115 protein-coding genes, 2 tRNA genes, 1 pseudogene and 1 riboswitch (1 of these 119 running past the window's edge) are annotated in these 109,927 nt (G+C 68.9%); of the genes and pseudogenes, 47 read left to right on the forward strand and 71 right to left on the reverse strand.

The window, feature by feature from the left end; genetic code table 11:
• Positions 1 to 8 precede the first annotated feature (8 nt).
• Positions 9 to 317: a hypothetical protein gene (locus tag ACFYTS_RS20110; protein WP_387306236.1), complete on the reverse strand. Its 309-nt coding sequence runs from the start codon at positions 315 to 317 to the stop codon at positions 9 to 11.
• A 112-nt stretch (positions 318 to 429) separates the two neighbouring features.
• Entirely contained in the window at positions 430 to 1,410 is a 981-nt protein-coding gene (locus ACFYTS_RS20115) for an acyl-ACP desaturase (protein ID WP_357282972.1), read from the reverse strand.
• 218 nt (positions 1,411 to 1,628) lie between these two features.
• On the opposite strand from ACFYTS_RS20115, the gene ACFYTS_RS20120 reads away from it, so the two are divergent.
• The gene (locus ACFYTS_RS20120; RefSeq protein WP_387306239.1) at positions 1,629 to 2,666 is read left to right on the forward strand and encodes a YbhN family protein; all 1,038 of its coding nucleotides are present in this window, start codon (positions 1,629 to 1,631) and stop codon (positions 2,664 to 2,666) included.
• A 16-nt stretch (positions 2,667 to 2,682) separates the two neighbouring features.
• Here the strand turns inward: ACFYTS_RS20120 and ACFYTS_RS20125 are convergent, their stop codons facing one another.
• Positions 2,683 to 2,931: a hypothetical protein gene (locus ACFYTS_RS20125; protein WP_387306241.1), complete on the reverse strand. Its 249-nt coding sequence runs from the start codon at positions 2,929 to 2,931 to the stop codon at positions 2,683 to 2,685.
• A 177-nt stretch (positions 2,932 to 3,108) separates the two neighbouring features.
• Here ACFYTS_RS20125 and ACFYTS_RS20130 point away from each other — a divergent pair, with 177 nt between their 5' ends.
• Positions 3,109 to 3,384, forward strand: a complete 276-nt coding sequence (locus ACFYTS_RS20130; protein ID WP_387306243.1) for a YggT family protein — start codon at positions 3,109 to 3,111, stop codon at positions 3,382 to 3,384.
• Between the two features lie 43 nt (positions 3,385 to 3,427).
• Entirely contained in the window at positions 3,428 to 3,940 is a 513-nt protein-coding gene (locus ACFYTS_RS20135) for a DinB family protein (protein WP_357282968.1), read from the forward strand.
• A 224-nt stretch (positions 3,941 to 4,164) separates the two neighbouring features.
• Here ACFYTS_RS20135 and ACFYTS_RS20140 read toward each other — a convergent pair whose 3' ends face one another.
• Complete coding sequence (locus ACFYTS_RS20140) at positions 4,165 to 5,139, reverse strand: oxidoreductase (protein ID WP_387306245.1); 975 nt, start codon at positions 5,137 to 5,139, stop codon at positions 4,165 to 4,167.
• Between the two features lie 248 nt (positions 5,140 to 5,387).
• Here ACFYTS_RS20140 and ACFYTS_RS20145 point away from each other — a divergent pair, with 248 nt between their 5' ends.
• Positions 5,388 to 6,647, forward strand: a complete 1,260-nt coding sequence (locus tag ACFYTS_RS20145; protein WP_387306246.1) for a KasA/KasB family beta-ketoacyl-ACP synthase — start codon at positions 5,388 to 5,390, stop codon at positions 6,645 to 6,647.
• A 387-nt stretch (positions 6,648 to 7,034) separates the two neighbouring features.
• On the opposite strand, the gene ACFYTS_RS20150 is transcribed toward ACFYTS_RS20145, so the two are convergent.
• Positions 7,035 to 7,811: a GntR family transcriptional regulator gene (locus ACFYTS_RS20150; RefSeq protein WP_387306248.1), complete on the reverse strand. Its 777-nt coding sequence runs from the start codon at positions 7,809 to 7,811 to the stop codon at positions 7,035 to 7,037.
• 142 nt (positions 7,812 to 7,953) lie between these two features.
• On the opposite strand from ACFYTS_RS20150, the gene ACFYTS_RS20155 reads away from it, so the two are divergent.
• The 8 genes from ACFYTS_RS20155 (at position 7,954) to ACFYTS_RS20190 (ending at position 15,599) form a co-directional block, all read left to right on the forward strand.
• The gene (locus ACFYTS_RS20155) at positions 7,954 to 9,402 is read left to right on the forward strand and encodes an ABC1 kinase family protein (protein ID WP_387306250.1); all 1,449 of its coding nucleotides are present in this window, start codon (positions 7,954 to 7,956) and stop codon (positions 9,400 to 9,402) included.
• 75 nt (positions 9,403 to 9,477) lie between these two features.
• The gene (locus tag ACFYTS_RS20160) at positions 9,478 to 10,044 is read left to right on the forward strand and encodes a DJ-1/PfpI family protein (RefSeq protein ID WP_357282961.1); all 567 of its coding nucleotides are present in this window, start codon (positions 9,478 to 9,480) and stop codon (positions 10,042 to 10,044) included.
• Between the two features lie 80 nt (positions 10,045 to 10,124).
• Complete coding sequence (locus tag ACFYTS_RS20165) at positions 10,125 to 11,270, forward strand: TDT family transporter (protein WP_387306252.1); 1,146 nt, start codon at positions 10,125 to 10,127, stop codon at positions 11,268 to 11,270.
• Between the two features lie 124 nt (positions 11,271 to 11,394).
• Positions 11,395 to 11,967, forward strand: a complete 573-nt coding sequence (locus tag ACFYTS_RS20170) for an RNA polymerase sigma factor (protein ID WP_387306254.1) — start codon at positions 11,395 to 11,397, stop codon at positions 11,965 to 11,967.
• Positions 11,964 to 12,659 (forward strand): Rieske 2Fe-2S domain-containing protein, encoded by a 696-nt coding sequence (locus tag ACFYTS_RS20175; protein WP_357282957.1) that lies wholly within the window; start codon positions 11,964 to 11,966, stop codon positions 12,657 to 12,659. Before ACFYTS_RS20170 ends, ACFYTS_RS20175 begins: the two co-directional genes overlap by 4 nt.
• Before the next feature lie 108 nt (positions 12,660 to 12,767).
• A complete protein-coding gene (locus ACFYTS_RS20180) occupies positions 12,768 to 13,265 on the forward strand; it encodes a cupredoxin family copper-binding protein (protein ID WP_387306256.1) in 498 nt (165 codons plus the stop codon).
• A gap of 53 nt (positions 13,266 to 13,318) precedes the next feature.
• Entirely contained in the window at positions 13,319 to 14,221 is a 903-nt protein-coding gene (locus tag ACFYTS_RS20185) for a metallophosphoesterase family protein (protein WP_387306435.1), read from the forward strand.
• Between the two features lie 160 nt (positions 14,222 to 14,381).
• Entirely contained in the window at positions 14,382 to 15,599 is a 1,218-nt protein-coding gene (locus ACFYTS_RS20190; RefSeq protein ID WP_357282953.1) for an Ig-like domain-containing protein, read from the forward strand.
• On the opposite strand, the gene ACFYTS_RS20195 is transcribed toward ACFYTS_RS20190, so the two are convergent.
• The gene (locus ACFYTS_RS20195; protein ID WP_387306258.1) at positions 15,572 to 16,867 is read right to left on the reverse strand and encodes a lipopolysaccharide biosynthesis protein; all 1,296 of its coding nucleotides are present in this window, start codon (positions 16,865 to 16,867) and stop codon (positions 15,572 to 15,574) included. The two genes, ACFYTS_RS20190 and ACFYTS_RS20195, sit on opposite strands and share 28 nt — an antisense overlap.
• 187 nt (positions 16,868 to 17,054) lie before the next feature.
• Between ACFYTS_RS20195 and ACFYTS_RS20200 the strand changes: the two genes are divergently transcribed.
• A complete protein-coding gene (locus tag ACFYTS_RS20200; protein ID WP_357282950.1) occupies positions 17,055 to 17,666 on the forward strand; it encodes a DUF4126 domain-containing protein in 612 nt (203 codons plus the stop codon).
• Positions 17,667 to 17,676: 10 nt separating this feature from the next.
• Here the strand turns inward: ACFYTS_RS20200 and ACFYTS_RS20205 are convergent, their stop codons facing one another.
• From ACFYTS_RS20205 to ACFYTS_RS20220, 4 genes are all read right to left on the reverse strand, one after another.
• Positions 17,677 to 18,642, reverse strand: a complete 966-nt coding sequence (locus ACFYTS_RS20205; protein ID WP_387306260.1) for a DUF1152 domain-containing protein — start codon at positions 18,640 to 18,642, stop codon at positions 17,677 to 17,679.
• Positions 18,643 to 18,680: 38 nt separating this feature from the next.
• Positions 18,681 to 19,391 (reverse strand): alpha/beta hydrolase, encoded by a 711-nt coding sequence (locus tag ACFYTS_RS20210; protein ID WP_357282948.1) that lies wholly within the window; start codon positions 19,389 to 19,391, stop codon positions 18,681 to 18,683.
• A gap of 29 nt (positions 19,392 to 19,420) precedes the next feature.
• Positions 19,421 to 20,386 (reverse strand): alpha/beta hydrolase, encoded by a 966-nt coding sequence (locus tag ACFYTS_RS20215; RefSeq protein ID WP_387306262.1) that lies wholly within the window; start codon positions 20,384 to 20,386, stop codon positions 19,421 to 19,423.
• A gap of 106 nt (positions 20,387 to 20,492) precedes the next feature.
• Complete coding sequence (locus ACFYTS_RS20220) at positions 20,493 to 21,515, reverse strand: GlxA family transcriptional regulator (RefSeq protein WP_387306264.1); 1,023 nt, start codon at positions 21,513 to 21,515, stop codon at positions 20,493 to 20,495.
• A 74-nt stretch (positions 21,516 to 21,589) separates the two neighbouring features.
• On the opposite strand from ACFYTS_RS20220, the gene ACFYTS_RS20225 reads away from it, so the two are divergent.
• A complete protein-coding gene (locus ACFYTS_RS20225; protein ID WP_387306266.1) occupies positions 21,590 to 22,192 on the forward strand; it encodes a TetR/AcrR family transcriptional regulator in 603 nt (200 codons plus the stop codon).
• Positions 22,193 to 22,216: 24 nt separating this feature from the next.
• Here the strand turns inward: ACFYTS_RS20225 and ACFYTS_RS20230 are convergent, their stop codons facing one another.
• Entirely contained in the window at positions 22,217 to 22,912 is a 696-nt protein-coding gene (locus ACFYTS_RS20230) for a DUF2993 domain-containing protein (protein ID WP_387306268.1), read from the reverse strand.
• Between the two features lie 107 nt (positions 22,913 to 23,019).
• Here ACFYTS_RS20230 and ACFYTS_RS20235 point away from each other — a divergent pair, with 107 nt between their 5' ends.
• Positions 23,020 to 24,033 carry an NADP-dependent oxidoreductase gene (locus ACFYTS_RS20235; RefSeq protein WP_387306270.1) on the forward strand — a complete coding sequence of 338 codons (1,014 nt, stop codon included), beginning with the start codon at positions 23,020 to 23,022 and terminating at the stop codon, positions 24,031 to 24,033.
• Between the two features lie 3 nt (positions 24,034 to 24,036).
• Here the strand turns inward: ACFYTS_RS20235 and ACFYTS_RS20240 are convergent, their stop codons facing one another.
• On the reverse strand, positions 24,037 to 24,693 hold the full coding sequence (locus ACFYTS_RS20240; protein WP_357282939.1) for a hypothetical protein: 657 nt from the start codon (positions 24,691 to 24,693) through the stop codon (positions 24,037 to 24,039).
• A gap of 76 nt (positions 24,694 to 24,769) precedes the next feature.
• Positions 24,770 to 25,432, reverse strand: a complete 663-nt coding sequence (locus tag ACFYTS_RS20245) for a hypothetical protein (protein ID WP_357282937.1) — start codon at positions 25,430 to 25,432, stop codon at positions 24,770 to 24,772.
• 243 nt (positions 25,433 to 25,675) lie between these two features.
• Between ACFYTS_RS20245 and ACFYTS_RS20250 the strand changes: the two genes are divergently transcribed.
• Positions 25,676 to 26,002, forward strand: coding sequence for a hypothetical protein (locus tag ACFYTS_RS20250; protein WP_357096746.1), 327 nt, complete (start codon positions 25,676 to 25,678; stop codon positions 26,000 to 26,002).
• A gap of 6 nt (positions 26,003 to 26,008) precedes the next feature.
• Here the strand turns inward: ACFYTS_RS20250 and ACFYTS_RS20255 are convergent, their stop codons facing one another.
• From ACFYTS_RS20255 to ACFYTS_RS20275, 5 genes are all read right to left on the reverse strand, one after another.
• Positions 26,009 to 26,854, reverse strand: a complete 846-nt coding sequence (locus tag ACFYTS_RS20255; RefSeq protein WP_387306272.1) for a hypothetical protein — start codon at positions 26,852 to 26,854, stop codon at positions 26,009 to 26,011.
• Complete coding sequence (locus ACFYTS_RS20260; RefSeq protein ID WP_387306274.1) at positions 26,848 to 27,567, reverse strand: HAD family hydrolase; 720 nt, start codon at positions 27,565 to 27,567, stop codon at positions 26,848 to 26,850. The genes ACFYTS_RS20255 and ACFYTS_RS20260 overlap by 7 nt, the downstream gene beginning before the upstream one ends.
• On the reverse strand, positions 27,564 to 28,352 hold the full coding sequence (locus tag ACFYTS_RS20265) for an AfsA-related hotdog domain-containing protein (RefSeq protein WP_387306275.1): 789 nt from the start codon (positions 28,350 to 28,352) through the stop codon (positions 27,564 to 27,566). The genes ACFYTS_RS20260 and ACFYTS_RS20265 overlap by 4 nt, the downstream gene beginning before the upstream one ends.
• Positions 28,353 to 28,365: 13 nt before the next feature.
• Positions 28,366 to 28,475: riboswitch (SAM riboswitch) on the reverse strand.
• A 38-nt stretch (positions 28,476 to 28,513) separates the two neighbouring features.
• Positions 28,514 to 29,737: an MFS transporter gene (locus ACFYTS_RS20270; protein WP_387306277.1), complete on the reverse strand. Its 1,224-nt coding sequence runs from the start codon at positions 29,735 to 29,737 to the stop codon at positions 28,514 to 28,516.
• Positions 29,738 to 29,880: 143 nt separating this feature from the next.
• Complete coding sequence (locus ACFYTS_RS20275; protein ID WP_357282930.1) at positions 29,881 to 30,255, reverse strand: hypothetical protein; 375 nt, start codon at positions 30,253 to 30,255, stop codon at positions 29,881 to 29,883.
• Positions 30,256 to 30,612: 357 nt separating this feature from the next.
• Between ACFYTS_RS20275 and ACFYTS_RS20280 the strand changes: the two genes are divergently transcribed.
• The 3 genes from ACFYTS_RS20280 to ACFYTS_RS20290 all read left to right on the forward strand — a co-directional run bounded on the left by ACFYTS_RS20280 (position 30,613) and on the right by ACFYTS_RS20290 (position 32,521).
• The gene (locus ACFYTS_RS20280) at positions 30,613 to 31,533 is read left to right on the forward strand and encodes a hypothetical protein (protein WP_387306279.1); all 921 of its coding nucleotides are present in this window, start codon (positions 30,613 to 30,615) and stop codon (positions 31,531 to 31,533) included.
• Positions 31,534 to 31,618: 85 nt separating this feature from the next.
• Positions 31,619 to 31,951: a DUF732 domain-containing protein gene (locus tag ACFYTS_RS20285; RefSeq protein WP_387306281.1), complete on the forward strand. Its 333-nt coding sequence runs from the start codon at positions 31,619 to 31,621 to the stop codon at positions 31,949 to 31,951.
• 198 nt (positions 31,952 to 32,149) lie between these two features.
• Positions 32,150 to 32,521: a hypothetical protein gene (locus ACFYTS_RS20290; RefSeq protein WP_387306283.1), complete on the forward strand. Its 372-nt coding sequence runs from the start codon at positions 32,150 to 32,152 to the stop codon at positions 32,519 to 32,521.
• Between the two features lie 27 nt (positions 32,522 to 32,548).
• Here ACFYTS_RS20290 and ACFYTS_RS20295 read toward each other — a convergent pair whose 3' ends face one another.
• From ACFYTS_RS20295 to ACFYTS_RS20320, 6 genes are all read right to left on the reverse strand, one after another.
• Entirely contained in the window at positions 32,549 to 33,277 is a 729-nt protein-coding gene (locus ACFYTS_RS20295) for an enoyl-CoA hydratase/isomerase family protein (RefSeq protein ID WP_387306285.1), read from the reverse strand.
• A 284-nt stretch (positions 33,278 to 33,561) separates the two neighbouring features.
• Positions 33,562 to 34,707, reverse strand: coding sequence for an acyl-CoA dehydrogenase family protein (locus tag ACFYTS_RS20300; RefSeq protein ID WP_357096590.1), 1,146 nt, complete (start codon positions 34,705 to 34,707; stop codon positions 33,562 to 33,564).
• A 181-nt stretch (positions 34,708 to 34,888) separates the two neighbouring features.
• A complete protein-coding gene (locus ACFYTS_RS20305; protein ID WP_357282920.1) occupies positions 34,889 to 35,764 on the reverse strand; it encodes a lysophospholipid acyltransferase family protein in 876 nt (291 codons plus the stop codon).
• Between the two features lie 70 nt (positions 35,765 to 35,834).
• The gene (locus ACFYTS_RS20310) at positions 35,835 to 37,526 is read right to left on the reverse strand and encodes an AMP-binding protein (protein ID WP_387306287.1); all 1,692 of its coding nucleotides are present in this window, start codon (positions 37,524 to 37,526) and stop codon (positions 35,835 to 35,837) included.
• A 37-nt stretch (positions 37,527 to 37,563) separates the two neighbouring features.
• Entirely contained in the window at positions 37,564 to 38,115 is a 552-nt protein-coding gene (locus ACFYTS_RS20315; protein ID WP_379096568.1) for a nuclear transport factor 2 family protein, read from the reverse strand.
• A 96-nt stretch (positions 38,116 to 38,211) separates the two neighbouring features.
• Positions 38,212 to 39,708, reverse strand: a complete 1,497-nt coding sequence (locus ACFYTS_RS20320) for a PucR family transcriptional regulator (RefSeq protein WP_387306289.1) — start codon at positions 39,706 to 39,708, stop codon at positions 38,212 to 38,214.
• Positions 39,709 to 39,849: 141 nt separating this feature from the next.
• Here ACFYTS_RS20320 and ACFYTS_RS20325 point away from each other — a divergent pair, with 141 nt between their 5' ends.
• Positions 39,850 to 40,107 carry a hypothetical protein gene (locus ACFYTS_RS20325; protein WP_387306291.1) on the forward strand — a complete coding sequence of 86 codons (258 nt, stop codon included), beginning with the start codon at positions 39,850 to 39,852 and terminating at the stop codon, positions 40,105 to 40,107.
• Here the strand turns inward: ACFYTS_RS20325 and ACFYTS_RS20330 are convergent.
• Positions 40,094 to 40,720, reverse strand: a complete 627-nt coding sequence (locus ACFYTS_RS20330; RefSeq protein WP_387306293.1) for a TetR/AcrR family transcriptional regulator — start codon at positions 40,718 to 40,720, stop codon at positions 40,094 to 40,096. The two genes, ACFYTS_RS20325 and ACFYTS_RS20330, sit on opposite strands and share 14 nt — an antisense overlap.
• Positions 40,721 to 40,818: 98 nt before the next feature.
• Between ACFYTS_RS20330 and ACFYTS_RS20335 the strand changes: the two genes are divergently transcribed.
• On the forward strand, positions 40,819 to 41,616 hold the full coding sequence (locus ACFYTS_RS20335; RefSeq protein WP_387306294.1) for a thioesterase family protein: 798 nt from the start codon (positions 40,819 to 40,821) through the stop codon (positions 41,614 to 41,616).
• Positions 41,617 to 41,622: 6 nt separating this feature from the next.
• Here the strand turns inward: ACFYTS_RS20335 and ACFYTS_RS20340 are convergent, their stop codons facing one another.
• Positions 41,623 to 42,408 carry an alpha/beta fold hydrolase gene (locus ACFYTS_RS20340; protein WP_387306296.1) on the reverse strand — a complete coding sequence of 262 codons (786 nt, stop codon included), beginning with the start codon at positions 42,406 to 42,408 and terminating at the stop codon, positions 41,623 to 41,625.
• A 149-nt stretch (positions 42,409 to 42,557) separates the two neighbouring features.
• Positions 42,558 to 42,743: a hypothetical protein gene (locus ACFYTS_RS20345; protein WP_387306298.1), complete on the reverse strand. Its 186-nt coding sequence runs from the start codon at positions 42,741 to 42,743 to the stop codon at positions 42,558 to 42,560.
• Positions 42,744 to 42,747: 4 nt separating this feature from the next.
• Between ACFYTS_RS20345 and ACFYTS_RS20350 the strand changes: the two genes are divergently transcribed.
• The gene (locus tag ACFYTS_RS20350) at positions 42,748 to 43,662 is read left to right on the forward strand and encodes a helix-turn-helix domain-containing protein (RefSeq protein WP_387306437.1); all 915 of its coding nucleotides are present in this window, start codon (positions 42,748 to 42,750) and stop codon (positions 43,660 to 43,662) included.
• A 69-nt stretch (positions 43,663 to 43,731) separates the two neighbouring features.
• On the opposite strand, the gene ACFYTS_RS20355 is transcribed toward ACFYTS_RS20350, so the two are convergent.
• Positions 43,732 to 43,866, reverse strand: coding sequence for a hypothetical protein (locus ACFYTS_RS20355; RefSeq protein WP_387306300.1), 135 nt, complete (start codon positions 43,864 to 43,866; stop codon positions 43,732 to 43,734).
• Positions 43,867 to 43,952: 86 nt separating this feature from the next.
• Positions 43,953 to 44,843, reverse strand: a complete 891-nt coding sequence (locus ACFYTS_RS20360) for a DUF1254 domain-containing protein (RefSeq protein ID WP_387306439.1) — start codon at positions 44,841 to 44,843, stop codon at positions 43,953 to 43,955.
• 363 nt (positions 44,844 to 45,206) lie between these two features.
• Between ACFYTS_RS20360 and ACFYTS_RS20365 the strand changes: the two genes are divergently transcribed.
• Both ACFYTS_RS20365 and ACFYTS_RS20370 read left to right on the forward strand, forming a co-directional pair.
• Positions 45,207 to 46,667 (forward strand): DUF1214 domain-containing protein, encoded by a 1,461-nt coding sequence (locus ACFYTS_RS20365; RefSeq protein WP_387306302.1) that lies wholly within the window; start codon positions 45,207 to 45,209, stop codon positions 46,665 to 46,667.
• A gap of 112 nt (positions 46,668 to 46,779) precedes the next feature.
• On the forward strand, positions 46,780 to 48,252 hold the full coding sequence (locus tag ACFYTS_RS20370; protein ID WP_387306304.1) for a DUF222 domain-containing protein: 1,473 nt from the start codon (positions 46,780 to 46,782) through the stop codon (positions 48,250 to 48,252).
• Between the two features lie 349 nt (positions 48,253 to 48,601).
• On the opposite strand, the gene hflX is transcribed toward ACFYTS_RS20370, so the two are convergent.
• Complete coding sequence (hflX, locus tag ACFYTS_RS20375; protein ID WP_357282905.1) at positions 48,602 to 50,095, reverse strand: GTPase HflX; 1,494 nt, start codon at positions 50,093 to 50,095, stop codon at positions 48,602 to 48,604.
• 81 nt (positions 50,096 to 50,176) lie between these two features.
• A complete protein-coding gene (locus tag ACFYTS_RS20380) occupies positions 50,177 to 50,551 on the reverse strand; it encodes a MerR family transcriptional regulator (protein WP_357282904.1) in 375 nt (124 codons plus the stop codon).
• Between the two features lie 60 nt (positions 50,552 to 50,611).
• Between ACFYTS_RS20380 and ACFYTS_RS20385 the strand changes: the two genes are divergently transcribed.
• Positions 50,612 to 51,769 (forward strand): alkene reductase, encoded by a 1,158-nt coding sequence (locus tag ACFYTS_RS20385; RefSeq protein WP_387306307.1) that lies wholly within the window; start codon positions 50,612 to 50,614, stop codon positions 51,767 to 51,769.
• Between the two features lie 8 nt (positions 51,770 to 51,777).
• On the opposite strand, the gene dapF is transcribed toward ACFYTS_RS20385, so the two are convergent.
• From dapF to ACFYTS_RS20405, 4 genes are read right to left on the reverse strand one after another with little or no spacing between them, the layout of a single operon-like run.
• Positions 51,778 to 52,698: a diaminopimelate epimerase gene (gene dapF, locus ACFYTS_RS20390; protein WP_357282901.1), complete on the reverse strand. Its 921-nt coding sequence runs from the start codon at positions 52,696 to 52,698 to the stop codon at positions 51,778 to 51,780.
• Between the two features lie 5 nt (positions 52,699 to 52,703).
• On the reverse strand, positions 52,704 to 53,525 hold the full coding sequence (locus ACFYTS_RS20395; RefSeq protein ID WP_387306310.1) for a TrmH family RNA methyltransferase: 822 nt from the start codon (positions 53,523 to 53,525) through the stop codon (positions 52,704 to 52,706).
• Positions 53,526 to 53,547: 22 nt separating this feature from the next.
• Positions 53,548 to 54,456, reverse strand: a complete 909-nt coding sequence (gene miaA / locus ACFYTS_RS20400; RefSeq protein ID WP_387306312.1) for a tRNA (adenosine(37)-N6)-dimethylallyltransferase MiaA — start codon at positions 54,454 to 54,456, stop codon at positions 53,548 to 53,550.
• Positions 54,453 to 55,247 (reverse strand): hypothetical protein, encoded by a 795-nt coding sequence (locus ACFYTS_RS20405; RefSeq protein ID WP_387306314.1) that lies wholly within the window; start codon positions 55,245 to 55,247, stop codon positions 54,453 to 54,455. Before ACFYTS_RS20405 ends, miaA begins: the two co-directional genes overlap by 4 nt.
• A gap of 174 nt (positions 55,248 to 55,421) precedes the next feature.
• Between ACFYTS_RS20405 and ACFYTS_RS20410 the strand changes: the two genes are divergently transcribed.
• Complete coding sequence (locus ACFYTS_RS20410; protein ID WP_387306316.1) at positions 55,422 to 56,858, forward strand: DUF349 domain-containing protein; 1,437 nt, start codon at positions 55,422 to 55,424, stop codon at positions 56,856 to 56,858.
• A gap of 322 nt (positions 56,859 to 57,180) precedes the next feature.
• Here ACFYTS_RS20410 and ACFYTS_RS20415 read toward each other — a convergent pair whose 3' ends face one another.
• Together ACFYTS_RS20415 and miaB are read right to left on the reverse strand one after the other, a co-directional pair.
• Positions 57,181 to 57,762 (reverse strand): hypothetical protein, encoded by a 582-nt coding sequence (locus ACFYTS_RS20415; protein WP_357283190.1) that lies wholly within the window; start codon positions 57,760 to 57,762, stop codon positions 57,181 to 57,183.
• A gap of 309 nt (positions 57,763 to 58,071) precedes the next feature.
• Positions 58,072 to 59,598, reverse strand: a complete 1,527-nt coding sequence (gene miaB, locus ACFYTS_RS20420; RefSeq protein WP_387306318.1) for a tRNA (N6-isopentenyl adenosine(37)-C2)-methylthiotransferase MiaB — start codon at positions 59,596 to 59,598, stop codon at positions 58,072 to 58,074.
• Positions 59,599 to 59,897: 299 nt separating this feature from the next.
• On the opposite strand from miaB, the gene ACFYTS_RS20425 reads away from it, so the two are divergent.
• The 5 genes from ACFYTS_RS20425 to ACFYTS_RS20445 all read left to right on the forward strand — a co-directional run bounded on the left by ACFYTS_RS20425 (position 59,898) and on the right by ACFYTS_RS20445 (position 63,505).
• Positions 59,898 to 60,626: an amino acid ABC transporter ATP-binding protein gene (locus ACFYTS_RS20425; RefSeq protein WP_357096756.1), complete on the forward strand. Its 729-nt coding sequence runs from the start codon at positions 59,898 to 59,900 to the stop codon at positions 60,624 to 60,626.
• A 24-nt stretch (positions 60,627 to 60,650) separates the two neighbouring features.
• A complete protein-coding gene (locus tag ACFYTS_RS20430) occupies positions 60,651 to 61,490 on the forward strand; it encodes a glutamate ABC transporter substrate-binding protein (protein WP_357282891.1) in 840 nt (279 codons plus the stop codon).
• Positions 61,491 to 61,581: 91 nt separating this feature from the next.
• Positions 61,582 to 62,262, forward strand: coding sequence for an amino acid ABC transporter permease (locus ACFYTS_RS20435; protein WP_387306320.1), 681 nt, complete (start codon positions 61,582 to 61,584; stop codon positions 62,260 to 62,262).
• Complete coding sequence (locus ACFYTS_RS20440; RefSeq protein ID WP_357282888.1) at positions 62,259 to 63,170, forward strand: amino acid ABC transporter permease; 912 nt, start codon at positions 62,259 to 62,261, stop codon at positions 63,168 to 63,170. Before ACFYTS_RS20435 ends, ACFYTS_RS20440 begins: the two co-directional genes overlap by 4 nt.
• A 59-nt stretch (positions 63,171 to 63,229) precedes the next feature.
• Positions 63,230 to 63,505, forward strand: coding sequence for a hypothetical protein (locus ACFYTS_RS20445; RefSeq protein ID WP_387306322.1), 276 nt, complete (start codon positions 63,230 to 63,232; stop codon positions 63,503 to 63,505).
• An 87-nt stretch (positions 63,506 to 63,592) separates the two neighbouring features.
• Here the strand turns inward: ACFYTS_RS20445 and ACFYTS_RS20450 are convergent, their stop codons facing one another.
• From ACFYTS_RS20450 to ACFYTS_RS20470, 5 genes and pseudogenes are all read right to left on the reverse strand, one after another.
• Positions 63,593 to 64,165, reverse strand: a complete 573-nt coding sequence (locus tag ACFYTS_RS20450) for a hypothetical protein (protein ID WP_387306442.1) — start codon at positions 64,163 to 64,165, stop codon at positions 63,593 to 63,595.
• Positions 64,148 to 64,612: pseudogene (gene recX, locus ACFYTS_RS20455) on the reverse strand (recombination regulator RecX); the annotation flags it as partial. The pseudogene recX and the gene ACFYTS_RS20450, both read right to left, overlap by 18 nt.
• The gene (locus ACFYTS_RS20460) at positions 64,558 to 64,923 is read right to left on the reverse strand and encodes a hypothetical protein (RefSeq protein WP_387306448.1); all 366 of its coding nucleotides are present in this window, start codon (positions 64,921 to 64,923) and stop codon (positions 64,558 to 64,560) included. The pseudogene recX and the gene ACFYTS_RS20460, both read right to left, overlap by 55 nt.
• A 743-nt stretch (positions 64,924 to 65,666) precedes the next feature.
• On the reverse strand, positions 65,667 to 66,701 hold the full coding sequence (gene recA / locus ACFYTS_RS20465) for a recombinase RecA (protein ID WP_387306324.1): 1,035 nt from the start codon (positions 66,699 to 66,701) through the stop codon (positions 65,667 to 65,669).
• 171 nt (positions 66,702 to 66,872) lie between these two features.
• On the reverse strand, positions 66,873 to 67,895 hold the full coding sequence (locus ACFYTS_RS20470) for an Lrp/AsnC family transcriptional regulator (protein WP_387306326.1): 1,023 nt from the start codon (positions 67,893 to 67,895) through the stop codon (positions 66,873 to 66,875).
• A 95-nt stretch (positions 67,896 to 67,990) separates the two neighbouring features.
• Between ACFYTS_RS20470 and ACFYTS_RS20475 the strand changes: the two genes are divergently transcribed.
• The gene (locus ACFYTS_RS20475) at positions 67,991 to 69,400 is read left to right on the forward strand and encodes an MFS transporter (RefSeq protein ID WP_387306328.1); all 1,410 of its coding nucleotides are present in this window, start codon (positions 67,991 to 67,993) and stop codon (positions 69,398 to 69,400) included.
• A 135-nt stretch (positions 69,401 to 69,535) separates the two neighbouring features.
• Here ACFYTS_RS20475 and ACFYTS_RS20480 read toward each other — a convergent pair whose 3' ends face one another.
• From ACFYTS_RS20480 to ACFYTS_RS20490, 3 genes are all read right to left on the reverse strand, one after another.
• A complete protein-coding gene (locus ACFYTS_RS20480; protein ID WP_357282878.1) occupies positions 69,536 to 69,988 on the reverse strand; it encodes a nuclear transport factor 2 family protein in 453 nt (150 codons plus the stop codon).
• A 35-nt stretch (positions 69,989 to 70,023) separates the two neighbouring features.
• Complete coding sequence (locus tag ACFYTS_RS20485; RefSeq protein WP_387306331.1) at positions 70,024 to 70,941, reverse strand: pyridoxamine 5'-phosphate oxidase family protein; 918 nt, start codon at positions 70,939 to 70,941, stop codon at positions 70,024 to 70,026.
• A gap of 82 nt (positions 70,942 to 71,023) precedes the next feature.
• The gene (locus ACFYTS_RS20490) at positions 71,024 to 71,476 is read right to left on the reverse strand and encodes a VOC family protein (protein WP_387306332.1); all 453 of its coding nucleotides are present in this window, start codon (positions 71,474 to 71,476) and stop codon (positions 71,024 to 71,026) included.
• Between the two features lie 125 nt (positions 71,477 to 71,601).
• On the opposite strand from ACFYTS_RS20490, the gene ACFYTS_RS20495 reads away from it, so the two are divergent.
• Entirely contained in the window at positions 71,602 to 72,183 is a 582-nt protein-coding gene (locus tag ACFYTS_RS20495) for a CGNR zinc finger domain-containing protein (protein ID WP_387306334.1), read from the forward strand.
• A 7-nt stretch (positions 72,184 to 72,190) separates the two neighbouring features.
• Here the strand turns inward: ACFYTS_RS20495 and ACFYTS_RS20500 are convergent, their stop codons facing one another.
• The 14 genes from ACFYTS_RS20500 to pgsA all read right to left on the reverse strand — a co-directional run bounded on the left by ACFYTS_RS20500 (position 72,191) and on the right by pgsA (position 85,178).
• A complete protein-coding gene (locus ACFYTS_RS20500) occupies positions 72,191 to 72,382 on the reverse strand; it encodes a DUF3046 domain-containing protein (protein ID WP_357282872.1) in 192 nt (63 codons plus the stop codon).
• Between the two features lie 129 nt (positions 72,383 to 72,511).
• Complete coding sequence (locus ACFYTS_RS20505) at positions 72,512 to 73,660, reverse strand: glycosyltransferase (protein ID WP_387306336.1); 1,149 nt, start codon at positions 73,658 to 73,660, stop codon at positions 72,512 to 72,514.
• An 88-nt stretch (positions 73,661 to 73,748) separates the two neighbouring features.
• Entirely contained in the window at positions 73,749 to 74,462 is a 714-nt protein-coding gene (locus ACFYTS_RS20510) for a PIG-L deacetylase family protein (protein WP_387306338.1), read from the reverse strand.
• Positions 74,463 to 74,584: 122 nt separating this feature from the next.
• Positions 74,585 to 75,736, reverse strand: a complete 1,152-nt coding sequence (locus tag ACFYTS_RS20515) for an ROK family protein (RefSeq protein ID WP_387306340.1) — start codon at positions 75,734 to 75,736, stop codon at positions 74,585 to 74,587.
• 25 nt (positions 75,737 to 75,761) lie between these two features.
• Positions 75,762 to 77,186, reverse strand: coding sequence for an ABC transporter permease (locus ACFYTS_RS20520; protein WP_357282865.1), 1,425 nt, complete (start codon positions 77,184 to 77,186; stop codon positions 75,762 to 75,764).
• A 17-nt stretch (positions 77,187 to 77,203) separates the two neighbouring features.
• Positions 77,204 to 77,977, reverse strand: a complete 774-nt coding sequence (locus ACFYTS_RS20525; protein WP_357282864.1) for an ATP-binding cassette domain-containing protein — start codon at positions 77,975 to 77,977, stop codon at positions 77,204 to 77,206.
• Between the two features lie 86 nt (positions 77,978 to 78,063).
• Positions 78,064 to 79,218: a substrate-binding domain-containing protein gene (locus ACFYTS_RS20530; protein WP_357282862.1), complete on the reverse strand. Its 1,155-nt coding sequence runs from the start codon at positions 79,216 to 79,218 to the stop codon at positions 78,064 to 78,066.
• 138 nt (positions 79,219 to 79,356) lie between these two features.
• Positions 79,357 to 80,301 carry an NADP-dependent oxidoreductase gene (locus ACFYTS_RS20535; protein ID WP_357282860.1) on the reverse strand — a complete coding sequence of 315 codons (945 nt, stop codon included), beginning with the start codon at positions 80,299 to 80,301 and terminating at the stop codon, positions 79,357 to 79,359.
• Between the two features lie 73 nt (positions 80,302 to 80,374).
• Complete coding sequence (locus tag ACFYTS_RS20540) at positions 80,375 to 80,551, reverse strand: hypothetical protein (protein WP_357096697.1); 177 nt, start codon at positions 80,549 to 80,551, stop codon at positions 80,375 to 80,377.
• A 434-nt stretch (positions 80,552 to 80,985) separates the two neighbouring features.
• A complete protein-coding gene (locus tag ACFYTS_RS20545) occupies positions 80,986 to 81,909 on the reverse strand; it encodes a hypothetical protein (RefSeq protein WP_387306344.1) in 924 nt (307 codons plus the stop codon).
• 654 nt (positions 81,910 to 82,563) lie between these two features.
• A complete protein-coding gene (gene pspA / locus ACFYTS_RS20550) occupies positions 82,564 to 83,388 on the reverse strand; it encodes a phage shock protein PspA (RefSeq protein WP_357096702.1) in 825 nt (274 codons plus the stop codon).
• A 187-nt stretch (positions 83,389 to 83,575) separates the two neighbouring features.
• Positions 83,576 to 83,941, reverse strand: a complete 366-nt coding sequence (locus ACFYTS_RS20555) for a helix-turn-helix domain-containing protein (RefSeq protein ID WP_213556733.1) — start codon at positions 83,939 to 83,941, stop codon at positions 83,576 to 83,578.
• 81 nt (positions 83,942 to 84,022) lie between these two features.
• Positions 84,023 to 84,517, reverse strand: coding sequence for a CinA family protein (locus ACFYTS_RS20560; protein ID WP_387306444.1), 495 nt, complete (start codon positions 84,515 to 84,517; stop codon positions 84,023 to 84,025).
• A gap of 52 nt (positions 84,518 to 84,569) precedes the next feature.
• The gene (gene pgsA / locus ACFYTS_RS20565; RefSeq protein ID WP_387306446.1) at positions 84,570 to 85,178 is read right to left on the reverse strand and encodes a CDP-diacylglycerol--glycerol-3-phosphate 3-phosphatidyltransferase; all 609 of its coding nucleotides are present in this window, start codon (positions 85,176 to 85,178) and stop codon (positions 84,570 to 84,572) included.
• A 228-nt stretch (positions 85,179 to 85,406) separates the two neighbouring features.
• Between pgsA and ACFYTS_RS20570 the strand changes: the two genes are divergently transcribed.
• Both ACFYTS_RS20570 and ACFYTS_RS20575 read left to right on the forward strand, forming a co-directional pair.
• Positions 85,407 to 85,949: an amino-acid N-acetyltransferase gene (locus tag ACFYTS_RS20570; RefSeq protein ID WP_357096706.1), complete on the forward strand. Its 543-nt coding sequence runs from the start codon at positions 85,407 to 85,409 to the stop codon at positions 85,947 to 85,949.
• A gap of 41 nt (positions 85,950 to 85,990) precedes the next feature.
• Positions 85,991 to 86,275, forward strand: coding sequence for a YciI family protein (locus tag ACFYTS_RS20575; RefSeq protein WP_387306347.1), 285 nt, complete (start codon positions 85,991 to 85,993; stop codon positions 86,273 to 86,275).
• Here ACFYTS_RS20575 and ACFYTS_RS20580 read toward each other — a convergent pair.
• From ACFYTS_RS20580 to ACFYTS_RS20590, 3 genes are all read right to left on the reverse strand, one after another.
• Positions 86,253 to 87,599, reverse strand: a complete 1,347-nt coding sequence (locus ACFYTS_RS20580) for a glycosyltransferase 87 family protein (RefSeq protein WP_387306349.1) — start codon at positions 87,597 to 87,599, stop codon at positions 86,253 to 86,255. The genes ACFYTS_RS20575 and ACFYTS_RS20580 overlap by 23 nt on opposite strands.
• Positions 87,600 to 88,019: 420 nt before the next feature.
• Positions 88,020 to 88,787 (reverse strand): pyrimidine reductase family protein, encoded by a 768-nt coding sequence (locus ACFYTS_RS20585; RefSeq protein ID WP_387306351.1) that lies wholly within the window; start codon positions 88,785 to 88,787, stop codon positions 88,020 to 88,022.
• A complete protein-coding gene (locus tag ACFYTS_RS20590) occupies positions 88,784 to 89,842 on the reverse strand; it encodes an asparagine synthase-related protein (RefSeq protein WP_387306353.1) in 1,059 nt (352 codons plus the stop codon). Before ACFYTS_RS20590 ends, ACFYTS_RS20585 begins: the two co-directional genes overlap by 4 nt.
• A 212-nt stretch (positions 89,843 to 90,054) precedes the next feature.
• Here ACFYTS_RS20590 and ACFYTS_RS20595 point away from each other — a divergent pair, with 212 nt between their 5' ends.
• Positions 90,055 to 90,573 carry a hypothetical protein gene (locus tag ACFYTS_RS20595; protein WP_387306355.1) on the forward strand — a complete coding sequence of 173 codons (519 nt, stop codon included), beginning with the start codon at positions 90,055 to 90,057 and terminating at the stop codon, positions 90,571 to 90,573.
• Here ACFYTS_RS20595 and ACFYTS_RS20600 read toward each other — a convergent pair.
• From ACFYTS_RS20600 to ACFYTS_RS20615, 4 genes are all read right to left on the reverse strand, one after another.
• On the reverse strand, positions 90,570 to 91,061 hold the full coding sequence (locus tag ACFYTS_RS20600) for a hypothetical protein (protein ID WP_357282850.1): 492 nt from the start codon (positions 91,059 to 91,061) through the stop codon (positions 90,570 to 90,572). The genes ACFYTS_RS20595 and ACFYTS_RS20600 overlap by 4 nt on opposite strands.
• A gap of 195 nt (positions 91,062 to 91,256) precedes the next feature.
• Positions 91,257 to 92,765 (reverse strand): long-chain fatty acid--CoA ligase, encoded by a 1,509-nt coding sequence (locus tag ACFYTS_RS20605; RefSeq protein ID WP_387306357.1) that lies wholly within the window; start codon positions 92,763 to 92,765, stop codon positions 91,257 to 91,259.
• 33 nt (positions 92,766 to 92,798) lie between these two features.
• On the reverse strand, positions 92,799 to 94,427 hold the full coding sequence (locus ACFYTS_RS20610; RefSeq protein ID WP_387306359.1) for an acyl-CoA dehydrogenase family protein: 1,629 nt from the start codon (positions 94,425 to 94,427) through the stop codon (positions 92,799 to 92,801).
• 73 nt (positions 94,428 to 94,500) lie between these two features.
• Positions 94,501 to 95,259: a PaaX domain-containing protein, C- domain protein gene (locus ACFYTS_RS20615; protein WP_387306361.1), complete on the reverse strand. Its 759-nt coding sequence runs from the start codon at positions 95,257 to 95,259 to the stop codon at positions 94,501 to 94,503.
• Between the two features lie 802 nt (positions 95,260 to 96,061).
• On the opposite strand from ACFYTS_RS20615, the gene ACFYTS_RS20620 reads away from it, so the two are divergent.
• Positions 96,062 to 96,134 (forward strand) — tRNA-Leu (locus ACFYTS_RS20620).
• 69 nt (positions 96,135 to 96,203) lie between these two features.
• Positions 96,204 to 96,276, forward strand: a tRNA-Arg gene (locus ACFYTS_RS20625).
• Between the two features lie 6 nt (positions 96,277 to 96,282).
• On the opposite strand, the gene ACFYTS_RS20630 is transcribed toward ACFYTS_RS20625, so the two are convergent.
• Both ACFYTS_RS20630 and ACFYTS_RS20635 read right to left on the reverse strand, forming a co-directional pair.
• Positions 96,283 to 96,492, reverse strand: a complete 210-nt coding sequence (locus ACFYTS_RS20630) for a DUF397 domain-containing protein (protein ID WP_387306363.1) — start codon at positions 96,490 to 96,492, stop codon at positions 96,283 to 96,285.
• Positions 96,479 to 97,393: a helix-turn-helix domain-containing protein gene (locus tag ACFYTS_RS20635; RefSeq protein ID WP_387306365.1), complete on the reverse strand. Its 915-nt coding sequence runs from the start codon at positions 97,391 to 97,393 to the stop codon at positions 96,479 to 96,481. The genes ACFYTS_RS20630 and ACFYTS_RS20635 overlap by 14 nt, the downstream gene beginning before the upstream one ends.
• Positions 97,394 to 97,573: 180 nt before the next feature.
• Between ACFYTS_RS20635 and ACFYTS_RS20640 the strand changes: the two genes are divergently transcribed.
• The 3 genes from ACFYTS_RS20640 to ACFYTS_RS20650 all read left to right on the forward strand — a co-directional run bounded on the left by ACFYTS_RS20640 (position 97,574) and on the right by ACFYTS_RS20650 (position 99,096).
• Entirely contained in the window at positions 97,574 to 97,786 is a 213-nt protein-coding gene (locus tag ACFYTS_RS20640; RefSeq protein WP_387306367.1) for a hypothetical protein, read from the forward strand.
• On the forward strand, positions 97,764 to 98,078 hold the full coding sequence (locus ACFYTS_RS20645; RefSeq protein WP_357282838.1) for a hypothetical protein: 315 nt from the start codon (positions 97,764 to 97,766) through the stop codon (positions 98,076 to 98,078). Before ACFYTS_RS20640 ends, ACFYTS_RS20645 begins: the two co-directional genes overlap by 23 nt.
• A 97-nt stretch (positions 98,079 to 98,175) precedes the next feature.
• Complete coding sequence (locus tag ACFYTS_RS20650; protein WP_387306369.1) at positions 98,176 to 99,096, forward strand: helix-turn-helix domain-containing protein; 921 nt, start codon at positions 98,176 to 98,178, stop codon at positions 99,094 to 99,096.
• Positions 99,097 to 99,179: 83 nt separating this feature from the next.
• On the opposite strand, the gene ACFYTS_RS20655 is transcribed toward ACFYTS_RS20650, so the two are convergent.
• Both ACFYTS_RS20655 and ACFYTS_RS20660 read right to left on the reverse strand, forming a co-directional pair.
• On the reverse strand, positions 99,180 to 99,401 hold the full coding sequence (locus ACFYTS_RS20655) for a DUF397 domain-containing protein (RefSeq protein WP_357289539.1): 222 nt from the start codon (positions 99,399 to 99,401) through the stop codon (positions 99,180 to 99,182).
• Between the two features lie 225 nt (positions 99,402 to 99,626).
• Positions 99,627 to 100,541 carry an SGNH/GDSL hydrolase family protein gene (locus ACFYTS_RS20660; RefSeq protein WP_387306371.1) on the reverse strand — a complete coding sequence of 305 codons (915 nt, stop codon included), beginning with the start codon at positions 100,539 to 100,541 and terminating at the stop codon, positions 99,627 to 99,629.
• Positions 100,542 to 100,975: 434 nt separating this feature from the next.
• On the opposite strand from ACFYTS_RS20660, the gene ACFYTS_RS20665 reads away from it, so the two are divergent.
• Positions 100,976 to 102,139 (forward strand): DUF6236 family protein, encoded by a 1,164-nt coding sequence (locus ACFYTS_RS20665; RefSeq protein WP_387306373.1) that lies wholly within the window; start codon positions 100,976 to 100,978, stop codon positions 102,137 to 102,139.
• A 4-nt stretch (positions 102,140 to 102,143) separates the two neighbouring features.
• Here ACFYTS_RS20665 and ACFYTS_RS20670 read toward each other — a convergent pair whose 3' ends face one another.
• Positions 102,144 to 103,742 carry a GMC family oxidoreductase gene (locus ACFYTS_RS20670; protein ID WP_387306375.1) on the reverse strand — a complete coding sequence of 533 codons (1,599 nt, stop codon included), beginning with the start codon at positions 103,740 to 103,742 and terminating at the stop codon, positions 102,144 to 102,146.
• Positions 103,743 to 104,037: 295 nt separating this feature from the next.
• Here ACFYTS_RS20670 and ACFYTS_RS20675 point away from each other — a divergent pair, with 295 nt between their 5' ends.
• The 5 genes from ACFYTS_RS20675 to ACFYTS_RS20695 all read left to right on the forward strand — a co-directional run.
• On the forward strand, positions 104,038 to 105,123 hold the full coding sequence (locus ACFYTS_RS20675; protein ID WP_387306377.1) for a fatty acid desaturase family protein: 1,086 nt from the start codon (positions 104,038 to 104,040) through the stop codon (positions 105,121 to 105,123).
• A 234-nt stretch (positions 105,124 to 105,357) separates the two neighbouring features.
• Positions 105,358 to 108,060: a LuxR C-terminal-related transcriptional regulator gene (locus ACFYTS_RS20680; RefSeq protein ID WP_387306379.1), complete on the forward strand. Its 2,703-nt coding sequence runs from the start codon at positions 105,358 to 105,360 to the stop codon at positions 108,058 to 108,060.
• 103 nt (positions 108,061 to 108,163) lie between these two features.
• A complete protein-coding gene (locus tag ACFYTS_RS20685; RefSeq protein ID WP_357289556.1) occupies positions 108,164 to 108,382 on the forward strand; it encodes a hypothetical protein in 219 nt (72 codons plus the stop codon).
• 83 nt (positions 108,383 to 108,465) lie between these two features.
• Complete coding sequence (locus ACFYTS_RS20690; RefSeq protein ID WP_387306381.1) at positions 108,466 to 109,137, forward strand: LppP/LprE family lipoprotein; 672 nt, start codon at positions 108,466 to 108,468, stop codon at positions 109,135 to 109,137.
• A 601-nt stretch (positions 109,138 to 109,738) separates the two neighbouring features.
• A protein-coding gene (locus ACFYTS_RS20695; RefSeq protein ID WP_387306383.1) for an AraC family transcriptional regulator ligand-binding domain-containing protein crosses the window boundary here: on the forward strand, positions 109,739 to 109,927 show its start. 528 nt of this gene lie beyond the right edge of the window; only the first 189 of its 717 coding nucleotides appear in the window; the start codon lies at positions 109,739 to 109,741; its stop codon lies beyond the right edge, outside the window.

Raw genomic sequence — 109,927 nt, forward strand, 5'->3', positions numbered from 1 at the left:
GCCGCCGGTCAGGAGGTGGCGTGCAGGTACCCGTCCAGCTCGGCGGATAGCGCGAGCTGCGTGGCCTCGTAGGTGGTGGCTCCGTGATCGGCCGCGGCAGCGAAGGATCGGAACCGATCCGCCATGTGCCCGAGCGAGGCGAGCAGTGGCTCGCCGACGGTGACCGCGGCCGCGCCGATCGCCGAATTGGGCATGGCCTGCCCGACTTTCGCGATCAGATCCACCGGGTCGATATCCGTGACGGCGACGGCCTCACCCCTGAGACCCGCCGCCATGATGCGCAGCGCCGTGATGTCGGCGCGCAGCATGTCCGCCATGGTTCCCCCTGTCGTCGTGCACCACACCCTAGCGGCGGTCGACCGGGTGGGCTCGGTGAGAACGGCGCGCTGTGGACAACGCGGTGGCTGTTCACATTTCGGCGCCGGGAGCTCACCGCTCGCGGCGGGCGGCTTCGCGCGCCAGGGCGCGGTCGCGCTGTTCCTCGAAGCGCAGGACGTCGTTTCCGAGCCGCTCCACGTAGGCGGCCAGGTCGTCGCGGATCCGCTCGCCGCGGCCGGAGTAGTCGGTGCGATCGAAGATGTTCCAGCGGCGCAGCACCGGCATGACCACCTCGTCGAGATGCTGGCGCAGGTCGTAGATCCCGTACTTGGCGATGAGGACACTGTTGCGCCGGAACTCGGGCATGCCGGCGCCGGGCATCCGGAAGTTCTGGACGACCGCCGCGACGGCCGCCAGCGCGTCGTCGGGAACCAGGTCCAGGGCGGCCGCGCAGATATTGCGGTAGAAGACCATGTGCAGGTTCTCGTCGGCCGCGATGCGCGTGAGCATGCGGTCGGCGCGGGGTTCGTGGCAGGCCTTGCCGGTATTGCGGTGCGAGACGCGGGTGGCCAGCTCCTGGAACGTCACGTACGCGACGCCGTGCAGGATGGTGTTGTCGCCGGTGCCGGTGGGGTCGTCGATGCCTTGGGAGAGGCAGATCATTCGCGCGCGTTCCAGCGCGACCGGATCGACGGCGCGCGTCACGATCAGATAGTCGCGAATCACGATGCCGTGGCGATTCTCCTCGGCGGTCCAGCGGTCGACCCAGGCGCCCCACGCGCGGTCGCGGGAGAAGGCGTGGGAGATCAACCGATGATAGGAGGGCAGATTGTCCTCGGTGAGCAGGTTGGTGACCATGGCGGCGCGCGCGACCGGACTGAGTCGAGATTGATCTTGTTCCCAATCGATTCCGCCCATGGCGGCGAAATTGCGGCCTTCGTCCCACGGGACGTAATCGTGCGGATGCCATTCCTTGGCCAACCCCAGATGCCGGTTCAGATTCGCTTCCGCCACGGGTTCGAGTTCCGCCAGCAACTCCACCGGAGTCATCGAGCCGGTCTCGCGGGTCTCGGTGATCATGGATTTCGTCATGTCGTGTCCCTGTATTACGACTTGTCTCCCCATCCGTTCGTGAGCCTACTCGGGTATACGGCGTATCACCGGGGCGCGTTCACAAGACGACCGTTCCGTTGCCGATGGCGCACAGGACTATTCAGACAGCCCTGGTCACGGCCCTCCGATCGCGTTAATGTTCCCCGCGTATGCGATTCACCAGGGAAATTTCGTCTGCGATACCTGAGGAGGGGCGGATGGCGGCCGTTCCCGCGACGGCGAGGAAGGCCCTGCCCACTGTCGTGTGCACCCTGCTGGTGGCGGCCGCGGCCGTCTGGCAGCGGGACGCGGTCCTGACCGGGGTGCACGCCCTCGCCGGAGCGGACCCACGCTGGCTGCTGGTCGCCGCGCTGGCCACCCTCGCCCTGTGGCCCACCTCGGTTTTCATGTTGCGCGGCTCCATCCCTGCGCGGCCGACCACCGGGCAGTTGTTCGCCCTGCAGCTCGCGGTGCCGGCGATCGGGCTGGTGCCCGCGGCCTCACTGCTGCTGCGCCTGCGATTCCTGCGCCGGGCCGGGCTCAGCCATGCCGGGGCGATGGCGTCCATGGGATTGATGGGGTTCGCCGCGCTCATGGTCCGGGTGCCGCTGGTGGTGGTCGCGGTGCTGGCCGCGCCGAGTTTGATGAGTCGCAATGGCGCACAGCCCCCGTGGCACGACCTCGGTGCGCGAACATCGGGTACGTGGCATCACTTCGCGGGCGAGAATCCTTGGCGCACAGCGCTGATCATGGTCGCGGTGCTGATCGCGGCCGGTATGGCGGCGACCGTGGCGGGCCTGGTCCTGCATCGGCGGGTGGCCGCGCAGGGCGGTTGGCGAAGACTGCCGCAACGGCTGCGGCATGCCCGCTCCGATGCCGAGTTCGCGTGGAAGTCGGTGGCCACCACCGCTTTCCGGCCGCGGCGGGCGGCGGCGCTCTGGATCTGTGCGTTGTTGCAGCCACTGCTCATGGTGGTGGCGTTGTGGGCGGTGTTGCACGCGGTCGGGGCGGATCTCAGCCTGCCGGACACCTTCGTGGTCGAACTGGTGACCGTGGCGCTGGCTCCGCTGCTACCGTCCCCGAACGGCGTGGCCACCAAGAAGATCACCATCGCGGCGGGCCTCACCGCGGTCGCGGGCCTGACCGCCGGGGTGGCGGTGGGCGCGGCCCTGGGGTTCCGGCTCCTCACCTTCTGGTGCCAGATCCCGCTGGGCCTAGCCTCCTTCGCCTATCTGAACCACCGTCGCGCCATCTGACGCGACGGGTCCGGGCTCAGTTGTTGGGCTTGCAGTCGATGGTCGCGTACTTGGCGATGCCGCCCCACTTGGTCTGCGCGACGCCCGCGGCCTGATGCTTGCCGCGCTTGGCGTCGACGGTGAGGGTGGGCAGGGTCTGGCCGTCCCAGGTCTGGGCGTTGCAGGTCCAGGTCGGCGCGGCGGCCTGAGCGGTCGCGGCGTCGACGGCGACGACGACCGGGGTCAGCGAGAGGACGGCCGCCGGCAGGCCGACCAGATACTTCATGCGCACGGGGACTCCTTGTGCGGTCGCGGGTGAGCTGGGCGAACAGCAGCCCAGATTCTCGCACGGCTCCGGCGAGCCCGCCCGCGAACCGGACGGTCATGGTCGACGATGGGGGGCACTTTCGACCGACGCCGGGCGTTGATCGACGTAAGGCCGGCCACGAAGAAGGAGTCCGCCATGTCATTACTGGGTTCACTGATCGGGCTCGCCCTGACGCTGTTCATGCTGCTGCTGATCGCCCGCCTGATCATCGACTGGATCGGCGTCCTCGGCGACACCCCGCCCGCGCTGCGCAAGGCCCGTGATGTCGTGCACCGCCTGACCGAGCCGGTGATCGCCCCGGTCCGCCGGGTCCTCAAGCCGATTCGTCTCGGCGGCGTCCAGATCGACCTGGCCTTCACGGTCGTCTTCATCGCCGTGCTGGTGCTGCGCGCGATCGCCTTCAGCCTGTAGCAAGCCCGGAACATCCTCCGTCCCTCGACGATCGGATCGCACCATGACAAGCGCTGACCTGCTGGTGGACGCCTTCGGCCGGATCAAGGAGAACGTCCACGGCGCCGTCGCCGACCTCACCCAGGCCGAGCTCGGCATCCAGCCCGACGGCGACGCCAACTCCGTCGCCTGGCTGATCTGGCACCTCACCCGCGTCCAGGACGACCACATCGCCGACGTCGCCGGCACCGACCAGCTCTGGACCGCCGGCGGCTGGTCCACCCGCTTCGACCTTCCCTTCGACGACACCGCCACCGGCTACGCCCAGCGCCCCGCCGACGTCGCCGCCCTCGCCGCCGTCCCCGCCGACCTCCTGCTCGCCTACTACGACGCCGTCCACGCCGCCACCATCACCTACGTCTCCACTCTCACCGACGCCGATCTCCCCCGCGTCGTCGATACCCGCTGGGATCCCCCGGTCACCCTCGGCGTCCGCCTCATCAGCGTCATCGACGACGACATCCAGCACGCGGGCCAGGCCGCCTACATCCGGGGAATGCTCCTGCGCCGTCGGTGAGCGGTTGCCAATTCCGTTCTTCGACACAGTGTTTCGCGATGGCGCGGACCCGGACGGATCCGGGGCCAGAGGGCTGGTGAGGACCAGACCCGTCGGCGGTGCGGGCCTTCGTCGCCGCGCTCCCCACTGGCAAGCGAGCCACACCCCAGGGTCGGCTCGACACCACCGAGGAGGCGGGAACCGTTCCGCTGCCGAGCCTTACGCTCACCGAGAGCACGTGACGATCAGGACCAGGCGTATGCGACGCCGGTCAGCTTCTCGCTCAGCTCCCAGAGCCGTCGCGCCTGGAAACGGCTGTGGGCGAGCGGATTCCGCAGCGTCCGGCGCGGATACCCGAACGTTTCGAACGCGGGCCCGCAGTACGAGTTTCCGGCCAGCCCGGGCGTGGTGGCGGCATAGAGCTGCGGCAGCGCGCCCTTCGCGTCGGATTGGGCCAGCGAGAACAGCATTCGCTGCTGCACCGCCGCGAGGGCCGCCGCCGCACCCCTTTCCGGCGCGGACGTGTAGAGATTGGTCGCCGACAGACCCGGATGCGCCGCCACCGCGGTCAGATTCACCCCCGCCGCCCCGGCCCGGTGGTGCAGTTCCGCGGTGAACAGGAGATTGGCGAGTTTCGATTGACTGTAGGCCAGCCAGCGCACGTACACCCGCCGCCAGTTCGGATCCAGCCAGTTGATCACCCCGCCCCACGCCGCGATGGACGACACGGTCACCACTCGTGGTTCGGGGGCGCGCAGCAGCAACGGCAGCAAGGATCCGGTCAGCGCGTAGTGGCCCAGGTGATTGGTGCCGAACTGGGCGTCGAACCCGTCGGCGGTGCGCTGATCGCGCGGCAGGGCCATGACTCCCGCATTGTTGACCAGGATGTCGATCGGCGTACCGCGGACGTCGAGGTGGTCGGCGGCGCGGCGGATGGAGGCCAGATCGGCCAGATCCAGTGGCAGCACTTCGGGTTTCGGTCCGGTGGCGGCGGCCCCGACCTGTTCCAAGGCGACCGCGGCCTTGATCTCGTTGCGGCAGGCCAGCAGGACATGCGCGCCCTTGGCGGCCAGGGCTTCGGCGGTGCGCAGGCCGAGTCCGCTATTGGCGCCAGTGATCACGGCGGTGCGGCCGGTCTGGTCGGGGATGTCGTGGATGGTCCAGCGGCGGGCGATCACGGGCGGGCTGGTCACGGTGGGCCGGTGCGGGGCCTCGGTCATGCGATCGGTCTCCTTGCAGCGAATCTCCGTCTGAGACAATGTACCCGGAGCCGCCGGACCGCGACAGTCGAGCCGGCGGCCGGAAATCCCGCCCAAATCCGGTCGGTCGCATTTCCATCGGAGGCCACGCAGGTTACTTACCGGTCCCGAGTGTCGGTGCCACACTCCGGCGATTCTCGGGTTAACCTCGCAGGCGCTCGCGAATTCTCTGCAGGACTTGCCAATTGGCCGAAAAGGACACGCGAAAAGTGAATAGCCTCGCAGAATTCTCCACCCGGAATGGCGGATTCCGAAATGTCGTGGTCACCGCCGTGGAGATGACGACCTCGATCGCCCCCGACACCGAGGGCACCTGGCAGGGACTTTTGTCCGGAGCCAGTGGCATCAGCACCCTCGACGACCCGGAGATCACCAAGCTGAACCTGCCGGTAACCATCGGTGGCAAACTCGCGGCTGATCCGACCGGCGAACTCGATCGGGTCAAGAAGCGCCGCATGTGTTACGTGCAGCAAATGTCGTACGTGATGGGAAAACGCCTGTGGAACACGGCGGGCAACCCCGACGTCGACAAGGACCGCCTGGGCGTGTGCATCGGCACCGGGCTCGGCGGCGCGGACACCATCGTGGACGCCAATGACGCCATGCGCGACCACGGCTACCGCAAGGTCTCGCCGTTCGCGGTGCCGATGTCCATGCCCAATGGCGTCTCCGGCGTGGTCGGCCTGGAGATCGGGGCGCGCGCGAGCCTGGTCACCCCGGTCTCGGCCTGCGCGTCCGGCAACGAGGCGCTGGTGCACGCCTGGCGTTCGATCGTGCTCGGCGAGGCCGACATGGTGGTCGCGGGCGGCGTCGAGGGCTACATCAATCCGGTCGCCATCGCCGGATTCTCGATGGCGCGCGCCCTGAGCACCCGGCTCGACGAACCCGAACGGGCCTCCCGCCCCTTCGACCGGGACCGTGACGGCTTCGTGTTCGGTGAGGCGGCCGCGCTGCTGCTGGTCGAATCCGAGGACCACGCGCGGGCGCGCGGCGCGAAGCCGTTGGCCCGCTTGCTGGGCGCCGGTCTCACCGCCGACGGCTATCACATGGTCGCCCCGGATCCCGAGGGCGCGGGCTGCGCGCGAGCCATGCGGCGGGCCATCGAATCCGCGGGCGTGCGGCCCGAGGAAGTGGATCACGTGAACGCGCACGCCACCGGAACCAGCATCGGGGATCTGGCCGAGGCCAAGGGGATCGCCGCCGCGGTGGGCACGCATCCGTCGGTGTACGCACCGAAGTCGGCGCTGGGGCATTCGGTGGGCGCGGTCGGCGCGCTGGAGGCGATCATCTCGGTGCTCACGCTGCGTGATCAGGTGATTCCGCCGACGCTGAACCTGGAGAATCAGGATCCGGACGTGGAGCTGGATGTGGTGCACACGCAGCCGCGCAAGACCGGAGTGGAGTTCGCGCTGAACAATTCGTTCGGATTCGGCGGGCACAATGCGGCGGTGTTGTTCGGTCGTTACTGACCGGTACAGTCGGGCGCCGCGGGTGCCCGGCCGACCGTAGGTCAGCGGGTCGTGCGTTTCGTATTCGGCCGCCCCGGTTTCCCCGGCGTGGCCGGGGAAATGGCAGTGTTTATGCCGGAACCCGGGGGACACCAAACATCTTGGGAGCCGCCGGAATACGATAGCCGCGCACGACCCGTTACCGACGAGGGAGATGAACGCATGGCCGACCAACCGCCCGCCGAACCACCCACCAAGAGCGCCCGGGTGATCCTCGCGGTGCTGGCGCTAGCCATTATCAGCGCACTCGTGGCGGCGGCCATGCTCGCCGGAGGCTGATCGTCTGAGACATCTTCCCGAGTTGCCCGAGATCCCGGCCCGTTTCGTGAGTCCGACGCAGCGCGACGCCTACGCCGTCGCGCTGTGCGGGCGGGTCCCCGAATCCGGGTCCAGCCCCACCGATTCCTCGAAGCGGGCCCGCACCTTTTCGTGATAGATCGCGAACAGGTCCTCGAACAGCGCCAATTGCGCCGGTGAGGGCCCGCCCTCGGTTTCCCAGACCGCGAGCAGGGCACGCCACACCAGGACGTGCAGATCGGCGGAGACCGCGAAGTACGCTTCGACCGCTTCGGGTACCTCGAACAGCATCTCCCCCACCGAGTTCAGCACCGCGCGCTGCATGGTGTGGCCCAGGTCGGTGAGAATCGCGCGCACCAGACCGAGCTCGATATCGAGCAGGCGGGCCTGGTTGGGTTCCGCGCCGCGGGCCTCGGTTTCGAGCGCGTCGACCCGGGCGGCCAGTTCGGCGGGGGCGATGCCACGCTCGGCGGCGGTGTAGTCGAGCAGGGCGTCGAGCACGATGGCGCGTTCGGCGGCCACGATATTGCCGAACATCTCCGAGGCGACCTCGGGCGCGTGCAGGCAGAGCCGGAACAGCCGCCGGTACACGTCCACCCCGCCGGCGCGGCGCACGTCGCGCACGCTGAACCCGCGGCCGCGGTGGGCGTCGACGAAACCGTAGGACTCCAACCGGCCCAGCACCAATTGCGCCGTGGCCCGGTTCATCTCGAATTCCTCGGCGACCTGACGAACCGACGGCATCAGGTCACCGGGTGCGTATTCCCCGGTCGCGACGCGGCGAGCGAGCTCGTCGGCGACATCGGCCACGACCGTCTGGGCACCCATCCCGTCACCTTTCGACAACTTTCGGATACGTCCCAGACAGTTTAGGCTCTGGTGTGCCAAACTGCACGTGCATGGGCTATTCCGCAGACCCTGACGCTGCCGCGCACACGATGGCCCTGCCGCGCACACAATGGGGTGAGCAATGTCGATTCGGCGAATCCGGGAACGGACAGCGGGCGACCCCGGCGGCCCGCCGATTCGCGCTGCCGTCCGCAATGCCCGGATCGCCAGTCTCCCGGTCGCATTCGCGGGCCGCCAGGCCGCCGGCGTCGGCAAGCGCGCTCTGGGCCGCTCGGCCGCCGAGGTGGATTCCGAGATCCGGCTGCGCACCGCCCAGCACATCTTCGAAGTGCTGGGCGAATTGAAGGGCTGCGCAACCAAACTCGGCCAGCTGCTCTCGCTCTACGAGCTGGCCCTGCCCGCCGAGATCGCCTCGCCCTACCGGACCGCGCTGACCCAGCTGCAGGAATCGGTGCCCACCATGCTGCCCGCCACCGTGCACGAGGCGATGATCGCGGGCCTGGGCGAGCAGTGGCGTTCGCGGTTCATCGAATTCGACGACCGCCGGGCGGCGGCCGCCTCGATCGGGCAGGTGCATCGCGCGGTGTGGAACGACGGCCGCCCGGTGGCGGTGAAGGTCATGTATCCGGGCGCGCACGCGGCGGTGCTCGCCGATCTCGAACAGCTGCGCCGACTCTCGGTGCTGGCGACGGTGTTCGCGCCCGGGGCGGACGTGCCCGCGGTGACCGAGGCCATCTGCACCTGCGTCGCCGACGAACTCGACTACGTCGCCGAGGCCGACCATCAGCGCCGCTTCGCGCAGGCCTACATGGGCGACCCGGACTTCGCCATCCCGGACGTGATCGTCCAGCAGGGCGATGTGATCGTCACCGAATGGCTCACCGGCACACCGGTTTCGCGGATCATCGAGTCGGGCACGCCCGCCGAGCGCAGCCGGGTCGGCATGCTGATCATCCGCTTCCTGCTCTCGGCGTGGACCCGTACCGGCCTGCTGTACTGCGATCCGCACCCGGGAAATTTCCGGATCCTCCCGGACGGGCGGCTGGGCGTGGTGGATTTCGGGGCCTGCACGCCCTGGCCGCCCCCGGGATTCGAGGAACTGGTCGGCGAGGTGATGGACGCCGCGTTCAACGGCGGCATCCCGGAACTGGACGCGGCGGTCCGCCGCCACGGCTTCGTCCGCCCCGGCCGCGACTACGACGTCGCCGCGCTCGCCGAGGGGTTGGACGCCGTCGGCGAGCCGCTCACCGTGCCCACCTTCCGCCTCACCACCGCCTGGCTGCGCGGCCACGTCCGCTCGGTCCTGGCGCCCCGGCTCTCGAACGTCCACCGCCAACTGGACATGCCCGCCTACTTCACCCCCTTCGCGCGTTGCTTCCTCACCGCCCTGGGCGTGGTCTGCCAGCTGGAGACCGAGGGCCCGATCCGCGCCGAATTCGCCCGCTGGTCACCGGAACTGGCCGCGGTGTTCGACCGCTACGACACCCTCCACGCCGAGCCTGCCGACCTGGCGGTGGTGCGCCACCTGCGGCCGGTGCCGAACGACCGGCGCGCCCGGGTCGTCGGCTGAATCGAGAACCCTCCGCTGAACCGAAAACCCGTAGCCGCGCAGCCGATCCCGATACCATCGACTGGGAGGTGCGCCATGACGAAAGTGCTCTTGATCACCGGCGATGCCGCCGAAGACCTCGAAGTCATGTACCCGTACCAGCGGCTGCTGGAGGAGGGGTACGAGGTCGACATCGCGGCTCCCGCACGCAAACAACTCCAGTTCGTGGTCCACGATTTCACCGCGGGCTTCGACACCTACACCGAGAAGCCCGGTCGCACCTGGCCCGCCGATCTGGCGTTCGGCGAGGTCGATCCGGCCGAGTACGCCGCCCTGGTGGTGCCCGGCGGCCGCGCGCCCGAGTATCTGCGCGGCGATCCGGACTGCCGCCGCATCGTCCAGCACTTCGCCCAGGCCGACAAGCCGATCGCCGCCCTGTGCCACGGCCCGCTCATCCTCGCCGCGGCCGGGGTGCTGCGCGATCGCTCGTCGAGCGCCTACCCGGCCCTGGAACCGGATATCGCCGCCGCGGGCGCCCGCTGGGTCGACAGCCCGGATCACGTCGACGGCAATCTGGTCACCGGCCGCGCCTGGCCCGACCATCCGCGGTGGATGCGCGCGTTCCTGGAGGTCCTGCGCAAGGCGGCCCCATCGGTTCACTGAACCAGGGCATAGACCGAGTCTATGCATCCATCGGAATGCGGCCGCTACCGGCGGAAGTGCGGTCGGGCCAAGGTTGAGGCATGACCACAGTGACCTTCCGCCGAACCGTTCCCACCGCGACCACCGCCCGCGTGGGCACGGCGACCGCGGAACGTTCGGGTGGCAGGGAGCCGCTGCGGTACCTGGCGCCGAACTGGTTCGCCGTGGTGATGGGGACCGGGATCATCGGGAACGCGGCGGCGACCCTGCCGGTGCAGTTCCCCGGATTGCGGGGCGCCGCGACTCTCGCGTGGGCGCTGGCCGCGCTGATCCTGATCATCCTGGCCGGGGCGTGGGCGCTGCACTGGCGGCGCTATCCCGAGGAGGCCCGCGGGCACGGGATGCATCCGGTGATGATGCAGTTCTACGGCGCCGCGCCCATGGCGTTGATGACCGTCGGCGCGGGCACCCTGATGCTGGGCAAGGACGTCATCGGGTTGTCCGCCGCCGTGACCGTCGACTGGGTGTTGTGGTCGGCGGGAACCGTTCTCGGACTGCTGACCGCGGCGAGCATCCCCTATCGGATGATCACCCGGCACCACTTCGATCCCGATTCGGCGTTCGGCGGCTGGCTCATGCCGGTGGTGCCGCCCATGGTGTCGGCGGCGCTGGGCGCGCTGCTGGTGCCGCACACTCCCTCCGGGCAGGCCCGGCTGACCATGTTCGTGGCGTGCCTGGCCATGTTCGGCCTGAGCCTGATCGCCTCGCTGGTCACCATCACCCTGGTCTGGTCGCGGCTGCTGCATCACGGGCTGCCACCCGCCGGCATGGTCGCGACCGTGTGGCTGGTGCTGGGCCCGCTGGGCCAGTCGGTGACCGCCGCGAGCGCGCTGGCCGGTGTCGCCCCCGGCGTGGTGGATCAGCGCACCGCCGCCGGCATGGATGTCTTCACCGTGCTGTTCGGCGTTCCCACCTGGGGATTCGCCATGCTGTGGCTGGCCCTGGCGGTCGCGGTCACCTGGCACGCCCGCGCCTCGATGCCGTTCAACCTGACCTGGTGGGGCTTCACCTTCCCGCTCGGCTGTTGTGTCACCGGCAGCACCGCCCTCTACGGCCACACCGGCGCGAATCTGTTCGCGGTCATCGCCGTGGCCCTCTACGCGCTGCTGGTCGCCGCCTGGCTGGTCGTGGCCGCGAAGACCGTCCGCGGGCTGGTGCTGGGCGAGCTGCTGCGGCCCGCCCGCTAGGGCACGGTCCGGGACCGATCGTGCCCGATGCGGTCGAAACGGCCGCGCTGTAACCCCGCCCGCTATCTACTGACAGACGTGAACACGCGTCGAGTTCTTCGATGGATGCGGGAAGCGGCGGTTCATGGTGCGACGGGTCGAGTCCGAGCGCCGGACGCGGCCGGACGCGCCTTCCGGCTCGGGTCGGGAGTTGCGGCTGGTGTCCGGTGACAGCTACCCGGGCTGGGAAGCGGTGTACCGCGACAACGCCACCTGGGTGTACGCGTTGATGTTCGGCAAGGTCGGCAACCGGCCCGATGCCGAGGATCTGACCGCCGAGGTGTTCACCGCGGCATTGAAACCGCTGCGCATGACGGCCAGCGTCCCCGAGGTGCGCGCCTACCTGCGGGCCACCGCCCGCACCGTGCTGGCCGCGCATTGGAAGGCCCGCATGGGCCGGGAGATCACCACCATCGACGGCGACATCGCCGACGATCCGCCGGAGGAGTTCCACGACTCGGGCGCCGAGGCGCGCGCGAAGGCGGTGTTGTCCGAACTCCCGGATCGCTACCGCCGGATCCTGGAACTGCGTTTCCTGCAAGGTCTCTCGATCCGGGAATCGGCGCAGACCCTCGGGGTGACGGTGGCGAATGCGAAGGTGTTGCAGCATCGGGCGGTGCAGATGGCGGCCCAGTTGACTGAGCGAGGTGTGCGGTGAGCGGGCGGGATGTGCGGCGGTTCGTCGACGAACTACTGGCGGGCAAGCGGTCCACGGGGTTCACCCCCGACGAGGCCGAGGCCGAGGAGATGCGCACGGCCATCGAGCTGCGCGCCGCCCGGCTGGGCAGTGACGCGCCCAGCGAGGAGTTCCTGAGCGGCCTGCATCGGCGGCTGGCCGCCGAGATGGCGGAGCCGGAGCCGGAATCGGCGGCGCCCACCGGGCATCGTCGCCGCAATCTGCTGATCGGGACCTCCGCCGCCGCGGCCGCCGCCACGGTCGGCGCGGTCGTGGATCGCACCCTGCTCGGGCACGGTCAGGAGGGTTCACCACCCGCCGCGCGGCAGACGCCGCTGTCGCCCAATTCCGGTGCGTGGCTGCCGATCGCGCGGTCCGCGGATCTGCCGGAGGGCGCGACGGTCGCCTTCGACGTGGGGACGGTGAACGGATTCGTGCGCCGCGACAAGGGGAATCCGGTCGCGGTGTCGGGCGTGTGCACCCATCAGGGCTGCAAGCTGTGGCTGGACGCCCCGGCCGAACGGCTACGCTGCCCCTGCCATTCGACGTCGTTCTCGATCGAGGGTCAGGTGGTCACCCATCAGCTGCCGGTGGCGCCCGCGCCGCTGCCGCTGGTCCAGGTGCGCGAGAACAACGGCACCATCGAGGTGTTCGCGCCCACCGAGCCCGCCTAGGGATCAATGGTGTTCGGGCGCAAAGGTTCCCGTGTAACTCGCTCCCCTATCCATGGATGACCGGTTCGCGACAGCGAACGGACCCATCCCGGACGGAGGACCGGATTCATGAGACCCACCTGTACCCCGCGACGCGTAACCGTCGCCGTCGGGGTCGCCGCGGCGGCCCTGCTCACGGTGAGCGCGTGCGGCTCCACCGGCGGCGGAAAAGCCGCGGATCCGGCCGCGCCCGGATTCACCTTCGCTTCCGGCACCGCCACGCCCGGCATGGTGCCGGACGGCGGGGGCCCGGCCATGCCCGGGATGACCTCGGCGGCGGGCACCTCCGCCGCCGGGCCGCCCGGGGCGCCGGCCGGGCCCGATGCCGTCACCATCGACAATTTCGCGTTCGGTCCCAGCTCGCTGACCGTCACGGCCGGGACCACCGTGACCTGGACCAACAAGGACGAGGAGCCGCACACCGTCGTGGCGAACGACGGAAGCTTCCGCTCGCCGACGCTGGGGACGGGCGCGACCTACACGTTCGCTTTTCCCAGGCCGGGCACCTTCGCCTACGTCTGCTCGATCCATCCGTTCATGCACGCGACCGTGGTGGTGACGCCGTGAGCACCGATCTCCCCGGCGACGACCACGCGGAAGACTCCCGCGATCCGCAGCGGATGACCCGCCGCCAGCTCATGCGGCACAGCGCCTGGTTCGGCGCGGCGGTGGGCCTGGCGGTGGTGGGCGGCGAGGTGGTGTCGCACGTGGCGGGCAGCGTGTCGGCCGCCCCGGCCCGGCCGACGCTGCGGTTCGCACAGGTCAGCGACAGCCACATCGGGTTCACCGGTACCGCGAATACCAGTGTCACCGACACCTTCTCCGAGGCCATCTCGCAGGTGAATTCGCTGGGCTATCAGCCCGATTTCGTGATCCACACCGGTGATCTGACCCACCTGGCGACGGCGGAGCAGTTCGATCAGGTCAAGCAGATGATGGGCGGGTTGTCGACGCCGCACGTGTTCACGGTTCCGGGAGAACATGATTCGAGTGATGACGGCGGCTCTCGATACCGGTCAGTCTTCGGCAACGGCACGCGCGGCGACGGCTGGTACAGCTTCGACATCGCGGGCGTCCACGTGATCGGGTTGGTCAATACGCTCAATCTGAAGGACCTCGGCCATCTCGGGCAGGATCAGCTCGACTTCGTCCGGAAGGATGTGGCCGGGTTGTCCAGCGACACACCGATCATCGTGTTCAGCCACATCCCGCTGTTCGCCATGTACCCCCAATGGGGCTGGGGCACAGACGATGCCACGCAGGCGCTCAGCTACCTGCGGCGGTTCTCGTCGGTCACTTGTCTCAACGGCCATGTGCACCAGCTGTTCACGAAGACCGAGGGCAATGTCACCTTCTACAGCGGCACCACCACCGCCTATCCCCTGCCCAAACCCGGCGACGGGCCCGCGCCCACACCGGTGACGTTGCCCGCGGGCAAGCTGCACGAGGCACTGGGAATTCGCGAGGTGACCTTCCAGAAGGGGCAACAGCAACTCGCTATCAAGGAACAGGCGCTGAAATGACCACTGCCGACCGGCGTGTCGCTCGCGGGTCTCACATCGGTGTCATTTCTCAGGGATGACCTCGTGACGGACGATCGAAAGCGGCGAGTAATCTACTACGCTGGGCAGTAACAAGATGCTGTGCAGCGATGCGGCGCACGGCGATTACAGGAGGGAAGCCATGCCACCCCGCCGTTTTCGGACGAACGCCGCAGCGAGCGTATTGGTCACGCTCACGCTGGTGCTGGCGGCCTGCTCGTCCAATCTCCCGAGCGGGAAGGTCGGTCCGCGCACGCCGGTCGAGCAGTCCATCGTGGTGTCGCCCGCGGCGGGCTCGGACAAGGTGGATCCGTCGGCGCCGGTGAAGGTGAGCACCACCGGGGGCGTGCTGACCGACGTCGTGCTCTCCAATGACGATGGCAAGGTCATCGAGGGCACGTACACGCCGGACAAGACCGCGTGGAAGCCCAACGACCAGCTCGGCTACGGCCGCACCTACACGCTGAAGGCTTCCGGTGTCGATGTGACCGGCCCCATCGGACCGGTCACCTCCACCTTCACCACCATCAACCCGAAGAACCAGACCAAGGTGTATTTCAACACCACGGGCGGGCAGGCCATCGTCGACGGCAACAGCTACGGCGTGGGCATGGTCATCGTCGCGCACTTCGACGAGGACATCCCGGACCGGGCGGCCGCGCAGAAGCGACTGGTCGTCACCACCGATCCGCCGGTGGAGGGCTCCTGGTACTGGCTGGACAACCGCAATGCGCACTGGCGGCCCAAGGAGTACTGGAAGACGGGCACCAAGGTGAACGTGGCGGCCAACCTGTATGGCGTGGAGGTCGGCAACGGGCTGTTCGGGCAGGAGGACGCGAAGTCGCGCTTCGTGATCGGGCCCTCGCACGTGTCCATCGCCGACGACAACACCAAACAGGTGCAGGTGTTCGAGAACGGTCAGCTGATCCGCACCATGCCCACCTCCATGGGGCGCGGCGGATCGGAGACCGTCGCGGGCAAGACGTTCACGTTCTGGACCATGCCCGGCACCTACACGGTGATGGACAAGGCCAACCCGGTGATCATGGACTCCTCGTCCTACGGGCTGCCGATCAATTCGCGGCTCGGGTACAAGGAGACCATCGGCTGGGCGACCCGCATCAGCACCGACGGCATCTACCTGCATCAGCTGGACTCCACGGTGTGGGCGCAGGGCAATACCAACCTCTCGCACGGCTGCCTCAACCTCAATCTCGACAACGCGCAGTGGTTCTTCAACTTCGCGCAGCCCGGTGATGTGGTGGAGGTGCGCAATACCGGCGGCGCGCAGCTCGAGGTGTGGCAGAACGGCGACTGGACGCTGCCGTGGGATCAGTGGCTGGCCGGTAGCGCCGGCTGACGCCGCTCGCGCGCGGCCAGTTGCCCGGTGCGCGCGAGATACCAGGCCGCGACACAGAATTCGGCGGCCACCGTGCCCCACACCAGCGTCCACACCGAGTGGGTGCGCAGGGTGAGCAGCAGGGCGGTGGCCGCCACCGCGGTCCCGATCACCGCGCCGATCATGATGCCGACGGTGTCCTGGCGGACGGGCAGGATCGCGGTGGTGACGAACGAGGTGGTGGCGGTCGCAACCAGGATGCACACCTCGACCCGCAGCATCGGCACCACGGCGCGGAACTCGTCGTCGTAGATGACCCGCACCGCGAGCGGCGCGGCGATCCAGATCCCCGCCACCGCAACGGCCGCCACGATCACGCAGGCGGCCAGGGCGCGCAGCTCGTGCCGCCAGAAGCCGGGTTCGGTGCGCTCGCGCGCCATCCGGGGCAGCAGCGCCAGCCCGATCGGATCCAGCAGCGACTGGGTGGCGCGCACGAGTTTGTCGCCCGCCGAATACAACCCGAGCGAGGCGGCGTCGAGCACCGACGAGTACACGGTGGCCGTCCCCTGCCCGTAACTGGTGACCAGCAGCCGTGAGGCGAGCACGGGCGCGCCCTTGCGCAGGATCATCACCACCTTTCTCGGCCGCCCCGGTTTCCCGAACCGCTTGTTCGCGTCCCACCAGGTCAGCGCGACCGTGACCGCGGACGACACCAGCAGGCACACCAGCACCACCTCGGCGTGCGGCAGTCGCGGCAGCACCCCGACCAGCAGCGCGAGATACACCACCCGCCCGGCGATCTGATACGACATCGAGGCCCCGAATCTGGCCTGCCCCACCAGCAGCCAGTCCTCGGACATCGACAGGAATCCGCCCACGAACAATCCGAGCAGGATCATCCGCAGGTGCGCTCCGGCTCCGACAGACAGTCCGGCCGCGAGCGCCACCCCGAGCGCGCCGAGCCCGGCCGCCCGCACCGCGAGGTAACTCCCCCGCAGTTCATCGAGTCCTTCATCCCCGAGCAGCGCGGCCAGGAAGGTGTTGATCCCGAGATCCACGACCAGCGATCCGAGAAAGTACGCCGACATCCCGATGGCCAGCAGCCCGACGCCGCTCACCCCGAGCATCCGCGCGGTGAGCGGCACCGTCACCGCGGTCACCAGGAACTGCCCGTACTTCCCGAGGCTGACGAACCCGATGTCGCGCAGGACCGACAGCAGCCCGTCCTCGGCCACCTTCGCCCGCACGCGTCCGACCAACGCGCCACCCAGGTGTCGCCGATCCGCCATGGCGGTCCCTCTCTCCCCGACCGCGCACCCCGGGCCGACGACGAAATTCTCGCGCCGCACCACCCGCCCCGCCACCCGATCCCGCCCGGTTGGGGGAAACCGTAACGCCCTGTTCAAATGAACCGCGCAGTCCCGCAACCGCTCCCAAATACCGGCCGCCTCCCCCCGATGCCTGCACACTGGTCCCATGGAGATCACATCGGCCGTCGGAGCGATCCTCGGCGCGTTCGGATTGTCGGGCGCGGCGGGACTCAATGCCTGGCTTCCCCTGCTGGTGGTGGGCGCCGCCGACCGCATGGGCTGGATCGACCTCGGCTCCTCCTACGGCTGGCTCTCCTCCACCCCCGCGTTGATCGTGATCGCCCTGCTGCTGGTCTTCGACCTCATCGGCGACAAGATCCCCGCCATCGACTCGGTCCTCCATGCCATCGGCACCCTGGTGGCGCCCGCCTCCGGCGCGATTCTCTTCACCGCCGAGACCAGCATCTCCTCCAACCTCCCGCCCGCCGTCGCCGCCATCCTGGGCGCGGTCACCGCGGGCAGCGTCCACGCGGGCCGTACGGTGGCGCGCCCCTTCGTCACGGGAACCACTGCGGGCGTGGGCAACCCGGTGGTCTCCACCGCCGAGGACGGCACCTCCCTGCTCCTGACCGTGCTGGCCCTGGCCGTCCCCGTCCTCGCCTTCGCCGCCATCCTGCTGCTGCTCATCTTCCTGGGCTGGTTGGCTTTCCGAGCCCGCCGCTGGCTCCGCACCCGGCGAGCCCGCAAGGACAGCCAACCGGACCGACTACAGCCGTGACCCCGCTTCGTCAGCCGGGAATCGCGCGCCTGGCCCGTAGCGGGATCCGATCGCGAAACGCCTCGATGGCGGCCGCGACGTCGTACGGTGTCGCCGCATCCTCGATCTCGTTGCGGTACAACACCCGTCCCGCGACCGCGTCCAGGTCGAACCCCCACACCATCGACATGAGCGGGTTGATGAACAGCTCGTAATCCCCGCTCCGAGTCCGCGGCACCGACCGGTGATCCCCGAACTCCCCGCGCGCCGCATCGGTGATCGACGCACACACGATGCTCTCCCGATCAGGCGTGTTCCCCTGCACGTACGCCACCGCCTCGAGCCACTCGTCCACGGCCCGAATCCCCGGCGTCAAACCGAAAACCCCGTGATAGGCGCCCATTGTGGCCAGCGCCGCCACGTTCTCGAGGAAATGCGCGTGGCACAGTCCGTGATGCGCGTCCACCCCGAATCCGACACACGCCACCGTCTTCACCGGCACATCCAGCGCTTGCACCGCCAGCAGACTGGTGATGTCCTCGACCGGCGTCCCCAGCCCGGCCTCGTCGCCGGTCATCAGCAGATCGGTCCCGCCATCGACCAATACGATCCCGTCGACGCCCAATTCGTCCGCCAGCCACCGATAGGCGGCCCGAACCGCCTTCGTCCCACCCTTCTTGATCAGGTACACCCGGTCGCCATACCCCCGCTCGGCCAACCACGCGGCGAGATGCTTCTCCGGGAAATAGGACCGCGGCCCATCGGAATCCGGCCGCGCGTCGAAAACCCCCGGTCCGACCTCAACCGCCGAGGTGCGCTTCGCGGCGGTGAAGGTCAGATTCGCGAGGAACACCGTGCGCCCCTGCTCGATCAGGGACAGCGCGATCGGCAGCCCGCTGAGCACGTCGAAACCCCCACCGGCCCCGGCGATCAGAACCCGCTCACAGTCCCGCAGCCGATGCAGGACCGGAACATCGAACAAGGTAGGCGCTGACACCGGGCCCAGTGTAGGCACGCTTCGTGTCGGGAAGGGGCTCAGAGGTTGTGGCGGACCGCGCGCAGGATGAGGTCGGCGACCGCGTCGGGGCGGGAGACGGTGACGGCGTGGGAGGCGTCGACCTCGGTGGTGTGGGCTCCGGCGCGTTCGGCCATGAAGCGCTGGGCCTCGACGGGGATGTTCTTGTCGGCGGTGGTGAGCACGGCGAAGGCCGGGATGGTTCGCCAGGCGGCGGCCGCGGCCGGTTCCTCCAGGGCGGCGACGGCGACCGGGCGCTGGATCACCGCCATGGTGGCGGCGGTGGGGACGTCGGCGGCGAACTGCTGGGGGAACTCTTCCCGGCGGATGTAGAGTTCGGTGGCTTCGCTGCCGTCGGCCCGGCGATAGGTCGCGGGGCGGGTGGTCGGGCCGAGGGTGGAGCCCGGGAACTTGCCGGTCAGTTCCAGTGCGCTCTCACCGATCTCGGGAATGAACGCCGCCACGTAGACGAGCGCGGTGACCTGCGACTTCCCTTGGGCGGCAACGCTGATGACGCTGCCGCCGTAGGAGTGACCGGCCAGCACCACCGGGCCGTCGACGCTGTCGACGACGGAGGCGATGTAGTCGGCGTCGGAGGTGAGTCCGCGCAGGGGGTTGGCTGCCGCGAGGACCGGAATGCCCTCGGCGGCAAGGGTTTCGATGACGCCGTTCCAGCTGGAGGAATCGGCGAAGGCTCCGTGCACCAGGACGACGGTCGGGGTTGTGGTCATACGGTTTGCTCCTGAGCTGGGGTCGATGGTCAGGCCGGGTACAGCGCCGCGCGCAATGTCGCGACGGCCTGGGCCACAGCGGCTTTCGCGGCGTGCGTGTCGTGCAGGGCGTTGACCATGACGAAGTCGTGGATGATGCCGCCGTAGCGGACCTGGGTGACGGGAACGCCGGCGGCGCGCAGGTTCGCGGCGTACGCCTCGCCCTCGTCGCGGAGCACGTCGGCCTCGGCGGTGATGACGAGGGCGGGCGGCAGTCCGGCGAGCTGGTCGGCGGTGGCGCGCAGCGGCGAGACGTCGATGCGGGCGCGGTCCTCGGCGCTGGTCGTGTACTGGTCCCAGAACCACTTCATGCCGTCGAGGGTCAGGAAGTAGCCCTCGGCGAACTGCCGGTAGGAGCCGGTGTCGAAGTTGGCGTCGGTGACCGGGTAGAACAGCACCTGCTGGGCGAAGGTGACGTCGCCGCGCTCCCTGGCCATGAGGGTCAGCGCGATGGCCATATTGCCGCCGACCGAGTCGCCGGCGACGGCGAGCCGCGTGGCGTCGAGGCCCTTGCTCGCGCCATCGGTGGTGACCCACTGCGCGATTCGATACGACTGCTCGTTGGCGACCGGGTACTTCACGTCCGGCGAGCGATCGTATTCGGGGAACACGACGGCCGCCCGCGTGCCGACCGCGAGGTCGCGCACCAGCCGGTCGTGGGTGTGCGCGTCACCGAAGACCCAGCCCGCGCCGTGGGTGTAGACGATGACCGGCAGCGGCTCGGTCACGCCCTGGGGCTTGACGATGCGGGCGCGCACCGACCCGGTGGGACCGCCCTCGACGGTGATCCACTCCTCGTCGATTTCGGGCTTGAAGATGGGCGAATCCTGCACCGAGTCAACGGCTTTGCGACCCTCCTCCGGGGGCAGCTGGTACAGGAACGGCGGCTGGGAGGTGGCGTCCACGAACTCCTGGGCGGCCGGTTCGAGCGAGAGGTGGTGCGGGTTTCCGGACATTGTGATCCTTTCCGCGACGCCGGGAATGGGGGCAGGCGCCACGGTAGTCATTTTCGTCCGGAAACACCTCGCGCCGCCCCGCCCTACGGGCCGCGAAATCCACGATTCAGGACACGGCCGCCACCGCCGATTCCTGGACATCCGCCCAGCTCGCCGACCCGGTCGTCCGGAACCGCTGTTGGTAGCTGCGCGGCGAAATGCCCAGGCGCGCAATGAAAGCCCGGCGCAGCGCCTCACCACTGCCGTAGCCCGCGATCATGGCCGCTTCGGTCACCGTGGACCCGGCGTGCAGCAGGTCGCGAGCGACGCCGAAGCGGATGAAGGCCACGTATTCGGCCGGTGAGCGTTCGAGTTCGGACCGGAACAGCCGGGTCAGATGCCGCACGCTGACCTGCGCGTGCGCGGCCAGGGTCTGCACCGTGTGCGGGAAAGCCGGATCCGCGCAGATCAGATCGACGACCCGGCGCACCAGCGGGCTGCGCGCCACGGGACCGGTCAGGGAGGCCGAGAACTGCGACTGTCCGCCCGCCCGTTGCATATAGACCACGAGCAGCTGCGCCGTCCGCCGCGCCACATCCGCGCCGTGATCCTCCTCCACCAATGCGAGCGCCAGATCCACGCCCGCCGCGACTCCGGCGGAGCTGTACAGGTTTCCGTCGCGCACGAAGATGGCATCGGCATCCACCTCGACCGCCGGGAAGCGCCGGGCCAGGTCCGGTGCGAACTTCCAGTGCGTGGTCACCCGCCGCCCGTCCAGCAGGCCCAGTTCGGCCAGTACCGCGGTCCCGCTGCAGATCGACACCAGCCGCCGGGTGCGCGCGGACAGGTGCCGGGCCGCGGCCAGCAGTTCGGGTGTCACGAAGACCGACGCGGGCAGCTCACTGCCCGGGATCACCACGATGTCGAAGGGTCCGGCGTCGGCCGCGGCCCCGTTCACCGCCACCTTCGCGCCGATCGAGGTCTGCACCTCCCGTCCGTCCGGTGACACCAACACCACGTCGTAGCCGTGCACCGCCTGGTTGGCCTCCATGAAGACCTCGGCGGGACCGGCGAAGTCGAGCATCTTCACACCATCGAAGACGAGGATCCCCACCCGGCGGCGGTTCGGACCGGAAGATTTGGCTGACATGTCCACTATTATTCTGGAGGCACGGCTCCATAACAAGCGGAGTGCGCGAGATCGCAGATTGATACGGTGACCCCATGGGCAGACCACGGCAGTTCGACGAGCAGGCATTGCTCGCCGCCGCGGTGGAACTCTTCTGGGCGAAGGGTTTCGACACCACGTCGGTCGACGACGTCTCCCGCGCGACCGGCATCGGCAACGGCAGCATCTACGCCGCCTACACCAGCAAACGCGGCCTGTTCCTGGCCGCCTTCGAGCGCTACTGCGAGCAGCGCGCCCGCTTCGTGCGCGAGACCCTCGAGTCGGCACCCGGCTCCGCGCGCGACGCCGTGCGCACCCTCTGCCGTGCCGTCATCGACGATTGCGCCGCCCACCCCGACCACCGCGGCTGCCTGATGCTCAACAGCATCGCCCACCTCGCCACCCGCATCCCCGAGGTGGCCACTATCGCCACCCGCACCACCACGGCCATGGAAACCGCTGTGGCCGACCGACTCCGCCCGGCCATGCCGCACCCCGACGAGGCTCTGCTCTCGACCCTGGGCGCGAGCGTCATCATGACCACCCAGGGCCTCATCCAACTGAGCCGGATCGGCGTCCCCCCGTCCCGCCTCGGCGAAATCGCCGACGTGTCCTGCGAAGTCCTCCCCCCGGACTGGGCCGACCTACCCCGGATCTGAGCTGTTCGGACTCCGAGCAGCGGCTCAGGACAGGTCGGAGAACCGGACGGTGTGAGCCACGGCGGTGACGTGCAGGCCGTCCGCAGCGGGCTCGAGCGACGTCAGGCGGGCCCCCAGGGGAAGCTTCTCCAGCGGGATGGTGAAGGTCAGGGATTCGCTGAGCGCCGCCAGGGACAGGGTGGGGCCGCCCGCCGCCGGTTGGATGGACGTCGGGGTCACGACGATGCCGTTGTCGGCGAGAGCCACGGTGACGAAGACCGTTGCGGGAACCGGGATACCGGCCACGGTGAAGGTGCCCGAGACACGGAGGCCCTCGGGGCTGTAGGAGATGGACTCGACCCCGGCCGGGGCATAGCGCTGGACCGTGTCGTAGGGGACGCGGGCCGTGGCGGTGGCGGTTTCGGCGGTGAGTTTCTCGGTGCGCTTGTTGATGACGTCATCCAGCGGCGCCGAGACATTGGTGAGCTTGACGTCCAGGTCGCGGACGGAGATGTCGGGGTCACTCCAGTCGCCGATCCGGATGCCGATGTCGGCGTAGGTGCCATCCAGGGCCTGGGTGAGGAAGGGAATTCCGCCGATGGTGACCTTGGGCTGCTCGGGCAGCTTGTAATCGGCGGCGATCTGGCGGGCGATCTCGTTCTGGGCCATGCCGACCGCGACGCGGTCGCCGACGATCAGCGCGATCGCCAGCACGACCAGCACGATCAGCAGTCCGCGCATGTGTTCATCTGTTCAGCCATGCCACCCATCATGCTGGCGAATCCCGGTGACGAGGACGGGCACGCGGAACCGGGCGCGAATCCCCACGAAATCGCCACAATGTACGCATGAAATCCACCCGCATAGTGCTCGCCTCCCGCCCGGTCGGGATGCCCGAGCAGGAGAACTTCCGGACCGAGACCGTGGAGCTCGAGCCCCCGCGGCCGGGCGAGGCGCTGTTGCAGACGCTGTACCTGTCGCTGGACCCCTACATGCGCGGGCGGATGAGCGACGCGCCGTCCTACGCCCCGCCGGTCGAGATCGGCGACACCATGTGCGGCGGCGCGGTGTCGCGGGTGATCGAATCCACCGATCCGGCACTGCAACCCGGCGATATCGTGCTCGGCTGGGCCGGATGGCAGACGCATTCGGTCGAGAACGTGCAGGCCTTGCAGAAGCTGGATCCGGCGGCCGCGCCGCTCACCACCGCGCTCGGCGTGCTCGGTATGCCGGGGTTGACCGCCTACACGGGCCTGCTCACCATCGGCCGTCCGAAGCCGGGCGAGACGGTGGTGGTCGCGGCCGCGACCGGCCCGGTCGGCGCGACGGTCGGCCAGATCGCGAAGATCCAGGGCGCGCGGGCCGTCGGCATCGCGGGCGGACCGGAGAAGGTGGCGCTGCTGCGGGACCGCTTCGGCTTCGATGCCGCGATCGACCATCGCGCACCCGATTTCGCCGAGCAGCTGGCCGCCGCCACCCCGGACGGCATCGACGTGTACTTCGAGAATGTCGGCGGCGCGGTGTTCGACGCGGTGCTGCCGCGTCTGAACACCTATGCCCGGGTTCCGTTGTGCGGCTTGGTCGCCAACTACAACGACACCGATCTGCCGCCCGGCCCGGACCGGCTGCCGCTGCTCACCTCGAACATCCTGCGCAAGAGCCTGACCGTGCGCGGCTTCATCGTGTCGGAGTTCTGGGATCAGATCGGCGAGTTCCAGCCGACCGCGGCGCAGTGGATCGCGGAGGGCAAGCTCACCTACCTCGAGGACATCGTCGACGGCCTGGAGCACGCGGTCGAGGCCTTCCAGGGTCTGCTCACCGGCAAGAACGTCGGCAAGCTGATCATCAAGGTCGCGGACTGACGGCTAGCGCATGGCGGTGATGTAGGGCCGCAGCCCGAGCGCGATGTCCACGCACACCCCCAGCAGCACATCGCGTTCGACGGGGTCGAGCGGGTGCTTCAGCCACAGCCGGGTGCCCAGGATCGGTACCGGCAGCGGCTGTCCCGCTCGATCCCACCAGAACGACTCGTTGTAGACGTCGTTCACGAGCCGGCGCACGGTCCAGCCGCCCGCGGTGCGCACCACGTCGAGCCGGCCGACCTCCGCGCCCATGCGGTCGAGTACGAGCAGCCGGAACAGCTCGGGTGTGCGGGGCTCGTCCGGGTCTGGCACGAAGTGGAAAAGCGTTCCCGCCGTGGACCCGACGGCCGTGGAGGTGTCGGCGCGCTGGATCGAGCCGATGGAGGTGCCGTCACCGCGGCTGATGACGGTGGGCGCGGAGTCCTTGGACTCCACCCACACCACCGATCCGTCGGCGTAGGTGATGCGATGCCGACCGGTCCCGCCGTTCTTGAAGCCGAACAGGATGGCGGCCTTGGCCGCAAGCCCGTTGCCCGCGCCCTGCACCCCGGTGGCCAGCGCGTCCTCGGGCCCCACACTGAAGGTGATCTCCAGGGCGTTGTTCAGCTTGTGCACGACCCGGCCCTCGATCATGGTCGAGCGGTCCTGCGACGCCGGCATCGTTCGATCGTAGGCCGGTGGCAGCGGCGTGAGGTGGTTTCGCGGCGGCACGCCGGGGCCGACGCGCGCGCCGCATTCACTTGCCGGCAGGGAAGCCCACCGTGGCGAGTGCGGTCGTCCAGTCGGTCGCGATGGCGACCTGCGCGTCGCTGAGGGCGACCTTGCCGTCGCAGATCAGCGTGTGCAGCTTGGACTCGACGCCGTCCTTGGGGTTGTTCGGCCCCGCCCCGTCCTTGTGCCCCGGGGACGGCGGCTCGACCCACAGGTTGCGCGCGTCATTGGGGTCGCCGCCGAGTTCGAGGGAGATGAGGTGGTCGTACTCGCCGTCGCGGGGGTCGCCGTTGTAGCCGTAGGACTTGATGTTCTCGGTCTTCTCGCGGCCGGTGATATTACTGTTGGGCCGAATCGAGGCGGTGTACCCCGACTTACAGATGGTGTCGGCCAGATTGGCCGCTGTCACTGTGGGATTCAGCGCGCCCGGCGTGCAGGCCGGGTCGGGCAGCGGCTGGCCGTCGGCGGTCTTGCGGTAGTGGCAGCTGCCGGGTGCGGGCTGCGCCTGCACGGTGTAGGTGCCCTGGGGTCCGGGTCCGACCGGGATCGCGGAATTGTTCTGTTTGGGCGCGGGCTGCGGAACCGCCTGGGCGGGCACATTGGCCGGATGGGTGGCGGCCTCCTTCGAGCATCCGATCGTCATGCTCAGGACCAGCAGGGCCATCGCAAGCCCTTTGTGCGCCTTCATAACATCCCCTGCTCGACCCGGACGGCAGCCTAATTGTGCGCTATCCCTTGGTGATCGGCCACTCGCCCGCGACGACACACCGCGCGGAAACGCGGATCCCCGCCGCCCGTCGAGCAATACATACCAACCGGTTATGCTGCACCAATGACAGCAGATCTGTCGCACTCTCCGGCGACAATCCAACCCGTCGGCACCAATGGAATTCGGGGGCGCGCCCTCGCGCTCGCCGGCCTGCTGCTGGGTATGGGCACCCTGCACTTCCTCATGCCCAAGCCGTTCGACACCCTGATCCCGCCCCAGCTGCCGGGCGAACCCCGCACCTACACCCACGTTTCGGGCGCGGCCGAGCTCACCGCGGGCGCTCTGCTCGCGATCCCGCGCACCCGCGGCCTGGGCGCGCGGCTCGCCGCGCTGCTGTTCGTCGCCGTTTTCCCCGGCAACCTGTACATGGCCTACGACTGGCTCAGCAGCGACCGCGCCCTGCCATTGAAAGCCGGTGCCCTGCTCCGCCTCCCGCTGCAGATTCCGCTGGTGCTCACCGCGCGACGGGTGTACCGCGCCGCGCGGTGATCGGCCTCAGTCGGTGGTCAGGAACTCGGCGAAGGACGGGTCCGGCAGTTTGAGCTGGGCGTGGATATCACCGCCCAGCCCGAAATGCCCTATCGCGCCGCCGTAGTTCTGCTGGTAGCTCTGCCAGAGCACGACCACGCTGATGATGCGGTTCGCGCCCGGCAGCGCCGGATCCGGGAACGGGTTGGGCAGCACCGCCCGGTAGCTCGCCGTGCCGTGCTCGTCGGTGACGAACACATTGGGCACGCCCAGCGGCCCGGGCCGGGTGGGCGCGTCCGGGTCCAAGTCCTTGGCACGCAAGGACATCACCGTGTACAGCGAATCCGGAATGAGCCCGGTGAACTCGAACCGGAACTCCGCCTGCCGCGCATCGTCCAAATCCACGGTCACGTCCAGGGTGCCGCGGGCCCGCAGCCAGTCCCCCAGTGTCACCGGGCCGGTCAGCTTGCGTCCGTCCTCGGGCCGGAAATCCGGGATGGGCGTCTCGTGGAACGGGTAGCTCGGCCGCGTCACACTCGCGGCCTCGGGAAGCTGATCGGGCGCGAAGACCACCGGATAGTTGTTGGCGGGCAGCGGAAGCGGAAGCGTGTGCAGGACCCCCGCCGCGTCCTCCGCCGACAGCTCGTCGGGCAGTTCCCGCACGATCGTGTAGGCCGCCGACTCACCGAAAGCGGGCACGGGGGTGTCGGCCGCGACGATGGCCCGCCCCCACCGTCGGGTGACGGCGCCGCCGGTCCCCGGGACGGTCAGGTATCCCACGACGATGAAATCGCCGTCCGCGTCGAGCACTTCGCTCGGCGGGTAGAGCGGCCCCTGCGTGGTCGGGGTGAGTTCGTAGCGCTTGGTCACCATACGGAGAGCACTTCCTGGTCGGAGAGAAGGCGGCCCGGGTCGTCGATGGAGGCGCCGACCCGGTCGGACAGGTGGATCCAGCCGGTGCCGTGGACGGCGAGCACCGCGTCGTCACCGCGATAGCCGGGGTGCGCGACGGCCCGCAGGAACGGCAGGTCGCTGGCGTGATCGCCGTAGCCGTAACTGTTCTCCCGCGCGATCGCGTGTTCGCGCAGGAACCCGGTGACGGCCGCGGCCTTGGCCTCGCCGATCATGGGCCGCCACACCTCGCCGGTGAGCACGCCGTGCTCGTCGGCGACGGGCACGGTGGTGATGAGGTGGTCGGCTCCGACCGCCGCCGCCACCGGTGCGACGGCCGCGCCGAAGGAGCCCGACAGCAGCACCGTGGCGTGCCCTGAATCACGGTGTGCGCGCAGCCTTTCCACCGTGTCGGTGTAGTAGACGGTGTCACTCGCGGCGAATTCGGTGAACCAGCGTCGCCCGGCCGCGTCCAGTGCCGCGGCCTCGACTCCGCGATAGGCCCGGTAGTAGTGCCGATTCACCTCCTCCCGCGGTGTGCCCGCGGCGGCCCGCTGCTGGATCTCCCCGGTCAGGCGCGCGTATTCGCCACCGTCGTCACCGTTCTCGGCCAGCCAGAACCGCAGGAACGCGAACATGCTCTTGACGGTGATCAGGGTTTCGTCGACGTCGAAGAACGCCGCGCCCGCGCTCATGCCACCTCGTCGAGGTAAGCCGCGATCGCCTTGGCCGCCTTGTGCCGTTCGATCTGCGAGATGCGTTCGTTGGGCAGTGCGGCGTAGCCGATGCGGGCGGTGGCAACGGAGCGGCCGAGCTGGCGGACCTCCACCTCGATGCTGAATTCCAGCTTCCCCGGATCGTCGATGGACACCGGGGTCAGCGTCGCGTGCAGGGTGGCGGGCAGCGGGAACAGGAAGGACTTGAACTCCAATTCGATGTTGTTCCACACGATGTAGAAGTGCTGTTCGGGCCAGCGGCGGCCGTACTCCAGCTCGAACGCGCCGAGGAACAGCTGGCGCACGGCCTCCACGATCACGATCCCCTGCACGTGCTCGCCGGTCTGATGGTCGAGCAGTAGTTCGTTGTCGCCGTGGATCCGCAGATCCGCCCGGAACGCGGTCTCCGATTCCCGGACCAGCCCGGCCAGCAGCACATTCGAGTGCTGATACTTGTGCACCTGGTGGCGCGGGGCCGGTTCGGCGACCGCCCCGGCCACCCGCAAGCCCGCCGGGGCGTGCACGATCGCCACGTGCTCGACGTAGTCGAGATCGTGGCGGGTGACCCCCTGCCCGAGCCGCACGGTCAGCGGCTCCTCCGCCGTCCGCCAGCGACCCGCGCGCAGCGCGGCCACCAGACCGGACACGGTGAAGGCGCGATCGTCCGCGGCGATCCCGCGGAACCGATCAGCCACCAGCAGCACCTCGCCGACGGCCGCCTCCACCACGGTCGTGGACGCCGAATCGAGCTGAGCTACAGACATTTTCCCTCCGAGAACAAGACGCTTATGGCGACGCTCGCCGCCATCCGGTCGTCACCCGGAGCACCCCACCGCCCGGAGGGTTGCCGCCCAGCGAGCCGGGGCTTCGCGCTGGAACTCATGACCGTGATCGAAACAGTATGGGGGGCAGACTTTTTCGAGAATCATTTCAACCACGCCGATCGAAACCCGGCCGCGGCGGCCAGGGCGGCGCCGGTCGCCGAGAGCGCCGCGACGGCCAGGGCCACCGCCGAATAGCCGTGCCGAGCCACGAGATTGGCCAGCTGCGGGCCCGCGCTCGCGCCGAGGAACAGGGCGAAGGTGTACAGCGCGGTGGCCGCGCCGCGGGCCGCGCCCGCGCCGGCCGTGATCGTCTGGACGGCGGCGGGGGCGGCCACCGCGATGGCGGCGACGAACACGAACAACCACACCGCCACCCAGACCCCGCCGAGCGGCACCGCGGCCACGGCCACGGCGAGCGCGGCGGCTCCCAGCGCGGCGACCAGCCGGGTGGCCGGGGCGATGCCGCCGAGCCGCCCGGCGAGCAGCGGAATCGCCACCATGGCGGGAATCGCGCTGGCCCGCAGGGCGAGCAGCGCGCCGTTGCCGGAGCCCACGCCCTTGGGCGGGGCGAGCTGGATGCCGGTGTAGACGCCCACGAAGGAGCCGAGGATCGCCAGGCAGCTCAGATACAGCAGGGCGAGGCGGGATTGCCGGAGCAGCTCCACGAACGGCGCGAACACCGACCGCGACGGCACGACACCGGTTCCTGAATCACCGTCGTCCGCCCGGGGATCCGCCGACCGGGCCGGCGGTTGCAGCACCACCCGCAGCACCACCGCCGAGACCGCGAACGCGATCGCCCCGGCCACGAAGATCGCGTGCCAGCCCAGCGCGTTCCCGATGAGCTGCGCCAGCACCTGCGCCACCACCCCCGCCCCGAGGAACGAACTGGTCAGGCAGGTGAGCGCGAAGATCCTGCGCTCCGGCGCGATCCGCTCCGACAGATAGGCGAACGCCGCGGGGGCGAAGAACGACGCCGTGAGCCCCTGCAGGATTCGCACCGAGAGCCCGGTCACCAGCCCCGGCGCGGCCGCCACCAGCAGGGTGCTCACCACGGTGGCCGCCAGCCCGCCGACGATGACCGGCCGCCTCCCCCACCGATCCGACAGCGGCCCGGTCACCAGGAAGCCCGCCCCGTAGGCCAGCCCGAAGGCCGTGGTCGTCCAGGTGGCCGCGGATTTGGACGTATCCCAGTCCGCCGCCAGCCGATTCAGCACCGGCAGCACCACGTACAACTGCCCGACCACGAGGATGCCGACCGCGCACACCGCCCCCACGGTGCGCCCGACCGGCGCCCACACCTCGGTTTCCGCGGGCGCGCTCATGACCGCACGACCCGGACGCGGGCAGGGAGAAACAGCGAGGTGGTCATCGAATTCCTTTCGTGGACAACGGAGTCCACGTCTATCAATCCGAGACCACCGGGCACGACGGTTACGTGCGCGCTGATCCGAAGCCGCCGGGCGGCTCAGGCCAGGACGAAACTGAACTGCGGTATGAAGTTGCCGCCCAGGCGGAACCACGTGTAGCCGAGCCACACGCCGGGGGTGACCTCGCGGATCTCGTCGTACACGGCTGGGGTCGGGGACGGGGCGTAGTCGAGGATCCAGGCGGGCTCGCCGTCGACGACGGACGGCCCGGCATACACCGTGGCGGGCCAGGCTTCCAGATCCGCGGGGGTCATGCGGTTGTGCAGGTATCCGCCGGTGGGACCGGTGTAGAAGTCCTTGCCGATCCAGACCAGCGATGTCCAGGACTGCGCCTGGAGGGGTGCGGCGACCCAGCCGTCCTTCGCGCCGACCGGGACGTCGCCGCGCGGGGCGTCCCGATAGATCGCGTCCACCTGCTCGAGCGCACATCTGAACCGGAGCGAGTCCACAGTTGCTGATGTGTTGTCGGAGTACAGAACACAGCCGTTTCCATGGTCCGAGTCGGCGTGCGAGGACACCGGGACAATCAGCGCCAGCACCCCTAATCCGACCGGGGCGAGGCTTCTTATGAGGACATTTCGGAAAATATCACGGTATGCACTCATGGTTGCCTCCATCGGGATAATCCCCGACCTAGCGATAATCTTAGTTCGCCACAAAATAGCCGGTCAGCGCCGTCGCCGAACCGAGATCAGATCGACGCGTGCTTAACAGGAAATTGACAGGTTTCCGCTGGAAATGTCTCGAGCTTCGTGTCGATGTAATGGAGCATGAGCTCGATTCAGGCCCACACCCCGCGCGCACGGTGGTCGTGGATCGCGACCGGAGGTCTCGTCGCCGTGGTCGCCTTGTCGGCGCTGGGCGCGCCCGCCGCCTTCGCCACCTCGCACGACCAGGCCGGGCCGGGTCAGGCGCCGCAGGCCACCCCGCCCGCGGCGGTGGCCGCGCCGCATCCCATCTCGGTGACCGCCATCGCCCAGCAGATGCAGACCGCCGTCCAGGCGGCCTCGCCGGGCACCACGGTCGGAATCGACGTGGTGGACACCACCACCGGGACGGCCATCGCCAGTCTCAATGCCGACCAGCAGTTCTACACCGCGTCGGTGGTCAAGCTCCTGATCGCGCTCGACACCCTGGGAAGCCAAGGCGCGCAACCGGATCCGGATACCGCCACGAGGGTGACCCAGATGCTCTCGGCCAGTGACGACGACATCGCCGATCAGCTCTGGGAGGCCGGCGGCGACAACGCGATCATCGATCGGATGGTCGCGGCGATCGGGCTGACCGCCACCACCGCGCCCGAGGACACCGCGCAGTGGGGCGAAACCCTCACCACCCCACGCGATGTCGTCACGATCTTCCACTACATCACCACCGCGGCCCCGGCCGCGACCCGCGATCTGATCCTGGGCGCACTGCGCGACACCGCCCGGACCGCCGCCGACGGCACCGATCAGTTCTTCGGCATCCCCGACGCGCTCACCGGCAAGAGCTGGGCGGTCAAACAGGGCTGGATGGACCTGAATTCGTCGACCACCCTCGACACCACGGGCCTGGTCGGCACGTCGCCGGATCAGCCCTACCGGTACGCCGTCGTGGTGCTGTCGACCCAACCGGCGGGCACCAGCTGGCCGGTCGCCGGCGCGGCGTTGACCGCCGGGGTGACGCTGCTGCACGCGGCGCTGAAGTAGTCCGAGCCCATCGCCTTCGGCAACGCGGCCATGGGCCGGGCGCGCGGTACGCTCGCCGGGTTCATTCGATGTTGAAGGAGAGTTCGTGGGTAAGAAGAGCCGTCTCGCTTCGGGTTTCGCACTGGTTGCCGCCGCTGCCGCCACGATGGGCGCGACCGCCGGAGTGGCCGCCGCGGAGCGCGCGCTCACCGGGCAGGAGCAGGTGTTCGTCAGCTACCTCGAGGAGCACGGGGACATCCTGGTCGATCTGGACCAGAAGCTCGCGGCCGTCGACCTGGGCAAGGCGTACTGCTCGGCGCTGGCGGCCGGCGTGCCCCGGGAGCACCTGTCGACGCGGCTGCCGGGTGGCGCGGGCGAGGACGCGGAGGCCGCGCTGATTTTGGAGGCGGCCACGGCCACGGGCAGTCTCTGCGGCTGACCCGTTGACGTGATGCCTGCGGGCGCAACCGGAAACGGTTGCGCCCGCTGTTTTTTCGCGCCCATCCTTCCTAACTGATTGCGTAAGTTGTTAATTGCGTACCTTGCGGAATTCTTCAGCAAACCACATACCGCCGGGCCCGTACCGGCGTAGCGTCACCGATCGCGAGAACCCGTCACGGCTAGGAGAGGAAAACCCATGGCGGACTTGGAAGTTGCCCTGAAGGCCATGATGATGCTCGACGGCGCCATCGGCGCCGCAGTCGTCGACTACGGCAGCGGCATGCCCCTGGGCATGCTCGGCGGCTCGAAATCCCTGGATCTCGAGGTGGCGGCGGCCGGCAATACCGAAGTGGTGCGGGCCAAACTGCGCACCATCGAGCAACTCGGCCTCAATGAGGAGATCGAGGACATGCTCATCACCCTGAACAACCAGTACCACCTGGTGCGCCCCCTGCGCGGCCGCCGCTCCCACGGCCTGTTCCTGTACGTGGCCATCGACCGCACCCGCGGCAACCTGGCCCTGGCCCGGCACCGCCTGCGCGACATCGAGGAAACCCTCAAGGTCTGATCCGGAGCGCCGCCCGGGGCGGTCGCGTCAGCGCCGGGTCAGGCGCTCCATGGCGTCGTCGGGCATGCCGAAGGGGAGGTCGGTTTCGGTCTGCAGGGCCTCGGCGCGGGGCAGGTCGCGGGAATTGGCGTAGAGGGACTTGTAGATTCGGTTCGAGCCCGCGGAGTTGGCGGCGATCTGAGCGGCCAGGCGGGCGACGAACTCGTCGAGGCCGACATCGGAGACGCAGTGGTTCACCAGACCGATGTCGGCGGCCTCGACACCGCTGATCCGGCGGGCGGTGAAGCTGAGTTCCTTGGCGCGGGCCATGCCGACGCGTTCGGGGAGCCGGACCGACATGCCCCAGACCGGGGCCAAGCCCCACTGGCTGTGGGTGTCACCGAACTGCGCGGTGTCACCGGCCACCAGGAAGTCGCAGGCCAGGGCGAGTTCGAGGCCGCCGGTGAAGCAGTGTCCGCGGATCTTGCCGATCACCGGGGCCGGGAACTCCTCGAGCATGGTGACAGTCTTGGCCTCGTCGTAGCGCGATTCCACGGCGCCGCCCGCGGCGAGCGACTCCAGGTCGTGCCCGGCGCAGAAGGAGCGGCCGGCGCCGGTGAGGACGATGCAGCGCACGTCCGCGCCGGACAGCGCGTCCAGGTGGGCGCGCAGCTCCTCGAAACTGCCCGCGGTCAGGGCGTTCAGCTTCTCGGGCCGATTCAGGGTGAGGGTGGCGACGCCGTCTTCGAGGGTGCGGACAACCAGCTCTGAACTCACGCGACACGCCTTTCCTCGGTGATCCGGCCCGCCGCCGGTCCCGATGGGATCATGACAGATCCGAGAGCCCCGACAGGGCAAATGGGCGCTTGGTGATTCGGAAGCCGGTCTCCGGATACTGCCGGATCCGCCCCGTGACGGCCCGGTCGTCGAGGACCACCCAGTATTAGAGCAACCCATCGCGTGTCGCGGGGGCCACCCGGGTCGGCATCCGACCCGGCCTCCGCGGAAAGCGCTGACGCGGAACGTATTCCGGTCGCGTTCCACGGAAGCCGGCACCCGGGTCAGGTCAGCTTCAGGCTGCGGCCGATGATCTCCTTCATGATCTCGGTGGTGCCGCCGTAGATGGTCTGGATGCGGGCATCCATGTAGGCCTTGGCGATCGGGTACTCGCGCATGTAGCCGTAGCCGCCGTGCAGCTGGAGGCAGCGGTTGATCAGGTCGAGCTGCTCCTCGGTGGACCACCACTTGGCCATGGCGGCCTCCTCGACGCTCAGTTTGCGATCGTTGAGCAGTTCGATGCAGCGGTCGACGAAGACCCGGACCGCGGTGGTCTTGGTGGCCAGCTCGGCCAGCACGAAGCGGGTGTTCTGCAGTGCGCCAATCGGTTTGCCGAAGGCCTTGCGGTCGCGCACGTACTGGCAGGTCAGCTCCAGGCAGCCCTCCATGGCGGCGGCGGCCATGACGGCGATGGACAGACGCTCCTGCGGGAGGTTCTGCATCAGGTGGATGAAGCCCTGTCCCTCGGTGCCCAGCAGGTTCTTGCCCGGGACGCGGACGTCGGCGAAGGACAGCTCGGCGGTGTCCTGCGCCTTGAGGCCGATCTTGTCCAGATTGCGGCCGCGTTCGAAACCGGCCATGCCGCGCTCGACCACCAGCAGCGAGAAGCCCATGGCGCCCGCGGCCGGATCGGTCTGGGCGACCACGATCACGATGTCGGCGTTGATGCCGTTGGTGATGAAAGTCTTGGAGCCGTTGAGGATCCAGTCGTCGCCGTCCTTCACCGCGCGGGTCTTGATGCCCTGCAGGTCCGAACCCGTGCCGGGCTCGGTCATCGCGATCGCGGTGATGATCTCGCCGGAACAGAAGCCGGGCAGCCAGCGCTGCTTCTGTTCCTCGTTCGCCAGCTCCAGCAGATACGGCGCGATCACGTCATTGTGCAGGCCGAAACCCAGGCCGGAGTACATGCCCTTGGTGACCTCCTCGGTCACGATGGCGTTGTAGCGGAAGTCGGCCTCGCCCCCGCCGCCGTACTGCTCCGGCACCGCCATGCCGAGGAATCCCTGCTTGCCGGCCTCGAGCCAGACCGAGCGATCGACGACGCCGTCGTGCTCCCACTGCTCGTGGTTCGGGGCCACATGCTGATCGAGAAACTTACGGAACGACTCCCGGAACAGCTCGTGTTCGGGTTCGAAAAGGGTGCGCTCCACGCCAACCTCCTACAGTGACCACATCGGCACCATCGCCTGTGCTCAATACCGTACTCGAAAGTCGAACGGAGGTTAACTTCACGGGCCGAGAAAGTGGTCCGAACTGCGACAGTCGCCCTTGACGTCGCGGAACGGAGGTCCTGAACCCGGGTAAACCTACCGGGGGTTCGGGGAGTCGGATCTAGAGGCCGAGGCGGCCCAGGGTGCGACCCAGCAGGCTGCGCCCGCGGTCCCGGTCGCGTTCGCCGAGCAGGAAATCGAGTTCGCCTTCGAGGGCCTTCTTCACCACGGCCTGCAGTTCGTTCGCCGCGGCGTCGGTGTCGGGGATGTCGCGCCAGGGGCTGGTGTCGATCGGCGTGCCCAGCGAGAAGTAGAAGCGCTCCGGCTTGGGCACCAGGGTGGGACCCAGCCCGCGGATCAGCGGCGGGGTCAGGGTCGAGCGCAGGCCCAGGCCCTCGACGGCCTTGCGCACCGGGAACATGGCCGGGTGATCGCCGTCGAAGACGATGTCGAACACGTCGTCGCCGCCGACCATGGCGATCGGGACGATGGGCGCGCCGGTCGCGATGGCCATCTTGGCGAAGCCGGTGCGGCCCTCCCACACCAACTGATACTTCTGGCCCTTGCCGCGCATGGCCTCGCGCCCGCCGCCCGGGAACACCGCCACCGCTTCGCCCTGCTCGAGCAGCGTGGTGCAGTTGCGGCGGTTGCCGCGCACGATTCCCCAGCGGTGCAACACATCTCGCAGCCCCGGCACGTCGATGAGGACGTTCTCGGCGAGCCCCCGCACCAGCCGATCGTGGCGCACCAGGATCTCGTGCGCGAGCAGCGGCGCGTCGGTGCCGCCCGCCAGGCTGTGATTGCCGACGAGCAGCACCGGACCCTCGAGCGGGAAGTTCTCCATCCCGTAGAAGCGCGGGCTGAACCAGGCCCGCGACGGCGCGATGATCGCGTCGATAATCCGGCGATCGGTATCGGTGAGATCGACGTGCAACGGCGCGCCGTCGGTCAGCCCCTTCGGCGTTTGTTCTTCGGACCCATGACCGTCGTGAGACAAGGCAACCCTCCCTGCAGAACCTTCGATTACGCCATGCTAACGAAAGTCTGCGCAGGTCACCGAATCAGGGTTAGAACAGGTTCCCTCGGCCGAATGAGACGAACTCGGCTTCGAGTTCCAATTTGCCGGAATCGGTCAGGCGTTCGTATTCGGGCTTCCCGCGGCCGAACCAGCGGAAGAGCAGCTCGCCGGTGTGCCAGCGCTGTTCCTGGAGTTCACGTTTGAGCACCTTGTTCGATCCCGTGACCGGGAGGCTGCTGGAGACCCGGAGCAGGCGCGGCGCGCCCTTGGAGCCGAGATCGTCCTGGGCCGTGAGGAATTCGGCGAACTCGGCGGCGTCGAAGGCGTCCGGGTCCGCGACCTCGATGGCCGCCATCACCCGGTCGCCCGAGCGCGGATCAGGCACGCCGTAGACCGCGGCGGCGATGACCGCCGGGTGCCGCCGGATGACCTGTTCGATGGACAGCGTCGAGGTGTTCTCACCGTCGACGCGCAGCCAATCGCCTTTGCGACCGCCGAAATACAGGAATCCGGCTTCGTCGATATAACCCAGGTCACCTGTCCAATACCAACCGTTCCGCAAACGTTCGGCATCCGCGACATCGTTTTTGTAATAGCCCTCGAATACGATCGCGCCCGCCTTGTCGACCATCTCGCCGACCGATTCGTCCGGATTCAATACGCGACCGTATTCATCCAATACCGCGCGCGGACAATCCTCGAGTGTGTCCGGATTCACGACCGCCACGCCCGGATGCGCCGGACGGCCCAGCGCGGCGGCCGGAGCCTCCGGATCCAGCGCCGCCAGGGCCGGGCCCTCACTCGAGCCGTACCCCTCGAAAAGCTCAGCCCCGAAGCGGCGGCGGAACTCGGCCTGGTCGGCCACCGACGCCTCGGTGCCGAAACCACGGACCAGGGTGGTGCCGGCATCCTCGGGGGTCGCCGGGGTGGCGAGCAGGTAGCCCAGCGCCTTGCCCACGTAGGTGAAGAAGGTCGCGCCGAAATACCGCACGTCGGGAAGGAATCCGGTGGCGGAGAACTTCGGGGTCAAGCACACCGTCGCACCGTTCACCAGGGCCGGAGCCCACAACGCCATGATCGCGTTGCCGTGGAACAGCGGCATGCAGCAGTAGTCCACGTCCGCGCGGATGTGCCCGAACTTGTCGCTGGCCGCGTAGCCGAGGATGGCCAGGCGGCGCTGGGTGCACTTGACCGCCTTCGAGGTGCCGGTCGTGCCCGAGGTGAACAGCAACAGCAGCAACGCCTCGGCGCCGGCGTGCGCGACCGGCTCGGCCGCGTGCGCCGCCACCCGCTCGATATAGGCCGGGTCGTCCACCAGCAGGAACCGATCCGGTTCCAGGCCCAGGTCCAGGGCGCCGAGCCGGGCCATGCCGGCGGCGTCGGTGACGATCAGCTGGCAGTCGACATAGCGGATGTCGGCTTCCAGCTGAGCGTTGCCGCGCGTGGGATTGATGCCGACCACGGTCGCGCCCGCCAGCGCGGCCGCACCCAGCCAGAAGACGAAGTCGGGCACATTGTCCAGCAGCACACCGATGTGGAACGGCCCGTCGCGCCGCAGGTCGCGAGCCAGTTCGGCGCGCGCCGCCGACTCCCGCACCACCGCGTCCCAGGTCCAGTCCCGCTCCCGGGTGCGCAGGCCGAGCCGCTCGTCACCGAGCCGGTCGAGCAGCAGGCTCGCGATGTCCGCGCGCCGCTCGATCGGGGCCTGCGCCGCCGGGGTTGCCACTGATAGGTCCGTCATGTCCGATTCGCCTTCCATCTGCCGAGTCTCGCCGTTGTCACATACCCGGGTACACGAGTTCGACGTATTCGCTGGGCAGTTCGTCGAACGACAGCTTGCGGATCTCCACCGGACCCGAGTGGTAGGAGTCCTCGCCGATGATCAGACCTGCCTCGTCCACCGGCCACAGCAGCAGCTGACGGAACGAGATCAGGTAGTCGGCCTCGGGGTCCTCGACCGGGAGGCCGATCTGGGCGGCGTACGCGCCGGGGTAGATCTGGCGCAGGTAGCCCTCGGTGACCACGCAGTCGTCGTCGACCAGCAGGCGGTCCAGCTCGAACTCCAGGATGTTGGACTTGCTCTCCACGAACGCCGCGTAGTAGTCGCGCACGCCGTCCCAGCCCTTCGGGCCGACATCCTGACCGAACTGCCAGAAGTGGTAGTCCGGCTCCGCCGTCAGGGTCTTCATCAGACCGTCGAGATCCGGCACGGCCTCGGCCTTCATGTGATCGATGACGATCGAGAGCACCTGACGGTGGCGCTCGTTGGTGGTGACGGCCAGCCGCTCCTCGAGCAGCTTCCAGGTCTTGGTGGGTTCCACGATGGCCATGCTGTGAATCTCCTTCTCCCGCAACGGCGGCGGTGCCGTGCCCATCGATCGTCGGCCATCGACGTGACCCGGATCACCCGCCGCCCGTCGCCGGTATCACCGCCGGGACCCGACGCTTGTCGGGTCGACCGCGGACGGACCCGCCAACTGCGCGGACGACAGCGCCATCCGGCGCACGAACAGCACCAGCGTGGCCGTGAACCGGTCCAGCGCGTCGTCGACATCCCAGCCCATCACGGCCTCCACCTGCGCGATTCGCGCGGCCACCGTGGAGTGGTGCAGATGCAGCTCGGTCGCGGTGCGCCGCAGCGTGCCGAAGACACAGAACGCTTCGAGCGTGTCGACCGCGAGCGCGCCCGCCTCGGTCGCGGCGAATTCGTTGATCCGCGTCACATCCGCGGTTCCCAGCAGGCGCTGCACCGGCAGATCCGCGAGCAACTCCAGCGCCCCCAAGCGCTCGAACGCGATCACCCTGCGCCCGTGCCACGTCGAGGACGCGAACCGCAAGGCCCGCCGCGCCTGCTCCCACGACGCGGCCGCCGCCAGCGCGGGCAACCGCTCGCCTACCCCGATCCAGGGACCGGCCGCGCCGGCCCGGGACGCCGGGAATGCTTGCACCACAGCGGCATTCAAGGTATCCGACAGTCCACGATCCACCATGGAGGGCCGCCCGGGTCCGGACGCGGACTCCTCGCCGGCGCGCGGCGTCGCCGCGGATCCCGCCGTACGGGGGCCGGACGGCCGCGTGGAACCCTCCGAGCCGAGGGCACGACCGGCGGATCCACCCAGGGCGGCCAGATCCTGGACGAGCACGGCCGTCGTCGCCCCGATCACCGCCTGCCGCAGGATCGGCACGTGCTCGCCGATGATCCGCACGGCCGCCGCCGCCCCTGGCCCGGTCACCGCGAGCACTCGCGTGGCGCGCCCGGGATCCAGACCGAGCAGCCGCATGGCCCGCACCCGATCCTCTCGCCGCTCCTTCTCCGACAGCACCACTTCCAGCAGCGCCGGATCATCCATCCGCAGCGGATCGGCCACCTGCCGCGCCGCCACCACACGCAGACAATGCCGGAGGCGATCGAGCACGACGCCGTCCAAGGGATGCGGCCGGGCCGACGTCTCCGCGGGCCACCGCTGCGGCGGCGACTCGAGCACGCCCGTCCGGATCTCGTTGCCGTGCAGACGATTCCCCGTGCCGTCAACCGTCACACCGCGGTCGCCGGGTCGGGGAGCCGCCCCTTCGCGCGCACGATCCGCATCCTGCGCGTGGGTGGCGTCCGCGCCTGGTGTGGCTGGAAGCGAGGTCGGCGGGTGACGCTCCAGCCAGACGGCTGGGTCCGAGCCGGATGCGTGGGCGGGGGCGGCCGTGGCGGGGAGCAGGCGACCGGCGGCGTCGTAGCGGATGACGGTGCCCGAGGGCCAGCTCGCTCCGGCCGGGCATTCGGCCAGGAGTGCGGCGGCGCGCATCACGGTGTCGGCATTGGCGGCGGACTCGTCGAAGGCGTCGAAATGGGTGATCAGCCGCAGCACCGCCGCCGGGTCCGAACCGAGCTCGGACAGCCGGAGCGGATTCGCGGGCGACGGATCGGTCACGCTGCTCCCTCCACACTGATGGGCATCCGACCAGACTGACGAGCCGCCCGGTCGACCGGAAGAGGAACGGGCGAATCGTCCAACTGGGTGGGACGGATCGGAATATCACCAGATGGAAGAAACGGCCGGTATGTTCTGCGCATGAGCACCACCGATGCCACGTCGGCCCGCCTCTCGCCGACTCGCCGTTCGCTGTCCGTCCGGCGAATCAGCCGCGGCAACGTGCTCAACTCCATGCTGCACGGCCTGTTCGATTTCACGCTGCTGACCGGTACCGCCATCACCGCGGGGCAGACGTTCTACGCCGGAACGATGCTGGCGGTCCTGGTGTATCCGCTGCTCGCGATCATCCTGCTGATCAAGCGGTGCGCCATCGAGCCCGCGGTCAGCCTCGGATGAACAGCCGCAGGGAGGCCTCGACCACCCCGTCCCGGGCGTGGTGGCCGGGGTCGGTGTCGGGACGCAGCCAGATCGAGGCGTGATTGAGAATGCCGTGCAGGCAGTGCAGGGCCACCGCGGGATCGGGGCAATCGAATGCGCCCGAATCCATGCCGCGGTCGATCACCTCGCGGAACATCCGGTCGTGGCGGCGGCGCATGGTCTTGATGGCCTCGCTGTGCTCGGCGGGCCAGGGGGCGGGGAACGAGAACAGCTTGCCCACTTCGGGGTAGAGCACGGTCAGGATGTGCAGCTGTTCGGCGATCAGAATCCGCAGCTGCTCGGCCGGTGACCGGTCGGCCGCGGCGTCGAGCGCTTCGCGCAGGCGGGTCAGCACATCGGTGGTGAGCTTCTCCAGCGCGGCCGAGACCAGCGCGTCCTTGCTCGGAAAGTAGTGGTAAAGGGTGGCTTTGGCGATGTCGGTGCGTTCCGCGACGTCCTCGAAGCGCATGCCCTGGTAGCCGCTGCCGGACAGGATCTGCAGCGCGGTCGCGATCATCTCCGCCTTGCGGCGATCACGGCGGCGGGCCGCGCGCCCGGTGGGGGCGGCTTCCTCGTCCACGGTCGTACTCATCGCCCGATCATATCCGCCCCTAGGGTCCGTTAGATCAACCACAAAGCTGGTCTACCGACTGGCTATATCAAAATTCGACCCGTAGGTTGAGAAACGTGATGGATACGACCGCACCCGAAACCGCCTACTTCCGGCGCGTCGGCGACCGCCGCTTCGTCCCCACTCACCACGCGGGCGGGGCCTGGTCCTCCGGCGAGCAGCACTTCAGCCCGGTGGCCGGGCTGATCGTGCACGAGATCCTGCGCGCCCGCACCGATCGCCCCGACCTGATGATGAGCCGCATCGGCTTCGACATCCTCGGCCGGATCGCGTTCGAGGAGTTCGAGATTCGCGTCGAGACCATCCGGCCGGGCCGCACCATCGAACTGGTGGAGGCCACGGTGATCATCGGCGGCCGCGACACCATCAGCGCGCGGGCCTGGTTCCTCGGCGCGCAGGACACCGGCATCGTCGCGGGCGGCGAACCGGACCGGCTGCCCGCCCCCGACTCGCTCGCACCGTGGTCCCTCACCCCCGTCTGGCCCGGCGGCTACATCGAATCGATCGAGGCCCGGCAGGTCGGCGTCCCCGAACCCGGCCGCGCCACCGCGTGGATCACCACCGCCGTGGACCTGGTCGAGGGCGAGAACGTCGATCCGCTGGCCTCCTACATCGCGCTGGTCGACACCGCGAACGGCATCGCCGTCCGGCAGGAACCCACGAAATGGATGTTCCCGAACGTGGACATGACCATCCACCTGTACCGGCAGCCCGAAGCCCCGTGGGTCGGGATGGACACCTCCGTGGTGTTCGGCCACAGCGGCCAGGGCCTGACCACCACGGTCCTGCACGACCTGCGCGGCCCGGTCGGCTACGCCCAGCAGAGCCTCACCCTGCGACCGCAGCCGACCAGCTGACCCCGGTCAGGCGATGAAATCGCTGACCAGCTTCACGAATTCGCGCGGCCGCTCCACCATCACGACGTGACCGGTATCGATTTCCTCGTACACCGCGCCGGGTATGGCGGCGGCCAGTTCCCGGGCGTTCTCCACGGGCAGGAACCCGTCCTGGGCCGCCCCGATCACCAGCGTCGGTGCTTGGACGCGAGGCAGCAGAGCCCGAATGTCCAGGCGCAGAGCCAGTTCGATCTGTCGACGGCGGTCCGGGGTGGACTGGAACCGGACGGCGAGCTCCTCCACTGCGACATGACCGATCGACCGCAGGTGCGTTCGGCTGAACGCCAGCAGCATCGAATACCGCGCGAAGGTGTCCGGGTCACCGAGGAGATCACGCCACACGGTCAGTGAGTTGCGCAGGTACTCGTCACCCGGTCCGGCGAAACCCGCGACCGGCACCAGGGTGCGGACCAGCTCCGGCCGCAGCGCGGCCAACACGGCCGACACCACCGCGCCCAGTGAATGCCCCACCAGATCGACCTGCCCCACACCCAGGTCCGCGACAACCGCGGCCAACTGCTCGGCGAGCAGCTCGACGGTGAGCTCACCGCCATCGTCGCGAGCCGGATCACTGCCCGACAGATTCGGCAGCACAACCAGATTGGTGGTGGCGAACGCCTCCGCCACACCATCCCAGGCTCGCGCGCCCGCACCGCCGCCGTGCACCAGCACCAACGGACGCCCGGCACCCAGCACCCGATACGGCACACGCGCGTCACCCACCGCGACCTCCCGCATTTCCGCTTCACCCATATCCGGCTCCTCTCGTATCGCTCGACGTGATCGACCTTCTCGCGAACTCGGAGCGGTGAGGAGCGGAGAGCTTTCCCTAGGAGCGGCGCTCCCAGCCTCGAGGAGGGCGACCTCAGCCTCCGCGCGCCCGAGCGTCGTGGGCGCCGCACTCAGCGCGGCCGACGCGGACTCGTCGGCCGGCGCCCCCGGTGCGCGAGGTGCTCGCGCAGTCGCACGCCATCGGCCCGACCCGGGACGCCGGATTCGGCGCGCCCGCCGCCGGGCAGCAGTCCGATGACCGCGTGCGCCCCGGGGCGGTCGAGTATCGGGTTCAGGTCGCGCAGGATGGAGGGCATGACGATGGACCGCGACAAGCTGGCGGATTTCCTGCGCCGGTCCCGAGAGCGACTACAGCCGGGGGATGTGGGTTTGGCCGGTGGACCGCGTCGGCGCACGCCGGGCCTGCGGCGCGAGGAGCTGGCGCACCTGTCCGGCGTGTCCGCGGACTATGTGATGCGGCTCGAGCAGGCGCGCAGTTCCCAGCCGTCGGTCCAGGTGCTGGCCGCGCTCGCGCACAGCCTGCGGTTGAGCCTGGACGAGCGGGACCACCTGTATCTGCTGGCCGGTCATCGCCCGCCCGAGGGGATGCGCGCCGGGAACACCGTGCGGCCCGCGCTGCGCTACCTGCTCGACCGGTTGAGTGACACCCCGGTCCAGCTCATCACCGACCTCGGCGATCTGCTCGCCCAGAACGCCTTGGCCGAGGCGCTGTTCGGATGCGTGTGCGCCATCGCCGAATCGGACCGCAATATCGCGTGGCGCTGGTTCACCGACCCGTCGGTCCGCGAGGCCTATCCCGCCGAGGAACATGACCGGCTGGGCCGCCTGCGCGTCGCGGACCTGCGCGCCGCCGCGACCCGCCGCGGCTACGACCGGGCCTCGACCGCACTGATCGAGCGCCTCGAAACCGCGAGCCCCGAGTTCACCGACCTCTGGCAACGCCACGAGGTCGCCGTCCGCCGCGAAAGCCATGTGCGCGTTCGCCATCCGGACATCGGCACGATCGAATTCGACTACGAACTCCTGCACACCCAGGCCGAGGACCAGCGTCTGCGCGTGTTCACCCCGCCGCCCGGGTCCCCCGCCGTCGAGGCCCTCGAAGTTCTGCGCGCCCTCGGCCCGGACACCGCCCACCGTTCCCACCGTGGCCAAGGGCCGGGCGTCACTGCTTCGTCTGGATCTCCTCGCGGGAACGAACAATGTCGATCCCGATGATCATGATCTTCCGGTCGCCATCGGTCAGAACCTTCAGGAATCCGGGCGGGTTCGCCAGCACGCACCCGATCACCGCCGCCGCGTAACCGACACCGCGAACGACGCCGCGGCCCCGGTCAACGACAGCCCCGTCGACCAGGCGGCGCCGAACTCGTCCGAGCCCGAGCCGCCCGCCGAATCCTGACGATCCGCCGGGCCGGTCACCTCGCTACCGGAAGCCGTGCAGCGCATGCAAAGCCGCAGTTCACAGCCTCCAGCCGGTGGCGCGCCGCCAGTCGGGAAGCGGCGGACTACCCGATGCGCTGGGCCTGGGGGAAGGACCAGGTGCCGTCGAGGATGTTCTGGTGCGGACGGTAGAGGCGGACCATGTAGTTCCAGTTGGGCGTGGTGGGCAGGCAATTGGGGATCTGACCGTCACAGCCGCCGAACTGGATGTCGTAGGAACCGTCGGCGCTCTTCTTTGCCGTGACGTTGTTGACCGAGTACGCGTTGAGCGGGTTGGGCTGGTAATAGCCTTCGGCGTTGTAGACGCTGACCGACCAGAAGCCGTCCACGGGAACGTCTTTCACACGCAGGGTGTAGTTGACGTTGCCGCTGTTGTCGGGCGGAATGATGTTGAGGTAGAGGGCGTCCTTCTCCGGGTTACCGCCCCAGGCGGAGGCGGAGGTGATCAGGTGACGGACCTCGTCGACCTGTCCCCGAGGGCCGAAGGAGTTCTTGGTGTCGGGCAGGGTGGTCGCCAGCGTGAGCAGGGCGTCGCGAACCTTGTCCTGACTGGGCTTGTCCCACTGCGGGATCTCGAAGGCGCCCTTGCTCTTCTGTTCGATGGTGATGGCGTCCTGCAGCTTGTGGACGGCGTCGACATCGGCGGGGTTGTTCGGGTCGACGAAGGTGCGGACCGCGGCGATCATGTACCGGGTGCCGATCTTGTCGCGGTCATAGGTGTACGTGCCGGCCTTGTAGACGACCTCCGGGGTGTACTCGTCCTCGTCGATGATCTGCATGGACATGAAGCGATCGCCGGCGTCGGGGACGGTGATCGAGACCGGGCCGGCGTCGAGATCGATGACCGCCGACGAGTAGAGGGTGTCGCGGTTGGCCCGGATCACGGTCTGGCGATCGATCGGCATGGGCTCGCGGATGTGGTGGAAATTGCCGATTCCGCCATCCTGCACCGACATCGCGAACTCACGGTCGGTCTCGGCTCGGGCGAAGTTCTCGACGGTGACGATCGCCGGTTGGTTCGGCGGATAGTCCACGGCCTTGGCCTTGGTTCCGGACGCGGCGCTGGTATTGGTGGTGGTCGAGCTCGAGCTCGAGGAATCGTTGCCGCAGGCGGCCGCGGTGGCGCATACCAGTAGCGCGCCGATAACCACGGCACCGGATCGCATCGCCTTCATGTACCCACTCCTTCACTGGAGACGTTGCAAGAGCCTCGATATTGGGCGCGTGGCGATCCGCTACAACCGATTGACCAGCGCTAGTTTCACACCATGCCATCAGGTAGCGATGAAGTAGCCAAAGCAGGCCGATCCGGACCCACCGTGTCCCGACGCGCAGCAATTCTCGGCGCCACCGCCACCGCGATACTCGGCGCGGCGATCGGCGGTGGCGTGGTCGCGGTCTCGAAGCGCGACGACGATGACCCGAAATCCAGCACGTCCGCGAAGTCGGACTCCGACATCGACCGCGATGTGGTCTCCTCCCGGGCGTTCGACGCGGTCGTGTGGGGTATGCCTGCCGTCAACTACGACCGGATGCTGCAGGCCGCGATCGCGGTCGGCGCCGGACCGAACCAGATCGTGTACTGGTCGAAGCTGCTGGATTGGAAGAACCAGACGCTGACCCCGAATCCGAACGCCATCTATCTGATGCCGTTCTACGACACGACGTCCGGGCCGGTCGTGATCGATGTCCCACCCGCCGAAGGGGACTCCACGATCACCGGCTCCATCGACTCGGTCTGGCAGACCCCACTCGCCGATGTCGGCCCCGCGGGGACGGACAAGGGCGCGGGTGGCCGATACCTGATCCTGCCGCCCGGCTACACCGGCGAGATCCCGGACGGGTTCATCCCCCTGCGCTCGGAGACCTATGCCGGATTCGCCATCATGCGCTCGAATCTGAAGAGCGGCAGTGACGCCGATATCGCGGCAGCGGTGAATTACGGCAAGCGTATCGGCCTGTATCGGCTCGACGCTGCCGGAAACCCGCCGCCGACACCGTATGTCGACGCCTCGGGCAAGGAGTTCGACTCCACCATCCCCTACAACCGGGACTTCTTCACCAACCTGAACCGGGTGGTGCAGGCCGAGGTGTGGCTGCCGCGCGATATGGCGATGATCGACCAGCTGTCGAGCCTCGGCATCACGAAAGGCGCTCCGTACAAGCCGGACTCGACAACGCTCTCCCGGTTCGACGACGCCGCCGACGACGCGGGGAAATGGCTCGAACAGCTCTACGTCAAAGGGTTCACGCCCCCGTACTTCGACAACACGCATTGGGCACTCCCGGCCGACCAGCAGCTGATCACGGCGATGCAGAACGGGTTCGCCGACCCCTCCAGCTACCCCGTCGACGCTCGCGGCATGGCCTACTCGTTCGCCTATTTCGCCGCCAAGAACCTCGGCACCGGACAGTTCTACCTGGTCGCCATCCACGACGCCGACGGCAAAGACCTCGATGGCGGCAAGAACTACAAGATCAACGTTCCCGCCCACGTCCCGGTGTCGCTCTACTGGTCCGCCACCGCCTACGACCGCGGCACCCACACCCTCATCCGCGATGCCGACTGGGCCAGCCGCGCATCCAATACCCCTGGCTTACAAAACAATTCCGACGGGTCGGTCGACCTCTACATCGGCCCCAGCGCACCCGACGGCAAGAAGTCCAACTGGATTCCCACCAAGTCCGGCCGGAACTTCGAAATCATGTTCCGCTTCTACGGACCCCAGCCGCCACTGTCGGAGAAGACCTGGAACCTGCCCGATATCCAACCCGCCTGAGGCACGGACGCCGGGACAGTCGGTCCGCTCCGACAATTGGTCAAGTCTGAAATTAGTTGTGCGACAATTAAATTCATGCATCTAAATGAGTATTGCGCGATAGAATAGAGGCATGAATTCGGCAGGTCAGGTTCTCGCGGACGACATCACGGTGGCGGATGCCATCGATATGATGCGCGTCGCGACCGAGGTCCTGATCGCCGAATCCCTCGACCCGATCGAGGACGACGACCTGGTGGATGTGCTGCGGGATTGGGAGAGCATGCGGCGCAGCACGGCCGCGTTCGAGCACAAGATGATTCGGGAAGTCGAGAACCGGGGGCTTCCGGAAAAGGCCGGGGTGAAGCGGACTTCGAAATATCTCGAGCAGACCTTGCGCCTCGGCCACGCCGAAGCCTGCGCCCGGGTACGCGCCGCGGAGTTGCTGGGGATGCGGCGGGAAGCCGGGCGGATGGTCAAGCCGTGGCTGTCGTGGACGGCGGCATTCCAGGAAATGGGTTTGGTGTCAGCCGATTCCGCGCGCCACATCGCGAAGATCATGGACAAGATTCCGGGGAAGGTCGACGCCGACACCCGCGACCGCGCCGAATTCCAGCTCGCGCACTTCGCCACCGAATCCACGCCCGATGATCTGCCCAAGATCGGGGACCGGATCCTGGGCTACCTCGATCCCGACGGGCGTCTCACCGACGAAGGTGACCGGCAGCGTCGGCGCGGGATCAGCTTCGGCAAGCAGGGCGTCGATGGCATGTCGGCCATCACCGCGCAGGTGACCCCCGCACTGCGGGCCGTGCTCGACCCGATCTTCGCCAGCCTGGCCCGGCCCGGTATGTGCAACCCCGATGATGCCGAAAGCCCCTGGTCCACTGAAGGACTCGACGACGCAGCCCTTGCGGGGCTGGAGCGCGCCGCACGCCGTGACGACCGCACCGCCGCGCAGCGCAACCATGACGCGCTGCTGGCGTTCCTGCGGCCCGAGATGAGTCCGACCGTTCCCGGTCAGCACCGTGGGCTGCCCGTCTCGACGATCATCACCATGTCGCTGGCGGAGGTCGAAGCGGCTGCCGGGGTGTCCACGACCGCGTCGGGTGGGACCGTGCCGCTGGAAGAAGCATTGCGGCTGGCCGAGAAGTCGACGCCGTTCCTGGCGATCTTCGATCACGCCGGGCAGGCCCTGCACCTCGGGCGGACCAAGCGGCTCGCGAACTCCGCACAGCGTATGGCGTTGATCGCCACCGAGCGTGGCTGCACCCGTCCGGGATGCAACGCACCCGCCACGCTGACCCAGGTGCACCACGTCACCGAGCGGGCCAAGGGCGGTCGGACCGACATCGAAAACTTGACCTTGGCCTGCGATGCTTGCCACGCACTGATCCATGACGGGCCCGGCGGCTGGAAAACCGTTGTCATGCCGAAGGATTCCGACCGTGCGGGCCGGACAGGGTGGATCGCGCCACGCCACATCGACCCCACCGGAACACCCCGGGTCAACGACCGCCACCATGCGGGTGAGTTGATGGCCGCCTCCCTGGCCAGGCTGCGCGATGGCACACGCCCACCGGTCAAATGGTGGTCACTCGCCTGACGGGTGACCCTCCCCCGATCATGCAAAGCCCGAGCCCCACCGAAGGTGGGGCCCTTCGGGCTGCGTGCGTCACGGCTGCTCGTGTCACAAGGGCGTGCGCAGAGCTACGCGGAGTGTGGTCACCTCGCCTGCCCTACCGGATTTGGGCTGACGCCAGGCTGGGAGCCGCCACCCCCAGCCCACGGACCGCACACATCACCTTCTACAGACAACCCAAAGATCCCTTTGCCCTTGCCCCGGGACGATGCGCGGCCGAGCCGTGCGGGGGGCTGGTAGGTGAGGGGGCCTCGCAAGCTCGGCCACCCTCGCTTCCTGCTCCAGGCGTCTTTGGTCTTCGGTTGTTCTGGCCCTATGCGGCCGTACCGCCCGCATGCGCGAATTCGGCAAGCTGACCAGCAAGGCTGTTCGGCACACGTGCGCGAACCCGGGTACCGGTTTCCTCATGCTCGGAGCTGAGGATCTTGCCGTCCGCGTGGATACGAGCCAGCAGATCACCACGGGTGTAAGGCAACAACACACTGACCTCGACATCCAGCCCGCCGAGAATCTGACCGAGTCGGTCCCGAAGCTGATCCACCCCCTCGCCGGTGCGAGCGGAGACGAAGGCCGCATCGGGCAGCCAACCCCGCAGCTGCGTCACCTCCAGCGGATCCAGGGCGTCAATCTTGTTGACCACCAGGAACTCCGGCGGAGCAGGCGTCTTGGTTTCCTTCAGCACATCGGTGATGACCTCGCGAACCGCCTTGATCTGCTGATCCGGCAGCGCGTCGGAACCGTCTACCACATGCAGGAGCAGATCCGCGCCGGTCACCTCTTCCAGGGTGGACCGGAACGCCTCGACCAACTGCGTGGGCAGGTGGCGGACGAAACCGACGGTGTCGGTGAACACGACCTCACGCCCGTCCTCGAGCGCCGCCCGGCGGGTGGTCGGATCCAGGGTGGCGAACAGCGCGTCCTGCACCAGGATTCCGGCATCGGTCAACGCGTTCATCAGCGAGGACTTGCCCGCATTGGTGTAGCCGACGATCGCGACCTGCGGGATGCCGCTGGACGAGCGCCTGGCGCGCTTGGTGTCACGGGCGGTCTTCATCTCGCGGATCTCGCGGCGCAGCTTGGCCATTCGCTCGCGAATCCGGCGACGGTCGGTCTCGATCTTGGTCTCACCGGGACCACGCAGACCCACACCGCCGTTGCTACCCGCACGGCCACCGGCCTGCCGGGACATGGACTCACCCCAACCGCGCAGTCGCGGCAGCATGTATTCCATCTGGGCCAGCGAGACCTGTGCCTTGCCCTCACGCGAGGTGGCGTGCTGGGCGAAGATGTCCAGAATCAGCGCGGTGCGATCGATGACCTTCACCTTGACGATCTTCTCCAGCGCGGTCAGCTGCGCGGGCGAGAGCTCACCGTCACAGACGACGGTGTCGGCGCCGTGCTCGAGCACCATGCCGCGTAGCTCGTCGGCCTTGCCCGAGCCGATGTAAGTGGACTTGTCCGGCTTGTCACGGCGCTGGATCAGCGCGTCGAGCACTTCCGAACCCGCGGTCTCCGCGAGCGCGGCCAGCTCGGCCATGCTCGCGTCGGCCTGGGCGGCCGTGCCCTCGGTCCAGACACCGACCAGAACGACCCGCTCCAGTCGCAGCTGCCGGTACTCGACCTCGGTGACGTCCTCGAGCTCGGTGGACAGACCCGCGACGCGACGCAGCGCGGCGCGCTCCTCGAGCTGCTGCTCGCCGACGGTCGGCGCGGCCGACCAGCCATTGCGGCCGGTCTCGGGCGCGTCGTTGGTCTCCTCGTCGAGGTCCTCGGCGGGAGTGAACTCATACGTTTCTGGCTTACTCATACACCTCCATAGTCCCACGTCCCAACGAACGGCCGCACTCGGTTATTTCGGGGCGACCGCCGCTCGCCCGCGGGCCACCGCTCACGACCTGGCCACGAACCGCTCCCCTGCGCGCACGATCACATCGTCGAGCACCTCGCGGGACCGCAGCAGGTCCGCGATGGTGCGATCGATCCTGTCGCGTTCGGCGCGCAATTCGCCGACCAGCTCGGGTGTGGCGCGTTCGTTCGCGCCGCCGTCGGTGTCACGCATGCACGGGAGGATCTCGAAGATCTTCTTGCTGTTGAGGCCGGCCGCGAAGAGCTCCTGAATGTGGATGACCCGGTCCACGGCGAGCTCCGGATAGTCGCGCTGGCCGCCCGGGGTACGCGTGGCCACCAGCAGCCCCTGCTCCTCGTAGTAGCGCAGCGACCGATCGCTCACGCCGGTACGTTTTGCCAGCTCACCGATTCGCATGCGGCACTCCGGAATCCAAGGCTTGCACCTCACATTGATGTCAGGTTTTACCTTACCGGCATGACGAACACAGACCTCTTCACCACCGGCCGCGTCGGCGCGGTCGAACTCCCCAACCGCCTCGTGATGGCCCCGATGACCCGCAATCGCGCGGCCGCCGACGGGACCCCGACCGAGCTGATGGCCACCTACTACACCCAGCGCGCGAGCGCCGGACTGATCATCGCCGAAGCCGCCACCCCCAACCAGGTCGGACTGACCTACCCGAATATCCCGGCCATCTACACCGATTCGCACATCGCGGGCTGGCGGCGGGTCACCGACTCGGTGCGGGCCGCGGGCGGGCGCATGGTGCTGCAACTCCAGCACGGCGGCCGCGTCGGGCACCCGGACAACAGCGGACTGACTCCCGTCGCACCCTCCGCCATCGCCCTGCCCGACACCGTGCACACCCCCACCGGACACCAGGACGCCGTCACCCCACGGGAACTCACCGTCGCCGACATCCAGGACACCGTCGCTGATTTCGTCACCGCCGCCCGCAATGCGATCGCGGCCGGATTCGAGGGCGTCGAAATCCACAGCGCCAACGGCTATCTGCTGCACCAGTTCCTGTCCGACAACACCAACCAGCGCACGGACGCCTACGGCGGGTCGATCGCCAACCGGATCCGGTTCACCGTCGAGGTGGTGGACGCCGTGATCGCGGCCGTCGGAGCCGAGCGGGTCGGGGTACGGATCGCCCCCGGGGTGAACGTCAACGGCATCGCGGAAACCGACACCGACGAGTTGTACCCGGCGCTCGTGTCCGCCCTCGCGCAGCGGCGACCCGCCTACCTGCACGTGGTCTTCGCCGACCCGGAAAGCAGCCTCTTCCACCGCATCCGGAGCCTGTGGCCGACCACCCTGATCGCGAACCCGAACCTCGGCTGGGGCGTCCCGCTACCCGCCGACGGCGGTGCGGCCGCGGCCGAGGCGCTCCTCGGCGCGGGCGCGGACCTGGTCTCGCTGGGCCGCTCGTTCCTGGCCAATCCGGACCTGGTGGAACGCCTGCGGGTCGGCGCGCCGCTCAACACCGTCCGCGACGCGCACCTGATGTACGTCGGCGGCGCGACGGGCTACACCGACTACCCGGTGCTCGCCGGCAACTCCGTCACCGGCGATTCCGCGCTGGACGGTATCGCCACGAAGCAGCTCCTCGCCGTCAGCGCGGCGTGAAGATCCGCTCAGGCGTCCTGCCACCACTTGGCCGCGATGCGGCCCGTCGCCACCAGCTCCGACGGGCCGCGCAACCACGCCGAACCGTTCTCGATGCCGACGGTCACCACGCCGCCGGGAATGCGGACCTTCACATGCCCGGTGTCCGAGGCGAGGTCGAAACCGTCGCGGGCGAGGGCCGCGGCGGCCGCCGCGACGGTTCCCGTGCCGCAGGATCGGGTCTCGCCCACGCCGCGCTCGTACACCCGCATGTTCACACCCCGCTCGCCGTCGGAGCCGACGTTCAACGGGGTGAGGATCTCGACGTTCACACCGTGCGGGAACAGGGTGTGATCGAAGCCGGGGGCATGCTCGAGGTCGAGGTCCGCGAGCAGCGCCGGGGTCAGGTCCGGGTCCACGCAGGCCAGGTGCGGGTTGCCGACGTCGATGCCGATCCCGGTGAATTCACGTCCGCTCAGCGTCGCCGTCGAGGGGCCGAGGTTCTTCACAATGCCCATGGCGACGGTCACTTCACCGTGCACAGGATCGGCGTGGTGCACGACCACCGGCCGCGCGCCCGCGCGGGAGCCGACCACGAACTCGGAACGCTGCTCCAGCCCGGTCGCGACCAGGTAGTGCGCGAACACCCGCACCCCGTTGCCGCACATCTCGGCGATGGACCCGTCCGCGTTGCGGTAGTCCATGAACCAGTCGTCGACGTCGACGCCCTCGGGCAGGGCGGCCAGCACGCCGGTCTCGATCAGCGCGCCCGCGCGGGCCACGCGCAACACCCCGTCCGCGCCGAGCCCACGCTGCCGGTCGCACAGGGCTGCGATCCGGGATTCGGTGAGCTGCAGCCAGGCGTCCGGGTCGGGCAGCACCACGAAATCGTTCTGGGTGCCGTGGCCCTTGCTGAATTCGATATCAGCGGCGCTGCTCTCGCTCGTCATGGTCATTACGGTAGCGCCCGGCGCTGACGGGAGATTTCGTAGAGGGCCACCGCGGCCGCGGACGGCATGCCGAGCGTGCCGTCGGTGGGAATGCAGACCAGTTCGTCGCACACCTGCCGCCAACCCGGGGCCAGGGCGTCGGTGTCGTCACCGAGTACCAGCACGGTGCCGCCGTCGAATTTCGCGTCGTCGAGGGACAGGCCGCCGCGATCGTCGCTGCCGACGATCCGAGTCGGAACGCCACGCGCCCGCTGCCGGTCCCGGAACGCCGCCACCTGCGCCGGACCGGAGGTGCGCAGCACGGGCACCTCGAACAGGGCGCCGTCGGACGCGCGCACGCTCTGCGGGTCGTACTGGTCGGCACCGGAACCGGTCACGATCACCCCGCCCGCCCCGAACGCCGCCGCGGATCGGATCAACGCGCCCAACCGGATCGCCGACGCGGGCCGATCCACGACCACGACGGTCGCGGGATCGTCCGCGGTGCCCGGCGCGAAGTCCTCGAGCTCGGGCCGTTTCGTCACCGCGACCGCGACCAGTTCCGGCACCGGCTCGCTGGGTTCGGCCAGTTCGGCCATCACCTCCGGCACCAGGCCGATGCTCGGCACGCCACTGGAGTCCAGCACCTGCCGTGCCCACGGCGACGGTTCCGGATCGCCCAGCCGGTAGACCAGAGTCTCCAGCGGCCAACGGCATTCGAGGGCGCGGCTGATGGGTCGCATGCCCTGCACCAGGAATCGGGAATCCCGGGTGCGTGCGGCGCGGGTGGTCAGGTAGGCCTGCCACACCCCGACCGCGGCGGTGCGTGTGTTCGCGCGACGCGTCACTGTGGTTGTTCCTGTTCGTCCCTCATCGGTGAGGCTCGAGGAGGGCCAGCGCGGTCTCCGCCAAGGCGGGATCCGCGCCGTCCACCCATCGCACTCGCTGATCTCGGCGGAACCACGACCGCTGTCGCCGGACATAGCGCCGGGTGCCGATGAAGGTGCGCTCCTGAGCTTCGTTCAGGTCGTATTCGTTATCCAGGAAATCGAGGACTTGGGCGTAACCGATGGCGCGGCGGGCGGTTTGGCCGTGGCGCAGACCGTGTGCGAGCAAGCCCTCGACCTCGTCGAGCAGACCGGACTCGAACATTTTCGCGGTGCGCAGTTCGATGCGGGCATCCAGTTCGGCGGTCTCACGATCGACACCGATAATGGCTGTCCCCCAACGGGGTTCACCGATCTGGGGCGCCGAGGCGGCGAACGGCTGCCCGGTCAGCTCCACCACTTCGAGGGCGCGCACCATGCGGCGGCCGTCGGTGGGCAGGATCGTCTGCGCGGCCACGGGATCGGCCTGCTTCAGCGCCTCGTGCACGGCGACGGTGCCGCGGTCGGCCAGCACCGTCTCCCACTTGGCGCGGATCTCCGGATCGGTGGCCGGGAAATCCCAATCGTCCAGCAGCGCTTGCACGTACATCATGGAGCCGCCCACGATGACCGGGGTGCGGCCGCGCGCCATGATCGCCTCCACGTCGGCGCGGGCCGCCGCCTGATACGAGGCGACGGTGGCGGTTTCGGTGATGTCGAGGACATCGAGCTGGTGGTGCGGGATGCCGCGGCGTTCGGCGACCGGGAGTTTCGCGGTGCCGATGTCCATGCCGCGGTAGAGCTGCATGGCGTCGATATTGACGATCTCGCCGTCCAGGCGTTCCGCCAGATCAAGGGCCAGGTCGGACTTTCCGGTGGCGGTGGGGCCGACGACCGCGACGGGGCGGGTCACGCGGTGACCCCGCCATCGGCGGAGAGCGTCGGGAGCCACACGCTGACGTGGTAGGCGACGCCGAACGGGGCTGCGGCGTAGCGGGTTTCGACCTGCGGATCGGCCGGGTCGGCGGCGAACAGTCCGGCCAATGCCTGGTAGGCGGGCCGGCCCTCCACCTCGATCTCGGCGCACAGGGCGGTGTCGAGGTCGGCGAGGGCCTTGCGGTCGCCGGCGCTCAGGGCTTGGTCGATGTCGGCTTGCACGCCCTCCGCTCGCTCGTCGAGGTAGCGGGGGGCCTTCAGGGAGAGGGTGGCCGCGCCGTCGGCAACCACCAGGACACCGACCGGTTCGGATTCGGCGTCGAGTTCCGCTCGCAGCGCCCGCCCGAAGGCCAGACTCTCCTCCGCGGTGGCATCGGCCGAGATCAGACGGCATTCCGCGACGGTCTCGGGTGCGACCTGCTCGCGCAGCCAGCCCGCGATCAGCGCGGGCAGCGGCAACAGGACATCCGCGACACGCTCGGCAACCGGGCCTGACAAACCGACCCGCACGTCCACGCCGTATCCCCGGAATGTGCCCACCGCGTCAGCGCCGATCACCCGGCCCGAATCGCCCGCGCCCGAGCCCTCCCCCGGCTCCGCCACGCCGACGACGACCCATCGCGACACGCGGGCGGCCAACTCCCGGCCCGCAGCCGACACCGCAGCTCGCAGCTCCGCGACAGCCCCCTCGACGGCCGACCCGGCCGCGCCCTCCAGTTCGGGAACCAGCACGGGCGGCGAGGGGACCAGTGACGCAACACAGAACACGCCGTCAACCGTAGCGCTACCGCACCTCACCAGCCCCACCCCCGCCGATCGCCGCGCCGCCGAAGCGGGCTCAAAGACAGCATTTCGTATCTCAGCCTGGTTGAATGGGATGAGCTAGACCGATGAGCTAGGGCGTAACCAGGCAGCCGTGACGCGCGGCAGGGACGAGGAGCTATGACCGACAACAACGGAAACGAGAAGGCTACCCACCCGGAGTCGACCCCGACGCCTCAGCCCGGCGCCGCCGTGCCTGCCCCGAGCGAGAGCGCCAAGCCATCACCGGCGGTCGCCGCCGCACCCCGCCCGGGGGGCCCGCGCCGCAAACCCGAAACTCCCAAACCGCACGCCATGCCCGGCCCGGCCGCCGCGCATCCGCACCCGGTCGTGGTACCGAACGTCAGCGACCCCAGCCAGTGGGGACGGGTCGACGACGACGGCACCGCCTGGGTCAAGACCGCCGACGGCGAGCGGGTGATCGGCTCCTGGCAGGCCGGTGACGCCGCCGAGGGCCTGGCCCACTTCGGCCGCCGCTACGACGATCTGGCCACCGAGGTGGCGTTGCTGGAGGCCCGCCTGGCCGCCGGCACCGACGCCCGCAAGACCAAGACCGCCGCCACCGCGCTTGCCGAAACGTTGCCGACGGCCTCGGTGATCGGTGATCTGGACGGTCTGTCCGCCCGGCTGCAGGCCATCATCGAACACTCCGACGAGGCGGCCGCGCACGCCAAGGAGGAGAAGGACCGCACCCGGCACGAGCAAACCGAGCGCAAAGAGGCCTTGGCAGCCGAGGCCGAGCAGATCGCCAACGAATCCACCCAGTGGAAGGTCGCCGGCGACCGGCTGCGGGAGATCCTCGACGAGTGGAAGACCATTCGCGGCGTGGACCGCAAGGTCGACGACGCGCTGTGGCGCCGCTTCTCCAAGGCCCGCGAGGCGTTCAACCGCCGCCGCGGGGCGCACTTCGCCGATCTGGATCGCGAACGCGCCGCCGCCAAGGGCCGCAAGGAAGAGCTCTGCGGCCGCGCCGAGGAACTGTCCGGCTCGACCGACTGGTCCGGCACCGCCGCCATCTTCCGTGAGCTGCTGACGGAGTGGAAGGCCGCCGGTCGCGCTCCGCGCGAGGCCGACGAGCAGCTGTGGCGTCGCTTCAAGGCCGCGCAGGACGTGTTCTTCGCCGCCCGCAACTCCGCGGCCAGCGAACGCGACCACGAGTTCGAGCAGAACGCCTCCCTCAAGGAGGAACTGCTCGAGGCCTACGCGCACATCAACCCCGAGACGGGGCTCGATGCCGCGCGCAACGCCCTGCGCGAACTCCAGGAGAAGTGGGACGCCATCGGCAAGGTGCCCCGCGAGCGCATGCACGACCTGGAATCGCGTCTGCGCGCCATCGAGAAGAAGGTCCGCGAGGCCGCCGACGCCCAGTGGCGCCGCACCGACCCCGAGGCCATGGCCCGCGCCGCCCAGTTCCGCGAGCGCGTCGCCCAGTTCGAGGAGCAGGCCGCCAAGGCCCAGGCCGCGGGCAAGACCCGCGACGCGGAGAAGGCTCTGGAGCAGGCCAAGCAGTGGCGCGAATGGGCCGACGCCGCCGAAGGCGCGGTCAGCCAGCGCTGAAAAACCGATCGTCCGGGCCGCGTCGCGGCCCGGACGATCGCCGCACGTCCGGTCGAACAAGGTCCGGCGGCAACCCGATCAGGTTGCCGCCGGGCCTCTTTCGCACCATCGCCACCCGATCAACCTTCCCGCGGGCCGGGCCGCGGCGGCATCCAAGCCGTTGGGAATTCGCAGTGCGCCGCGAAGTCGCCATCGAACAGGACGGCCCCCGCGAATCACACGATGACCGCCTCGCTCGGCGGAACGCTGGAGATCCCACGAAAAAGGCCCGGTCGCAACCGATTCGGTTGCGACCGGGCCTGTCGAAATATCGTGCCGCTGCTCAGTCCTCGCCGAAGAGGCGGCGACGCTGCTGGTCCTCGGCCTTGGCGGCGGCCAAGCGGCGCTGTTCCTCGGCGGCCAGCTGGACCGAGGTGCGGGCCCAGACCACGCGGACCCAGTGGAAGGTCAGCACGATGATGGCGAGGGTGGCCAGGATGAGGCCGGCGCCGGGGCCGGCGCCGTGGTAGTTGCCGAGGCCGGGGGTCTGGCGGTGCCAGATGGACAGCACGCCGAAGACGCTGCCGACGGCGGAACCGGCGACGGCGATCCAGGCCAGCATCCAGCGGCGGGTGATGAGCGCGAGCACCGAGAAACCGATGCCGAAGATCACCACGAACCAGACGAACACCCGCGACGGCAGGCCGATGTGGTCGGCCTGGGCGACGGTGTCGTAGAGCAGCACGTCGAAGCCGCGGGTCTTGCCCGCGTGCGGCAGCACCAGCGAGGCCAGCAGCACGAACACCGAACCGGCGACCACCATGGCGCGCATGCCCGGGTCGATCTCGCCGGCGATCTTGCGTTCGACGGCCTCGAGGTCCGCGCGGAACTGCTCGAAGTCCTGACTGTGGTCGGCCGCCTTCATGCTCTCCTCGTTCGCGTCGGGCGCCTGCTGCGACGCCGTATCCGATTGTGCTGCTTCGTCTTCCGGCTGCTCCGGCCGGTCACGAGGCTCGTCGGAGCCGGTGGGCTGCTGCTCGGTCATGCTGATCCTCGCTGACGCCGTAGCGCTCCCGCGCCGTGACTGGGTGCGGCGTGCGCGGGCGAAGAGCCGACGGCGCACGTCTCCCGCGATCCTGCCCTATGACGCAGCGTAGTTGACCAGCGACCCCCCACGATCCCGGGACCGGTTCCGGCCCGGCCACCGATCGCGTGCGTTCGCCGCGGCGTGCGACTACTCGCCGCAGGCGGACCCGCAGCCCGCCACCGCCGTCTCGACCACCACCGGCGCACCGATGCTCGGCAGGCCCAAACCGACGCCGATGGGCGCGGTCTTGGGGGTGATGCCCTGCTCGTGGGCATCACCCGCGCGGGTGCGGCGGTGGCTCAGCACCTCGCCGTCGGCGATCAGGTAGTGCGGGGCCGCGCCGGTGACGTCGATGGTGATGATGTCGCCGGGCCGGATCTCGCTGCCCGGCGCCGGGTTCGCGGTCGGGCGGAAGTGGACCAGGCGGCCGTCGCGGGCGCGGCCGGACATGCGGGCGGTCTTGTCGTTCTTCTTGCCCGCGCCCTCGGCGACCAGCAGTTCGACGGTCGAACCGACCAGCGCCTGATTGCCCTCGAGCGAGATCTGCTCCTGCAGCTCGATCAGCCGGTCGTAGCGTTCCTGCACGACCTCCTTGGGCAGCTGGTCGGGCATGGTCGCGGCCGGGGTTCCCGGGCGGATCGAGTACTGGAAGGTGAACGCGCTGGTGAACCGCGCCTGCCGCACCACGTCCAGGGTGGCCTGGAAGTCCTCCTCGGTCTCACCGGGGAAGCCGACGATGATGTCGGTGGTGATGGCGGCGTGCGGCATGGCGGCACGCACCTTCTCGATGATGCCGAGGAACTTGGCGCTGCGGTAGGAGCGGCGCATGGCCTTGAGCACGCGGTCCGAGCCGGACTGCAGCGGCATGTGCAGCTGCGGGCAGACATTCGGGGTCTCGGCCATCGCCTCGATCACGTCGTCGGTGAACTCGGCCGGGTGCGGGGAGGTGAAGCGGACCCGCTCGAGGCCCTCGATCGTGCCGGTGGCGCGCAGCAGCTTCGCGAATGCGCCACGGTCGCGCGGCTCTTCGGGGTCGGCGAACGAGACGCCGTAGGAGTTCACGTTCTGACCCAGCAGCGTCACCTCCAGCACGCCCTGCTCGACGAGCGCCTGCACCTCGGCGAGCACGTCGCCGGGCCGCCGATCGACCTCCTTGCCGCGCAACGCCGGAACGATGCAGAACGTGCAGGTGTTGTTGCAGCCCACCGAGATCGACACCCAGCCCGCGTACGCGGACTCGCGCTTGGCGGGCAGCGTGGACGGGAACGCCTCGAGCGATTCGATGATCTCGACCTGGGCCTGCTCGTTGTGGCGGGCCCTCTCCAGCAGCACCGGCAGCGAGCCGATGTTGTGGGTGCCGAACACCACATCCACCCAGGGCGCCTTCTTGACCACGGTGTCGCGGTCCTTCTGCGCCAGGCAGCCGCCGACCGCGATCTGCATGCCCTCGCGTTCGGCCTTGATCGGCGCCAGGTGGCCGAGGGTGCCGTACAGCTTGTTGTCGGCGTTCTCGCGCACCGCGCAGGTATTGAAGACGACCAGGTCAGCGGTATCGCCGGCCACGGCCTTGACGTAGCCGGCGTCCTCGAGCAGACCCGAGAGCCGCTCGGAGTCGTGCACGTTCATCTGGCAGCCGTAGGTGCGGACCTCGTAGGTCCGGGCCGGGGAATTCACCCAACCAGGGTAATAGCTGCTCGGCGGAGGCCCTAAACCCGTCCGGGCCTCGGCCGAAACCCGTCCGTGCCGCGCGCACCCAGACCCCGCGGCCGTGCCGTGGATGGTCGCCGAATTGTCGCCGAATCAACGCCCGACCGGCCGAGCTGGTCTCGGCGGCGTCAATCGCTGGTTACGCGCGGGTGTCGAGTCTCGGCACAACCCGGGCCGGACCGGCAAAGACGAGCATTTCGGGCGCAAGGTGGTTAGGGTCACTGGTCATGACCGACGTGGCCGATTCCATCAGCACTCCCGCGCCGATGATCTCGATGCGGAATGTGGACAAGCACTTCGGCTCGCTGCACGTCTTGCGTGACATCAATCTCGAAGTGCCCAAGGGGCAGGTCGTGATCGTGGTGGGACCCTCGGGCTCCGGCAAGTCGACGTTGTGCCGAACCATCAACCGGCTCGAGACCATCGATTCCGGTGAGATCGCCGTCGACGGGGTGAAACTGCCCGAGGAAGGCAAGGCCCTCGCCAAGCTGCGCGCCGACGTGGGCATGGTGTTCCAGCAGTTCAACCTGTTCGCGCACAAGACAATTCTCGACAATGTGATGCTGGCGCCGGTGAAGGTGCGCCGCACCGACAAGGCCAAGGCGCGAGCCCGGGCACTGGAGCTGCTCGACCGCGTCGGCATCGCCAATCAGGCCGACAAGTATCCGGCACAGCTCTCCGGCGGACAGCAGCAGCGCGTGGCCATCGCCCGCGCGCTGGCCATGAGCCCGAAGGTGATGCTGTTCGACGAGCCCACCTCCGCACTCGACCCGGAAATGGTGTCCGAGGTGCTCGAGGTCATGGTCGGGCTGGCTCGCGACGGCATGACCATGCTGGTCGTCACCCACGAGATGGGCTTCGCGCGCCGCGCCGGCAATCGGGTGCTGTTCATGGCCGACGGGCAGATCGTCGAGGACACCGAACCCGAATCCTTCTTCACCGCACCGAAATCGGATCGCGCCAGGGACTTCCTCGGCAAGATCCTCTCCCACTGACTCCACAAGAGAACAGGACGTTCGATGAGGATCAACCCCGCGCTCAGGATCGCCGCCGGAGTGGCTGCCCTGGCTCTCGCTGTCACCGCGTGCGGCGGCAGCAGCAACAAGACCGCCAGCCAGCACGCCGCCGACGGCAAACTCACCATCGGCATCAAGTACGACCAGCCGGGCCTGGGCCTGCACAACAAGGACGGCAGCTTCAGCGGCTTCGACGTCGACGTCGCCACCTACGTGGCCGACAAGCTGGGCGTGAAGGCGGAGAACATCACCTTCAAGGAGTCGCCGTCCGCGCAGCGCGAGACGCTGATCGAGAACGGGCAGGTCGATTTCATCGTCGCCACCTACTCGATCACCGACAAGCGCAAGGAGAAGGTCGATTTCGCGGGCCCGTACTTCCAGACCGGGCAGTCGCTGCTGGTGCGGTCGGACAACACCGACATCACCGGACCGGATTCGCTGAACGGCAACAAGAAGCTGTGCTCGGTGAAGGGCTCCACCCCGGCGCAGAACATCAAGGACAAGTACGTCGCCGCCCATGAGGTGCAGCTGATCACGTACGACACCTACTCACTGTGCGTGGAGGCGCTCAAGTCCGGCGCGGTCGACGCGGTCACCACCGACGACATCATCCTGCGCGGTTACGCGGCGCAGTCGCCGGGCGCGCTCAAGGTGGTCGGCAACACGTTCACCGTCGAGAAGTACGGCATCGGCGTGAAGAAGGGCGACACCGAATCGCGCGGCAAGATCAATGACGCCATCGACGCCATGATCGCCTCCGGGGCGTGGAAGGCCGCGCTGGAGAAGGAGTTCGGCGCCACCGGCTTCCAGGTTCCCGAGCCGCCCAAGGTCGACCGGTACTGATCCACGGATTCGTGCCGGGTGATTTCCCGCTGACATCGCTCACGGAATCACCTGGCACGCTTCGTTTTCCGATCGGAGGAATGGGGCAGTCGTGTTCGACTTGATCTCCAACTATCACACCAAGTTGCTCGACGCGTTCTGGGTGACCATCAAGCTGACGCTCTATTCGGGGTTCTGGGCGCTGATTCTCGGCACCGTCGTCGCGGGCATGCGGGTGTCGCCGGTTCCGATTGCCCGGTGGATCGGCACGTTGTACGTCAACATCATTCGGAACACGCCGCTCACGCTGATCATCGTGTTCTGCTCCATCGGCCTGTACTCCACGCTCGGGCTGCGGCTCGCGGCGGAGGGGCCGAACAGCATCTCCGAGAACAACTTCCGGTTCGCGATCGTCGGGTTGAGCGTCTACACGGCGGCTTTCGTCTGCGAGTCGCTGCGAGCGGGCATCAACACGGTGCCGTTCGGGCAGTCGGAGGCGGGCCGTTCGCTGGGGTTCACCTTCGGGCAGAACCTGCGCATGGTGGTGCTGCCGCAGGCTTTCCGGGCGGTCATCGCGCCGCTGGGCAGTGTGCTCATCGCCCTGACCAAGAACTCGACCATCGCCTCGGCCATCGGTGTCGGCGAGGCGGCGCTGCTCATGGCGGAGATGAACGAGAACGAGGCGGCGGTGCTCAATATCGGCGCCATCTTCGCGCTCGGGTTCGTGATCCTGACCCTGCCGACCGGCCTGTTCTTCGGCTGGCTGGCCAAACGATACGAGGTGGCGCGATGACCGCGGCGTCCGTGCTCTACGACGCGCCCGGCCCCCGCGCCCGGGTGCGCTACCGGATCTATTCGGTCATCGCGATCGCCGCTGTCGCCGCGGTGTTGTGGTTCGTCTACCGGGGGCTCGCCGACAAGGGGCAGTTCACCGAGGCCAAATGGAAGCCGTTCACCGAGAGCCAGGTCTGGAGCACCTACCTGCTGCCGGGTCTGCGCGGCACGCTCGAGGCGGCGGCGCTGTCGATCGTGCTGGCGCTGGTGCTGGGCATGCTGTTCGGCATTCTGCGCATGTCGGATCATCGGGCGATCCGCTGGTTCGCGGCCGTGGTGGTGGAGGTCTCGCGGGCGATTCCCGTGCTGGTCCTGATGATCTTCCTCTACTACCTGTTCGCCAAGCAGAACGCCTTCCCCTCCGATCAACTGGCGCTGGCGGCGGTGGTGACGGCGCTGACGGTCTACAACGGATCGGTCATCGCCGAGATCGTGCGCTCGGGCATCCGCGCGCTGCCCAAGGGGCAGACCGAGGCGGCCGTGGCGCTGGGCATGCGCAAAACCCAGGTGATGGTCTCGATCCTGCTCCCGCAGGCGGTCACCGCCATGATGCCGGCGCTGATCTCGCAGATGGTGGTGGCGCTCAAGGACTCCGCGCTCGGCTACCAGATCACCTACCTCGAGATCGTGCGCTCGGGCACCCAACTCGGTGCCGCACAGCAGAACCCGATCCCGTCGCTGATCGTGATCGCCATCATCATGATCATCATCAACTACACGCTGACCGTGCTCGCCACCCGCGTCGAGAAGTGGCTGCGCACCCGCAAACGCGGCTCCCGAGCCGTGGTCGCGGCGGGCACCATCACCGCCCCGCCCGGCATGGACGCCATGGTGTCCGACGTTTCCCTGCAGAAACCGCCGAACTGACCGGTGCGGCTTGCCCGACCGCCGGACAAGCCGCTCCCCCAGCTCGCATACTGAATTTCATGACCGAAGACGTCAGCGCTCGAAGAGAATTCGTCTTCGGGCTCTTCCTGGCCACGGTGCTCGCCCCGCTCCTCGCGGGGCTCACCAGCTTCGCCGCCATCTTCGGCGCCCACCTCACCCGCGAGGCCGCACACCGGCTGCGCACCGCCCGCCGGGAGAAACCTGTGGAGCCCGAGTCACCGCACCTCGCCGCCCAGCGCCCGCTCCGCCACGCCGGGCACCGGCATGCGCGCCGCGCGCTGTCCACCCGCCGCCCGGGCGGGGTCCTGCACTGACCTGCCGTCCAGTGGACATCGGCCGAACTCCTGCGCCCAGCGCGACTACCTACGCGCGCCGGCGAAGTGAGTCTTCAGCGGTTGTGATCAGTCACCCGAGCGATCGGCCTCGGCCAGTTCGGCTTTCACCACCGCGTAGGCCGTCGATGCACTGAAGCCGCGCCGGGCCAGGAGACCGACAAGGCGTTGGGTTGCCTTGGCGTGGTCCAGGTTTCGGGGGAGCGTGCGGATTTTCGCACGCACCAGTTCGGCCGCACGGGCTTGCTCGTCATCGTCGGCCGAGTCGGTCGGGGGCGGGGACGAGAGCTTCGAGCGGCGCGGGGAGGCCGCTGTTCCAGTGGATATCCGGTCGGCTCGATCGGGGGCGCCGCTGCCGAAGTCGGCGGTGTTCAGCTCCGTGGTCACGACCTTGTAGGCGGTGGCGGAGGTGTAGCCGCGGCGGGCCAGGAGGCCTACCAGGCGGCGGGTGGCTGTTTCGCGGTCGAGGGTTGGGGACAGGGTGCGGAGTTTGGTGCGGATCAGTTCGGTTGCGGATTCGGTGTCGTCGGAGGGGGGCTCGCGACGGGGGTGGGTGGGGTTCGGGTCGGCGGGCGACTCGGAGGCGGCGGGCGAGGCTTCGCGGCGGGGGGTGGGTTGGGGCGGGAGTTCGGTGGTCACCACTTCGAACGCTGTGCCGGGGTTGTAGCCCTTGCGGGCCAGCATCGCGACCAGGCGGCGGACGGCCTTGTCTCGGTCGAGTTCCGGGGAGAGGGTTGCGGCCTTGCGGCGGACCAGATCCGATGCGCGGGTCAGCTCGTCGGCGGGGGTGATCGCCTCCAGTGCCGGTTCGGCATATTCGGGTGCGATCCCCTTGCGCCGCAATTCCTCGGCGAGCACCTTCTTCCCCTTGCCCCCATACGTGTGCCGCGAATGCACCCACTGCTGCGCGAAAGCCGCATCGTCGATCAACCCGACCTCGGTCAGCCGATCGAGCACCCGCTTCGCCACCTCGGCGTTGAAACCCTTGTCGGCCAGCCGATCAGCCAACTCGAACCGACTCCGCGCCCGGTCCGTCAGCAGACGCAGACAGATATCCTTCGCCTGCGCTTCGGTGCCGCCACCAGCGGGCGCGCCCGATCCGGCCGACTCCTCACCGGACCCATTCCGTCCACGGCGACGTCCCGGCCCGCGACGACTCCCATCATCGTCGAAATCTGGACTATCACCCCCGGCGCGGTCCGCATACGCCCCGCGCCGACGACGACCGCCCCGCCCACGCCGACTGTCGTCTTCCTCGGAGTAGGCGCCATCGCCCCCAGCAGCCCGTTCCCCGTACTCGTCGCGCCGACGACCACCGCGACGGCCACGTCCACCAGCCCGATCCGCATCGGGCCTGCCGCCATCCGACCCCGGACCCGAATTCTCCTCATCTCGGCCATTCGACTCCCCCGAAGTCGAATACTCGTCATCGCGTGAATACGCTTCCCCCGCAACCGAGTTCCTGCTATCCCGACGTCCCCTGCGGCGGGTGATCCCCTCATCCTGATCCCTGGCAGTGCTCGACTGTTCCGCCGAGGCCGTCTTCTCCCGACTCCCCCGCCGACCCCGTGACTCCGACGCAGCTGCGTTCGCTGCCGCATTGGCTGCGGCGACAGCGGTGGCCTCGGCCAAGGCGGCGCGTGCCGCAGCCAGCCGGTCAGCCGGAGCCGCAGACTTCGAATCGGGTTCGCGCCCACCGACAGCCGCTTGCGCGGTCGAGGATTCGCTGTCGTGGCGGGCTCGCTGCTCGGGGCCTGCGGAGCCGGGGGCTTCCGGATCGTAATCCGCGGTATGGGAGTTCGACCGAGCCGAGTCGGACGAAGTCGGTGCGTCATCGGCGGTTCGCCAGGTGGAGCGGTCATCGCTCGTGGAACCGCGTTCGGGGGCGGCGTGGTAGACGTCGGCGTGGCCGCCGGATGGGCCGTAGTTCCAGCCGCTTGCCGAGACGTAGGGGTCGGCGGAGTCGCGGCCGAAGAGGTCGTGGCTCGGCTCGGCGGAGCGAGGCGTGGTGGGGCGGGATCCGCGGCGGGCGGACTTGGCGTCGCGGGATTCCAGTTGGCGGCGGAGGCGTTCCACCGCGTCCAGCTGGGGGGTGGGCCCCGGCGGGGTGCGCCGGGGCCCTTCGGAATCCCGCGAGGTCATGTCAGAAGTCGGCGGCGGCTTCCTCGGCGGTGACGTCTGCGCCGATGCCGAGCTTCTCCTTGATCTTCTTCTCGATCTCGTCGCGCACGTCGGTGTTCTCGAGCAGGAACTTGCGGGCGTTCTCCTTGCCCTGGCCGAGCTGGTCGCCTTCGTAGGTGTACCAGGAGCCGGACTTGCGGATGAAGCCCTGATCGACACCCATGTCGATGATCGAGCCCTCCTTGGAGATGCCGAAGCCGTAGAGGATGTCGAACTCGGCCTGCTTGAACGGCGGCGAGACCTTGTTCTTGACGACCTTCACGCGGGTGCGGTTACCGACCGCGTCGGAACCGTCCTTCAGCGTCTCGATACGGCGCACGTCGAGGCGGACCGAGGCGTAGAACTTCAGCGCCTTACCACCGGTGGTGGTCTCGGGGGAGCCGAACATAACGCCGATCTTCTCGCGCAGCTGGTTGATGAAGATGGCGGTGGTGCCGGAGTTGTTCAGCGCCGAGGTCATCTTGCGCAGCGCCTGGCTCATCAGGCGGGCCTGCAGACCGACGTGGCTGTCACCCATCTCGCCCTCGATCTCGGCGCGCGGCACCAGGGCGGCGACGGAGTCGATGACGATGATGTCGATGGCGCCGGAACGCACCAGCATGTCGGCGATCTCGAGCGCCTGCTCACCGGTGTCGGGCTGGGAGACCAGCAGCGCGTCGGTGTCGACACCGAGCTTGCGGGCGTAGTCCGGGTCCAGCGCGTGCTCGGCGTCGATGAACGCCGCGACGCCGCCGTTGGCCTGCGCGTTGGCGACCGCGTGCAGTGCGACGGTGGTCTTACCCGAGGATTCCGGGCCGTAGATCTCCACGATGCGGCCGCGCGGCAGGCCGCCGATGCCGAGAGCGACGTCCAGCGCGATGGATCCGGTGGGAATCACCGCGATCGGCTGGCGCGCCTCTTCTCCCAGGCGCATGACCGCGCCCTTGCCGAAGCCCTTCTCGATCTGCGCCAACGCCAGTTCGAGGGCCTTGTCACGATCGAAAGCCGGAGGTGCCATCGTCTGTCCCCTTCTCAACGGGTGAGTCTCATACTGTGGTTGGCGCCCACGTTAGAGGGAGGCACCGACAACTTCCGACGACGAGCTTAGACGAACAGGTGTTCGATGCAAGCGACGCGCTGAACGACACGCGAAACACCTGGTAGCAACCGATCGGCAAGCTGACCGGCCTCAGGGCACGATCCCCACCTTCCGGTCATCCAACAGCGTCGACGACTGCTTGAACATCCGCAACGCCGACAGCACCTGCACATCGTTGATCCCCGGCAGCACCCCCAGCGACTCGGTGACATACCGGTACAGGTGCGCGGTGTCGTGGCACACCACCGCGGCCACCAGATTCGCGGTCCCCGTGGTCGCCGCGACGAAGGCGACCTCCGGATGCGTGGCGATCGCCCGGCCCGCTGCCTCCAGATCCCCGGGCCGCACCCGCATCCACAGCATGGCCCGTGACACGTAACCCATTCGCTCCAAGGCGAAGTCGAGATCGAAGTACAGCACCCCGGATTCGATGAGCTCGCTCATGCGCCGCGCCACCCGGCTCGCACTCCACCCGGTGACGCCCGCGATCCGCGCGTAGGAAGCCCGCCCGTCGCGCCCGAGGATGGCCAGCATCGCCTCGTCCTCCCGCGACAGCTGGACCGATCTCTCCGGCCCCCGCGGCTCCCACATGGGCGGCCGCGGCCCCAGTTCACGCAGCTGCTCGGCCGTGAGCAGCCCGCTGTAGCGCGGCCACTCCTCAGCGAACGGGAACTGCCGCATCACCTCGTGCACGGTCAGCTCGAGCACCTGGGTGGCGCGCGGGATCATCCGCAACAGCAGCTCGTCCTGCCGCTCCACCGATCGCGGCCGGCACACGCAGGTGACCTCGAATCCGGTGGCCAGCAGGGAAACCCAGCTCACGTCCGGTTGCCGGGCGAGCGCTTCGGCCAATGCGACCGCCCGATTCGGCGCGGTCCGCATGCGCAGGATCCACCGGGTGCGACCGAGCGGCACCGTATTCACCTGCCCGGCCACGTGGAGTAGGCCGCGCCGCCGCAGCGACCGGTAGCGGCGGGCGACGGTCTGCTCGGACACGCCGAGAATCGCGCCGAGCCGGGCGAACGGGATGCGCGCGTCGGTGACCAGGCCGTGGATGATCTGTTTGTCGAGCGTATCCAGAATGGCGGATTCATCCGCGTGTTCAGCATCCATGGGAGGAATCTTTCGCCTACGGCGGTACAGCTAGGGGATACCAGCCTTCGTGGCCAGTCTAGGTGACGAAATCGCTCATCCCCCTGGAGGTTCCCATGCGGAAATGGCTTCCGCTGCTGGCCGCGTGCCTCGGCTCGTTCATGCTCCTCATCGACGTCACCATCGTGAATGTCGCGCTGCCCGATATCGCCGCGGATCTGGGCGCCGGATTGTCCGGACTGCAATGGGTCATCGACGGCTACGCGCTCGCCTTGGCCGCCCTGCTGCTCATGCTCGGCGCGCTGGCCGACCGGTTCGGCGCGAAACCCACCTATCTGATCGGTCTCGCCTTGTTCGCGGCCGCGAGTCTGGGCTGCGGGGTGGCCGGATCGGCGAGTGTCCTGGTGGCCGCGCGCGCGGCACAGGGCATCGGCGGCGCGGCCATGCTGGCCACCACGCTGTCGCTGTTGCACGCCACCTACACCGGCCGCGATCGCGGGATCGCGTTCAGCGCCTGGGGCGCGGTGTCGGGCGCGGCCGCCGGTGTCGGCGTGGTACTGGGCGGCGCGTTGACCGATCTGCTGTCGTGGCGGTGGATCTTCTTCGTCAACCTGCCGATCGCCGCGCTGGCGATCGCCTTGTCCGCCATCGCTTTCGGGCCGTCGCCACGCCGTGCCGACCGCCGCGTGGACCTGGCCGGCATGCTGAGCTTCACGGTGGCGGCGACCGCCGTGACCTACGGCATCATTCGCGCGGGCGAGCACGGCTGGGGTGATCGCGGGGCCGCGCCGGCGCTGATCACCGGCGTGGTCGCGCTGGCGGCGTTCGTCGTCGTCGAATCCAGCAGCGCCGCACCGATGCTGCCGCTCCCCCTGCTGCGCGGGGCGGCCTTCACCGCCACGCTGATCGCCGCCGCCGGCCTGAGCTTCGCCGCGTTCTCCACGAGCCCGTTGCTTTCGCTGTGGCTGCAGCAGTACCTGCACCTGACCCCGCTGCGGGCGGGACTGTCCATGCTGCCGCTGTCGGTGTGCGCCTTCCTGGTCTCGGGCGTCTTCGGCCGGCTGCTGCACGATGTCGCACCGCAGTGGACGATCGGCGGCGGCCTGGTGGTCATCGGCGCGGGCAGCACGCTGTTGACGCTCATCGACCTCGGATCCTCTTGGACCGCGACGATTCCCGGCTATCTCTTGATCGGCGCCGGCGTCGGCATCATGGCCCCGCCGCTGGTGGCGGTGGGCCTGGCGGCGGTCCCGCCGCACCAGAGCGGCACCGCGGCCGGGGCGATCAATACCGCGCGACAGCTGGGCCTGGCGCTGGGAGTCGCCGTGCTGGGCACCGTCTTCCGCAATGTCGGCACCGGAAAGACACCCGGCCACGCCTTCGTCGACGGCTTGAACACCGCGACGATGACGGCCGGGGTGACCGGAATCCTGGCGGGCGCACTGGTTTTCGCCCTGTACGCCCGAGCCTCCCGCCCCACGCACGCCCCGGTCATCACCCCGCCGGAACCCGCACAGCTCGCCTGACCCGGCTCACCACCCGAAGCTGGTCTGCCGCGTCCTTCTCGGCGCGGGTCCGCATCCCCGGGCAGCCACGATCAGGGAGCTCTCACCAAGGAATTCGTCCGGATTCCCCTCGGTGAGAGCTCTTTGATCTTGTTGCTATCGCAGGGGAAGGGGCGCGTTGTCCTCTTCGGGCGTCCGCGGGCCGAAGATGCGGCGCTCGGACTCGGCGATCGGCACATCGTTGATGCTGGCTTCGCGACGCGACATGCGACCGTCGGGCGCGAATTCCCAGAGTTCGTTGCCGTAGCTGCGATGCCACTGGCCCTCGTCGTCGTGCCATTCGTACTGGAAGCGGACGGCGATGCGGTCTTCGGTGAAGGTCCACAGGTCCTTGCGCAGGGCGTAGCCGTTCTCGGTGGACCATTTGCGCTTCAGGAAGTCGACGATCTCGGCGTGGCCGGTGAGGAATTCGTCGCGGTTGCGCCAGACGGAATCCTCGGTGTACGCCTGCGCGACCTTCTCGGGATCGCGGGTGTTCCAAGCGTTTTCGGCGGCGCGAACCTTCTGCTTCGCGGATTCCAGGTCGAAGGGCGGCAGTGGGGGACGCATGGCGGTGAGCCTTTCGGGTTGACAGGGATCGGGGGTCAGGGGTTGACCGGCGACAGCTCGGGGTCGGTCCAGCGCAGTGGCGTGGCACCCGAGATCTCGACGACCTCGGTGACGGTGAAATCGATGGCGCATTGCGCGCCGGGCGTGAAAACCGCCTCGTCCCAGGTGATCTCGGCGGTTCCGGTGAGTTGCAGGGTGGTCCCGGTGCGCCAGTCGGGCACGAGCAGGCCGCAGCGCGCATCGACGGCGATATTGCCGAGGGTCATGAACATGGAGTTGCCGCGATAGTCGGGCCAGCGCAGGCGGTTCGGGGAAAGCACCTGCAGGAACCCGGGATTGCCGCCGCGATGGGAGGCGTCGGCGTGCCCGTCGGCGTCGGCGGAGGCGACGAAGAAGGTGTCGGCGCGCGCGATGAGCTCCTGCTGCGCGGCAGCCAACTCCGTGCCGCGGCGCACTTCCGGCGCCCCGCCCGCGACCCATTCCTCGACCCCTCGGCGGGAAATGTACTTCGGGCAGTTCGAATACACCTGTTCGGTGTCGATGCGCAGTCCGGTCGCGGTGGGCGCGATCACCCCGTTGACCCGCATGCGGCGGCGCGTCTGCGGTTGCAACGCGATCATCCCGACATGCCTTGTGCCGCACAGCGATTCGGCCAGCGGGTCGCCCGCTACTGGCATCGCCTCGACCTCGATGGAGCGCTCACCGGCGGCGTGGACGAATCCGGGCGCCCCGGCCAGCTGGCTTGCCCACATACGGCCCGCGTCATCGGCGGCGGCCAGCACGATCATCGGCTGTTCGGCCAGGAATTGCGCGGCGGCAGCCGGAATGTCGGGCCGGATCATCCGGCCGACCCGCTGCGCGGTGTCGGCCTGGCCGAGCCGCCGCTGCACCGCCAGTTCCCCGGCGTGATAGGCGACCCCGCCGGGCAGGTCCCGGACCCGTATGTCGTTCATGTCCGTCTCCGTTCGGGGGCTCGGTTCGGTGTGGAGGCGCCGCGGTCATGCGAATCCCGCGGTGTGAGTCCGATATTCCTGCTCAGAAGAACCCGCAGGTCGGGGCGCTGCCCGAGGGAGCGGGAGCGTGCTCGGCACCCGACGGCGCGTACACCTCGAGGCGGATGCCGTCCGGGTCGATGAAGAAGATGCCGCCCGAGGCCGCGCCCTCGCCGTGCGCGACGACGCCGTCATGGGCGAACGCGACGTCCAGGTCTTTCAGCGCGGTCTCCACCGCACGGACCTGGTCGATGGTGTCGACCTGGAACGAGAGGTGGTGCAAGCCGGGAGCTTTCGCCGAGAACTCCCCGTCGCCCTGCTGCCACAGCGTGACCTGCAACTGCCCGTCCCGCCCGAGGAAGGCGAAGCGCTGCGCGCCCTCCCCGCCCGCGCCGAGCTGTTCGAAGCCGAGCGCGCGTCGATAGAAGGACACCGAGCGGTCGAGGTCGGTGACATTGAGGCCGATGTGCCCGGTGGCGAGGACGGGTGCGGTCATGGTGAATCCCTTCGGAATGATCTAACCCATATTTTTGGTTTGACAGGTTAGAAGCTAATCGCAGGGGCCACCCAACGTCAACCCCTATAGTTGATTTGTCCGGTTAGAAGGGAGTGGATGATCCGATGACGACACGAAGCCGGTTACCCTCAGACGTGCCCGAACCACGCCCCCACCTCGGTGAACCGCCCGCGTTGGACCTGCTCAACACGCGCTGGATCGCGCAGACGGGCCCGCAGGATCTGCTCACCGACGTGGCCGGCGCCCGGCAGTGGCTGGCCGACAACAACCTCGACGCCCCCGCCGACGAGGACACGTTGAACGCGCTGCTCGCCGCGCGGGAGGCGATCCTGCGCGTGGTCAAGGCCGACTCCGCGGACGATCCGCACATCGCCGACGGTCTCAATGCGGTGCTCGCACACGGCCGGATCCGCCGCGCTCTGACTCCTGACGGCCCGGCCGGGGTCCCCGAGGTCGCCGACCCGGCCTGGCTACCCGCCTGGCTCGCCGCCGACAACCTGCTACACCTGCTGGCGAACTCCCCCGAACGCATCAAGCAGTGTGCGCACCCGCACTGTGTCCTGTGGTTCCTGGACACCTCGAAGAACGGCACCCGCCGCTGGCATTCCATGGCGGCGTGCGGGAATCGCGCCAAGGCGACGCGGCACTACGCGAAGAAGACCCAGTCGGAGCAGTCGGCCGGGTAACCCGAATTCACCAGCGCGACTTCGGTACATCGAATTCCGCGCACAGCGCCCGCCACACATCGCGGGGATCGACCCCCGCCTCGATGGCCTGCGCGCCGGTCCGCCCCATGGACGGCAGCACGTGATCGGCCAGCAGCGCGTCGGCGCGCGCCGTGCCGAACTCGGTATGCATCAACTCCTGAAACTCCGTCAGCCGCACGGCCGCGAGCCTACGCCACCGACCGGATCCGGCCGGTGGCCTACCGGTCCGACCGGATCGCCCGGCTCGTGCGCGACCGGTTGGTTCGGAGCTCGCGCAGCTGGTCCGGCTCTCGCCGAGCAGGCGGTGTCAGCGCACCACGGCGTGACAGATCTCGACGGGGTCGACGGTGTCGGCGATGCCGGCGGCGGCCGACTCGGCGGCGCTCCGGTAGGCGGGGTCGTCGAGGATGCGTTTCACCGCTTCACGCAGGGCCTCGGGGGTCAGCGGCCGCACGAACAGGGAACTGCCTTGGCGGGCCGCGCGATTGGCGAGTTCCCACTGGTCGCCGCCGCCGGGGACGGTGACGATCGGGACCCCTGCCAGCAGGGTCTTGGCGAGCAGACCGTGTCCGCCGCCGCCGATCACGACCGAGGCGTGGCGCAGCAGTTCGTCCTGACGACCCAAACCGGCTGTGGCCCAGGACGGGAGGTCGGTGGGCGGGGTGTCGAGGGTGGAGATGGCAACCCGGACGCCCGCGCCCTCGAACGCCGCCAGCGCGGCCTCGGCGAGACCGACCTGGCCGGTCTGGGCGGTGGAGGGGGCGACCATGACCAGCGGTTCGTCGCCGGGCGGCAGGTCGAGGATGTGATCGGTGGGCTCCCACAGCAGGGGCCCGACCAGGTGGGCGTTCTCCGGCCAGTCCGGCCGCGGCACCTCCAGGGCGGGCAGCGTGGCGATCAGCCGGGCATCGGGCCCCGGATCCTGCGCGGGCAGGCCGATACTGGCCCGCGCCTGCTCACGTTGCACTTCCCCGCGTCGCACGGCGCGCGAGCTCAGCCCGCGCAGCACCGAGTCCCGCGCCCGTCCGCGCAGCCCCTCCCCCGCCGCGAGGCCACTCCCGATGGGCGGCAACCCCTTCGACTGCAGGTACAGCGGATGCGGCGACAGTTCCACCCACGGCAGCCGCAACCGCTCCGCGGCCATCCCGCCGCCGGCGGTGAGCACATCCGACACCACGAGCTCGGGCAGCATGGCGCTCAGGTCCGGCAGGATCTCCGTCGAAATATGCGCGGCCCGTTGATGAATCCGCGCCCCGGCGTCACTGTCGTCGTCCTCGGCCCGAGGCGCGAGGCCCTTGAGCCGCCGCACCCCGATCCCGGCCTCCCGCGCGGCGTCGAACCAGCGCGGGCTGGTGAACAGCACCGGCTCGTCCCCGACCGCCAGCAATCGTTCACACAACGCAATCGCCGGAAACGCATGCCCCGGATCAGGCCCGGCCACCACCGCTACTCGCACGCAGCCAGCGTCCCACACCCGCCCGACACATCCGGAACCTCACCCACCTTCCGGTTCCGCGTCGCCGGGCGGGCGGCGAAGTCCCAGCTCAGCCCGCGAAGCGATAGAGCTCGAAGCTGAGGGCTCGGGCGGCGGGGAAGCCCTCCTTGGGGCCGGTGGTCATCTCGATGACGGCGCGGGCCTGGGCCTCGACGGGTTCGGAGCTGAGGACCTCGAGGTAGCGGCGGTGGGCGGTGAGGGATTCGACGGCGGCCTCGACGGTGTCGGTGACGTCGAGACCGTGGCTGCCGTCGCCGACGCCGTAGACGGCGGCCCAGCACGGGGACCAAGCCGGGAGATCGGCGATATCAGGATGGATCCACTCGTTACCGGCGTCGGAGACGGCGTCGAGCGCGGCGCGGCCGACGGCGCGGTGGTCGGCGGAGTTGACGTAGCCGCGGGCCCAGGTGTCGCCGAAGTTGAACAGGATCACCATCTCGGGGCGGTGGCGGCGAATGGCGGCGGCCAGGTCGCGCCGTAGGGCGAGGGATTCCTCGATGCGGCCGTCGGGATAGCCGAGGAATTCGACCGAGCTGACGCCGACGATCTTGGCCGAGGCGCGCTCCTCGTCCTCGCGCAGCGGCCCGGCCTCGGCGGGCGACAGCCCCGCGATGCCGGCCTCACCGCTGCTGACCAGCACGTAGCGAATGTCCTTGCCCTGCCCGGTCCACCGCGCGACCGCGGCGGCGGCCCCGTACTCGATGTCGTCGGGATGCGCCACGATGACGATCCCCCGCTGCCAGTCCTCGGGAAGCTGCTCCATGCCTGTATTCAACTCCGACCGCGCGGGCCCGCGCCAGCAGGACACGAACTTCGCACCCGACCACGAATCACACCGCGCCCGACGCGCCGCGGACCGAGCCGTCACGCGCTGCGAACGCCGCCTCACAGCATGCTCAGCACGCCCTCGAACGCCGCCTCGGCCGCGCCCAGCAGTTTGAGATCCGGTCCCAGACAAGACTTCTCGATCCGCACCCCGCCGAACGCGCGGCTCACCATGCTGCGCCGGTGCACCTCCTCGCGCACCCGCGCGATCGCCGGGCCGGGCAGCGCGGTGAACAGATCCCCCAGCACCACCAGTTCGGGTCCGAGAATGTTCACGACATTGACCAGCCCCAGCGTCATCCAGTCCAGGTACTCGCCGAGCGGCGATTCCCAATCCCCGCCCAGCGCACGCAGTTCGGCCACGATCGCGCCGCGCGGCCCATGCTCGGGCATGCCGAGGGCCCGGCACAGCGCCGCCTCCCCCACCTCGGTCTCCCAGCAGCCCTCGTTGCCGCAGTAGCACTTTCGCCCGCCGGGCCGCACCGTCATATGCCCGATCTCGCCCATATACCCCGCCTGCCCGCGCAGCAGCTCGCCCTGGGCGATGAGCCCGCCGCCCACCCCGACATCGGCGGACACGAACACGGCATCGGCGGCGGTGCGCCCCGCGCCCCGGACATGCTCTGCGAGAGCACCGAATTCGGCGTCGTTGCCGACCGTCACCGGCAGCTCCAGCACCGCCCGCAGCCGCTGCCCGAGAGCCACCTCGCCCCAGCGCAGATTCGCGGCATTGTGCACCAGCCCGTCGGCGCGCCGCACCACCCCCGGCACGCAGACGCCGGCCGCGACCGGCCGCAGCCCCAGATCCTCGGCCAGGACCGCCGAGGATTCCGCGACGTGGGTGATCACCTCGTCCGGTTCCCGTTGCCGCCCACGCAGATTCCAGCTGTTGCGGCCCATGATCTGCCCGCCGAACCCGACCAGCGCGATCCCCACGTGCTCGACCTGCACGTCCACCGCCAGCACCACCGCCGCCTCGGGCTGCGGCAGCACCAGCAGCGACGGCCGGCCGGCCCCGCGCGCCAGCCGCGGCACCTTCTCCTCCACCACGCCGTCCTCGGCGAGCCCGTCCACGAGCATCTTGATGGTGGATCGGTTGAGCCCGAGTTCGGCCGCGAGGGTCGCGCGGGTGGCGGGGCCTCCGGTGTGTAGCAGCCGCAGGAGGGTCGACCGGTTGAACCGGCGCACCTCGTCCGGACGGGCGACGGTCATGAACTCGGATATACCATCGCGCGGCTCACCGGCCGGACATCGCCACGCGGCGTCTCGACAGCGCGTCGACGGTGGCGGCCAGCAGCAGCACCAGCCCGGTCACGATGGACACCACCGCCGCCGGTTGCCGCAGCAGGCCCAGCCCGTTCGACACCACCGCCAGCACCGCGCCGCCGATCACCGCGTCGGCGACCCGCCCGCGCCCACCGAACAGCGACGTCCCGCCGATCACGGCCGCACCGACGGCGAACAGCAGCGTATTGAGCCCGCCCGCCTGCGGATCCACCGAACCGACCTTCGAGGAGTAGACGATCGCCCCGACCGCCGCGCACGCGGAACTGATGACGAAGACGCTGGCCCGCAACTGGGTCACATTGATGCCCGCGCGCCGCGCCGCCTCGACATTGCCGCCGACCGCGTAGATGTGACGGCCGTAGGTGGTCCGCGTCAGCACGTAGGTTCCGGCGACCAGCAGCACCAGCACGATCGGAACCACGTACGGCACACCGGAAATGACGATCAGCGAGCTCGGCGACCGGTTGACGGTGAGCAGCGCCGTCACGACCACCGCGAAGACCACGAGCGCCGCGACCTTCACGACCACCAGCGCCGTCGGCCGCGTCACCAGCCCGCGCCGCCGGCGCAGCACGTGCCCGCCGAGCGTGACCACGGCGTACCCGCCCGCCGCCACCACGCACAGCACCCAGCTGCCCACCGTCGACAGATTCCCGTTCGCCACCGCGTCGAGCACGTGCGAGGAACTGATCCCCAGCACCCCGCCTTCGCCGATGAGCTGGAGAATCACGCCCTGCCACGCCAGGAACAGCGCCAGTGTCACCACGAACGACGGCATCCCGATCTTGGCGATCAGGAACCCGGTGATGGACCCGATGGCCGCGCCCACGCACACCGCGAGCAGCATCTCCACCCACGGATTCGCGGACAGGCCCAGGACCGTCAGCAGTATGCCGAGCAGCGAGAACGCCACGCCCGGCCAGATCCGCAGCAGCCCCGCCAGGATCGCCGCCAGCGCCAGCATCGCGTTGAACACGAAGAACACCGTCGACCCCATGCCGGTCAACAGGTTCCCGTTCTCCACGTAGTGCATGGCCAGCACCGCGCCCGCCACCCCCGAGGCCGTGCCCGCCGACAGATCGATCTCGCCGATCAGCAGCACGAACACGATCCCGATGGCGATGATGGTCTGCCCCGCGCCCTGGGCCAGCAGGTTGGCGATGTTGTTGAGGGAGAAGAACACGTCCGACAGGGCCGAGAAGAACACGATCAGGGCCACCAGGCCGAGAATCGCCGGCAGCGAGCCGATCTCGCCGCCACGCAGCCGAGCCATGTAGTCACTCAGGGCTTCTCGCACAGACAGCGTCGTGGTGTCGATTCCGAAGTCGGTCACGGCGGTACCGGATTCGGCCATCGCTTCCGAAACATTGGTCATACCGGTGGATTCCTCGCTCACAACGCCACCGCTTCCGGCCGCGCCAACCCCAGCTCCCCCGAGCGCCCGGCGGTGATCAACTCCACCACCTGCCCGGTGGTGACATCGGCGGTCCGCACCTGCGCGGCCATCCGCCCCAGGTACAGCACCGCGATCCGATCCGCGACCTCGAACACGTCGGCCAGGTTGTGGCTGATCAACACCACGCCGAGCCCCTGTTCGGCCAGCCGCCGCACCAGATCCAACACCTGTCGCGTCTGCGCGACGCCGAGCGCCGCGGTGGGTTCGTCGAGCAGCACCAGATTGCTGTTCCACAGCACGGCTTTGGCGATCGCCACGGTCTGGCGTTGCCCGCCGGAGAGCGCCGCGACCGGGGTGCGCACCGATTTCACGGTGCGCACCCCCAACGAGGCCAGGGTGCGCCGCGCCGCCTCCTCCATGCTCGCCTCGTCCAGCAGCCACGGCTTGCCGCGCTCCCGGCCGAGGAACATGTTGGCCACGATGTCGAGATTGTCGGCCAGGGCCAGGTCCTGGTAGACGACCTCGATGCCGAGCGCCGCCGCGTCCTTGGCGCCACGCAGGTGAACGGGTTCGCCCCGGAATCGCACCTCGCCCGAATCGGCGGCGTGGATTCCGGCGACACATTTCACCAGCGTGGATTTGCCCGCGCCATTGTCACCGACGAGTGCGGTGACCTCGCCCGCCGGCACGGTGAGGTCCACGTCGTGCAGCACGTGCACCGGTCCGAAACTCTTGTTCAGGCCGGTGATCCGGAGCAGCGGCTCATTCATGCTGTGTCCTTTCGCGCATGACCGGAGCGCTGCGTGGTTACGCTGCGCCGCCTCCTCCGCGCTTGACCGCTCATGCGCGGCGATCCTCAGGCGATGCCGAGCGTGGAGCAGGCGGACTTCACGTCGCCGGAGCAGACGTCGCCGGCCTTCACGAAGCCGGAGTCCACCACCTGCTTGACCTCGGTCTTGGTGATCGGTTGCGGTTGCAGCAGTATGGATTTCACGTCCCGCTTGCCCTTGGGGTCCTGGCTCACGGCCTGCGCCAGCGCGTCCGCGGCGGCCTTGTCGCCCTTGGCGAGTGCGACGGCGAGTTTCGCCGCGTTCTCCGCCTCCTCCTTGATGGGCTTGAACACGGTCATGTACTGGTCCCCGCGCAACACCGCCTTGAGCCCGTCGACGGTGGCGTCCTGACCGGTCACCGGCACCTTGCCATTGAGGCCGTTCTTCTTCAGCACGGTGATCACCGCGCCCGCCAGGCCGTCATTGGCGGCGACCACGCCGTCGACCTTGCCGCCGTTGCCGGTGAGGATCTGCTCGAAGGTGGTGCCGCCCTTCTGGTTGTTCCAGTCGTCGATGGGCTGGCTGCGCACCAGCTTCAGCGCGCCCGAATCGTACAGGGGCTGCAGGGCTTTCTGCTGGCCCTGGTGGAAGAGGGTGGCGTTGTTGTCGGTCGGCGCGCCCTCGATCTCGACGACCTGCGCGCCCGGCTTGTCCTTGAGCGCGGTCGCCATTCCCTGGCCCTGCAGCTCACCGACCTTCACATTGTCGAAGGACACGTAGTAGTCGGAGGATCCGCCGAGGTTGAGGCGGTCGTAGTCGATGGTCGGGATGCCGGCCTTCTTGGCCTTCGCCGCGACGGCGCTGCCGACCTCGCTGTTGATGGCGGCGATCACCAGGACCTTCACGCCCTTGGCGATCATGCCGTCGGCGAGGGTGGTGAACTTCTGGACGTCACCCTGCGCGTTCTGCACGTCGGCGTCGAATCCGGCCTGGTTCAAGGCGCTTCGCAGCAGGGGCTTGTCGAAGGATTCCCAGCGGGCCGAGGTGGCCGTCTCGGGGAGGATGACACCGACCGTCCCGTTCCCCCCGCCACCGGCGGGAGCGTTGGACGTGGAGGTGTCGGTACTGGAATTGGATCCGCAGGCGGTGAGGGTGAGCAGGCCGGACAGGGCCAGCGCGGCGGCGGTGAGACCCCGTCGACGTCCGGACTTCTTCGGCGGGAGCGCGCTTTTCGTCCTCATCAGGGTGACCTTCTTTTCCATGACGCTGCACGCGGCGGTCACTGGGTTGCGACCGCACACACGGCATATGTTGTGGGCAACAGCATATGCCGTGTGCGGTGCGTGCAGAGGACGATTCGCCAAAACAGGCGGGGCCGGTCAGGGCAATAGAATGACCTTTCCACCGGCGTGGCCCTCCATCACGAACGTATGCGCCGCAGCCACTTCCGCCAGCGGGAACGTCTTCGCGATGGCCAGATCCAGCTTGCCCGCCGACAGCAGCGGCAGCAGTTCACGCCAGGCGTTGCCGCGGATCTCGGTGCCCGGGTCGGCGCCGGGGCCCTGGCCCAGCACCTTGAAACCGTCCGTGGCGGCGCGGCCGAAGGCCACGATGCTCGCGATCCGGCCGCGGTCGGCGACCAGTTCGAGGGAGACGTCCACGGCCTCGTCGGTGCCGGCCGTATCGATGGCGGCGTCGATTCCGTTGGGGGCCAACGCCTTCACCCGATCGGCGAGGCCGGGACCGTAGGCGACGGGTTCGACGCCGTAGGCCCGCAGCCGCTCATGACGACTCGGCGAGGCGGTGCCGATCACCCGCGCGCCCCGCGCGACCGCCAGCTGGGCGGCCAGGGCGCCGACGCTGCCCGCCGCGCCGTGCACGAGCACGGTGTCGCCGGGTCCGACGGCGGTGGCGGCGAGCAGATGCACCGCGGTGCCGCCGACACTGAGCACGCCCGCGGCCTGCTTCCAGTCCACATCGGCGGGCTTGGGCACGACGCGCGCGGCGTTCACGGTGACAGCGGTGGCGTATCCGCCGCCCACCGTCGCGATGACCTCGTCACCGGCCGTGATCGGCCCGGCCGGGCCCACCGCGTCGGGGCCGACGGCGGTGACCACCCCGGCCACCTCGAGCCCCAGCCGGATCGGCAGTTTGCTCGGATCGGTGCCGAACGCACCGCTGTAGAGCTTGTAGTCGAAGGGATTCACCCCGGCGGCACGCACCGCGATGGTGACGTCGCCCGGCCCCGGTTCGGGCACGTCGACGTCGATGAGCGACAAGACTTCCGGTCCACCGTAAGCGGTGGCAACGACAGCAGTAGCCATACCCGCGATCATACGGAGAACGGACCGCCCGCCCGGGTCTCCCCGGGTAGACGGTCCGTCGCGGGCCGTACGGTCAGAACTTGCTCAACGGCGACTTGTCCTTCGACCCCGACACCGCCTTGTACAGCAGGTACAGGCCGAAGATGACCGCGCTCACCATCAGGATGGGGAACAGGCTCTTGATCAGCGCGCCGAGAATCATGAATGCGATCCAGACGAGGACGACGACGCCGAGAATCTTCCAGAACATTCCTTGCCTCCTAGTTTCCGAACCGCCGTCCGCGCGATCCGACACCATCCATACTGCGTCGGGCAACCCAGAAAATCACCAGGTCAGCAGCGATATCGGGGAGGAAATCAGGGTTCACCCCGAGACCTCCGGCGTGCGCGCGAAACGCCTTCGGCCCGGCTATCGGCCATCTACCTGGGCAGGGCCGCGTCACGATTCCGCGCGATGACGTGCACCGAGTGGCCGGCATGAGCACCGCCGCCCGAAAACCCGCAGATGGCAGATGAGCACTCACCACGCTGGTGGAGGCGGTGGAGGGCCCGGCGCTGGCGGGCGGCACATTCAGCCGATCCATGGTTCGCCGCCCGTGAGCGGGAACTGTCGCAGGCCGCGTGATCCGGGGCTTCCCGAGGCACGGAGTGCGCTTCCGAAGCCGCCGGGTTTTCGGGGTGAGGTCAGGGATTGGCACGGAACCGCTGGTCGGCCAGCTCGGTGAGCGCCTGCGCCCAGCCGTCGAGCCGATCGGCGGCATCGCGCAATCCGACCATGGCCCAGCCGAGATCATCGGCCACCGCGGCGCTTTCGGGCACCGCCAGCACCCGAGCGGCGGCCTCGACCATGCCCTCGAATTCGACCACGCCACCGTCGAGTCGCACGGAGACAGCCCGAACATGCTCGCCCAGAGGCGAATTCGATCCGAGCGCACCGGCGGCCTGCTCCATCGCGACCACATCCTGCGCGAGGGCGTGCAGTGCGGCGGCACCGGAAGCGGCCGTCTCCAGCGTGTCGTCCAGATCCTCGGCGGGCAGCCGCCCCGACCGCGCGATCTGCGCGTGCAACCCGTGCAATGCCCGCTCCGCCCGCACCAGCCGCGCGATCGAAGCCCGCGCCGCCGACCGGATCGGCGGCAACTTCCGCGGCACGAACGCCGCCTGCGGCAAGGGCTCCCGCCGCATATCCAGATACCGTCGCGCCGTCACCGCGGTCCCGGTCACCAGCGCGACCGCGCCGCCACCGACAACCACCACCGCCCACGCCGGAGCCGAGATCAACACCAGCCCAACGGTTCCGGCCGTCGTCAACCCCGACGCGGTCCCGAGCCGAAAACTCCGCCGCCGCGCCCGCCGCCGCTTCCGCAACTCCCGCTCCCGCGGATCGGCCCACTTCCGCACGGCCACCAACGCCTGCTCCCCCACACCTCGCAGCGTGTCCGGCAGCCGCTGCGCCAACTCCTCGGGCTCGAACCCGGTAGGCGCCAACACCTCCCGCACCGCCTCGGTGGCCCGCTCCCGCCGCGCCCGCGTCTTCGCACGCCGACCGGACGCTCGAACCTCGGGACCCGGCGTCACCGAACCGGAGCCCGCTCCACGCCCGTTCACCGGCCGATCCGCGAATCCCGGTGCCTGGCTGAATGCTCCGTCCACGGAGGTCGGTGGCGCTGCGAACGCGGGGCGCCCGACACCGGGTCCCGCCGATGGGGTGCGTGGCGCAGCCGCATCAATCGGCGCGCCGAATTGTCCAGTGGCTGCGGCCGGTACCGCACCCGATTGCTGCGATTCCGAGTTCGAGGGGGCGGGCTGCACGCCGCGTCCGATCAGACGCTTGCGGCTGCGCCACCCTGTCGCCGCGGCCGTCGGCGGCACCTGTGGCACGGCGTGATGCGCCGACCGGGGCGCGTGGGGCGGGGCTGTCGTCGACGGCGCGGGATCGAATTCCTCAGGCGCGGAGGCGGCTCGGGCGGCAGAGCGGTCATCGAAAGGCGCGCCTGCCTGAGAAGCGGCAGCGGCGTGACCGACCGGGTTGGGTCCCGGCGCCGGGTGTGCGGCCGGAGCCGGTGCGGAAGCCGTTCCGGGCGAGGAGGTTTCGGGCTGGGCGGACTGCTGGGGGTTTGCCACCGGGCCGAAGGGTGAGGGGAAGCCCGGGATGGGATCGGGGGTTTTCGTCCGGGTTCGGCGGAGAAAACGGGCAGGGGAGGTCGCGGGACTCTGGTCGGCCCGCGATCTCCCCATCGTGTACTACTTTCCGCGCAGCAGTTACTGCTGGGCGGCCTGGCCCTTGTTGAAGGGCTGCGCGGCCGGCTGGGCGGGCTGGCCCTGCGGGATCTGCTGCTGGGCGCCGCCCGACGGCAGGGCGTCGCCGCGCATGGAAGCGCGGATCTGCTCGAGGCGGCTGTGGCCGGCCATCTGGATCGAGGCCTGCTGAACCTCCATCATGCGGCCCTGCACCGAGTTCTGGGCCAGCTCGGCCGAACCCAGGGCGTTGGCGTAGCGGCGCTCGATCTTCTCGCGCACCGCGTCCAGGCTGGGGGTGGTCCCGGGAGCCGACAGGGTGGAGTCCATCTGCTGCAGCGAGGCCGAGACCTGCTCCTGCATCTTGGCCTGCTCCAGCTGGGACAGCAGCTTGGTGCGCTCGGCGACCTTCTGCTGCAGCAGCATGGCGTTCTGCTCGACGGCCTTCTTGGCCTGGGCGGCGGCCTGCAGCGACTGGTCGTGCAGCACCTTCAGGTCCTCGACCGACTGCTCAGCCGTGACCAGCTGCGCGGCGAAAGCCTCTGCGGCATTGGTGTACTGGATCGCCTTCTCGGTGTCGCCCGCGCCGGTGGCCTGGTCGGCGAGCATAACCGCCTGGCGCGCATTGGCATTGAGCTTCTCGACCTCGTCCAGCTGACGATTGAGCTTCATCTCCAGCTGGCGCTGGTTGCCGATCACCGACGCGGCCTGCTGCGACAGGGCCTGATGCTGGCGCTGGGCTTCCTCGATGGCCTGCTGGATCTGAACCTTCGGATCCGCATGCTCTTCGATCTTCGAGTCGAAGAGGGCCATCAGGTACTTCCAGGCCTTCACGAACGGATTAGCCATCGATTGATCCCGCCTCCATATGACGTGCCGCGCCCCGTAGCGCGACAGTAGTGCGCGACCGTCGCGCACCCCTGTTGTCCCATATCTCCACTGTGCAACGGTCGTTCCGGAGATTTCGGCAACAGCACGACCTCTCCGGGACGAAGCCTACAGAGAATTTATCCCTTTCGGCCCCTCAGTACAGCGATCACTTGGCGGCCACCAGCACCAGACGATCCGACTTGGGGGCCGGAATCACGATGCGGGGGCCGAAAGTTCCGTCCGCGGCCATCGCCACGTCACCGTCGCCACCCCGGACGGGCACCTTCGCGGCGGCCTTGTCGGCGTCGGCCATGGTGGAGCTCACATCGAACAGCACCTGCGCCAGCGGGACGTCCAGGGCCTGGCAGATGGCGGCGAGCAGCTCGCTCGACGCCTCCTTGCGACCCCGTTCGACCTCGGACAGGTACCCCAGGCTCACTCGCGCGGAGGTGGAGACCTCACGCAGCGTCCGGCTCTGGGCGACCCGAGCGCGCCGCAGGCTTTCCCCGATGGCTTCTCGCAGCAGCGTCATCTCGTTCTCCTCACACTCGTCTCGCCGGACCCAGCGTTTGACTGGACAACGTCCGGCGTCGGCCGCGCGTTCCCGGTGTCGTCACTCGCCCCGAACCAAGCGGACGAGCTCGGTGACCGCGGCGCGTACCGCGCCCACCCTGATCGTCCACCGGTCTCCCGGCAACTTCAACCGAAGCACCTCGGTGGACTCCGGACCCGCTATACCAACAAATACCGTGCCAACCGGTCGGCCGTCCTGCGGTTCGGGTCCGGCGACTCCGGTGAGTCCGATTCCCCAGTCCGCTCCGCACCGCTCACGTGCGCCGACGGCGAGCTGCTCGGCGGTGCTCGCGGACACCGGACCATCGGAGGTCAGCGTGTCGGCACTCACACCGGCGAGCGACGCCTTGAGGTCGGTGGCGTAGACGATCAGCCCACCCCGCAACACCGCGCTCGCGCCCGGAATTCCCGCGATGGCGGCGCTGAGCAGTCCGGCCGTCAGCGATTCCGCGGTGGCTACCGTCTGACCGGCGTCGAGCAGCGCGGCCACCAGGTCGGCGGCGGGCGCGGAGGTGACCAGGGGGTCGGGCGGGATGGGACCGGCGGTCGCTACGCGCGACAGCAGGCCGTCGATGTCGGGCCGGACCTCACGCGGCACGACTGCCGCCCGGCGACCCGAACCACAGCCGGGCCGCTTGCACGACGTAATCGAGACCGGTGACCACCGTCAGCAGCACGGCCACGTACATCAAGTCCATTCCGGCGGTGGCGAAGGCGCCCGAGAGCGGCAGCAGCAGCACGCCGATCGCGACCGACTGGACCAGGGTCTTGACCTTGCCGCCCCGGCCCGCGGGAATCACCCCGCGCCGGACCACGGCCAGCCGCAGCAGCGTGACGCCCAGCTCGCGGGCCACGATCACCAGCGTGATCCACCAGGGCAGGTCGTGCAGCATGGACAGCCCGATCAACGCGGCCCCGATCAGCGCCTTGTCCGCGATCGGGTCGGCCAGCTTGCCGAAGTCGGTGACCAGACCGTATTTGCGGGCCAGTTGCCCGTCGATGCGATCGGTGATGGCGGCGACGCCGAACGCGGCCGCCGCGACCCAGCGCCACTGGGGGTCGTGTCCGCCGCGGGCGAACAACGCCATCAGGAACAGCGGCACGATGAGAATGCGCAGGATCGTGAGCACGTTGGCGATGTTCAGCAACGGCACCGGCTTCGGCTCGACCAGCGTCTCCGCTCGGTGCCCGGCCATGGTTTCCGGGCGGTCGGCCTGCGGGCGAGCGGCGGGCACGAAGCCCGGACTCACCGCGGGACGGGGGTCGGCCCAGCGCCCCTCGATCTCGTCACGCTGCACCGTCACCAGCGCCCCCACCGGCCGCGGGACCGGCCACGGTTTCCGGACCAGGCCGGGATGCGGGGGAGCTGGATGTGCGACACACCGACAAGCCTATCGGTACGCGGGCCGACTACTGTGCACCCCATGACAACACGGGCACCAGACAGCGGTTCGATCGGCGGGCAGGCGGCGGGAGCGCCGGTCGTCCGCCGAGCGCGAACCTCTGACGTGCCCGAGATCAAACACCTCATCGACATCTACGCCGGCCGCATCCTGCTCGAGAAGAACCTGGTCACTCTCTACGAGGCGGTGCAGGAGTTCTGGGTCGCCGAACGCGACGGGGTGATCCTCGGCTGCGGGGCGCTGCACGTGCTGTGGGCCGACCTCGGCGAGGTGCGCACGGTCGCGGTGCACCCCGACATCAAGGGCACCGGCGCGGGGCGGCTGATCGTGGAGCAGCTCATCGCGGTGGCGCGCGAGCTGGAGTTGCGGCGGCTGTTCGTGCTCACCTTCGAGGTGGAGTTCTTCGCCCGGCACGGGTTCGCGGAGATCGAGGGCACGCCGGTGACGGCGGAGGTGTACGCCGAGATGTGCCGGTCCTACGACACCGGTGTCGCCGAATTCCTGGACCTGTCCTACGTCAAGCCGAACACGCTCGGGAATACCCGAATGCTGTTGACGCTCTGACACTTCCGTATCCGTCACCGACTTCGATCAGGAGCGTGCCCATGGCCGTCTTCGCCATCCACTACGTCTACTCCGAGGCCACCGTCCCGGCCCGCGACATCCACCGTCCCGAGCACCGGGCCTGGCTGAACGCGCTCGTCGACGAGGGCACCGTGCTCACCAGCGGACCCTACGCGGACGGGTCCGGGGCGCTCATCCTGGTCTCGGCCGAGGATCTGGCCGCGGTCACCAAGCTGTTCGAGGACGACCCGTTCAATCGTGAGGGTCTGCTCGAGGACAAGCGGATCACCGAATGGTTGCCGACTATGGGCGCGTTCGTTCCCTGAACCACGCACTGCGCCAGATGATCACGGCGCTGGTCGCGATCATCAGCAGCGGATAGCAGCCCGCGTAGGTCGGCACGGTGAGGTACGCCCACCACACCGATCGGTCTGCGCGGGGCAGCATGAACAGGCCGATGCCGATCGGATGCGGGGAGCCCTCCATGGGCGGACGATCGGAAAACGTCCACCACCAGCAGAATCCGATGAGGACGACACTCGCGGGGGCCAGCATCGCCCAGCGGACGGTGGCGGCGCGCGCGTAATGCCAGGCGAGAATCGCCAAGGGCATGAACCACACCCAGTGGTGACCCCAGGAGAACGGGGAGACGCAGGCGGCGGTCATACCCGTCACGGTGACGGCCAGTAGCCCGCGGTTCGCGCGGTGGGCCAGAACGGCGGCGAGCAGGCCGAGGACCGCGACCGGCAGAACCACGAGCACCCAGAGCCAGGCCGGTGGCTCGAACACCGTCATACCGAACGGGTTCGACGTGTAGCGCTCGATGTCGAAGAAGCGCAGCAGCTGCGCGAGGAAACCGTTCACGGACTGGTTGGCCGGGGAATCGACCGCGCCGACGCGTTCGGGGGCGGCGATCTGACGGCTCCAGTAGGACCAGGCCTCGTGCGGGCGCAGGAGGAAGCCGATCGCGACGGTCGCGGCGAACGCTCCCGACGCGACGCCCAGGGCCCGCCATTGGCGGGTACAGGCTAGGTACAGCATGAAGAAGATCGGCGTCAGCTTGATTCCGGCCGCGAGCCCGACGCCCGCGCCGCGCAGCGATGCCGCGCGCGGTCTCGTGAGGTCCCAGACGACCAGCAGCGCCAGGAAGAGGTTGATCTGGCCCAGCCAGATGGTCGTGCGCACCGGTTCCAGCACCGTGCACGCCACCGCGAGCGGCAGCGCGAACATCCACGTGCGCAACGTGTTCCGGTATCCCAGGGCGATCAGGCTGCGCCCGGCGAGGGCGATGAGCGCCGCGAGGGTGGCCGTCCACCACAGCACTTTGACCGTGACGAGGGAGAACAGCGTGAGCGGCACGAAGGCCAGGGCCGCGAACGGGGTGTAGGTGAACTCCATGCCGAACACCACCGGACCGTCGTACAGGCCCGGCCGTGCGCGGATCACCGCACCGCCCGCCCGGTAGACGTCCAGATCGACGCCATTGTTGAACAGTCCGTAGTAGGGATCGCCGATCGGCAGTGCGTATATGTGCCACACCACCGCGGCCGCCGCGAGCAGCAGGCCGATGACCAGCATCCGGTCGGTCACTTCGGGCTCGGCGCGCGGATTCCGCGCCCTGACGACAAACTCTTTAGCCCCCGTAACCATCAGTCCACGATAACCACACAATCAGGACAGCGGGAGAAATCACACTGCGGCACACCAGATTTCACATCACATTCGACATGCAAGACCGATCGAGCCCCGGACCGGTCTGCGTCGGTTCGGGGCCCGCTCGGGGGTAATCGCCCATGGTGATCGCTCAGCATGTTTGACGAAATAGGACAGTACCGGGAGCGACACGCCCCGAAACGGACGTGTGAGCCGTACCACACGCCCTGGCCAGTGGCCCCACGCGGTTGTGGGAGTCGACGATTGGATCAACTTCCCGCGAGGCGCAGGGGCCTCAGCCCGAATATAGTGGGCCACTCGATATTTCGTGGCACGACAAAACAATCAGTGCCCGATCACGCGAATCATCGTGCGCCGGAGTCGAACCGGAGCCACGCCGGAGTCGAGCCGCCCGCGCTATGGCTTCCGCGCCCAGCGGGCGAGCTGGAAGCCATCGGTATCGAAGATGATGTGTTTGCAGTCCATCCGCAGCTGCGCCGGACGCTCGGTGTGAGTGATGCGGCGGGCATCGCCGCAGACCACGGTGGGTGCGGTGGTGACGCAGAGTTCGTCGAGCACGTCGTCGGCCGCCAGCTGGCCCGCGAGGCTCGGGCCGCCCTCGCACAGGATGCGGCGCATGCCCAGGCCGACGAGGGTGTCCATGATGGCGGCGGTCTCGACGCGATCCGGACCCAGCTCGACGACCTGTGCGCCCGCGGCGGCCAAGTCGCGTTTGGCGGCGGCCGATGCGGCGGCGGTGGTCAGGATGATCGGCGGGACGATCGTGTCGGTGAGCAGCCGTGAGCCCGGATCGATGTCAGCGCGGCCACTGACCACCGCGAGCGGCGGAATCGGTTCCAGGCCCTGGATTTTGCGGCGCTGCTGCCACGATTCGGGGATCCGGATGCCCCGGTAGTCCTCGATTCGGATGGTGGCGGCCCCGACCAGGACGACATCCGCGAGGCTGCGCAGCAGTTTCAGGACGCGCTGATCCAAGGGACTGGTCAAGCCGGTGGAGGAGCCGTTCGTGCTGATCGCGCCGTCGACGGAGGCCACGAAGTTCGCGCGGACGCGGGGCTCGGTCGTGTCGGGGTAGGCGTAGAGGTCGGCGAGGTCGTCGTCGGTGAGGCCGGCGGCGCCGACGATGTCGGGGATCCCCGCCCCCGAGGTTCCGCTGATTGTCATCGGACACCCTTTCCTTCTCGATCCGCGGTGAGCCCTGCACGATCCGTGCCGAGCAGAGCCAGGAACAGCCGGGTGGCGACCGATTCGTACGGTTCGGTCATCGGGTCGCCGTAGGCGGTCGCGCCGGGCATGGCCGTAGCCCGCCTCCGGGCAGCGGTGGCCAGTGCGCCCATGATGCCCGCCGAACGCTGGATCGCCGACTTCTTCGCCCAGGCGAGTCCCCGCGCCGATTCGGGCAGCAGGGCCTCGCAGGCCAGTCGCAGGCACAGCTTGTCGGCCGGTTCTCCGTCGTGCTCGCCGAAAAGCGCTGTCGGGGCGAAGGTCTCGGCGACCTCCCACATGCGGACGGTTTGGAATACGTGCACGAACCGGTCGGCGTACTCCCCCATGATCCGCGGATAGAAGTCCGGCACCAGGCGTGCGTGGACGAAGTTGTTCGCCGATTCCTTGCGGATGGTGCGGTCGAGTTCCTCGACGGCCTCGGGCGAGCCGATCGGGTTCTGCAGTCGTTTGCCGCCCGCGACGATCGCGTCGGCGCCGCTGCCGGTGAGGATCGGGCCGACCGCGCCGAGGCGGTCCAAGGCGGGCAGCGCGGCGAGCAGTGGGACGGCGTAGGTGACCTCCCACAGCTCCGGCACGCCGAGGCGGTCGATCGCGTGCGCGGCCAGGTCGACGACGGCGCGTTCGTCGATCTCGACGATTTCGTGGGTGAGGCCGAGGGCCCGCGCCGCGGCTTCCGCGTTCTCCCGGTCCGTACCGCCCTCGGAGACAATGGTGATCGCGTGCGGGCGCGCACCCGCCGCGACGACGGCCGCCGCGACCAGGATCGAGTCGACTCCGCCCGACAGCAGCACCACCGCGTCGGCGGTCGCGGCGTCGAGCACCGCCAACAGCCGATCGCGCACCTCCCGCCCGATCAGCTCGGCCGCCACTGCGGGGTCGGTGACCTGCCGCAATCCCGGATCGGGCGTGGCGATATCGCGCAGGTCGGCGACGAACTGCATGGTCTCGCCGGTCTGGTCGGCGCGGACCCGCTCGTTGCGAGCAGTCGTCATGGGTTCGGTACTCCTTCGCCGCGAGTCACGCAGTCGAACCTACAACACCCGGCCTTCCGGAAATTCCGGCCGTGACGGGGCAAATCGGGCACGCCGGACGGTTATCGGCCTCGAATAGGAAGCGTGGCGGACCGTGTTCGTGTCCGTGCCGCCGAGCATTTCGAATTCACCCCGTGCGCAGCGTGAATCGGTCCGCGCACCACCTTGAAAGGATGAGCAGCGTCATGTCCGCCCGCGTCGTTCTCGTGATCGTGATTCACCTGATTCTCGCCGCAGTCACGATCACCCCCGCCTCCGCCGAGCCACTACGCCCGGGCCGGTATCGGATCTTCCTGGAAGCCCAACCGGCCTATACGCTGCGCCTGGCGGTGACGGCCCCCACCGGCGCGAAGGCGATCGTCGACGACGGCGCGGACCTGAATCGCTGGGAGACGGTGTTGATCACCTACAAACCCGCGGGTCCGCTGTACCAGCTGCTCAATTCTTCGACCCGGTTGTGCCTGCACCCGGTCAAGCTCGATCCGGTCACCTACTCCGTGGGGCAGGCCGTGTGCGGGGTCGCCGACACCGGCCTGTGGTATTTGAGCGAGACCGCGGGCAATCATCGTGTCAGCCTGGCGTCCGACCCCAGTCTGACCCTCTACGGCGATACCGGGTCGGCGGTGCCGATCGCGCGGCTCGGTCACGTCAGCGACGAGCCACGCGCCCGCTGGGTCTTCACACGGCTCTAGCCGCGATCGCCCTTGGTTTCGGGCCCGTCGCCTGATCCGATGCGGCGCGGTTTGGCGATGGGCCGCATGCCGGTGGCCGGGGCATCGTCACCGGCTCGGCGCCGGCGCGCCGCATTGAAGTCGATCACGCTGCCGTCGCCGCGGCCCGCCTCGGGAGCGGGCGCGGGGTGCTGGGCGCGGCCCGGATCGATCGGCAGCCAGCCCGTCTCCCCCTGCAGTTCCGCGCGCGTCACCGGCCGGGTCGGCGCGGGATCGTAGGCGGAGCCGCCCGCCGGATTCCAGGGCATGGACGGCGGGCCGGGGGCCGGATCGGTGGTGCGCCGCGGGCGACGCGGCAGGCGGGTGAGATTAGAATCGCCCTTTTCGGGCGTGGAAGCGTCGCCTGCCCGCATGGCTTCCAGCTTCGCGCGCAGCCGTTCCACGGCATCGAACCGGTTCGCGCCGGGCCCCGGCAGAGATCCCCGCCCCGGCACTTCCTGGTCCGACATCGAACTATCCTCCGACGGGTGCCGCGACACCTGCCGGCACCCCGTGCTGAATTCTGTACTTCATAATGGCGACGCTCACGTCCGCAATTCTCCCATTCGTGACCAATCAACGATAGCCGGGCGGACGAGGTCGGGAGGTAGGCGACCCGGGGACGTCGGCCATCCGGGTCGCGCGGGGTCGCTCCGATCGAGCGCTCAGGTCGGCTCAGCGAGCAGGCGATCGCGGAGCACGTTCTTCTGGATCTTGCCCGTCGCGGTCGTCGGCAGGGCGTCGAGAAACACCACCCGGGTGGGCGTCTTGAAGCCGGCCAGCCGCTGCCGGGCGAACGCGATGACCTCCTTCTCGGTCGGACTCACCCCAGGATCGGCCACGATGCACGCGACGGGCGTTTCACCCCACTTCTCATGGGGCGCCCCGACCACCGCCACATCCCGGATACCCGGCATCGCTGCGATCGCGAGTTCCACCTCTCTGGAGTACACGTTCTCACCGCCGCTGATGAGCATGTCCTTCTTCCGGTCGACCAGGGTGATGAATCCGTTCCGGTCGGCGAATCCCAGATCGCCGCTGTGGAACCAGCCGTCGCGCAACGCCCGAGCCGTCTCCTCCGGGCGCATCCAGTAGCCGGCGAACACGTTGTCGGCGCGTACCAGCAGTTCACCGACCTGGCCCACCGCGACGTCGCGGTCGTGGTCGTCGACGATCCGGGTGTCGATGCCGAACAGCGGCCGTCCGATGGAACCCGCCTTCTCTCTGACGTATTCGGTGTCGAGCAGTGCCACGGATGGCGAGCATTCGGTCATCCCGAATCCCTCACGGAACGGAATCCCGCTACGCGCGAGGAAATCCAGCACCGGGCGCGGCGCGGGCGCGCCGGAGGTGAGTGCGCATGTCAGCGAGGACAGGTCATAGCTGTCCAGATCGGGCACCGCCATCACCGCCTGCCACATGGTCGGCACCAGGAGCAACTGGGTCGCCCGCTCGGACCCCACCGCGTCGAGGACCGCCACCGGATCGAAGGACGGCATGATGACATTGCGCGCCCCGATGTAGATGAAGGGCAAGGTGTACAGACCCAGGCCACCGATGTGGAACATCGGCAGCGCCGTCACCGTGACGTCACAGGATCGCAGACCGAAGGCCGCGACGACCGCGGCGGCGTTGGCCCGCAGGTTCTCGTGGGTGATCATCGCCCCTTTGGGGCGGCCGGTGGTCCCGGAGGTGTACATGATCACCGCCACGTCCTCGCGGCGGGCGAGCGGCGTCACCGGCGTGGGGTCGGCGTCGGTGACCAGGGCGGCGTATTCCTCGCCCAGTTCGACGATCGCCCGCACGCGGGTGCCCGGTTCCCGCGCGGCACTGCGGGCCGCGGGGAACGAGGTGTGGGCGAAGAGCAGATCCGCGCCGAGATCGCCCAGCACATAAGCGATCTCGGATGCCGTCAACCGGACATTGATGGGGGTGAAGATCGCTCCGAGCTTGGCGGTGGCGAACAGGATCTCCAGGCATTCGACCGAGGTCGGCACGACCGCGGCGATGCGGTCGCCGCGCCGGATGCCGAAGCGGTCCCGCAACTGGTTCGCCAACCGGTTGGTGCGGTCGTCGAACTCACGATAGGTCCACGAGTGGCCGCCGGACACGAACGCGACCTGGTCGCCGCTGAGTTGCGCTCGCCGCGTGGCCCAGTCACCGATTCCCTGCATGCATCGACTCCTTCGCTGTGACGTCCGGCCGGGTCAGCCGGCCTGCGGGATGACGCGATCGAGAATCGCGGCGAAATCCGTCGCACCGGACAAGGTTCCGTAGACGCTGCCGCGGTGACCGTCCAGCCGGGAGGCGATGAACGCGTCGGCCACCGCGTGGTCGCCATACCGGACCAGCAGGGACGCTTGCAGCACCAGGGCCATGCGCTCGATCACCAGGCGCGCCACGATCTCCGCGTCGGCGAGATCGGCCAGCCCGGTCCGGATCTCACGCACCGCGCGGTCGATGCTCGGTTCCGGCCCGGCGAGCGCGACTTCGGCGAAGAACGCCTCGACCGTCTGCGGGTTCTTGCCCATCGCCCGCAGCACGTCGAGCGCCGCGACATTGCCGCTGCCCTCCCAGATACCGTTGAGCGGGGATTCCCGGAACAGCCGCGGCATCTGCGATTCCTCGATGAAACCGTTGCCGCCGAAGCACTCCAGCGCCTCGGCCGCGTGGGCGGGCCAGCGCTTGCACACCCAGTACTTGCCGACCGCGAGCGCCAGCCGCAGGAACTCCGCCTCGGCCCGATCGCCGCGCACTGACCGATCGTGCGCGCCCGCGAGCCGCATCATCAGCAGCGACGCCGCTTCCGACTCCACCGCCAGGTCGGCCAGGACATTGCGCATCAGTGGCTGGTCGATGAGGTGGCGTCCGAACGCCTTGCGGTGCGTCGCGTGATGGGCCGCCTGGACGACGCCGCGGCGCATCCCCGAGGCGGCTCCGATCAGGCAGTCGAGCCGAGTCATGTTGACCATCTTGATGATCGTCGGCACGCCCCGGCCCTCCTCGCCGATTCGCCAGGCCAGGGCGTTCTCGTATTCGATTTCCGCGGACGGGTTCGAGCGATTGCCCAGCTTGTCCTTCAGTCGCATCAGGCGGACGTTGTTGCGGGTGCCGTCCTCGAGGACACGCGGCACCAGGAAGCAGGTGACGCCGGCGTCGGTCTGCGCCAGCACCAGGTACAGGTCGGCCATGGTCGCCGAGGTGAACCACTTGTGGCCCAGGATCCGGTAGGTCCCGTCGGGTTGCCGGGTGGCGCGGGTGGTGTTGGCGCGGATGTCGGAGCCGCCCTGCTTCTCGGTCATCGACATGGTGGCCAGCAGGCCGGGCTTGTCCAGCGGTGTGCGCAGGCCGCCCTCGTAGCTCGAATTCGACAGCAGCGGTTCGTAGATCGCGGCCAGCTCGGGGGCGTCGCGCAGGGCGGGCACCGCGGCGTAGGTCGCCGAGATCGGGCAGGTGTGACCGGCCTCGACGTTGCTCCAGATGTAGAACTTCGCGGCCCGGGCCACGTGGCTTCCGGCACGCGGGTCGCTCCAGGGCGCACCGTGCAGGCCGTTGGCGACCGCCGCCGTCATCAGTTCGTGCCAGGCCGGATGGAATTCGAGGTCGTCGATGCGGTGGCCGAATCGGTCGTACGGGCGCAGGATCGGCGGATTCTCGTTCGCCAGCCGCCCCAGTTCTTGAACCTGTTCGGTTCCGGCGAGCGTGCCCAGGCGCTCGATGTCGCCGAGCGCCCATTCGGCTCCCTCGCGGACCAATCCCTCCAGCAGGGTCGCGTCGGCCGCGACATTGTGGCCGTAGAGCGGCACGGACTGGTTGAACACCTCGTGTGTCTGCATGGCTGCCTCCTTCGACTGCTGGAATCGGACATTACGTTTTCCGAACAGTCGAAGTCAATCAGTAATATTTCGGTCAGTTCGCGTGGCCGACCTCCGGGATCGAGACGAATTCGTCCTGATAGGCGATCCAGACCTGATGCAGGCGATCCGCCGACCACCGTCGCGGCCGAAGCTGTTGCGGCAGAAAGGGATCGGTGAGCAGGTGGCGGACGATCGCGGTCGCGACGGTGAAACGGTCGACCGGACTCTCGGCGCGCTCGATCAGGTCGAGCAGTCGGCGCGACTGCGTCTCCCAGGCGGGCAGATCCCACAGCAGGTCGAGCAGTTCGGCATCGCGACGCCCGGGCCGGCCGGTGAAGATCTCCACCGGCGCGTTCCCGAGTTCGAGCGGCCGGGTCAGATTGGCGGGACGCAGCCAGACCCCTTCGCGCAGCTCGGCCAGGCGCAGGCGGGCCAGCCGGGCCCGCAAGGTCGCGCGTTCCGCCGGGTCTCGCCCGGGGCCCGCGACCATGACGATCTCCCAGTCCCCGTTCCACTCTCGGGTCCGCTGGTCGACCTCGTGCAGCACCCGCTGCCGGCGTTCGAGCAGCGGTTCGCTCAGGTGGAAGCCCTCGCGGGTGCGGGTCAGGTCGCCGCCGGAGACCATCCGGGTCAGCGCGACCCGGGCCGCGGATTCCTTGATGCCGAATGCGCCCGCGGCCCGCACCACCTGGGCGGGCGTCGGGCGGGCCGGGTGATTGCTCACCAGCAGGCTGAGAATCACTCCGCGCGCGGTTAGGCGAGGAAGGTGATCCGCCAGGTCCAGACGCGCGGAATCGGTCGCGTCAGTCACGTCTCGTGCACTCCTCGCTGCGCGGCAGAGCGCGGCACTCGCGACCCTGCACCATCCGGACGCCCGGACCTTCAACTGGGCGCCGACGTATCCGCTTCATCCTCAGGCCGATCGGACCATCGGGCCTGCCGGACACGGATGCCGTCATCGGTCAACCGTAGAGAAACCCGGGCGGCGTCCGGTCAGCGGTCCGGGCCCGGGTCCGGGGCGTCGCGGCGGCGGGACCGGCGGTCAGGCGAACGACCAGTGGCCGAAGCGGCCTACGGCGATGAACGCGGCCCACACTCCGTCGGGCCGACGCATGTCCCGTGGCCCCGTGGCCCGAACCTTCCACGAGATCCTCACCCAGGTGGCCTCCGGCCGCTGCGTCCACCCGCTCGGCGAAATCGCCGCCCGCTACAACAATCCCCCGGCATCGTCTTCCTCCCCATGCCGGACGCCCCACCCCTGCATTTCGCCCTCACCTGGCGCTCCACCACCGACAACCCCGCCCTGCACGCACTGGCCCGCACCGCCGCCGACCTCGGCCCGATCACACTCTGACCCGCCGCCCTCCCCCGCTCCGAAATTCGTTTTACCGCTGCGCGACCCGTTGCTACCGTGGTTCCAACACACCACGACGACAGGAAAGGCGGCCCCCGTGACCGAGCTGAACCAGCCCCGCACCACCTTCGACCTCGCCCGCCGCCTGCGCGTCCGCCTCGGCGTCCGGAGCGACTCCTAACGGCCTCGACCCACGAGCCGTCAGGGCCGCCTCCGCACCATCGCAGCGGGGAGCGGCCCTTTCGCCATCCACGCCCATTCCCTCGTAGCCCAATGGGAGAGGCAACGGTCTCAGATGCCGTCCAGTGTGAGTTCGAATCTCACCGAGGGAACCCACTTCTCACGCCCCGCGCACCTCAACGACGAGTAGATGTCAACGGCAGACATCCGCGCGGGGCCGAGTGCCCGTAGCTCAGCGGAAAGAGCGCCTGCCTACGAAGCAGGAAGCCGAAGGTTCGAATCCTTCCGGGCACGCCGAGTTCAGCGTCGGTCGAACGCCCCCGATGCGACCACGCCGATGAACGAATCCCATTGGGCTGGAAGCAGAACCAAAGCACCACCGGACGGGTTCTTCGAATCACGCACGCCGATGCCGCCGTCCCCGAGCCAGGCCACCTCGACGCAATCCCCCTGGCTCCCGCTGTGACTGCTCTTGAACCACGCAGCTCTGGATAGGTCAGTGCTGCTCATGCTCGAACTCCTTGATGACTCGGCGAACCAGTTCGCGGCTCGGCCCATCCTCCAGTGCCGCGTTGCGGATGGCTGCCGCGAGCTCACTGTAGAGCCGGACCTCATCCGGCTTCTCCAGATAGACGTCCTGGGTGGGGCCGCCTTCGATGTACACGATCGGCGGTTCGATTCGATCGCTGTCGGGCTCGAATTCGAGGAGGGTGAAGGAGCCGCGCGGCATGCCCCAGGTCAGTCCGGCCGAGAACGGGTGGATTCGCACTGTCACGTTGGGCAACTTCGAGACTTCGGCCAGATGACGCAGTTGCGCTGCCATGACCGGGCGACTGCCGATCAGTCGATGCAACGCTGATTCGTGCAGCAACACCTCCAGCGCGATGGGGCGGGTCTTGCGAGTGACGATGACCTGCCGCCTCATTCGATGCTCGACCCTACGATCGATGTCATTGCGGTTGGCGAACCCGGGATATGCACCGATCACGGCCCGCGCATAGTCAGCGGTTTGCAGCAGCCCGGGGATGTGCTCGTGGTAGGTGGTCAGCCGATCCGCGGCAGCTTCGAGACCGGTGTACATGTTGAATGCCTCCGAATACAGGCCACCGTAAGCGTGATACCAGCTGTGCGTTCGCGCGATCGTCGCGAGATCGATAGCGGCACGCAGGTCGGCCGGGCCGACCCCGTAGACCTCGCACAACGCACGCACATCCTGCTTACGCACCTTCTGGGTTTGGCCCGCCTCGATTCGTTGTAGCGCGGACGCGGAGAGATCCGTGAGCTTTGCCGCGGCGGCAATCGTGAACCCGTTCGCATCCCGGCATTCCCGAAGAAAGCGACCGAGTTGCCGTCGCGGCAAGGTGGAGCCCGAAGCGGCTTCCGCCGCGTCCCTGTCATCTTCGCTGGCCATGCCGACATCCCTCATCATCGAACCGGGTGGATCAGGTCACGAAATCGGGTGCTGCATAGAGCATTATCGGGTAGAGCGGTGGATCTTCGGGCGACTTTCGATCGGGTACCCGATTTTGCGTCAACCGATTCTCCGGCGGTGGTGTGCTGGTGGCACAGCATCGGCAGGGAGGAGATCGTGATGTCCACCGTGAGCCCGTGGTCGGTCCAGTCCATCATCGAGCGCATCGAATCCGAGCGACAGAAGGGCGGGAGCGTCGGTCGTCGGCGGCGACGGCCCACGCCGCACCGCAGGCGCTCGTGCGGCGCATGGCGATTCGGCGTGGCGCTGCTCGCGCTGACCTTCCTCGACAGCCGCACGGCAGGATTGGGTGGCCGCCATGCCGTGCGATGACTCCGAACAGATCGAGTTGCAGGTGATTCAGGACGTACTGGACACCGTGGAGGCCAGGATCCGGGAACTGGAGCGGCGCGGGTGGCGGTTGATCGTGCCGCGGTCGCGCGTTTACGCCACGGTGCTGCTGGCGGTCGTGGTGAGCGCACGAGATGCGCATCACATTCCGGCGACGCTGGATCGAGCCTCAATCCTGGACGAAATCCTTGACGGCACAGAACCATTCGATGGTTCTGACGTGCGGCGTTCGGTGGAGGAGACCGTCCGTGGCTACGCCACACCCACGAACTGAACGACGCCCCATGGCCACCCCCGTCGAGCCCGCTGATTCACGAGTCGACCGGCCCGGCTTGACTCGGCTGAATCAAACTGATTCGATCTGAATCATCATGGTTTCATCGAATCAGCCGGCAGTGGGCGCGACGGAAGCGGCAGTCAGCGCCGCGAGTTCCGTTGCGCACCAGTCGAATCCGCGCCAGCAGCTGGCCGCGGAGTTGCGCCGGTTGCGGGACCTTGCCGGAATCTCCGGGCGAGAGTTGGCCAAGCGAGTCGGTATCAGCCAGTCGACCTTGTCCCGGATCGAGGGGGGGACCGTGGTTCCTCCGCTACCGCAGGTGCTCGACTGGGCCGAAGCGGTTGGGGCGGACGCGGATTCTCGGCAGTCGCTGCGCGCGCTCACCGAGGCGGCGCATTCACCCGAGGTGCAGGACTGGGCCGGCGCGCTGGCGCACCGTCCGCATTTGCAGGACGATGTGCAAGCCCTCGAGCAGGATGCGCAGGTGGTGCGGAACTTCCAGCCCGCGCTGGTGCCGGGTCTGCTCCAGACCGCCGACTACGCCCGCCGGGTGTTCGCCACCTTCGATCCGCCCTATGCGCTCGACGCGCTGGCGGCCGCGCTCGCCGCGCGCTTGGATCGGCAGCGCGTGCTGTACGACCCCGCCAAGCGTTTCGAATTCCTGATGACCGAGGCGGCCCTGCGCTTTCGACCCGGACCCCATCGCCTGCTGCTCGCGCAACTGGACCGGATCATCTCGATCGAGACCCTCGATACGGTCACCATCGCGGTGATTCCGCAGGACATCGAGGCGAGCACCACGATCCCGCACGGTTTCGTCATCTACGAGAACGAGGACCACGCCCTCGCCTCCTCGGAACCGATCGCGGGAAGCATGGTCACGCGCGGCCCCGAACTCGTCGACGCCCATCGCCGCCGCTGGGCGGCTCTGGCCGAAATGGCTTTACACGACACCGATGCTCGTGCGTTTCTCTCCGAACTCCGGAGCGAAATCCAGCGCACAGCAACCCATTGACCATTTTCCAGCGGCCGTCGAGGGGTCGGCCGCACGTGGGGGTGGTGGTGTCGCAGCGAATTCGCTGCGACACCACCTTCACGTCAGTCGGCGAAATCGAATTCGCCGGCCCGCACGCCCGACATGAACGCCCGCCATTCCGATTTCGTGAACCACAGCACCGGGCTGTGGCGATCCTTGGAATCGCGCAGTGCGATCTGTCCTTCGTGGTACGCGACCTCGACACAGTCGCCGCCGCCGTAGCTGAAACTGCTCTTGGCGAACCTGGGCCCGCGACGCTCGCCGCGAATCGTCTTGCGGTTCATGGCCTTCATTCCTTCCCCCGGAGGGACACTCCCCATGCCCCTGCTGTTGAATCGCTGACGACAAGCACAGTGCTATCCGAACCACCGGCAGCGCAACTGAATTCATGCCATCTTGCACGCCGACTCATCGAAATGCTCATGTCCGCAATTCTACGGCGACCCACCGACAGAAACCGGTGACGCGGGGACCGCGATAACGGCTCGCACCCGCTACGACGCTGTGCCTCAGCCTAGTTCGATCCGCTGCTGCACGGCGGCCGCGAGCGTCGAGTCGCCGCGCGCGGTGGGGTGCCAGGGGAATCCGAGCAAGTCGGTGCGCGGGTCGAAGGCTCCGGCCACCCAGGAGTCCGCGGCGCAGGCGCCGTGCCCGGCGGTGACCGCCCGGGCGTCGAGGAAGTCCACGTTCAGCAGGCGGGCGGCCTCACGCTGGGCCGTGTCGATCCGGTCCAGGAACCCGGTGACCGCGCCGGCCCGGGGCTGCACCACATCGACGCCGAGGATGCTCGCGCAGGCGGAGTCCTGGCCGGGGGTGTGGATCTCCGGGTATCCGACGAAGATGACGCGTGCGTTCGGGGCGTAGTAGCGGATGTACTCGACCGCTTTGCGGACCCGGTCGGCGTACCCCTGGCCGGTGACGGTCGCGGGGTCGGGGGTGCGGCCTTGCGCCGCGGCATCCGGACCGCAACCGGCGGCGAGGTCGGCCAGGCACGCCATCGACAGGACGACCGGATGGTCGGTCCCCCAGGCGTCGTTCATGCCGAGCTGGATGGTCACGGCCCGGGTCCGCGGCCCGAACGCGCCCTCGGACGCGGCCCGCTTCACCTGATGCACCAGCGCCCAGCCCGAGGTGTCGATGGTGCCGCCCTGACACGAGGTGTCCTCGACGTCGTCCGGCGCCAAGCCCATCCGCTGGGTCAGCTGCGTCGGCCACGAGGTGGCCACATGCTTGCAGCCGGGATCGCCGTCCTTGTTCAGCAGATCGAGGATCTCCCCATTGGCGGAGAAGGAATCGCCGATCGTCACGAGGGTTTTACCGCCGGGCGCCTCCGCCGTGGCTGACGGCGCCACCGCGCCGAGCACCGCCGCGGTGCCGCACACCGTGGCCGCCGCAACCAACCGCAACCGAGCCGAACTCTTCACTACCCGCGTACCCCTTGTCGATGCCTTTGTGAAAACCGATTGCTTCCAATTCGAAGCCACTGTAACCGCGCGACCACAACGTCGAGGTTCGATTGCGAATTCGGCAGCCCGCCCGCGCGCGGATCGGCTGTCATGCCGGAATGACGGCTACAGGTCGTCGAACCAGTCGACGACGCGCTCCCAGGCGGAGGGCGGGAGGTCCACGATCAGGGCGGCGATCGAGTAGTGGTCGCGGGAGACGGTTAGGAAGGTCGGGGCTTGACCGGATCGACCATGTCCCCTCCCCCGGAGCCGGCGGGCTTTCCCGTGCGCTGGAACCGGTCGAGAATCCGACCCTCTGCGTAACAAGCGATTCGGGAGCAACTCGCGCGGAACAGGCTATGCCGCAACAACATTGCGGCAGCGGCAGATCTCTTGGTGGCATGCTGGAACACGTGTCGACTATCGCCCTGTACTACCCGTGGATGCGCTTCCGGAACGAGAATTGGCTCAAGCTGGCCATTTTGACCTGGGACTCGGTCGGACGGATTCAGCCGCGGCTCACCATGGACGTGGACTCCGAGCTGGTGACGCAGTTGCGGGCGGAGACGGACTTCCTGTTCGGGGTCGAGCCTTCGCGGCGGGAGATCGTGGCTGTCGCGGATGTGTTCGGGGAGATCGTGGAGTTGGGCGGTGACGACCTGCGCAAGCGATTCTCCTGGCGGCAGGCCGTCCAGGAGGCCTCCGGCGAGCGGGCGGCATCGGGGCCACGAGCCGACTACCCGGGTCTGAGGTGGGTGCACGCCGGGCACAGCGGTCCGAAGATGACTCCGCCGCTGCTCAGTTCGTTCGAGGCGGCGGATCTCGCCGTTGTCGTCTACGAGGACGACGCCGTCTATGTCGGGTTGCATCCCGCGCTCGCCCGGATCTATCTCACCGCCCTGGCCGACGTGGTGTCCCGGCACCGCGCGCTGGCCCCGGCCACCGACGATGTGGACGCCCACAGCGCCGTCGGCACTCTGGACCGCCTGTACGAACTTCTGCTCGACGAGGACGCGGCCGTTCCCGCGATCGGTGACGTCGAGGGCGCGTACATCCATCTCGCGGTCGAGGCGTCCATCCGGCCCGATCATCTCGAGACGGTCCCGCTGGACACCCTGATCGCCTTCCGGGACCGCTACGGCGGTGAGCTGGCGGCCTTCCGGGCCCACGTCGCGTCCCTGTCCACCGATCTGGGAACGATTGCCGCGATCGAGGATCCGGTTGTCGCCGAGAAGCACTTGCAGAGCGTCTACAACGCCAAGACCAAGCCCCAGCTGGACGAACTCCGGCACGCGCTGCGAGCCCTGGGCGTCGAATCCGGTACCGGGCTGCTCGGAATCAAGGTCGATATCAGTAAGTCCACTGCCGGCACGCTGCTCGGGGCCGGTCTCGCCGCCACGGGGTCTCCGGCGGCGATGGCCGGCGGGGCCGCGCTCGCTGTCGGGTCGTATGTGGCGGACCGGAGAAAGGCGCGGCGCGCAGCACACCGCGAGTCGCCCGTCTCCTATCTGCTGGCTGTCGACAAGGAGCTGTCGGGACGGTCGTTGATCGACCGGATGCGGCGGCGCGGTCGATAGCGGCTCAAGCCAGGATGATCGAGGCGGCGTGTTCGCCGATCATCATGGTGGCGGCGTTGGTGTTGCCGCCGACGATGCTGGGCATGATCGATGCGTCGGCTACTCGGAGGCCCTCGATGCCGCGGACGCGGAGGGTCGGGTCGACCACGGCTCGGGCGTCGGCGCCCATGCGGCAGGTGCCTACGGGGTGGTAGACGGTGGTGGCGCGGTTGGGGATCTCGGCGGCGAGGTCGGCTCGGGTGGGGTAGGCGGGGCCGGGGGAGATTTCGGTGTCCACGGCGGGGGTGATGGATTTGGCGGACATGACTTCTCGGGTGAGGTCCATGCCGTAGGCGAGGGTGTCGAGGTCGTTCTGGTCGGCGAGGTAGTTGGGGTCGATGGCGGGGGCGGCGGTGGGGTCTGCCGAGGTCAGGCGGAGGGTGCCGCGACTGCGGGGGTAGATCATGGTGACCATGATCGTGAGGGATCGGCGGGGGTCGGGGATGTGGCGGGTGGGGGCGTCCTGATTGGGGCCGGGGTAGCTCCAGGGGAGGACGTGGAGTTGCAGGTCGGGGATGCCGGTGGTGTAGGGGGTGCGCAGGAAGGCGACGGCTTCGAAGACGCTGCGGGCCAGCCAGGTGGTGTTGTTGCGCAACGATTCCCGGACGAAGGCGCGGGCGAAGTAGGCCGGGGAGGAGCGGCGCACGGCGGTGGGCATGGCGAAGGACATGGGGACGAACAGATGGTCGTGCAGGTTGTCGCCGACGGGGAGGTCCGCGGCGACGTCGATGCCGAAGGCGCGCAGGTGGTCGGCGGGGCCGACGCCGGAGAGCATGAGCAGGTGGGGTGAGCCGAAAGCGCCTGCGCTGACGATGATCTCGCGGTCGGCGTGCAGGATGTCGGTGCCGTTGCCGGTGCGGTATTCCACGCCGACGGCCCGGCCGTTGTCGATCACGATGCGCAGGACCTGCGTATTCGCCAGCACGGTCAGGGTTTTCGGCCGGTCGTCGAGGTAGCCGACCGAGGTGCTCGAGCGCAGGCCGTCGCTGTTGCTCTGCTGCAGGATCGAGACGCCTTCCTGTTCGGCCCCGTTGTAGTCGGGGTTGAGTGGCAGGTCGGTGGTCTCGGTGAAGGCCCGCATGAACGATTCGGAGGCGGGGGTCAGGTCGCGGGCGCGGATCACCTTGATCGGGCCGGAGTCGCCGCGGAACTGGTTGGCCCCGTCCTCGAAGGACTCGAACTTGCGGAAGCTGGGCAGCACGTCCTCGTAGGACCAGCCGGTGTTGCCCTCGGCGGCCCAGTCGTCGAAGTTGCGGCGGTTGCCGCGCACGAACACCATGCCGTTGACGGAGCTGGACCCGCCGACCACCTTGCCGTGGGTCTGCGGGATCTTGCGGCCCAGGGCGTGCTTCTGTTCGACGGTGTAGTGCCCCCAGTCGATGAGCTTCTTGAGCTGGGGCACGCTGTGCATCGGGCCGATCATGCCGGGTTTGCGCATGAGCCGGGAGCGGTCGGAGCGGCCCGCCTCGAACAGGGTGACGGTGGCGCCGGTGTCGGCGAGCCGGCGCGCGATGATCGCCCCGGCGCTGCCGGAGCCGATGACGATGTAGTCCGTAGCAGCCATGATCAGCCCTTCCGCCACACAAGTCTCGTCCCGTCCGGGCCGCGAAACTAGAATGTGTTGCGAAAATACTCGAAAGCGACCGCACAGGAACCCGTTTCGGAGCGCGGATCACGGCGACAGTACTGTCACATCCGGATCGGCTCCGGCGCCGAAGACCACCTGGCGGTCGCGAAACCGTCATGCAGTTGTGCCGCCGCCTCGCACGTTCGTTCATCTGATGGTGGCCGCGGCGCGGCACCCTGGTGCCGGGTACGCGGGTCCGCCACGCACCACGACAGCAGGATGTGCAGAACCCTTGGTAATCCTCACGGAACGACGCCGCCCGGCGGAGCGGGAACAGACCCTCGCCCCGGTGACGCCCGCCCTCACGCCCGCCCGCGACGGCGACTACGCCTCGCGCGGCAGCGACTACGCGGCCCTGATGCGGCGCGTACGGCAGGCGGGCCTGCTGGAACGGCGCCTGCGGTACTACGGGTGGAAAACCGGTCTCACCGTAGGCGTTTTCGCGCTGGGCTGGGCGGCGTTCGCGGCGATCGGCGACTCCTGGTGGCAGCTGGGGACGGCGGTGTTCCTGGCGGTCGCGTTCGCGCAGGTCGCGTTCCTCGGACATGACGCCGGGCACCGGCAGGTCTTCCGGACACGCCGGGCCAACCATTGGTTCGGCTTGTTCGTCGGCAATCTGGCGACCGGTGTGAGCATCGGCTGGTGGACGAGCAACCACAATCGCCATCACGCGCACCCCAATACCGAGGGTGAGGATCCGGATGTCGGCGGCATTCTGGCCCACTCGGCGGAGCGCGCGGTCACCGGAAAGGGCTGGCGGCGCTTCATCTTCCGCTATCAGGCGTGGCTGTTCTTCCCGATGCTGCTGCTGGAGGCGGGCAGCCTGCACTTTTCCAGTGTGCGCGCGGTCCTGACCTGGCCGATCCGGAACCGGGTCCGAGAAGGGGCGTTCCTGGTCGCGCACGCCGTCCTCTACCTGTCGGCGGTGTTCCTGGTGCTGTCGCCGGTCAAGGCGCTGGTCTTCATCGCCGTGCATCAGGGTCTGTTCGGCTTCTACATGGGCTTCACGTTCGCCCCGAATCACAAGGGGATGCCGGTCCTCCTCGAGGGCGACAACACCGATTTCCTGCGCCGCCAGGTCCTCACCGCACGCAATGTGAGCGGCGGCGCCCTGATCGACCTCGCACTGGGCGGCCTCAACTACCAGATCGAGCACCATCTGTTCCCCTCCATGCCGCGTGCCGCCCTGCGCTCGGCCCAGCCGATGGTCCGAGCCTTCTGCGCCGAGCACGCTATTCCCTATGCCGAAACCACGCTCCTCACCTCCTACGCTCAGGCCCTGGGCCACTTGAACGCCGTCGGCCGTCAGGTGCGTTAGACACCCGCCACGTGATCCCGCCCGATCACGACCGGTTCGATGGTTGGGCGACCCGTCCGCGCGGGGTTCGTTTCAGCTCGGCGAACGCGCCGCGCGGCGGCTATCTCCCACCACGCGGCCCGCTCACCGCCGCGCCGGCTCGGCAATAGCCCAGCGCCAGCGGCGAACACCATGCCTTTGCGCGCCGCCTACACCGACACCGAGTAGGCAGCGTGGCCATATAGGTTGGGGGACATGCTGTATGGCCGCGCACACGAGGAACAGCGGATCACCACGCTGCTGAACGGGGCCGTGGACGGCCAGAGCGGTGCGGTGGAGATCGTGGCCGACGCGGGTGGCGGGAAGACAGCGCTGCTGGACCGCGCGGCGGAGCTCACCGGCGGCGACTGGCGGGTGCTGCGCTGCGCGGGCGTGGAGGGCGATTCGGAGCTGCCGTTCTCGGGACTGCAGGAGTTGCTGATGGCGGCCGGCGGTCATGTCGACGCCCTGCCGCTGGATGCCCTGCCCGGCCCGCAGGCCGATGCCCTGCGGGCGGTGATCGGGCTGCGGGTCGCGACCGAGCCGATCGACCGCTTCCTGGTCGGTCTGGCGACCCTGTCACTGCTGGCCGAACTGGCCGAGGGCGGCCCGGTGCTGTGTACGGTCGACGATGTTCAGTGGCTGGATTCCGCTTCGGCGCAAGCACTTCGGTTCGCGGCGCGCCGACTCGGCGCCGAGGGCATCGTGATCCTGTTCGCGAGCCGCGCCGAGGCGGTCCTGCCGGGCGTGCCCGGCCTTCATCTGCCGCCGCTGGACACCACGGCCTCGGCGCGGCTGCTCGCCGACAACTGGCCGGGGCTGCGCCGCGATATGCGGGAGCGGGTGCTGCGGGAGGCAGCGGGAAATCCGCTGGCGCTGCTGGAGTTTCCGCGAATGGATCTGGACGCGCTGCCGGTCGGGCCGCTGCCCCTGCCACATCGGTTGTCCAGCGGCTATCGACACCAGATCGCGGAGCTCTCGCCCGCGTCGCGCACCGCGTTGCTGGCGGCCGCGGCGGAGACGGCCGGTGATCTGCGACTGGTGCTGCGCGTGCTCGACGCCCTCGGCGTCGATCCGGAGGGCATCGCCGAGGCTGAGGCCGCGAGCCTGATCGACGTCACCGCACAGACGATTCGGTTCCGCCACCCACTGGTGCGGGCGGCGGTCTATCACGGTGCGTCGTTCGCCGAGCGCCGGCCCATGCACGCCGCACTGGCCGCCGCGTCCGACGATGACCCCGATCGCCGCGCCTGGCATCTGGCGGCAGCGACCGTCGGCCCGGACGAGGAGATCGCGGCATTGCTGGAATCGGCGGCGTTTCGCGCTGTGGATCGAGCCGGTTACTCGGCGGCCGCGGCGGCCGCGGAGCGGGCGGCCGCCCTGACCACGGATCTCGAAAACCGTAACCGCCGAATACTTCTGGCGATCGAATGGGCCGCCGCCGCGGGCGCCTATCAGCGCGCCGCCGAACTGGGCCGATCGGCCGGGCAGCTGCCGCTGGCTCCGGACGAGCGAGCGCGGCTGGGCTGGGTGAAGGCGCTGATCGCGTACGAACAGGGCGACCTGCGCGGGTCGCAGGATTCGCTGTTCGCGGCGGCCGAGGAGGTGGCCGCGATCGACCCCGAGCGCGCCGGACCACTGTTCATGGAGGCGGCCCGCTCGTCCTGGGTGCTGGGTGATCCCGCGCCCGCCTACCACGCGCGCGCCCAGCTGGCGGAGCTGCGCTTGCCGCCCGAACAGCGGTCGGCGTTCCTACGCGCGCTCGACGGAGCACTGAATTTGCATTCCGGCGAGCTCGCCGAGGGCGTCACGCGGATCCGGGCCACCATCGCCGAGAGCTATCGTTCCGACGATCCGGCCCTGGTGCTGGCCGCGACCGGGCAGGCCATGCTGATCGGCGATCTCGAGGACGCCCAGGCGCTGGCGCAGCGCTTCTCGGACACCGCGCAGTGCCAGGGCCGGGTCGGGCGGTTCGCGACGGGGGCCATCTACGCCGGTGCGGCGGACCTGATGCTGGGCCGGCTGTGGGAGGCCGAGGAGAAGGTGGCGCACGCCGTGCGGGTGTCGCGGGACATCGGTCAGCTGAGCGAGATCGGCTTCGGCGAAGGCTATCTCGCACTCATCGCCGGGATTCGCGGGGATGAGCCGCGCTGCCTGGAACTGCTCGATCACCCGCGCCGATCGCACGGGCAGGACAATTTCATCAACCACGTCAACCACGAATGGGCGCGGGCCCTGGTCGATCTCGGGCACGGGCGCTACGAACCGGCGTTGGATCGCCTCGACACCCTGCACCGTATTCCGAACCGGATCCGCGGCCACTGGCTGCACCTGCTGCGCGATCTGGTGGAGGCCGCGGTGCGCGCGCGCCAACCCGAACGGGCGGCGCACGCGGTGGAGGAGATCGAGCGGTGGTCGGCGGCGCTGGGTTCGCCTTTCGCCGAGTCGATCTCGGTTCGCTGTCAGGCCATGCTGCACTCCGACGGCGACGCCTACGCGCGGGCGCTGAAACTGCAGGCCGCCGAGGGACTCTGGTACGACCACGCCCGAACGGCGCTGCTCTACGGCGAGTGGCTGCGCCGCGAACGCAGCATCGGCGAGGCCCGGACGCAGCTCCGCGCCGCGGTCGAGACCTTCGAGCGGCTCGGTGCGATTCCGTGGGCGGCGCATGCCCGCAACGAATTACGCGCCGCGGGCGATCTGGCGCGAAGGCCGGAGACGCCCCTGGCCGCGGAGACTGCCGCGTTGACGCCGCAGGAACTGCAGGTGGTCCGGCTCGCCGCGGCCGGTGCGACGAACAAGGAGATCGCGGCCAAGCTGTTCATCAGCCCGAAAACCGTCAGCCACCACCTGTACCGGGCTTTTCCCAAGCTCGGCGTCAGCAATCGCGTCGAGCTGGCCCGGCACACGTCCTTGTGACCGGCACGGGGTGCCCTATCGGAAAGAAATAGGGCATTCGTCCGATGGACCGCACGGACCCCGGTTCCTACTGTCGACGATAGGTTGGCGAAAGGGTAGGAACATGATTCGAAAGTCTCTGGTGGTTCTCGCGGCGGGCGCGCTGATCGGCGCGCCCGCGACCGCGACGGCCCAAGCCGCGCAGCCCGAGTCGGTCGCGGGTGTCCAGGACGTGGCGATCAGCACCGGGTCCGCGGGCGCGGACGTGGTGATCAACGGTTTGATCGCGGCGATCTTCGGGCCGAACGAACCGGGCAAGTGCAAGTTCCCGTACTGCTTCTGAGCGATATCGCGGTCGCGGAACAGGCGACCGGCTGAGGAACCCCGGGCTCCGTGGCCCGGGGTTCTCATCTGAAAGGACTACCCGTGAAACGAATCATCGGAATCGTCGCGGCGGCCGCCGCCGTGAGCCTGGCGGTGGCCGGCTGCCAGGACGAGGTGACGACGCCCAGCGGTGGATCGCAGGCACCCGCCACCACCGTCAGCGCGGGGGGATCCGCGCCGGCCACCGTCCCCGCGCACTCGCCGGAGAATCCGACACAGCCCCAGGGTAATCCGACACAGTCCCAGGGGAACTCACGACCGCCGGCGGACACCGCGCCCGCCACCGCGGCCAACGGCCGGTGCGTCAGCCTGACGTCGCCGGTGGTCACGCAGGCGCTCACGACACTCGGCGGCGGCGTGGGCGGGGACGGGTTCTATGCCGAGAGCGGCACCGACGCGGCCGTCGGCTCCTGCCCCGCACTGCTGTGGATCCGGGCCGGGACTCCGCACGGCACCGCAAGTTCACCCTGGCACGTGATGCTGTTCAACCACGACGGCTACCTGGGCACGGCGACCAAACGGTCCACCTCCTACACGAGCGTGGTCGGATCCTCCGATCGCACGGTGCAGGTGCAGTACCGCTGGCTCGCCGGGAACGACGCGAACTGCTGCCCGTCGGGCGGCCCGTCCGTGGTGACGCTCACCCTCGGATCCGACGGGCACAGCGTCACTCCCGACCGCGACTTCCCCGCACAGGCCATCGCGCCCAAGTGAGCCGGGCCCGCCGATCAGCGCGCGACCGTCCGCAGGTGCGGGCCCTCCGGTCGCAGGGCTCCTCGACCACAGCGAGAGGTGAACGTGGGTATGCCGCAACAGGTTTCGATACCTGCGGTCGTTTTCGCTGCCCGGCGGGGTTCATCGATCACCCTGCGATGACGTAACTGCAAGATTGCCATAGTCTCTTCGCCACTGCGCTTTCGGTCACGAGACGTTGGTGCTGGGACAACTCCGCGCATCCCGGTACACCCCCGGTGCACCACGCCGCTCCCCCACCGCCGCCCCGCATTCCTCCCGGCACCGGTCCCGATGAAGATCGATTTCCGGCCCGCGGGTGCCCATTTCGGACATCCGCGCCAGACCCGCGGGCACAGGATGGCGCAATCAGCGGAGCCTTGGCGCAATCGGGGCTGGCCGTGTTGCCCGCGATTCACGAAGCTGGAAGCGGGATCCGGGCGCACCGGCCGCGCCGCGGGTGTACCCGGAGACCTCTCACCGCTCCGCCGCGCCAGGTGCGTCAGCCGGGCGGCGGTGGCAATCCCGAGGACCAGAGGCAACACCGGTGATCAATCACAGGCCGGCCCAGCGTGGGCTCCGAATGCGCCCGATCTCCACTACCGCACTACTGGTGGATTTCGCGCTGGGCCGTGGCTTGTCGATCGCATCGATCTTGCGGCACACCGGCATCCGCGACGTGCAGCTCGCCCACCCCGGCACCGAGATCACCTTCACCCAGCACGTGGCGGTGATCCGAAATATCGTGCACGGCATCGGCGACGAGGCGGGC

The sequence above is a fragment of the Nocardia sp. NPDC004151 genome, from assembly GCF_042874235.1.
Classification (GTDB): domain Bacteria; phylum Actinomycetota; class Actinomycetes; order Mycobacteriales; family Mycobacteriaceae; genus Nocardia.

Excerpts from the sequence above, each read along its gene's own strand:
- ACFYTS_RS20110 (WP_387306236.1), bottom strand. The coding sequence starts at position 317 with ATGGCGGACATGCTGCGCGCCGACATCACGGCGCTGCGCATCATGGCG.
- ACFYTS_RS20115 (WP_357282972.1), bottom strand. The coding sequence starts at position 1,410 with ATGACGAAATCCATGATCACCGAGACCCGCGAGACCGGCTCGATGACT.
- ACFYTS_RS20120 (WP_387306239.1), top strand. The coding sequence starts at position 1,629 with ATGGCGGCCGTTCCCGCGACGGCGAGGAAGGCCCTGCCCACTGTCGTG.
- ACFYTS_RS20125 (WP_387306241.1), bottom strand. The coding sequence starts at position 2,931 with ATGAAGTATCTGGTCGGCCTGCCGGCGGCCGTCCTCTCGCTGACCCCG.
- ACFYTS_RS20130 (WP_387306243.1), top strand. The coding sequence starts at position 3,109 with ATGTCATTACTGGGTTCACTGATCGGGCTCGCCCTGACGCTGTTCATG.
- ACFYTS_RS20135 (WP_357282968.1), top strand. The coding sequence starts at position 3,428 with ATGACAAGCGCTGACCTGCTGGTGGACGCCTTCGGCCGGATCAAGGAG.
- ACFYTS_RS20140 (WP_387306245.1), bottom strand. The coding sequence starts at position 5,139 with ATGACCGAGGCCCCGCACCGGCCCACCGTGACCAGCCCGCCCGTGATC.
- ACFYTS_RS20150 (WP_387306248.1), bottom strand. The coding sequence starts at position 7,811 with ATGGGTGCCCAGACGGTCGTGGCCGATGTCGCCGACGAGCTCGCTCGC.
- ACFYTS_RS20155 (WP_387306250.1), top strand. The coding sequence starts at position 7,954 with ATGTCGATTCGGCGAATCCGGGAACGGACAGCGGGCGACCCCGGCGGC.
- ACFYTS_RS20160 (WP_357282961.1), top strand. The coding sequence starts at position 9,478 with ATGACGAAAGTGCTCTTGATCACCGGCGATGCCGCCGAAGACCTCGAA.
- ACFYTS_RS20165 (WP_387306252.1), top strand. The coding sequence starts at position 10,125 with ATGACCACAGTGACCTTCCGCCGAACCGTTCCCACCGCGACCACCGCC.
- ACFYTS_RS20170 (WP_387306254.1), top strand. The coding sequence starts at position 11,395 with ATGGTGCGACGGGTCGAGTCCGAGCGCCGGACGCGGCCGGACGCGCCT.
- ACFYTS_RS20180 (WP_387306256.1), top strand. The coding sequence starts at position 12,768 with ATGAGACCCACCTGTACCCCGCGACGCGTAACCGTCGCCGTCGGGGTC.
- ACFYTS_RS20185 (WP_387306435.1), top strand. The coding sequence starts at position 13,319 with ATGACCCGCCGCCAGCTCATGCGGCACAGCGCCTGGTTCGGCGCGGCG.
- ACFYTS_RS20190 (WP_357282953.1), top strand. The coding sequence starts at position 14,382 with ATGCCACCCCGCCGTTTTCGGACGAACGCCGCAGCGAGCGTATTGGTC.
- ACFYTS_RS20195 (WP_387306258.1), bottom strand. The coding sequence starts at position 16,867 with ATGGCGGATCGGCGACACCTGGGTGGCGCGTTGGTCGGACGCGTGCGG.
- ACFYTS_RS20200 (WP_357282950.1), top strand. The coding sequence starts at position 17,055 with ATGGAGATCACATCGGCCGTCGGAGCGATCCTCGGCGCGTTCGGATTG.
- ACFYTS_RS20210 (WP_357282948.1), bottom strand. The coding sequence starts at position 19,391 with ATGACCACAACCCCGACCGTCGTCCTGGTGCACGGAGCCTTCGCCGAT.
- ACFYTS_RS20215 (WP_387306262.1), bottom strand. The coding sequence starts at position 20,386 with ATGTCCGGAAACCCGCACCACCTCTCGCTCGAACCGGCCGCCCAGGAG.
- ACFYTS_RS20220 (WP_387306264.1), bottom strand. The coding sequence starts at position 21,515 with ATGTCAGCCAAATCTTCCGGTCCGAACCGCCGCCGGGTGGGGATCCTC.
- ACFYTS_RS20225 (WP_387306266.1), top strand. The coding sequence starts at position 21,590 with ATGGGCAGACCACGGCAGTTCGACGAGCAGGCATTGCTCGCCGCCGCG.
- ACFYTS_RS20230 (WP_387306268.1), bottom strand. The coding sequence starts at position 22,912 with ATGCGCGGACTGCTGATCGTGCTGGTCGTGCTGGCGATCGCGCTGATC.
- ACFYTS_RS20235 (WP_387306270.1), top strand. The coding sequence starts at position 23,020 with ATGAAATCCACCCGCATAGTGCTCGCCTCCCGCCCGGTCGGGATGCCC.
- ACFYTS_RS20240 (WP_357282939.1), bottom strand. The coding sequence starts at position 24,693 with ATGCCGGCGTCGCAGGACCGCTCGACCATGATCGAGGGCCGGGTCGTG.
- ACFYTS_RS20245 (WP_357282937.1), bottom strand. The coding sequence starts at position 25,432 with ATGAAGGCGCACAAAGGGCTTGCGATGGCCCTGCTGGTCCTGAGCATG.
- ACFYTS_RS20250 (WP_357096746.1), top strand. The coding sequence starts at position 25,676 with ATGGGCACCCTGCACTTCCTCATGCCCAAGCCGTTCGACACCCTGATC.
- ACFYTS_RS20255 (WP_387306272.1), bottom strand. The coding sequence starts at position 26,854 with ATGGTGACCAAGCGCTACGAACTCACCCCGACCACGCAGGGGCCGCTC.
- ACFYTS_RS20260 (WP_387306274.1), bottom strand. The coding sequence starts at position 27,567 with ATGAGCGCGGGCGCGGCGTTCTTCGACGTCGACGAAACCCTGATCACC.
- ACFYTS_RS20265 (WP_387306275.1), bottom strand. The coding sequence starts at position 28,352 with ATGTCTGTAGCTCAGCTCGATTCGGCGTCCACGACCGTGGTGGAGGCG.
- ACFYTS_RS20270 (WP_387306277.1), bottom strand. The coding sequence starts at position 29,737 with ATGAGCGCGCCCGCGGAAACCGAGGTGTGGGCGCCGGTCGGGCGCACC.
- ACFYTS_RS20280 (WP_387306279.1), top strand. The coding sequence starts at position 30,613 with ATGAGCTCGATTCAGGCCCACACCCCGCGCGCACGGTGGTCGTGGATC.
- ACFYTS_RS20290 (WP_387306283.1), top strand. The coding sequence starts at position 32,150 with ATGGCGGACTTGGAAGTTGCCCTGAAGGCCATGATGATGCTCGACGGC.
- ACFYTS_RS20310 (WP_387306287.1), bottom strand. The coding sequence starts at position 37,526 with ATGACGGACCTATCAGTGGCAACCCCGGCGGCGCAGGCCCCGATCGAG.
- ACFYTS_RS20315 (WP_379096568.1), bottom strand. The coding sequence starts at position 38,115 with ATGGCCATCGTGGAACCCACCAAGACCTGGAAGCTGCTCGAGGAGCGG.
- ACFYTS_RS20325 (WP_387306291.1), top strand. The coding sequence starts at position 39,850 with ATGAGCACCACCGATGCCACGTCGGCCCGCCTCTCGCCGACTCGCCGT.
- ACFYTS_RS20330 (WP_387306293.1), bottom strand. The coding sequence starts at position 40,720 with ATGAGTACGACCGTGGACGAGGAAGCCGCCCCCACCGGGCGCGCGGCC.
- ACFYTS_RS20335 (WP_387306294.1), top strand. The coding sequence starts at position 40,819 with ATGGATACGACCGCACCCGAAACCGCCTACTTCCGGCGCGTCGGCGAC.
- ACFYTS_RS20340 (WP_387306296.1), bottom strand. The coding sequence starts at position 42,408 with ATGGGTGAAGCGGAAATGCGGGAGGTCGCGGTGGGTGACGCGCGTGTG.
- ACFYTS_RS20345 (WP_387306298.1), bottom strand. The coding sequence starts at position 42,743 with ATGCCCTCCATCCTGCGCGACCTGAACCCGATACTCGACCGCCCCGGG.
- ACFYTS_RS20350 (WP_387306437.1), top strand. The coding sequence starts at position 42,748 with ATGGACCGCGACAAGCTGGCGGATTTCCTGCGCCGGTCCCGAGAGCGA.
- ACFYTS_RS20360 (WP_387306439.1), bottom strand. The coding sequence starts at position 44,843 with ATGTCGGTGCAGGATGGCGGAATCGGCAATTTCCACCACATCCGCGAG.
- ACFYTS_RS20370 (WP_387306304.1), top strand. The coding sequence starts at position 46,780 with ATGAATTCGGCAGGTCAGGTTCTCGCGGACGACATCACGGTGGCGGAT.
- hflX (WP_357282905.1), bottom strand. The coding sequence starts at position 50,095 with ATGAGTAAGCCAGAAACGTATGAGTTCACTCCCGCCGAGGACCTCGAC.
- ACFYTS_RS20380 (WP_357282904.1), bottom strand. The coding sequence starts at position 50,551 with ATGCGAATCGGTGAGCTGGCAAAACGTACCGGCGTGAGCGATCGGTCG.
- ACFYTS_RS20385 (WP_387306307.1), top strand. The coding sequence starts at position 50,612 with ATGACGAACACAGACCTCTTCACCACCGGCCGCGTCGGCGCGGTCGAA.
- dapF (WP_357282901.1), bottom strand. The coding sequence starts at position 52,698 with ATGACGAGCGAGAGCAGCGCCGCTGATATCGAATTCAGCAAGGGCCAC.
- ACFYTS_RS20410 (WP_387306316.1), top strand. The coding sequence starts at position 55,422 with ATGACCGACAACAACGGAAACGAGAAGGCTACCCACCCGGAGTCGACC.
- ACFYTS_RS20415 (WP_357283190.1), bottom strand. The coding sequence starts at position 57,762 with ATGAAGGCGGCCGACCACAGTCAGGACTTCGAGCAGTTCCGCGCGGAC.
- ACFYTS_RS20425 (WP_357096756.1), top strand. The coding sequence starts at position 59,898 with ATGATCTCGATGCGGAATGTGGACAAGCACTTCGGCTCGCTGCACGTC.
- ACFYTS_RS20430 (WP_357282891.1), top strand. The coding sequence starts at position 60,651 with ATGAGGATCAACCCCGCGCTCAGGATCGCCGCCGGAGTGGCTGCCCTG.
- ACFYTS_RS20440 (WP_357282888.1), top strand. The coding sequence starts at position 62,259 with ATGACCGCGGCGTCCGTGCTCTACGACGCGCCCGGCCCCCGCGCCCGG.
- ACFYTS_RS20445 (WP_387306322.1), top strand. The coding sequence starts at position 63,230 with ATGACCGAAGACGTCAGCGCTCGAAGAGAATTCGTCTTCGGGCTCTTC.
- ACFYTS_RS20460 (WP_387306448.1), bottom strand. The coding sequence starts at position 64,923 with ATGGCCGAGATGAGGAGAATTCGGGTCCGGGGTCGGATGGCGGCAGGC.
- recA (WP_387306324.1), bottom strand. The coding sequence starts at position 66,701 with ATGGCACCTCCGGCTTTCGATCGTGACAAGGCCCTCGAACTGGCGTTG.
- ACFYTS_RS20470 (WP_387306326.1), bottom strand. The coding sequence starts at position 67,895 with ATGGATGCTGAACACGCGGATGAATCCGCCATTCTGGATACGCTCGAC.
- ACFYTS_RS20475 (WP_387306328.1), top strand. The coding sequence starts at position 67,991 with ATGCGGAAATGGCTTCCGCTGCTGGCCGCGTGCCTCGGCTCGTTCATG.
- ACFYTS_RS20480 (WP_357282878.1), bottom strand. The coding sequence starts at position 69,988 with ATGCGTCCCCCACTGCCGCCCTTCGACCTGGAATCCGCGAAGCAGAAG.
- ACFYTS_RS20485 (WP_387306331.1), bottom strand. The coding sequence starts at position 70,941 with ATGAACGACATACGGGTCCGGGACCTGCCCGGCGGGGTCGCCTATCAC.
- ACFYTS_RS20490 (WP_387306332.1), bottom strand. The coding sequence starts at position 71,476 with ATGACCGCACCCGTCCTCGCCACCGGGCACATCGGCCTCAATGTCACC.
- ACFYTS_RS20495 (WP_387306334.1), top strand. The coding sequence starts at position 71,602 with ATGACGACACGAAGCCGGTTACCCTCAGACGTGCCCGAACCACGCCCC.
- ACFYTS_RS20510 (WP_387306338.1), bottom strand. The coding sequence starts at position 74,462 with ATGGAGCAGCTTCCCGAGGACTGGCAGCGGGGGATCGTCATCGTGGCG.
- ACFYTS_RS20515 (WP_387306340.1), bottom strand. The coding sequence starts at position 75,736 with ATGACCGTCGCCCGTCCGGACGAGGTGCGCCGGTTCAACCGGTCGACC.
- ACFYTS_RS20520 (WP_357282865.1), bottom strand. The coding sequence starts at position 77,186 with ATGACCAATGTTTCGGAAGCGATGGCCGAATCCGGTACCGCCGTGACC.
- ACFYTS_RS20525 (WP_357282864.1), bottom strand. The coding sequence starts at position 77,977 with ATGAATGAGCCGCTGCTCCGGATCACCGGCCTGAACAAGAGTTTCGGA.
- ACFYTS_RS20530 (WP_357282862.1), bottom strand. The coding sequence starts at position 79,218 with ATGAGGACGAAAAGCGCGCTCCCGCCGAAGAAGTCCGGACGTCGACGG.
- ACFYTS_RS20535 (WP_357282860.1), bottom strand. The coding sequence starts at position 80,301 with ATGGCTACTGCTGTCGTTGCCACCGCTTACGGTGGACCGGAAGTCTTG.
- ACFYTS_RS20540 (WP_357096697.1), bottom strand. The coding sequence starts at position 80,551 with ATGTTCTGGAAGATTCTCGGCGTCGTCGTCCTCGTCTGGATCGCATTC.
- pspA (WP_357096702.1), bottom strand. The coding sequence starts at position 83,388 with ATGGCTAATCCGTTCGTGAAGGCCTGGAAGTACCTGATGGCCCTCTTC.
- ACFYTS_RS20555 (WP_213556733.1), bottom strand. The coding sequence starts at position 83,941 with ATGACGCTGCTGCGAGAAGCCATCGGGGAAAGCCTGCGGCGCGCTCGG.
- pgsA (WP_387306446.1), bottom strand. The coding sequence starts at position 85,178 with ATGGCCGGGCACCGAGCGGAGACGCTGGTCGAGCCGAAGCCGGTGCCG.
- ACFYTS_RS20570 (WP_357096706.1), top strand. The coding sequence starts at position 85,407 with ATGACAACACGGGCACCAGACAGCGGTTCGATCGGCGGGCAGGCGGCG.
- ACFYTS_RS20575 (WP_387306347.1), top strand. The coding sequence starts at position 85,991 with ATGGCCGTCTTCGCCATCCACTACGTCTACTCCGAGGCCACCGTCCCG.
- ACFYTS_RS20580 (WP_387306349.1), bottom strand. The coding sequence starts at position 87,599 with ATGGTTACGGGGGCTAAAGAGTTTGTCGTCAGGGCGCGGAATCCGCGC.
- ACFYTS_RS20585 (WP_387306351.1), bottom strand. The coding sequence starts at position 88,787 with ATGACAATCAGCGGAACCTCGGGGGCGGGGATCCCCGACATCGTCGGC.
- ACFYTS_RS20590 (WP_387306353.1), bottom strand. The coding sequence starts at position 89,842 with ATGACGACTGCTCGCAACGAGCGGGTCCGCGCCGACCAGACCGGCGAG.
- ACFYTS_RS20595 (WP_387306355.1), top strand. The coding sequence starts at position 90,055 with ATGAGCAGCGTCATGTCCGCCCGCGTCGTTCTCGTGATCGTGATTCAC.
- ACFYTS_RS20600 (WP_357282850.1), bottom strand. The coding sequence starts at position 91,061 with ATGTCGGACCAGGAAGTGCCGGGGCGGGGATCTCTGCCGGGGCCCGGC.
- ACFYTS_RS20605 (WP_387306357.1), bottom strand. The coding sequence starts at position 92,765 with ATGCAGGGAATCGGTGACTGGGCCACGCGGCGAGCGCAACTCAGCGGC.
- ACFYTS_RS20610 (WP_387306359.1), bottom strand. The coding sequence starts at position 94,427 with ATGCAGACACACGAGGTGTTCAACCAGTCCGTGCCGCTCTACGGCCAC.
- ACFYTS_RS20630 (WP_387306363.1), bottom strand. The coding sequence starts at position 96,492 with ATGAGCAGCACTGACCTATCCAGAGCTGCGTGGTTCAAGAGCAGTCAC.
- ACFYTS_RS20635 (WP_387306365.1), bottom strand. The coding sequence starts at position 97,393 with ATGGCCAGCGAAGATGACAGGGACGCGGCGGAAGCCGCTTCGGGCTCC.
- ACFYTS_RS20640 (WP_387306367.1), top strand. The coding sequence starts at position 97,574 with ATGTCCACCGTGAGCCCGTGGTCGGTCCAGTCCATCATCGAGCGCATC.
- ACFYTS_RS20650 (WP_387306369.1), top strand. The coding sequence starts at position 98,176 with ATGGTTTCATCGAATCAGCCGGCAGTGGGCGCGACGGAAGCGGCAGTC.
- ACFYTS_RS20655 (WP_357289539.1), bottom strand. The coding sequence starts at position 99,401 with ATGAACCGCAAGACGATTCGCGGCGAGCGTCGCGGGCCCAGGTTCGCC.
- ACFYTS_RS20670 (WP_387306375.1), bottom strand. The coding sequence starts at position 103,742 with ATGGCTGCTACGGACTACATCGTCATCGGCTCCGGCAGCGCCGGGGCG.
- ACFYTS_RS20680 (WP_387306379.1), top strand. The coding sequence starts at position 105,358 with ATGCTGTATGGCCGCGCACACGAGGAACAGCGGATCACCACGCTGCTG.
- ACFYTS_RS20685 (WP_357289556.1), top strand. The coding sequence starts at position 108,164 with ATGATTCGAAAGTCTCTGGTGGTTCTCGCGGCGGGCGCGCTGATCGGC.